The following is a 108,962-nucleotide window of genomic DNA, read 5'->3' as shown; positions in this document are numbered from 1 at the left end:
CCGGTATCTGATGGGGCGGCGGGGTCGAGGTCGCCGGGGACGGATAGCGGCGACGGATGGCGACCTACCAGTTCACCCTTTACCAGTTCACCTCTCTGGGGGATGCGCACAGCCGTTCATCTGGTGCCGACCCGGACATTCCCGAAGTGGGTCGCAGCCTGGTCATTGCCGCCGGCCCCGGAATCGCTGTGACCGCCGAGGACCGAGGCGGGATTGCGCCAGTGGTGACCGCGGCTGACGCAAACCCCGTGGTCTGGCGCGGGCAGGTCGTGCAAGTCGCGGGGCGGCTGATCCTGCATCGGCAGGACGCGGCGGACGCCAGGCCAGAGCTGACGGCCCTGGTCCTGGGTATTGGCAATGCTGGGATGCCCGTCGGAATCGCCAGCCCGGAACCCTTGGTGGCAGGTGGCGTCTACCGCGTCACCGGCAGCAACCCGGCGGGCCAGGGGGATCTGCCCGTTTATCTTGCCTCGGTCGCCACGCCGCCGGTTCGGCCCACGGATATCCCGGCCGGGTTTGACCGGGATTGCCGGATCGACACCCCGGGCGGGCCAAGGCAGGTGGCCGCGCTTGTTCCCGGCGATCTGGTGACGACGCTGGACAACGGCTCGCAACCCCTGCGCTGGGTCGGAGTCCGGGTGATCCCGCAAGCGGCGCTGGCGGCGAACCCGGGCCACCAGCCCGTGCTGTTCGAGACGGGGGCCGTGGGCAACCTGCGCCCGCTTCTGGTCGCTCCGCAGCACCGGCTGCTGTTGAGCGACTGGCGCGCCCAGGTCTATTTCGGCGAGGATCACGTTCTGATCCCGGCCCGGGCGATGGTGAACGGCGGGACGATCCGGCAGGTCCTGCCCCCCGGGGGGCTGATCTGCCACCAGCTGCTCTTCGACCGGCACGAGGTGATCCTAGCCGAAGGTGCGCTGGCCGAAAGCCTGCATCCGGGCGAGATTGCGGCCGACGCGGTCCTGCTGAACGAGATCGAGGCCCAGCTGCCCGGCCTTGCCCAGGGTCGGCATCGGGCCGCCTATCCGGTGGTCCGCGCAGCCGAGGCGAAGGGCCTGCCGCCCGAAGCATAAGCGCCTTGCGCGCCGCCGCCCTTGCGGCCCCTGCCCCGGCGCGGATACAATGCCCTCGAAATTGGAACCGGAGAGCAAGATGTCCTGGACGGACGAGCGCGTCGAGACGCTCAAGCGCATGTGGGGCGAAGGCCAGTCTGCCAGCCAGATCGCCAAGGAACTTGGCGGCGTCACCCGTAACGCCGTGATCGGCAAGGTCCACCGTCTGGGGCTGTCGAACCGCGTCGGCGGCAAGGACGAAGAGGAGGAGGCCGCCCCCGAGGCGGCCCCGGCCAGCCCCGCCGCCGCCCCGCGACCCGAGCCTGCGGCGCGCGCCGAACCGGCCGCCGCCCCGCGGGCCGAACCGCCACGCGCTGCGCCTGCCGCGGCTCCGGCCGCTGCGGCCCCCGCGACGAACGTGACGCCCCTGCCGCTGCGCAAGGCCATCGTGCCGGCGGGCCAGCCCCTGCCGCCGCAGCCCAGCCTGAACGAGATCAGCCCCGAGGCGCTGGCTTCGGTCCGCGAGGTTGAGAAACGCGCGCGCAAGCTGACGTTGATGGAGTTGACCGAGCGGACCTGCAAATGGCCGATCGGCGACCCGGCGACCGATGACTTCTGGTTCTGCGGCCTGCCCAGCCTGCCCGGCAAACCCTATTGCGAGGCGCATGTCGGCGTGGCCTTCCAGCCGATGAGCGCGCGGCGCGACCGCCGCCGCTAGGGCCTATTCGCCGCGCAGGATCTCTTCCAGCGCCTCGCGGGCCTGTTCTTCCAACGCTTCGGTGGCGCCGCGGACTGCGGCGTCGCCCAGGTCTTCCTCGGGCGCGACTTCGACGCCCAGTTCGTCGCGCAGCCGTTGCTCCAGTTCCGCCTTCGCGGCCTCTTCGGCGGCTTTGGCGGCGGCCTTCACGCGTTCCTCGGCGGCTTTCGCCTCGGCTTCCATCTTCTCGCGGGCGATGCTTTCAAGGTCCAGCCGGAAGCGGGGTTCCGCCCAGGGGCCGGTGATCAGCAGCGGCACCATGACCCCTCCGGTCCCGTGCTCGGCGGCCAGTGCCGTGGGGCGGATGCGGTAATCCAGCGTCCGCGCGCCAAGCCCGATTTCGCCCGCACCCGAAGCGGTCAGGTAGGGCGCCACCAGCTTCAGATCGCGGTTTGTCAGCACGCCTGCGGCAATGGTGAAGGTCCCGGCCAGCCCATCGAAGATCGTCTTTTGCCCCTCACCGACATAGCTTGCGTCCAGCGTCCGCAGCATCCCGCCGATATCCAGCCCCCGCAACTCGCCCTGGCCAAGTTCCAGCGCGCCCTCGCCCTCCAGGCTGGCCATGATCTCGGCGATAGAGTTACCGACGCCCAGGAAGCGCAGGTCCAGATCGCCGGTCGCGACCAGCCGGCCATAGCCGGCAAGATCGGTCAGCAGGGGCTGCATCTCCATCCCGGCAAAGGCCAGCTTGCCGCCGACCGACAGCCCGCCGCGCCCATTGACGACGAATTCGCCGGTCACCTGCCCGCCGTAGGCTTGCAGCTGGCGGATGTCGAACACCGCCCGCGCGCGGTCCACGGTGATCACCGTCCGCGTCTCGCCCGCCTTCAACACGCCCAGGTCAATGGACGGCGCGGTCAAGGTGATCGCGGCATCCAGCGCGGCCAGGGCGCTGACATCAATCTCGCCCTCGGGCCAACCGGCAGCCTGCATCCCACCGGCCTCACCCCCACCCATCCCGCCCTCGGGTCCGGTGCCGATGGCGATGGGGCCGGCCACCAGTTCGGCGGAAAGCTTGGGCCGCGCCTCGCCGGGGCGCAGGTCAAGATCGCCGGTCAGCCGGTTGGCATCCGCCACGATCTCGGCCCCGCGCAGGAAGGCCGCGCCACTGCCGTCCAGCACCAGCTTGCCCGACAGCGTCAGCTTCTCCTGCCCCAGCCCCGGACCCGGCTGCGCCAGCGCCATGCCCAGAAGCCCGCCCAGCGCCGGCAGGTCCGCGAGGTTGGCCTGCAGATCGCCCTCCGCCACCAGCGGGGATACACCGCCGCGCCCCTCGAACCCGACGCGCGCACCGCCTGCGGTCAGGCTGACCGATAGCGGCACCACGCGGCCAAGGGCAAATGCCGAGAACACCCCGCCCGTCAGTTCCACCGCCATCTGTTGCCCGCCGGACAGGCCCTGCGCCGACAGGGTGAACGGCCCCGACACATCCGGGATCTCCAGCGTCCCGTCCACACCGTCCAGCGCGATGACCCGGCCGGACTGGCGGTCGGTGAAGCGGATGCTGCCGCCGGTGATCCGCCCCTCGTCCAGGGTAAAGGCGGGGGCGGCGGCGGGGACCGACCCTTCGCCTGCGGACTGAAAGACCCAGTTCGCCTCACCCTCTGGGCTGCGCTCCAGGTTCAGCTGCGGCTGGTCGATGGTCAGCCCGGTGATCCGCACCTCGCCACCCAGAAGGGCGCCGAAATTGACGTCGATAGACAGGCTTTCGGCCATCAGCAGCGGCGCGTCACTCTCGGCCCAGTCGGCATTCGCGATGCTGACCGGCCCTGTCGTCACGCCCAAAGCCGGCCAGAGACGCGGCTTGATCTCGCCCGCAAGGTTCAGCTTGCGCCCGGTCAGCGCCTCGAACTGGGCCGAGACGGCGGCCGCGACACGCTCGGACGGGACCATGGCGGTCAGGCCCAGCGCCATCAGCACCAGAACCGCCAACCCCAGCCCGACACGGATGATCCAGCGCATGCTCGCCTCCTGGATTTTCTTGGTTTTGGCCAGCTTACGCCCCGCTGCGACAGATTGCCAAGTCAGGGGGCCCCACCCGGCATCAAATGGCCGAGAGCGCGGGCTTTCCCGAACCCGCGCGGCGCTGTATAGGGCGCGAATGTCCGAGAACCCGCCGCTCCTTCGCCCCGACCTTGCCCGCGCCCTTGTCCCCGACACCAGGCGCGAGGGCCAGCCGACCATCGGCATGGTCAGCCTTGGCTGCCCCAAGGCGCTGGTCGACAGCGAACGCATCCTGACCCGCCTGCGGGCCGAGGGCTATGCGATCAGCCCCGACTACAAGGGCGCGGATGCGGTGATCGTGAACACCTGCGGCTTTCTTGACAGCGCCAAGGCCGAAAGCCTTGAGGCGATTGGCGAGGCGTTGCAGGAAAATGGCCGGGTAATCGTGACCGGCTGCCTTGGCGCAGAACCCGAGTACATCACCGGTGCGCACCCGAAGGTGCTGGCGGTAACCGGCCCGCACCAGTACGAAAGCGTGCTGGACGCGGTGCATGCCGCCGTCCCGCCCGCGCCCGATCCGTTCATCGACCTTCTGCCCGCGACTGGGGTTTCCCTGACGCCGCGCCACTACAGCTATCTCAAGATTTCCGAGGGCTGTAACCACAAGTGCAAGTTCTGCATCATCCCCGACATGCGTGGCCGTCTGGTCAGCCGCCCCGCCCATGCCGTGCTGCGCGAGGCAGAGAAGCTGGTCGAAGCCGGGGTAAAGGAGCTTCTGGTGATCAGCCAGGACACCTCGGCCTACGGGGTGGACCGCAAGCATGACCTGTCGCCCTGGAAGGGTGGCGAGGTGCGCGCCCACATCACCGACCTTGCGCGCGAGATGGGCAAGCTTGGCGCCTGGGTGCGGCTGCACTACGTCTATCCCTACCCCCACGTCCGCGACCTGATCCCGCTGATGGCCGAGGGGCTGGTGCTGCCCTACCTTGATATCCCGTTCCAGCACGCTCACCCCGAGGTGCTGCGGCGCATGGCCCGCCCCGCCGCCGCCGCGCGGACCCTTGACGAGATCGCCGCCTGGCGCGCCATCGCGCCTGACCTCACGCTGCGGTCGACCTTCATCGTCGGCTATCCGGGCGAGACCGAGGCCGAATTCCAGACCCTCCTCGACTGGCTGGACGAGGCGCAGCTGGATCGGGTCGGCTGCTTCCAGTACGAGAACGTCGCGGGGGCCCGGTCGAACGACCTGCCGGACCACGTGCCTGCCGAAGTGAAGCAAGAGCGGTTTGATCGCTTTATGGAAAAAGCCCAGGCGATTTCCGAGGCGAAACTCGCCGCAAAGGTTGGAAAAGTGCTAGAGGTCATCGTGGATGAGGTCGACGAGGACGGCGCCACCTGCCGCACCAAGGCCGACGCGCCCGAGATCGACGGCAACCTGTTCATCGACGACGGCTTTGAAACCCTCAGTCCCGGTGACATCGTCAAGGTCGAGGTGGACGAGGCCGGGGAATATGACCTGTGGGGGCGATTGGTTTGACCTGCGGCAGGCTGTCGCCTGACTTCCGGCGCCGGCGACCTAGCTTTGCCGCATGTCGGAAACCCGCGTCCTTTACAACGAAACCTGTCCGGTCTGCCGGGTCGAGATCGACGCCTATCGCCGCCGTGCGCTGTCCCAGGGGCTGCCAATCCGGTTCGACACTCTCGACCGGGCCGAGGACTGGGGGCTAACCCCCGATCAGGCCGCTCGCCAGCTGCATGTCTGGCAGGACGGCCGCGTGCTTTCGGGGTTGGAGGCGTTCCGGGCACTGTGGTCGGCCATGCATGGCTGGCGCTGGGTGGCGCGGGTGACGGGCTGGCCGGGGGTGCGGCGGTTGGTGGACCTGCTTTACCGCCGTGTCGCGGCGCCGCTCTTGTACCGGGCCCACCTGCGCCGCCAGCGGGGTTGACCCCGACCCACAGCCGGGCCGGGGCCTGCGATACTTAGCGCCAGTAGGGCACGACGCCGTAGTAATCGTAGCTGCGCTGCTGGTACTCGCGGTCGTCGAACCAGTTGTCGCTGCGGGCCGGCGCGCCGGTCAGCTGCTCTTCGGTGATATCGGTGACAAAGCCGCCAAGGTTGGTGTCATAGCTCAGCTTCTTCCACGGCACCGGATGCTCCCCTGCACCGATGCCCAGAAAGCCACCGAACGTCATCACCGCATAGGCGATCTGGCCCGACGTCTTGTCGATCATCAGATGGTCGATCTGCCCCAGATGATCGCCCGTCGGGCTGTAGACCTCGGTCCCGTTCACATCGGCGCTGGATACCATGGAAGAAGGCGTGCCGGTGCTGCCGGACCCCATGGCGCGGCTGGTGAAAGGTGCGTCTTGCATGTCGTGCACTCCTGCTATGCTGGCTTTTGCCTTCAACCGTCCGGCGGGCAGGATGTTCCCGGACGTGCCGCGCTTTCAGGTCTGGCCGACCAGCACCACCGCCCAGGCCACGCCTGCCGCCAGCGCCGTCAGCGCCACACAGGCCGAGCCGCAGTCCTTGGCCTTCTTCGCCCGCGGATCAAGACCCGGCGAGATATGGTCCACCACCTCTTCGATGGCGGTGTTGATCAACTCCGCCGCCAGGACCAAAAGGCCCAGCGCCAGGATCAGCGCGCGTTCGGCCGGCGACAGGTCCAGCGTCAGCGCCAGACTTGCCGACAGGACATTGGCAAGGGTCCACTGTCGCAGCGTCTTTTCCGTGGCCCAGGCGGCGCGGAACCCTGCCCAGGACCAGATCACCGTATTGGCCAGCCGCCGTGCCTCGGCCCGCAGCATGTCACCCATCGCCCCCTCCCCCGTTTGCGGGCAAGGGTAGCCGTGCTCCGGCCTTGCGCCAAGTCCGTGCGCCAGACCCGGGCTTCAAGTCCGCACGACTGGTGGTCAGGTCCGGCGCAGCACCGCCACCAGCCACAGGATCGCGCCCAGAAGGATGGTGCCCTCCAGCACTGGAAAGACCGGGCCGATGGTGGCCTCGGGAACTTGGCCCGTCATCAGCAGCGTCAACCCGAGCAACAGGAACAGCGCGCCCGCCTGGTGCAGCCAGAAATGCGCGCGGGGCAGGATGCCTTCGGCCAGGCCCGGGATCAGGCGATAGCCGACGCCAAAGACCGTCATCAGGGTAAAGCCCAAAAGGTTGATATGCGCATGGACCGGCGCAAGCGTGTGATCGCCGCTGCCGCCCATATAGGCCCCGAACAGAATACCGACCACCAGATAGACTGCACCCATCACCATGAATCCACGCGAGATGTTCATGTCCGTTCCTCCGGTTCCCGGGCTCTAACGGCCCGCGCCGGCAGGGTAGCAGGCCAAGGGGCCGCCGCTCAATCCATTTATTCATTACTCAGAATACGTCAGGGACGCACTGCCGCCAGCGCCGCGCGGGTGCAGGTAACGACGTGGGCAAAGCGGTCGCCGCCCAGATGCACCCCGCCATACCAGCGCGTCACCACGACGATATGGTCGGCCAGCCCTTCACGCTCCAGCATCTTCAGGATCACCGCGCCGGCCCCGGCCTCGCCGTCATCGCCCTTCAGCGGCCCGTCGCCCGACAGGAAGGCGGCCCAACTGTGATGCGTGGCCTTGGCAAACTTCCGGCGGCTGCGCAGGGCGGCCAGGAAGGCGTCGATCTCGGCCCGGCTTTGCACCGGGCCGACCGCAGCCGCATAACGCGAGCCACGGTCGCGCAGGATGTCTTCCAGGACGATCATCCGGGCACCCTGCCACGCCTTGGCGCCAGAAAGAAGAGCGGCGCCTGACCAGGGAGGGGGTCAGGCGCCGGAGTGATGCGCGGGGCCAAGGGAAAAAAGCCCGAACGCACGGGAATCTCAGTGGACCAGGGCCTCGATCGCGGCCTTGTTCGGGCAGAAATCCGGCATCCGGCGCGCATCGCCCGAGGCAGCCAGCCAGGCCTCGCAGTCGGCGCTGCGATGGCAGGCGGTGCAGCGGACCACCAGTTCTTCCAGCTCATCGCGCTGCAACCAGCCCTCGACCACCGCGCGGGGCAAGTTCACGCCCGAGATGCGCGCCATGCCGCGCGTCAGCCACCACGCTTTCGGAGCTTCCGGATATCCGATCATCGCCAGCCTCTCTGCGGTCCATTACAGGCATCCTGCGCGGACCAGCCAGCGCCCGCCTTGACCCAGATCAAGAGCCGCGCAGCCGCTGCACCGTCGCCGCAACCTGGGCCTTGCGCTGTGCGTTCGGCGGATGGCTGCCCAGGAAGCGGTCCCCCGGATCGGGCAGCCGGTCGAAGAAACCCGAGCCGCGCACCGGATCGAACCCCGCGATCAACGCGATCTCGGCCCCCAGGGCGTCGGCCTCCAGCTCGAACTCGCGCGAGTAACTGCGGGCCGCGACTTCGGCACCAAGGTTCTGCGCGGCGCGCACCTCTTCGGGCGTCAACCCGCTGGCCTGCGCCAGAACGCCCGCGACCAGCGCGCCGCCCAGCGCCTGATCCTGCCGGCGCGGGATATGGCCGGCGATGTGGTGCGCGGCCTCGTGCCCCAGGACGAAGGCCAACTCGTCGGCGTTGCGGGCATCCGCGATCAGCGCCAGCGTGAAGCCGATCACCGGCCGGCCACGGCTGTCCAGCGTCTGGAAGGCGTTCGGCGGCTGGCCCGGCCGGTCATCGACCACGATCCGGAAGTCGCAGGTCCGAGCCACACCCCGCGCGCGGCAGACCTCTTCGGCCACCGGCTCGACCCGGGCCACCACCGACAGGAAGGTCCGCGCCGCCGTTTCCGCCGGCTGGCGGGGGGCCACCGCTTCGGCCTCGGGCACCGGGGGCGGGGCGGGGTAACTCGTCACGCACCCGCCCAGCGACATCAGCAGGGCGGCAATCAGGGGCAGGCGCATCGGGGACCTCGGACCGGGGATGCGCCAAGGGTAGCAAATCGGCGGCCGGGGGGAAGCCCGCCTCACGCAGCTGTCATGTGAACGCCGGCCTTGCCGGAACCGGCCGCTGGCGGTAGCCTTCCCCCATGTTCACCATCGAGCACGAATTCGACGCCACCGTGATCACCCTTGTCGACGACGGCGAGGAATTGCCGCTGGTCGAGGATGTGACGATCCTTGCGTTCGAGGATTGCGTGACCGTCGAACAGGTCGATCCCCAGACGGATGAGGTGACACGGATCACCCTGTCCCTCAGCCAGATCCGCGACCTTGCCGCCGCGCTGAACCTGCCCGAAGGCAGCTACCGGATCGAACGGAAGCCCGACTAATCCAGCCGAAACAGCTTGTCCCGCGCGGTCGCGCCCCGGATCAGGGTCAGCCGCGTCTTGGCCACGCCCAGCGCACGGGCCAGCGCCACCCGCGCCGCCTCGGTCGCCTTTCCGGCTTCGGGGGTTTCGGTCACGGCGACGCGGATCTGGCCGTCGATCAGTTCCACCCCCGGACGGCGGGCGTTGGGCGTGACGCGGATCGCCAGGGTCGCGCCCGGCTGCGCAAGGTGGGTCAGGTCGGCCATGGCCCATTTGGCGCAACGCTGGGGCAAGCGCAAAAATTTTCGAAAATTTTTGCAAAAATCCTTCGAAGGATTTTGTCCCCGGCCGCGCCGTCCTGCCCTCTGGCCAGACCAGCGCGCTGCCCCTACTCTGCGTGCAAACCCGAGGTGCCCGATGACGACTGCCTTCTTCACCGACGAACGCTGCTTCTGGCACGGCGGCGGCAATTACGCCTTTACCCTGCCGGTCGGCGGCCTGGTGCAGCCGATGCCCGCGGGCCTGCCCGAGAACCCGGAAACCAAGCGCCGCCTGAAGAACCTGGTCGAGGTGACCGGCCTTGCCCGCCACCTGTCCGTCCGCAGCGCCGACCCCGCCAGCGAGGCCGACCTGCTGCGCGTCCACCCGCAAAGCTATCTTTCCGCCTTCAAGGCCATGTCCGATGCCGGCGGCGGCGAGCTTGGTCTGCGCACCCCCTTCGGCAAGGGCGGATACGAGATTGCGGCGCTGTCGGCGGGCCTTGCCACCGCCGCCCTGCGCGCCGTGCTGACGGGTGAGGTTGCCAGTGCCTATGCCCTGTCGCGCCCGCCGGGGCACCATTGCACGGCGGATTTCCCGAACGGCTTTTGCCTTCTGAACAACATTGCCGTGGCGATCCAGGCCGCCCGCGCCGAAGGCCGCGCACACCGCGTGGCGGTGGTGGATTGGGACGTCCACCACGGCAACGGGACCGAGGCGATCTTCTGGAACGACCCCGACACCCTGACGATCAGCCTGCACCAGGAGCGGAACTATCCGCTGGACACCGGCGGGGTCGAGGCGACGGGCGGTCCCGCCGCACCAGGCAGCAACCTCAACCTGCCGCTGCCCCCCGGCTGCGGCCAGGTCGCCTATCTTTACGCGATGGAACGTGTGGTCCTGCCCGCGCTGGCCCGCTTCCGCCCCGATGTGATCATCGTCGCCTGCGGCTTCGACGCCGCCGCCGTCGATCCCTTGGGCCGGATGCTGCTGACCGCCGAAAGCTTCCGCCTGATGACCCGCCAGCTGATGACCGCCGCCCGCGACCTTTGCGGCGGCAAACTCGTCCTCGTGCATGAGGGCGGCTATTCCGAGGTCTACGTCCCCTTCTGCGGCCATGCCGTGCTGGAGGAACTTTCGGCCGCGCCCATCACCGCCCCCGACCCCCTTGCCGCAACCCTGGAAAAGCGCCAGCCCGACGCGCGTTTCGACAGCTTCGCCAAGTCCTGGATCGACGAGGCCGCGCGGGACTTCGGCCTCTAGCCTGGGAACAACAGGGCCGAACCGGCGGTTCCTGCGGAAAGCGTTTCCGCGGAGGACACCATGCTGCCATCAACCACTGACCGCGTTTCCGACCAGACCGCCGACGCCGTGAACCAGCGGATCGAGGCCGAGTATCAGGCCCGCATCGCCCATTACGCCGACCACCCCGACCAGATCCCCACCCGTTTGCAAGAGTTGGACCACGAATGGGACATCGAACGCGCGATCGAGGCGAATGCGGCGACGCTGGCCCTGACCGGCGTGGCGCTGGGGGTAACGCTTGACCGCCGCTGGCTGGTCCTGCCGGCGCTGGTGACGGGCTTCCTGCTTCAGCACGCGCTGCAAGGCTGGTGCCCGCCGGTGCCCATCCTGCGCCGCATGGGCTTTCGCACCGCGACCGAGATCGAGCGCGAACGCCACGCGTTGAAGGCCCTGCGGGGCGACTTTTCCGGCGTGGCGCAGGCCCCCGACCGGGCTGCGGCTGCGCTGCGGGCGGTGGGGGCGTAGGCTCTGGCAGCCGACAAGCGAACCGCCTATCCTGCCCGGCGACCCTGTGCCGGAAAGTTCTTATGCCCAGCCGCAACGATGCCGCCCTTGCCTTCCTGACCGCCCGCCGCTCGCGCCCGGCCAAGCTGTTCTCTCACCCCGTCCCGGATCGCGCCCAGCTGGACGAAATCCTGACCGCCGCCCTCCGCGTGCCCGACCATGGCAAGCTGGAACCCTGGCGGCTTCTGGTCCTTCAGGGCGCGGCCTTCGCCCGTCTTGCCGATCTGGCCGAGGCGCGGGCGCATGACTTGGGCGGCGATGCCGAGAAGGTGGCCAAGGGGCGCGGTCAGTACGACCTGGGCAAGTTGGCCGTCGTCGTCATCGCCTCGCCCAAGCCCTCGCCCAAGATCCCTGCGGTGGAGCAGCTTCTCTCCGCCGGCGCCCTCTGCCTTGGCATCGTCAACGCGGCCGAGGCGGCAGGCTGGGGCGCGAACTGGCTGACCGGCTGGCCCGCGCATGACCCCGACTTTGCCGCCCGTGCCTTCGGCTGCCAGGGCGAGGAAACCGTGGCCGGCATCGTCCATATCGGCACCCCGGCCGCCGATGGCCCCGACCGCCCGCGCCCCGACCTTGCCCGCCTTGTCACCTGGGTCGACGCGTGATCTTCACCGCGTTCCTCAAGGCCCTGGGCCAGCTCGGCGACCGTCGCTTTCGCCGGGTCGTTCTGCTGGGCATCCTTCTGGCGCTGGCGCTCTTGGCCGCTTTCTACGCCGCCTTCCTGCAACTGATCTGGTGGGCCACCCCGGACAGCGTCGAGATTCCCTTCGTCGGCCCCGTCACCGGGCTGGAGACCCTGCTTGGCTGGGGCTCGCTGCTGGTCATGCTGGGGCTGTCGGTCTTTCTGATGGTCCCCGTCGCCTCGGTCTTTACCGGGCTGTTCCTTGAGGACATCGCCGACGCGGTCGAGGACCGGCATTACCCCGCCCTGCCCCCCGCCACCGCCCTGCCCTGGACCGAAGGCTTGCGCCAGTCGATCAACTTCCTGGGCCTCGTCCTTGCGGTCAACGCCGTCGCGCTGTTCCTTTACCCGATGGTCGGCCCCTTCACCCCGGTCCTCTTCTGGGTGGTCAACGGCTTTCTTCTGGGGCGCGAATACTTCACCCTTGTCGCCCTGCGCCGCCTGCCTCCGGCCGAGGCCGCCGCGATGCGCCGCCGCAACCGGCTGCGGCTCTGGGCTGCCGGCACGCTGATGGCCGCGCCGCTGTCGGTTCCGGTCCTGAACCTGGTGATCCCGGTGCTGGGCGTGGCCACCTTCACCCATCTCTTCCACCGGCTTGCCGCGCAGGGGCGCTGAGGCGGGCTTGACTTGGCCCCCCGGGCAAGGTGTATCGGCGCGATGGAATTCATGCCCCTGGGAAAGGGACCCTAGATGCACGCCTATCGCAGCCATACCTGTGCCGCGCTGAACAAGGCCCATGTGGGCGAAACCGTCCGGCTTTCCGGCTGGGTCCACCGGGTGCGCGACCACGGCGGCGTCCTCTTCATCGACCTGCGCGACCATTACGGCATCACCCAGCTTCTGGCCGACAGCGACTCGCCGGCCTTTGCCGCGCTGGAAAAGGTGCGCGCCGAATGGGTCATCCGCATCGACGGCCGGGTCAAGGCGCGCGACGCCTCGCTGGTCAACGCCAAGATCCCGACCGGCGAGATCGAGGTCTATGTGACCGAGGTCGAAGTCCTTGGCGCGTCCGAAGAACTGCCGCTGCCAGTGTTCGGCGATACCGAATACCCCGAGGAAACGCGGCTGACCTACCGCTTCCTCGACCTGCGCCGCGACACGATGCACCAGAACATGATGCTGCGCTCGAACGTTGTGCGCTGGCTGCGCAACGCCATGTGGGACCAGGGCTTTACCGAGTTCCAGACACCGATCATCACCGCCTCCAGCCCCGAAGGCGCGCGTGACTTCCTGGTGCCCTCGCGCCTGCATCCCGGCAAGTTCTACGCCCTGCCGCAGGCCCCGCAGCAGTTCAAGCAGCTGATCCAGGTCGCCGGTTTCGACCGCTATTTCCAGATCGCGCCCTGCTTCCGCGATGAAGACCCGCGCGCTGACCGCTCGCCCACCGACTTTTATCAGTTGGACATCGAGATGTCCTTCGTTACGCAAGACGACGTGTTCGCCGCCGTCCAGCCGGTGCTGCAAGGGCTGTTCGAAACCTTCGGAAAGGGCCGCAAGGTCCACGCCGACTGGCCCCGCATCGCCTATCGCGACTCGCTCAAGTGGTACGGCTCCGACAAGCCCGACCTGCGCAACCCGATCAAGATGCAGGACGTCAGCGAGCATTTCCGGGGCTCCGGCTTCGCAATCTTCGCCAAGCTCTTGGAGCAGGACGGCAACGAAGTCCGCGCCATTCCGGCACCCAAGGGGCCTTCGGGCGAACCCGTGGGCCGCAAGTTCTGCGACCGGATGAATGCCTTCGCCCAGCAGCAAGGCCTTCCGGGGATGGGGTATATCTTCTGGCGCGAGGCTGAGGATGGCTCGGGCATGGAAGCCGCCGGCCCCCTGGCCAAGAATATCGGGCCCGAGCGGACCGAGGCGATCCGGATGCAACTGGGTCTGGAAAAGGGCGACGCAGCCTTCTTCCTGGGCGGAAAGGCCGAGGCTTTCGAGGGCATCGCCGGCAAGGCGCGCAACGTCATCGGCGAGGAACTGGGCCTGACCGACAAGGACAGCTTCCGCTTCGCCTGGATCGTCGACTTCCCGATGTACGAAAAGACCGACGACGGGAAGATCGACTTCAGCCACAACCCCTTCTCGATGCCGCAGGGTGGCCTGGAGGCGCTGAACGGCAACCCGCTGGACGTCTATGCCTACCAGTATGACCTGGCCTGCAACGGGTACGAGGTGATCTCGGGCGGTATCCGCAACCACAAGCCGGAAATCATGTACAAGGCCTTCGAACTGGCCGGCTACCCGAACTCGGAAGTCGACAAGCGGTTCGGCGGCATGGTCAAGGCGTTCAAATACGGCGCGCCGCCCCACGGCGGGTGCGCGGCCGGGATCGACCGGCTGGTCATGCTGCTGGCCGACACGCAGAACATCCGCGAGGTCATCATGTTCCCGATGAACCAGCGCGCGGAAGACCTCTTGATGAACGCGCCCAGCGAACCCACGAACGACCAACTGCGCGAACTCCGCCTGCGCGTCCTGCCCAAGGACGCGTGATGTACCAGGCCACCGTCCCCGTCTTTCGCCATTACCTCGCCCGCGTGGCCGGGATGGCGGAAAAGGCGGGGGCGGAGGCGCTGGCGGCCCGGATCGGCGACAGCTTCCCGGCCGGCCAGCACTTTGCCATTGCGGCAGGATTCGCCTTGCGCGTGGCCTGCCCCCTGGCCGGCCGCCCCATCCCCGACCTGCCCGAGGCGCTGGGGCCCAGGCTGGCCGTCGCCCGGGCGATGCTGGGCGCGATGCAACCCGCGGACTTTGACGGGGCCGAGGCGCGCCTGATCCGCCACACCGCGGGCTTCGCCGAACTGGAACAGACCGCGCCAGACTTCCTTCACCTCTACGGCGTGCCGAATTTCTTCTTCCACCTGACCATGGGCTATGCCGCCCTCCGCGCCGCCGGGGTGCCTTTGGGCAAGGCCGATTTCGACGGGTTCCACAGCTATCCCGCCGACTTCCGCTTCTGACTTGCCCGCCCCCGCCGCCCGCCGTAGCCTTGGCCCGTGGGCTATGGGGGCGGGACGTGAGCGATAGTCAGTTAGGCACCGTGGTCGAAGGCTGGTCGCCGCCCCGCAAGCCCGACCGCAGCGCGATGACCGGGCGTCTGGTCCGGCTGGAACCCTTGAACGCCGACGCCCATGCCGCCGACCTTCACGCCGCTTTCCAGGGCCATGACGCGCTGTGGGACTACATGCCCTATGGCCCCTTCCCCTCGGCCACCGCCTATCACCGCTGGGCCCGCCAGCGCGAAGAAGGCGAGGATCCGCGCTTCTTCGTCCTGTGCGACCCCGTCACCGGCCGCCCCGGCGGCATCGCAAGCTATCTGCGGATCACCCCCGACGCCGGCTCCATCGAGGTCGGGCACATCTGCATCGCCCCCCATCTGCAACGCAGCGCCGCAGCGACCGAGGCGATGTTCCTGATGATGGCCTGGGCCTTCGGCGCGGGCTACCGGCGCTATGAATGGAAGTGCAATGCGCTGAACCTGCCCTCACGCCGGGCGGCGCAGCGGCTGGGCTTCAGCTTCGAGGGGGTCTTTCGCAACCACATGCTCGTCAAGGGCCGCAACCGCGACACCGCCTGGTTTTCCGTCATCGACAGCGAATGGCCCGCCCTGGCCGAGGCGTTCTCGGTCTGGTTGTCGCCCACCAACTTTGACGCCAAGGGTCGCCAGCGCGAACGCCTGTCCGACCTGACCTGCCTCGTGCGCGCCAATGGCGATCCGGCGCTGGAACGGGGCTAGACCGACTGCATCGCCATCAGCCGCTGGCCGATCACCTGCGCCAGAAGCTGACGCCCCCCCTCCTCTCCGGCGCCGACCGCCGCCTCCTCCAGCCCCCGGTCGCCGATCGACCGCGCCAGCCCGCGCACGAATCCCGCGACATAGCCCGCATCCGCCGCGCCAGTGACCAGCGCCGCCGCCCGCGCCAGATCGTCGCGCAGCGCCATCGGGTCGGCCCGCCCCGCCTCTACCGCCACCGCCTCGGCTTCGGCACCGGTCCCCGTCAGCAACTGCTGCACCAGCCGCAGAAAGCCCGCGACCGAGGGGATGGGCTTTTCGAAGAACGCCACCGCCCCCGCATCCAGTGCCGACTGCCTTCCGTCAGGATCGCCGCTGACCGCCAGCACCGGAATCCCCCGGGCCGAAGCCACGGCGATCAGCTCCTCCCCCCGGCCATCGGGCAGGCCAAGGTCGGCGATCACCAGGTCGGGACGATAGCACTCCAGATGCAGGCGCGCCGCCGCCAGTGTCTCCACCCGGCGCAAACGCGCGCCGGCGCGGGTCAGGATCAGGCGCAACGCGTCGCTGGAGAACCGGCTGTCCTCCACCGCAAGGACGGTCACCCCGCGCAGGGGCAGGGTGGTCGCCGCGGGCAGACGCGGGCCATCGGGCGGGAAGGGCATGGCAGCACTCCTTCTGGATCGCAGCCACCTTGCCCGCCCCAGGTAAACGCCCGGTAAACTCCGCTGCGACCGACTGGCGCTTGCACCCGCCCTGCCCCATGCCCTAAGCCGGGGCAAACAGCCGCGAGGACCCCATGATCGGACGCCTGAACCATGTCGCCATCGCCGTGCCGGACCTTGACGCCGCGGCGGACCAGTACCGCAACACCCTGGGCGCCAAGGTCGGCGCGCCGCAGCCCGAACCCGACCATGGCGTGACCGTGGTGTTCATCGAACTGCCGAACACCAAGATCGAGCTTCTGCATCCCCTGGGCGAAAACTCTCCCATCCTGGGCTTTCTGGAAAAGAACCCCGCCGGCGGCATCCACCACATCTGCTATGAGGTCGATGACATCCTGGCCGCGCGCGACCACCTGAAAGCCTCGGGCGCGCGGGTGCTGGGCAGCGGAGAGCCGAAGATCGGCGCGCATGGCAAGCCGGTCCTGTTCCTGCACCCCAAGGACTTCAACGGCTGCCTGGTGGAACTGGAGCAGGCATGAGCATCACCGCCGCCATCGTCCTTTACGCCGTCACCTGGTTCATGACGCTGTTCGTAGTGCTGCCCCTGCGCACCCGCACCCAGGACGAGGCGAACCATGTCGAGCCGGGCACCCCGCCCGGCGCCCCGGCGCAGGAAGAGATCGGCCGCATGGCCTGGATCACCACCCTGGTCGCCACCCCGATCTGGGCGGTGATCGCGGGGATCATCCTGTCGGGCTGGATCACGATCGCCGACCTGGACTGGTTCGGTCGGGGCGCGCCCTAACCGACCCAGACCGCCGGGATCAGCCCGCGCAGCGCATTGCCGACCCAAAGCCGCACGCCGGGCAGGTCCCCGGCGCGCAGCACCTCCTCGGGACAGGCCAATTCGGCCCGCAGCACGCCCGGCAACAGGCCGCTGGACAGGGGCGGCGTGCGCATCCCCTGCCCCCGGTCGAAAAACACTGTGGTGATCGACCCGTCGCAGACTTCGCCGCGCTCATTCAGGAAAACCACCTCGTCCACCCCCTCGGGCAAGGCCGCCCGCGCCCGGTCATAGGCCGCCCGGCGCGTGGACTTGACCCGCAGCCAGGGATCGTCTGACTGCAACGCCTCGCTGGCAAGACCCAACCGCCAGAGCGGTTTCGCGGGCGGCAGCGCGGCGACCTGCCAATCCACCGTGCCGTCACGGTCCAAGGTCAGCCGCAGCCGCGCCGGCTGATCCGGTCCCTGCGGCGTCACATGCGGGCAATCCCAGCCCAGAAGGCCCGCGGATCGGTGCAGCCGCGCCTCGTGCAGCGCCCAGCGCGCGGCCTTGGCCCCGTCCCACAGCAGCGTTTCGATCAGCCTCAGACCTGGCTGACCGCCGCCTTCACGAAGCGCGCTTTCCACAGCGCCTCCTCCCATTCGCCCGCGGCGGTCGAGCCATGCGTCAGCCCGCCGCCCACGTTCATCACGATTTCTGACCCGCTGACCGACAAGGTGCGGATCGCGACCGAGAAATCCGCCTCGCCCCCAGGCGACATCCAGCCCACCGCCCCGCAGTAGACCCCTCGCGCCTGCGGCTCGACCTCGCGGATGATCTGCATCGCGCGGATCTTCGGCGCGCCGGTGACACTGCCGCAGGGAAAAAGCGCCGCCATCAGCCCCGGCAGCGTGGCGGGCCCGTCCAGCACGCCCTCTACGGTCGAGGTCATCTGATGCACGGTCGCATAGCTTTCGATGGCATAAAGCGCCGGCACCTTCACCGTGCCCACCTGCGACAGCCGGCTGATATCGTTGCGCAAAAGGTCGACGATCATCAGGTTTTCCGCGCGGTCCTTCTCGTCCCCGCGCAGGTCGGCGATGATCGCCGCATCCTCGGCCGCATCCTTGCCGCGCGGGCGGGTGCCCTTCATCGGGCGGGTGACGATCTTGCCGCCCTCCACCTTGAAGAACAGTTCGGGGCTGCGCGAGACGACGATGGGGCCGACGCCCAGGTCGACAAAGGCCCCTTGCCCGACCGCGCCCGTGCGCCGGAACGCGCCGTAAAGCCCCAGCGGCGTGCCTTCGGTCAGGCGCGCGGCCATCGGGAAGGTCAGGTTCACCTGATAGCAGTCCCCCGCCGCGATATAGTCAAAGACCTTGCGCGCCGCCGTGCCATAGGCCCGACGGCCCACCAGCGGCGCAGGCGCGGTCATGCGGGTGGCACGGGCCTCCACCGCCGCGCGCTCCAGCGCCCCCGCCGCCGGGCGCGGCGCATCATAGACCCCCAGCGCCACCAGCGGCCCCGGCCGCTTGCGCGGCATCAGGCGCGCCAGCTTCGGCTCCAACGCATAGCCCGCTTCATAGGCGACATAGCCCGCAAGCCAGGCCCCCTTGCCCCGCAGCGCCTCGGCCCGGGCCAGGGCGGGCGCGACATCGCGCGGGGCATGGGCGGCGATCACCTCACGCGGCGCTTCGAAAAGCGCCGGAGTCCCGCCAGGCCCATGTTCAAGAAGGATCACCCTGCGCGCCCCCAAGTTCCTGTGACCGAGATAGGCCGATCCCGCACCCCGCGCCAGTGGCTTTCCCGACAGGCCCGACCGGGTTTGCGACCCGCCGGTTTGCCCCTTGCGCCGGTCCGGCTTCTGTCTATAACCCGCACAATTTTGCGCAATAGGTGGGGGCTGACATGCCGAAGCGGACCGATATCAAGTCGATCATGATCATCGGCGCGGGCCCCATCGTCATCGGCCAGGCCTGCGAGTTCGACTACTCCGGCGCCCAGGCCTGCAAGGCTTTGCGCGAAGAAGGCTACCGGGTCATCCTGGTGAACTCGAACCCCGCGACGATCATGACCGACCCGGGCCTCGCCGATGCCACCTATATCGAGCCGATCACCCCGGAAGTCGTCGCCAAGATCATCGAAAAGGAACGCCCCGACGCCCTTCTGCCCACCATGGGCGGTCAGACCGGCCTGAACACCGCGCTGGCATTGGCCGACCTGGGCGTGTTGGACAAGTTCAACGTCGAACTGATCGGTGCCAAGCGCGAAGCCATCGAAATGGCAGAAGATCGCAAGTTGTTCCGCGAGGCGATGGACCGCATCGGCCTGGAAAACCCCAAGGCCACCATCATCGCCGCCCCGAAGAAGGCCGACGGCAAGTACGACATCGCCGCCGGCGTCGCCGAAGCCATCGCCGCCATCGAATATGTCGGCCTCCCCGCCATCATCCGCCCGGCCTTCACGCTTGGCGGCACCGGCGGCGGCGTCGCCTACAACCGCGACGATTACGAGGCCATCGTGAAGTCCGGGCTTGAGGCCTCGCCCGTGGCGCAGGTCCTGGTCGACGAATCCCTTCTTGGCTGGAAGGAATACGAGATGGAGGTGGTGCGCGACCGCGCCGACAACGCCATCATCGTCTGCTCGATCGAGAACGTCGACCCGATGGGCGTCCACACCGGCGACAGCATCACCGTCGCCCCCGCGCTGACGCTGACCGACAAGGAATACCAGATCATGCGCAACGGCAGCATCGCCGTCCTGCGCGAGATCGGGGTGGAAACCGGCGGGTCGAACGTCCAATGGGCGATCAACCCGGCCGACGGCCGCATGGTCGTGATCGAGATGAACCCCCGCGTCTCCCGCTCCTCGGCGCTGGCGTCCAAGGCCACCGGCTTCCCCATCGCCAAGATCGCCGCCAAGCTCGCCATCGGCTATACGCTGGACGAGTTGGACAACGACATCACCAAAGTCACGCCCGCGTCCTTTGAACCGTCGATCGACTACGTCGTCACCAAGATCCCGCGCTTCGCCTTCGAGAAATTCCCCGGCTCCGAGCCCAACCTCACCACCGCGATGAAATCGGTGGGCGAGGCGATGGCCATCGGCCGCACGATCCACGAATCGATGCAGAAGGCGCTGGCCAGCCTGGAAACCGGCCTCACCGGCTTTGACGAGATCGCCATCCCCGGTGCGCCTGATCGCGCCGCGATCATCAAGGCCCTCGGCCAAGCCACACCCGACCGCCTGCGCGTCATCGCCCAGGCGATGCGCCATGGCCTTTCAAACGATGAGATCCAGGACGTCACCGCCTTCGATCCCTGGTTCCTTGCCCGCATCCGCGAGATCATCGACACCGAGGCCAGCATCCGCAAGAACGGCCTGCCGACCAATGCCGAGGCGCTGCGCGCTCTCAAGATGATGGGCTTTACCGATGCCCGCCTGGCCAAACTGACCGGCCGCGACGAAGCCCAGGTTCGCCGCGCCCGCACCCGGCTTGGCGTCACCGCCGTTTTCAAGCGCATCGATACCTGCGCCGCCGAATTCGAGGCGCAGACCCCCTATATGTATTCCACCTACGAAGCCCCCGCGATGGGCGATGTGGAATGCGAATCCCGGCCCTCGGCCGCCAAGAAGGTCGTCATCCTTGGCGGTGGCCCGAACCGCATCGGCCAAGGGATCGAGTTCGACTATTGCTGCTGCCATGCCTGCTTTGCCCTGACCGCCGCCGGGTATGAGACCATCATGGTCAACTGCAACCCTGAGACGGTCTCCACCGACTACGACACCTCCGACCGCCTCTATTTCGAACCGCTGACCTTGGAGCATGTCCTGGAAATCCTGCGCGTGGAGCAGGAAAACGGCACCCTTCACGGCGTCATCGTCCAGTTCGGCGGCCAGACCCCGCTGAAACTGGCGAATGCGCTGCATGACGAAGGCATCCCGATCCTTGGCACCACGCCCGACGCCATTGACCTGGCCGAGGACCGCGAACGTTTCCAGCAACTTCTTCACAAGCTTGGCCTGAAGCAGCCGCACAACGGCACCGCCCGCAGCCGGGATGAGGCCTTCACGGTCGCAAAGGATGTCGGCTATCCGCTGGTCATCCGCCCCTCCTTCGTTCTTGGCGGCCGCGCGATGGAGATCATCCGCGACGACGCCCAGCTTGAACGCTACATCACCACCGCCGTGCAGGTCTCCGGCGACTCGCCTGTCCTTCTCGACTCCTATCTCTCTGGTGCGGTCGAGGTTGACGTCGATGCGTTAAGCGACGGTAAAGAGGTGCATGTCGCTGGAATCATGGAACATATCGAGGAGGCCGGCGTCCACTCCGGCGATTCGGCCTGCTGCCTGCCACCGCACCAGCTGTCGGCCGAAACGGTCGAGGAGCTGAAGCGCCAGACCGTCGTCATGGCCCGCGCCCTGAACGTCGTCGGGTTGATGAACGTGCAATTCGCCATCAAGGACGGGGTGATCTACGTCCTGGAAGTGAACCCGCGCGCCAGCCGCACCGTGCCCTTCGTCGCCAAGGCCACCGACAGTGCCATCGCCTCCATCGCCGCCCGCCTGATGGCCGGGGAGCCCTTGTCCAACTTCCCGATGCGCGCGCCCTACCCCGCTGGCGTCGGCCCCGACAGCCCGCTGCCGCTGGCCGACCCGCTGACCCTTGCCGATCCGAACACCCCGTGGTTCAGCGTCAAAGAGGCCGTCCTTCCCTTCGCCCGCTTCCCCGGCGTCGACCCGGTCCTCGGGCCGGAAATGCGCTCCACCGGCGAGGTGATGGGCTGGGACCGCACCTTCGCGCTGGCCTTCCTCAAGGCGCAGATGGGGGCCGGGACGATCCTTCCCGAAAAGGGCCGGGTGTTCCTGTCGGTCAAGGACATGGACAAGACGCCGGCCCTGGCCGACGCCGCCCGCGATCTGGTGGCGATGGGCTTCGTGATCGTCGCCACCAAGGGCACTGCCAAGTGGCTGGCCGAGCAGAATGTGCCGTCTGAGGCCGTGGCCAAGGTCTACGAAGGCCGCCCGAACATCGTTGACCGGCTGAAGAACAACGACATCGCGCTGGTGATGAACACGACCGATGGGACGCAGGCGGTGTCCGACAGCCGCGACATCCGCCGCGTCGCGCTGATGGACAAGATCCCGTATTTCACCACCGCCGCAGCCTCTGTCGCCGCCGTGGCCGCGATGAAGGCGCGGGGCGAAGGCTATGGCGTGCGGACGTTGCAGGGGTGATGGCGGCGGGTTCGCCGGGAATGTGTTCGTACCATCTCAGGAACATACCGCCGTCAAACATTCGTCTTGGTTGAATTTCAACAAGGTCTGGTTGAAAATTGATCAAGGACGAAGAACGAATGAGACTGCGCGTTTTCCTGCTGCCGCTTTGCCTTATGGGCTGCGTTGAGCCGATGGTATCGGACTTCAATGGATCCAGCGTAAAGATCGTCGAGGATTTCGGAGCAAGAACGCCCACGCCCGCCACGGTGGCCGAGGCCCAGCGCATTTGCGGCAAGGTTGGAAAGACCTCTGAATATGCGTCGACCCGTAATCTTCAGAACTACCAGACGGAATACCTTTTCCTCTGCCTCTGACACCTCGCCGACGGCGCGCAGAGACCGCGTGCCGTCGTGCTTCCAGAGCATTAAGATTTCCCTAACGCCCACGGGCAAGCGCCTGTAATCGTTCGGAACTTCCGTTTTGTCCACCGTGGACAGTCAAAGCCCGTTGATCGGCACCTTCAGGAACCGCTTCCCGCTTTCATCCGGTTCGGGCAGGTCCCCACCCCGCATGTTGACCTGCAGCGAGGGGATGATCAGCTTGGGCATGGCCAGCGTCGCATCCCGGGCGGTGCGCAGGGCCACGAACTCCTCCCGCGACTTGCCGGCGACGTGGATATTGTGGGTCTTTTCTTCGCCCACCGTCGTCTCCCAGCGGATGTCCCGGCCGTTGGGGCCGTAGTCGTGGCACATGAACAGCCGGGTCTCGTCTGGCAAAGAAAGCACCCGCTGGATGCTGTCCCAAAGCTGCCCGGCATCCCCGCCCGGAAAGTCCGCCCGGGCCGAGCCACCGTCGGGCATGAACAGCGTGTCGCCGACAAAGGCCGCGTCGCCCATGATGTGGGTCATGCAGGCGGGGGTATGGCCCGGGGTATGCATCGCATGGCAGGTCATCTGCCCGACCTGGTAGCTGTCCCCGTCCTGAAACAGCCGATCGAACTGCGAGCCGTCGCGCTGGAACTCGGTCCCCTCGTTGAAGATTTTCCCGAACGTATCCTGGACCACGGTGATGTTCCGCCCGATCCCGATCTTCCCCCCAAGCTGGCGCTGGATATAGGGCGCGGCCGAGAGGTGGTCGGCGTGGACATGGGTCTCGATCAGCCAGTCGACCGTGAGGCCCTGCGCGCGGACATGGGCGATGATCTCGTCGGCGTGGTCATAGGTGATGCGGCCAGCGGCATAGTCGATATCCATCACGCTGTCGACGATGGCACAGTGCCGGCTTTGCGGGTCCTTCACCACATAGCTGATCGTGTTGGTCGCCGGATCGAAAAAGCCGGTCACCTCGGGTTTGACGGAAAGATCGACGTGCATCAGGTCCTCCACTGGATCAGAGCGGCCGGGTCACCAGAGCCGACCGCGCCTGCAGCCAGCGCGCGATCAGCAGGCCCGCGACCAGGGCCGCCAGAAAGATATAGACATCCCGCTCACCCGTTCCCAGCGCAGGCAGCGCGCCGCCGGGGCAAAAGCCGGCGATCCCCCAGCCCAGGCCGAAAACCGCCGATCCCAGGACGAGCCTGAGGTCGACCACCTGCGTATCTGGCAGCTGAAAGCGCGGCGCCATGGCGGGTGCCTGGCGGGCCAGCACCAGCCGGTAGCCCGGGATCGCAACGGCAAGCGCCCCGCCCATGACAAAGGCAAGACTTGGGTCCCAGGTTCCGAACAGGTCGAAGAAATTCAGGACTTTCGCCGGGTTGATCATGCCCGAGACCGTGATCCCCAGACCGAACACCAGGCCGATCACGAAAGCGGATACCAGCCGCATCTTAGACCACATGCCGCAGGACAAAGACCGTCAGCACCGCCGAGGCCATGAAGCAGATCGTGGCCACCACCGACCGGCGTGAAAAGCGCGCGATGCCGCACACCCCATGCCCCGAGGTGCAACCGCCGCCATAACTGACCCCCAGGCCGACGATCAGCCCGCCCAGCGCCACCGCCCAAGCCGGGACCGGCTGCCCCAACTCGGGCGCCGTGCCGGTCGCGAGAAGATAGACGAGAGGGCCGGCGGCCATCCCCGCCACCAACGCCGCACGCAGCGCCCAGTCGGACAGGTCACTCAGGCGGAACAGCCCGCCCAGAATACCCGTCGCGCCAAGGATACGACCGTGCAATGCCATCAGCAGCACGGCCGCAGCCCCGATCAGAAGCCCGCCCCCGAATGAGGCCAGGGGCGTGAACTCTGTCTCCATAGGTCAGATCCTGCAGGTATTGATCCCGACCAGCCGATACAGCGGGCAGAATCCCACCGCAGCCGTCCCCAGCATGATGACACCAACCACCGCCGCTGCCCAGACCGTCCAGCCCGAAAACCAGCCCAGCGCGAAAGCCCCAGCCAGGGCCAGGATCCCCACCAGCGCCCGCAGCGCGCGATCGATATTGCCGACATTGCGTGACATCACGTCCCTCCTTGATTCACTCAGTCCGCACAGGATGCCACAGTCTGCAGGCAAACGACGGTGACTAGGTCACCGAGCGGGCCAGCCTGACCAGCGCCTCATCGTTCAGAAGCCGCACCTCGCCCCGCGCCTGCTCGACCCAGCCACGACGCTGGAACTCGCCCAGCGTGCGCGAGACGACCTCGCGCGCCGTGCCCAGTTCCGAGGCCAGCGCCTGATGGGTCGCCACCACCACTCCCCCCTGCGCCAGGTCCAACAGTCGGCCCGCCAGCCGCACGTCCATGCGCTGGAAGACGATATCGTCGATCAGAGCGAACAGTTCGGCGATGCGGTGGGAATAGGCGCGGAAGACGAATTTGCGGAACTGGGGCGAGGCGCCCGTCATCTCGTCGAATGCCGATTTCGACAGCGCGACCGCCTCGACATCGGTCTCGGCAAGACCCTCGGCCGCATAGCTTTCGTCGGCCAAGAGGCAGGCCGTTGTCAGGACGCAGCTTTCTCCGCCATGGACACGGTAGAGGAAGACCTCGCGCCCCGAGGCCGACCGCTGCTGGACCCGAACCGTGCCGGCGAGCAACAGAAGCCAGGCCCGTGCCGGTTGGCCGGGCACAAAAACCTCATCTCCGGCGGCCAGGTGGACCAGACGGCTTTTCGTGGCAAGTTCGGCCGCTTCGGGTGCGGACAGGGTGGCAAGATCGGGGAAACGGTCGATCCAGGACATGGGTCCCCCTTCAATTGACTGCGCCCAGCAAAGCGCCAATCGCTCCGATCCGAAAGCGGGAATCACTTCCAGCCGACTTATCTTCGTTGCTGGCACCCGACCCAAAACTTTGGTGACGCACCCCGGATGCCGCCGGCCCATCGCCACACAACCCATTGTTCGAATGTCGAAATCCTGGATTCCGCAATCCGGACCGGCAGAAAACTTCGGCAAATCCTAGCTATTCCACCCTTTTTCCATCGGCGGATTATTAACCCTTGCCGCTTAGCTTCCAGAACGCACGGGGAACATTTCCCTTGGATGGAGGGTAAGATGAAACATCTTTTCAGCGCCGCGGCGCTGGTTATGGCAGCGGGCCCAGCCCTGGCGGAAACGCTTGAAGACCGGATGACGACGTACGTGACGGGCGACGTGAAAGCCTGGTTCGACGACCCCGTGATCCTCTCTGCGGTGCAGGCCGCAAACCTGGCACATGAAGCCCTGACCCAGGCAGATATCGACGCGATGGATGCCCGCTGGCGCGCCGAGGTGACCAGCACCAGCGGTCTCGTGGCCAGCATCGTGGACAATCCGGCCTCGGCCAAGCTTCGCCAGCGCATCATGGAAGCGGGCGGCACGGTGACCGAGGTGATCGTGATGGACGCCAAGGGCCTGAACGTCGCCGTCAGCGAGCCGAGTTCGGATTACTGGCAGGGCGACGAAGAAAAGCACCAGTTGACCTACGCCGTCGGACCAGGCGCCCTGCATGTCTCAGAGGTCGAGCTGGACGAGTCCACGCAAAGCTATCAGGCGCAGGTCTCTTTCGCGCTGACCGACCCGGCGACCGGGCTGCCGATCGGGGCGGTGACGGTCGGCCTGAACGCCGAATCCTTCTGACGCACTGCACCAGCGGCACCAGCACGGGAACATTCCATGCATTCGAACCACAGGATCTCCAGAGCGAAATCGCTTTTTGTAAAGATCACCGCCGTCACGGTTGTGCTGACCGCACTCGTGGCCGGCGCGTTGACGACGCTCAATTATCTGGCGAATTACGAGCAGCTGAGCCAGCTTGTCCGTGACCGGGCCGCCGACGAGACGCCAAGTCTGGCGAACGAGGCGGCCGGCAGCATCCGCTTCGGCCGTCCCGACAAGGTGCATGAGCTGTTCGACAGCCTTATCGAGCATGCGGGTGGCAGTGCCGAAGTCGCAGTCGCGGTCGCCAGGGACGGCACCGTGATCGAGGATCCATCGGGCAATCCCGCCGACCCCGAGCTGGTCGCGCTCGCGAAGCGTGCCTTGTCGGAAAACGCGCCCGTCGCGTCCGCAGATGGCTACTCGGCCGCCGCACCCGCGCTTTTCGGCGAGAGCGCCGAAACCGTGGGGGCCGTCGCCACGCGCTGGACGCCCGCCCCCCTGCTCGAGCGGCTGCGCGAACAGGAACTGCGCGCCGTCCTGATCGCAGGCGCGCTGTTTCTTGTGGCGGTGATTGCAAACATGTTCCTGCTCAACCGGATGATCACAGGTCCGCTGGGCAAGGTTCAGGCCGTGATCCGCGGCTTCGCTGATCGCGACTATGCAACCCCGGTTCCAATGCAGACCCGCAGCGATGAAATGGGATCTATCGCCACCTCGCTGGAAGAGTTGCGCGGAACCTTGGCACAGGCCCAGGCTGCCGAACTTGACAACACCTACAAGGGCGCCGCCTTCATGGGGTCCTCGGCAGCGATGCTGCTGATCGACCGGGACATGACGATCACCCATTACAACAGCCGCATCGTCGAGCTGTTTCGCACCCACGCCGCGGCCCTGCGCGAACGCATCCCGAGTTTCGACCCGGAAAACATCATCGGCCTGAAGGTCTCCCAGTTCCACACCGATCGTCAGCATGCCCGGGCCAATCGTGAAATGCACACGCTTGCGGGTGGAACCTTCAACACCGTGATCCAGCTTGGCGATGCACGGGTATCGCTTTCCGCTTCGGCCATTCGCGACGGCAAGGGAGAAGAGGTCGGCTATGTCATGGAGTGGGCCGATGTCACCGAAAGCTGGCAGAACGCGGCTGTGTTGCACGCCATCGACGCAAGCCAACTGAAAGCAGAGTTTGCCCTTGACGGCACGCTTCTGTCGGCGAACGCGACCTTCCTGGCGACCATGGGTCTGACCCTTGACGCCGCGCGCCGGAAATCCCTGGCGGATATCCTGTCAGTCCCGGGCGGAGATGCCGGGGCAACGCTGCGCTCGGTCAGCCACGGCGAAACCTTTCTTGGCATGGTTCATCTCGGCCGCAGCCCGGACGAGCCCGCCGTGGTCGACGGCAGCCTCGGCTGCATCAAGGATCATGCTGGCCACCCGATCCGGCTGCTGCTGCTTGGCAAGGACGTGACCCGGGCCGAGGCCGAGCTATCGGCCGCCCGCCACGAGCGCGCCGAAGCCGAAGCGCAGCAGACCGCCGTGGTCGAAGCCCTGCGCCAGGGCTTGCGCAAGCTCAATGCCGGGGACCTGACGGCCCGGATCGACGAGCCTTTCGCCGGCACCTATGAGGATCTGCGCCAGGACTTCAACAGCACGGTCCGCAGCATGTCGCAGGCGATCCGTGACATCCTGAGCAATGCAGAGAATATTTCGAACGAGGCGCGCGACATCAGTTCCACCGCCGAGGGTCTGTCCCGCCGCACCGAAAGCACCGCGGCCACCCTTGAGCAGACTGCGGCAGCGCTGGACCTGCTGACCAACTCGGTCAAGTCGACCGCCGACGGGGCAGAACGCGCGGATCAGGCTGTGGGAACTGCCAAGGCCAATGCCGAAAGCAGTAGCAAGGTGGTGGTCGAGACCGTTTCTGCAATGGACCAGATTGCCGGCTCCTCGGAGCGGATCACCTCGATCATCAAGGTCATCGACGACATCGCTTTCCAGACCAACCTGCTTGCCCTGAACGCCGGGGTCGAGGCTGCGCGGGCTGGCGATGCGGGGCGCGGTTTTGCGGTCGTGGCCTCTGAAGTCCGCGCCCTCGCCCAGCGTTCGTCGGATGCCGCCCGCGAAATCAACGACTTGATCGCGAATAGCGCCACGCAGGTCCGCCGCGGCGTGACGCTGGTCGACAAGACCGGAGAGGCGCTGAAGCAGATTGCCGACTCGGTCTCCGAAATCGCGGGGCTGGTGTCCGACATCGCGATTGCTTCGCGCCAGCAGTCTGCGAACCTGGTCGAGATCAACAGCGCGGTCACCCAGCTGGATCAATCGACCCAGCAGAACGCCGCGCGGCTTGAGGAGACCACCGCCGCCAGTGAAGGCCTGACAAAGGATGCAGTGGCCCTTGTGGCAACCGTTTCCCAGTTCAAGGTCCAGGCAGACGGCAATGGCCAGGCACCGGCCTTGGCTTTCCGCGCGTCCCGGGGTCAGTCGACCCGGCCAGATGTGGCGCGCGCCCAGCGCGCCGCCGTGACCGCAATCCGCAGCACCGCCGCCGTTGCGGCTCAGGCCGAGCCCGGAGGGTGGGAAGACTTCTAGGCTTGAAGCGGCGGCCCCTCTGCGGAGCCGTCGCTGCGCCCCCACCCGGTTAACCAGTCAGGAAACCAACGATGCTGAATGCAAAGCCAGATGCCAACGCCCGCGACCGCTTCACCTTCGTGCATGTCGTACAGGGCGAGTACGCGGTGTCGGACGAGCCGGAAACGATCCTGACGACGATCCTTGGATCCTGCGTCTCGACATGCATCTGCGACCCGGTCGTCCGCGTCGGCGGGATGAACCACTTCCTTCTTCCCGACAGCGGCCCCGGCAATGGCCAGCAGTTTCGCTACGGCCTCTATGCGATGGAACTGTTGATCAATGGGCTGCTGAAGAAAGGGGCAAGCAAGGATCGGCTGGAGGCAAAGCTCTTTGGTGGAGCAACGATGAGTGATGGACTCGGGCGGATCGGGGCAGCCAATGCCGCCTTTGCCCAGCGTTTTCTGGCAGACGAGGGCATCCGCTGTGTCGCGCAAAGCCTGGGGGGCACGCTGGCCCGCCGAGTGCGCTTCACGCCGACAACAGGCCATGCCCAGCAACTCATCGTGCAGCCGGACGCGCTGAGCCCGCAACCGCCGCCCCGGCTTCCGCCGCGAGGGGATGATGATGTCACTTTCTTCTAGCGCCCGCCGCACGGGCTGCATGACCAGGAAAAGAAACGAAAGGTCCATCCGATGAGTGAGATCCTGCACCTACCCGAGCGGCTTGATTTCGATGCTGCACGCACGCTTCATGGTCAGCTTCTGGCCCTGCGCGGACATCCGGTCAGCATTGACGGCTCGGCCGTCCGAACGGGCGGCGCCCTTGCCGCCCAGGTCCTGCTGGCAGCGGCGCGCGACTGGCGCGCGGCCGGCCAGCCCTTCGCCTTCGCTCCCTCGGTTGCCCTGCAGGACGACCTGGAACGTCTGGGCGTCCTGTCCGAGATCGCGCAAGAGGAGGCAACCGCGTGATGCTGACCATTTTGGCAATCGACGACTCCCGGACCATCCGTGAGATGCTGCGCGAGACGCTGCGCAACGCCGGCTTTGACGTTCACGTAGCGGTAGACGGTCTTGACGGGCTGGAAAAGCTGCATGACATCGCGCCCGACGTCATCATCACCGACATCAACATGCCACGGCTGGACGGTTTCGGCGTGATCGAGGCCGTGCGCGCGGGAACCTCCCACGCTGCACTGCCGATTTTGGTCCTGACCACCGAAAGTGCCCCGGACCTGAAGGAGCGCGCCCGCAAGAGCGGTGCCACCGGGTGGATCGTCAAGCCCTTCGATGACGCCAAGCTTGTCTCGGCGATCAAGCGCATCGCAGCTCATTGAGGTCAACATGAGTTCCTCGATCGATATCCGACAGACCTTTTTCCAGGAATGCGAAGAACTGCTTGAGGCGCTGGATGACGGGTTAAACGCGCTCGCCGCCGCCAGCGAGGACGGCAGTGTCGACTCCGAGACGGTCAATGCTGTCTTTCGGGCCGTACATTCGATCAAAGGTGGCGCCGCAGCTTTCGGGCTGGAGAGCCTGGTGCGATTCGCGCATCAGTTCGAGACCGCACTCGACGCGATGCGCTCGGGAAAGCTTGTGGCAACTCCGGACATCGTTCGGGTGTTCCTGCGCTCTGCCGACTATCTGGCGGACCTGATTGCAAGCGCGCGGGACGAGGTGCCACCGACCAGTTCAGCCGGGCCGGATCTGATGGAACGCCTGGCGCAACTGGTTCCTTCGAACGGCGCCCGGATGCCGGCGCAACCTGCCCCGGCAACACCAGCGCCCACGACGGTTTCCGACGCCGACGACCTAGGTTTCCAACCTCTGGCCTTGGCGTTCGACTTCGCGCCGGAGCCAGCCAGTCCTGCTGGCTTTACCATTCGTTTCGCCGCGACAAAGCAGCTTTATGGCAATGGGAACGATCCGGTGCACATGTTCCGCGCGCTTGCGGAACTGGGTGCGCTGGAAAGCCTGGCAGACAGTTCGGCCCTGCCGCCGCTGGATCAGATGGACTGGGCCACGCCTTATCTGACCTGGGAGTTGGTGCTGCAGACGTCGGAAAGCCAACATTCGGTGCACGAGATCTTCGAATTCGTCGACGGTCTTTGCTCGCTTGAAATCCGCGAGTTGCAGGCCGACGCGGAACCTGACCGTGATCAGATGATCGCCGAGGCTGCAGATTTCTCCACACCGACCCCAACCGTGACAGATCGTCCGCCCGCCGAACCCGCCGCCAGCGGGCCAGCGCGTGCCGCCTCAGGCAAGTCTGCAGCTCAATCTGCCGGGCAGAAGGGATCGGTCCGTGTCGACCTTGAGTTGGTTGATCGCTTGATCAACATCGTGGGTGAGTTGGTGATCAATCAGGCGGTGCTGGCGCAATGCGTCCAGGATGCAGGGATCGGGGCGCAAAGCGATGTGGGCGCTGGACTGGACGAATTCCGCAATCTCGCCCGCGAGTTGCAGGAAAACGTCATGGCAATCCGCGCGCAGTCGGTGAAGCCTCTTTTCCAGCGCATGGCGCGCATTGTCCGAGAGGCTTCGGACATCGCTGGCAAGACGGTCGACTTCGTGACCGAGGGCGACGCCGTCGAGGTCGACAAGACCGTAATCGAACGACTGGTCGATCCGTTGACCCATATAATCCGCAATGCCGTTGACCACGGGCTGGAAAGCGCCGCCGCACGGCAAACTGCTGGCAAACCGGCGGCAGGCCGCATCTGCCTGTCGGCCGCACACAGATCGGGCCGCGTCCTGATCGAGGTCTCGGATGACGGGGCCGGCATCAACCGGCCAAAGGTCCGGCAGATCGCGATCGACAAGGGCCTTATCGCGGCCGATGCGGTCCTGACCGATTCCGAGATCGACAAGCTTCTGTTTCTGCCCGGCTTTTCGACCGCGCCCAAGGTGACCGATCTTTCCGGTCGCGGCGTCGGAATGGACGTCGTCCGCAGTGCGATCCAAAGCCTGGGCGGGCGCGTCAACATCAGCTCGACACCAGGCAAGGGAACGACCATGTCGATCAGCCTGCCGCTGACCCTGGCTGTGCTGGACGGGATGGTGGTCGACGTGGCGGGGCAGACCATGGTGGTCCCCATCACCGCGATCATCGAGACGCTGCGGCCCGCTGCCTCGGACATTCACCCGGTCGCGGGTGCTGGCAAGGTGGTCGCCGTGCGAGAGAAATTCGTGCCGATCATCGATCTTGCCGAAACCTTTGGTCACCGCCCTACCAGCCCGGACTATTCGAACATGGTTCTACTTCTGGTCGAATCCGGTCAGAACGAACGATGGGCCCTTGCCGTGGACCGCATCCACGATCAGCGCCAAGTGGTGATCAAGGGGCTGGAGTCGAACTACGGCCACGTTCCCGGCGTTGCCGCCGCGACGATCCTGGGCGACGGCAAGATCGCCCTGATCATCGATCCCGACGAAACCGCACAGCGCAAGCGGCCACAGGCCGCCTTTGCGCCCGCCCTGATGACCGAGGAGGTGTGACATGTCCGCTGCAGCGGAACTTTCAAAAGCCGACGACCGCGAACTGGTAAGCTTCCGCGTGGGCGGTCAGGATTTCTGCGTCGACATCATGTCGGTGCGGGAAATCCGCGGCTGGACGCCGGCCACGGTGCTTCCGCACGCCCCATCCTACATCCTGGGGGTCATCAACCTGCGCGGGGCAGTGGTTCCGATTGTTGACCTTGCCGCCCGCATGGGGTTGGAACCGATCCGCCCCGATGCCCGGCATGTGATCGTTATCTGCGTCGTCGACAACCAGACCGTGGGCTTTCTGGTGGACGCTGTCTCGGACATCCTCAGCGTCAAGCGAAGCCTGATCCAGCCGACACCGGCCGTGTCCTCGGATGTGACGCGCGCATTCTTCGAGGGCGTCATCGCCATCGATCAGCGCATGCTGCGGTTGATCGACATCGAAGCTGTCCTTCCCCCGATCGCCGCCCGGCAGGAGCGCGCATGACAACGCTAGCCCAGCTGACCGGCGCGCTGACGCGGCTGGATCGCGAACTGGTCTACACGTCCGAAGATTTCAGCCGCATCGCACGCTTCATGCACGACGCGACGGGAATCAGACTGACCGAGGCGAATGAGCGCATGGTCTATGCGCGACTGGCCAACCGGGTTCAGGATCTTGGTTTTGACAGTTTCGCGGCCTATGTCGACAAGGCAACGACCTCCGGGGACGAGCGGGATCGCCTGATCTCTTGCCTGACCACCAACACCACGCATTTCTACCGGGAAAGTTATCACTTCGACTTCTTGGCGCAGACGGTGCTGCCCGAATTGGCCGGCCGCGCCCGAAGCGGAGAGCGTATTCGGATCTGGTCGGCGGGCTGCTCCACCGGGGAAGAGGCGTATAGCATCGCGATGTGCCTGCTGCAGGGTTTTCCTGATGCGGCGTCGCATGATGTGAAGATCCTGGCGACCGATATCGACCGGACGGTGCTGGCGCGGGCCGCGACGGCCTCTTACCCGCCGGGCAGCCTGCGGGAGGTGCCGAAACCGTTGCTCGACACCTGTTTTGAACCGGTTCCGGGCACCGATCACCGCACACCTCGCGCGCATATCCGGGCAATGGTCACCTTCCGGCCCCTGAACCTGATCGAGCCCTGGCCGTTCCGCGGCCAGTTCGACGCCATCTTCTGCCGCAACGTCGCGATCTACATGGACGCGCAGACACAGGAGCATATCTGGACCGGCTTTCACCGCGTCCTGCGTCCCGGCGGGCACCTTTTCATCGGCCATTCCGAGCGGCTTTCCCCCGCGCTGAAGGGCAGTTTCACGATCGTGGGCAACACGATTCATCGGCGCAATGCCGATCCGGCCTCGGGTCGGTAACAGGGTTCAGGAGCAGGACATGGCACTCAAGGACAGTATCTCGATCATGGTCGTGGACGACATGGCAACCAGCCGCAGCCTGATCATCATGGCGCTGGAGGAAATGGGCATCAAGAAGATCGACTTCCGCAAGGATGGGCATGAAGCACTGCAATCGCTGGTGGCCAATCCGGTGCATCTGGTGATTTCGGACTACAACATGCCGGGCATGGATGGGCTGGGGCTGCTGAAGGGTCTGCGTGAAAACCGGGTCACGGCCCGGATCGGATTTGTTCTGGTCAGCGGCAGAATGACGCCCGAGATCATGAACGCCGGCAAGGCCTTGGGCATGAACAACTATATCCAGAAACCGTTCAGCACGCCTCAACTCAAGGCCTGCCTGCAAGCCGTCGTTGGGCCGCTTTGATCAATGATGGCCCCGCAAAGCCCCGAGACGATCCCGCTGCGCGACCTGTTTGCGATCCTTGCGGAGCAATTGCGCCTCCAGGCCCTGGCTGGCCGCGGACTTGAAGATCGCGTGGGTGATGTCATCCTGGATGGTGCTGGTGGGGCAGAGCGCCTGCGGGTATCGCTGCAGGGGCTGGACCATCTGGTACAGGTGCTGAGCGAGCTGGCACATTTCCTGGACGACCTGGCGCTGGAGACTGACGGGCACCAGCGGCTCGCCGTGGTCGGCCCGGCCCGCCGGCTGCGCCTGCGTAAACTCGCCGAAGCCCTTGGCGCACGCCTGTCCGACCCGATGCAGCTCCCCCAACGGCAAGAGGCAGGTGACGTAGATCTTTTCTGAAGCCTTGAACCAAGGGGCGCGGCATCCATGGTCACGCAGGCAAGGCCGGCGCCGTCGGTCGTCGTGCCCGCGCTGACCAACCTGTCCGCCTGCGCCCCGGACAGGCATCCAGCAAAAGCGTGTCGCCTGCCGCTTCAACGTCGCCGGCAATGGTCAGCGGGGCAAAGGCTATGCTGCCAGCGGAAGGTTGCGGTCGACTGATCTGTCTTTTGCCAATGCGTCCGGCACGTTAGCGGCGCCCATGCAGATTTTGGCCACTCAAGATCGCCAAAACAGGCGGTAGGCAAACACAGGGTCCACACAACGAATGCGACTTCCCCTTGCAACAGACCCGATGTTAGGTTTGCCCGCACTCGGCCAGCGGGTCGCTCTGGAGGACTGGATGGCGACGGGAACCACGGCAAAGTCCGCAGCTGGAGAGAAGATCGCTGTGCGGCAAAGCCTTGCCGATCGGGCCGCTGACCCCGCCTCGGCGCCTGTGCCGACTGCGCGCGCCAAGCAACAGGGCGGGCTGGCCGTGCAACCGACGCGGCCAGTCGGGCTGCGGCAAAAAAAGCTGCGCCATTGCGCCTGGTCCGGGCTTGCCCAGTTTCTGAAAACCCAGGCTTTGCCCTTACCTTATCGGCCTGTCAGTCGGGCCGCGTCTCCCCACCTTTGCCGGACTCTGCACGCCGATGTCGCCGGGATTCATGTCCGCGACATCACCAATCTGATCCCCCATGAACCGATGGACGACAAGTGATGACCTCGCCTCTTTTCGCTGCCCTGTCCGCGCTGATGCTGACAATCGCACTGCCCCAAGCGGCGCTTGCCCAAGAGGCTGCGGCCGATGCTGCCCCGACGGAACAGAACATTTCCGCGCAAGAGACGCCCTGGCAAGTGAACTGCACTCCGGGTGCCGAAGCCTCGCAGCTTGACTGCTCGATGGTCAAAAGCTTGGTCATCGGCCAGAATCGCCAGGTTCTGGCGCAGGCCGCCATCGTCGCGGGCGACCCTTACGTCCTTCGCATCCTTGTGCCGCATGGCATGTCGCTCGCCGCGGGGCTGCGCGTCTCGGTCGACGGGGTGGAAGCCGCAACGCCGGTCTTCCGCACCTCGCTGCAAGGCGGCGCGCTGGCGGTCAGCGATGTGTCCGCCGAACTGGAAGAGGCCCTGCGCGCCGGGGGCTTGCTGCAGATCGAAGGCGTTCAGAACAACGGCAGCGCCCTGCGGATGGAAATGAGCCTGTCGGGTTTTGCCGCCGCATTCGACAAACTGCGCTGAAGCCCGTGGCCATGGCTGCGCGGTGCGGCTGTCGGCGATCTGACCCCCGGCCGGGAACGGGTGCCGCGCTTTTGCGTTGACGGAAAGTCCTGGCAAAGGCTTTCCGCGTGGCTTTCACCCGATCCTTTCACAGCGTCCTCACGGGTCATCAGGCCCTAATTGGGCCATGGGCGTCGCCGTGACCCGGTGGCAGGGCATCTATTGCGGACCGCCGCCGGCACCGGACGAGCTGCTCCTGCGCTGGAACCTTGATCCCTTCGCGCTGATTGTGGTGGTTGCGCTGGCTTTTGCAGCCGGGCGTGGCCGCGCGGGCACCACGGGCAGCGTGGTTCTGGCCATCGCCTTCCTGTCGCCGCTTTGCGCGCTGTCGTCGGCTTTGTTCTCGGCCCGGGTGGTCCACCATCTGCTTCTGGTTGCGGTGGCGGCACCCTTGCTGGCCTTGGCCCGTCCGGCGCCACGGCCTGCGGGTGTGGGTCTGCCGTTCGCGCTGGCGACGGCCGCGCTGTGGCTGTGGCATCTTCCGGCGGCCTATGATGCGGCCCTTGGGCATATGGGTCTGTATTGGCTGATGCAGGCCACGCTTTTCGGGTCGGCCTGGGCTTTCTGGCGCGCCGCTTTTGCGCTGCCCCATGGGTCAGGCCTTGGGTGGGTCCTCCTCGCCTATCTGTCGATGGGGATGCTGGGGGCGATCTTGACCCTTGCGCCCACCGCGCTTTACGCGACCCACGCGTCCGCGCCGCTGCTTTGGGGACTGACCCCGCTTGCGGACCAGCAGCTTGGCGGCCTGATCATGTGGATGCCGTCGGGACTGGCCTATGCTGTCTGGGGCGCGCTTCTTGCCCGTCGCGCCTGGCGTGCCACAGAGGTGGCGCAATGAGCTGGGCCGAGGCGCTGACCCCCCATGCCAAGGCGCTCCACCTCGGCTTTCTTGCCCTTTGGGTGGGCGGGCTTTTCGCGCTGCCCCGGATGCTTGCCCGGCATGATCGCGGCCTTCTGGCGGCCGAGTTCGCCCGGATCCGCCGCGCCACGCATTACAGCTATGTCTGGTTTCTCACCCCGGCGGCCGGGCTGGCCATCGCCTCCGGCGGCGTGCTGATCTTCCTGCGCGAGGTGTTTACCGTCTGGATCTTCGCCAAGCTGGTCCTGGTCGCGGGCCTGGTCGCGGTCCATGCCTGGGTCGGTCATACGATCATCAACGTTGCGGAAAGTGACGGCCAGCACGAACCACCGGACGCGCTGCTGCCTGCGGCGCTGACCCTTGGGCTGGTCCTCGGCATCCTGACCCTTGTCCTGGCCAAGCCCGAGCTTGAGGAACTGCCGATGCCTGCTTGGCTTCTGACACCGCAAGGCCGTCAGCTGCCCTTTGACGTTCCCAATCGATAATCGAAGACCAGTTTGCCGCCATGCCAGCCCGTCGCAATCACCACCAGAACCGCAAAGCCCGACATCAGCAGGCCCCAGGGCAGGACTGCCGTCTCATAGCCGGTCAGCCGCCAGCCCCAGTTCAGCCCGAGCAGGGACAGAAGCATCACCGCGATCACGAAATGCGTCCAGGCGGCGGCGCGAATGCGGATGCCCGGCACCAGCAGCAACTCCAGCGTGCCCGTAGCCCCCGCCAGCAGGCCAAACAGAAAGGCCGTGCCACAGGCCCAAAGCGCGGCCCAGGCCCAGCGGTCCTGGCCCGACCACCAGTACAGCAGGTCCGCACCAAAGGCACAGAAGGTCAGCGCCACCGGGAAGGCAACCGTCATCGCATGCAGGGGGTGCCCCAGAATGGCCATCCGCGATTCCGTCTGGTGAAAGTCGGGATGGCTGGCAATCGGGTCAGCGAACGAGGCGGTCTCGTCCCGCACCGGGTTGGTCTCTTGCGTCACGGCAACCTCCTTCGCGGCCTTGCTTGCGGGGCAACGCTTCAAAGTCTGGCCGGTTGCCAGGACCAGCTCTCGATGCTGCATCCGGCCGGCCCGGCCGCCGCGACGATCGCGGAAATCTGGTGGGTCATGCTGGTGGGCGGCACGGCGATCCTGGCCCTGGTGCTGGCGCTGCTCGGCTATGCGATGCTGCGCCGCCCCGGCCCATCCGAAACGCCCGAGGGCGGAACCCGGCTGTGGCTTTGGACCCTGGGCCTTGGCTTTCCCTTCGTCACGCTGGCGGCGCTGACCGTCTACGGGCTTGTCCTTGGCGAACGTCTGCTGCCCCGCCCCTCACCCGATCTGGTCACGGTCGAGGCCGAGGCGCGGCAGTGGGTCTGGACCTTCGGCTATGCCGATGCGCCTGGTCTGGCGACCCAGGATGTGCTGCACATCCCTGCCGGCCGGCCCGTCGATGTCCGCATCACCAGCCGCGATGTGGTGCATTCCTTCTGGGTGCCGCGTCTGGCCGGCAAGCTGGACGCCCTGCCCGGCCATGTGAACGTGCTGCGCCTGCAGGCGGCAGCACCCGGGTTTTATGCGGGCCAGAGCGCCGAGTTCAGCGGGGCGGGCTACCGTGAGCATGTTTTTACCGTCCAGGCCCACGACGCAGCCTCATGGACCCGGTTCCTGCAGGAAGGCCCGCCATGACCCAGACGCGCCCCCGTCGCGGCACGGCCCTGCGCCTGCACCGCCAGCTGGATCGGATCTGGTCGCCGGACCCGCGTTTGCGCGGCTGGCTGACCACGAACAACAACAACGACATCGGTCGGCTGTTCCTGGCCGTCGCGACCGCGTTCTTCGTGATCGGCGGTATCCTCGCCATGCTGATCCGCGCACAGCTTGCCACGCCCGGATCGGCCTTCATGGGGCCCGAGGCCTATAACCAGGTCTTCACGATGCATGGCACCGTGATGATGTTCCTGTTCGCCATCCCCTTCTTCGAGGCGCTGGCGGTCCTTCTCCTGCCCGGAATGCTGGGCACCCGCGATCTGGCCTATCCCCGGCTAGGGGCCTATGGCCTTTGGGTCTATATCTTCGGCGGCAGCGCGGTCATCATCGCCATGCTGCTGGGACTGTCCCCCGACGGCGGCTGGTTCATGTATCCGCCGCTCAGTTCGGCCGCCTTCTCGCCAGGGATCGGGGCCGATGTCTGGCTGCTGGGCATCACGTCGATCGAGGTCTCGGCCATTGCCACCGCAGTCGAGATCGTGGTCACCGTCCTGCGCTACCGCGCCGCCGGGATGAGCCTGTCGCGGATGCCGATCTTCGCCTGGTACATCCTGGTCGTCGCGGTAATGATCCTGACCGCCTTCCCGCCGATGATCCTTGGCTCCTTGCTGCTGGAGGTCGAGCGCGCCCTTGGCTGGCCCTTCTTCCAAGTCGAAAACGGCGGCGACCCGCTGCTGTGGCAGCACCTGTTCTGGCTGTTTGGCCACCCGGAGGTCTACATCATCTTCCTGCCCGCCGCCGGGATGATCGCCACGATCCTGCCGGTGATGGCCCGCACCACTCTTCTTGGTTACGGCTGGGTCGTGGCGGCGGCGGTGTCGCTGGGGGTCCTCAGCTTCGGGCTTTGGGTCCACCACATGTTCACCACCGGCATCCCGCACCTTGGGCTGGCCTTCTTCTCGGCCGCCTCGACGCTGGTGGCGGTGCCGACCTCGATCATGATCTTTTCCTGGATCGGGACGCTGTGGAAGGGCCATGTGCGGATGGAACTGCCGATGCTCTGGCTCCTCGGCTTTTTCGCCACCTTCGTGATTGGCGGGCTGACGGGGGTCATGCTGGCCATCGTGCCGTTCAACTGGCAGGTCCACGACACCCACTTTGTCGTCGCGCACCTGCATTACGTCCTGATCGGCGGCTATGTCTTTCCGATGATCGCGGCGGTCTACTATTTCCAGCCGCTGCTGACCGGTCGCTTCCGCTTCTTCCGGCTGGGAGGGATTGCCTTCTGGCTGGTCGTCCCGGCCTTCCACGTCACCTTTCTGGCAGTGCATGTCGCGGGCCTGCTGGGTCAGCGCCGACGGACCTGGACCTATGATAACGGCCAGGGGTGGGAGCTTTTGAACCTGGCCGCCTCGATCGCGGCTTTCGTGATGGCCATCGGATTTGCCCTGGTCATCCTGGACATCGCGGTCAACACCTTCGTGGGCCTGCGCGGTCGCCGCAATCCCTGGGAGGCCCCCACGCTGGAATGGGCCGCGCCCATCCCCTCGCCGAATTACGGCTTAGCCTCGATCCCGATTGTTCAGGGCCGCTACCCGCTGCTGCAAGACCCCGACCTGCCGCTGAAGATCGCGAAGGGCGAGGGCTATCTGGGCACCGCCACGCGCAACCGGCGCGAGACGCTGATCGTCACCACCGCGCAGGGCAAGCCGTTGCAGATCGCCGTGCTGCCCGGGAACTCTCCTCTGCCCTTCGTGCTGGCGATTGTTACCAGCACCTCGTTCCTGGCCCCGTTGGTCAAAGCCTACTGGCTGTCCGCGCTTGCCTTGGTGGGCGTTGTCGTCGTGGCCCTGGTCTGGGTCTGGACCACCGCCCCGCGCCAGACCGAGGGGTTGGTTGATGCGGGACACGGAACCCAATTGCCCGTAGCCGCCGAATGCCCCGACCCGCCCGGCTGGTGGGGCTCGCTGTTCCTTCTGGTGGCGGATGGGGTGCATTTCGGCGCGCTCTTGTTCGGCTATGCGTTCCTGTGGACCGTCGCGCCGAACTGGCCACCGGCAGAATACCTGCGCCCGGACCTTTGGCCGGTTCTTCTGGCCCTGTGCGGTGGCGGCGCGCTGGCGCTTGGCCCACGGCTGGCTGGTTTGGCGATCGCCCTAGGGCGGGGGACGGCTGCCCCCCTTGTGCTGGCGGCTGTCGGGGCTTTGGCCCTGGCCGCCGCTGCGGGTTCGGTGATCCTTGCCCGGCCGACGCCTTCAGGCCACGCCTATGACGCGACACTCTGGCTGCTTGCGGGGCATGTGGGTCTGCACAGCCTGATCAGCCTGATCATGTTGGGCTATCTGGCGCTACGCCGGATCGCGGGTCACGGCCTGCGCCAGGGCGAGGCGAATATCGTCGGCCTCTGGGCTGATTTCACCGCTGGCACGGGCCTGGTCGCCCTCTCGGCGGCCTGGCTGCCAGGAGCGTTCGGATGACCCAGGTCCTGCGTCTTTCGCTGCCCATCACGCTATGGCTGATCGGCTTTTGCGCGATCTACGGCTTGCAGGGTCTGTCATGCTCACGCCACTGGCCGCCCGGACTGGACGACCCGCGTGCAGTCCTGTTGGCCGCGGCGGGGCTATTCGTCCTGATGCAGGGGCTTGTCCTTCTGGCGGTGCTGCGCGCGCCGGACCCGTCACGCTTTGTGCAAAGGACCGCCGCCAGTCTGGCGGCGGTCGCATTTGCGGCGGCGGTCTGGACCGTCCTGCCGGTCCTGGCGGTGTCAGTCTGCGGCTAGTCTGCGGGCGCAGGCTCGGCGGGCGCAGGTTCTGTCGGGGTGGGTTCGGCCGGGGGTGGCTCTGTCGGGGCACCCTCGGCCGCAGGCTGCGCCCCGGCACCCTCGGCGCCAGTCACGGGTCCGTCCGACGTCGCCACGCGGTCCGTTTCGAACGGGGCGTCGCTGATCCGGCCATCGGCGGCGGCCACGCGCCAGACGGTATTCCCGGCGTCATCGGCGACAAGCAGGGCGCCCGTGCCGTCGATGCCAACACCCACGGGACGGCCGCGCACCTTCTCATCCACCAGGAAACCAGTGACCACATCCTGCGTCATGCCATCCGGCTTGCCGTCACGGAACGGCACATAGGACACCTTGTAGCCATTGAACTCGTCCCGGTTCCAGCTGCCCCGCTGGCCGACAAAGGCGCCGTTGGCGTATTCCTCTGGCAGGGCCGAGCCATGCGTGAACACCAGCCCCAGCGCCGCGACATGGCTGGACAGCGCATAGTCCGGTTTGATCGCCGCCTCGACCAGATCAGGCCGTTGCGGTCGCACCCTTTCGTCAACATGCTGGCCGTAATAGCTGTAGGGCCAGCCATAGAACCCGCCCTCGACGACCGAGGTCATGTAGTCCGGCACCAGGTTCGGTCCCAACTCGTCGCGCTCATTGATCACGGCCCAAAGTTCATCCGTCTCGGGGTGGAAGATCAGCCCGTTAGGATTGCGCAGGCCAGTTGCAAACAGCTTGGATGCACCCGTGGCCCGATCGATCTGCCAGATCGCGGCGCGGCCCTTTTCGGCCTCCATCCCGTTTTCCGCCGCATTCGAATTCGACCCGACCGAGGCATAAAGCATCGTCCCGTCCGGGCTAAGCGCCAGGTCCTTTGTCCAATGGTGGTTCAGCGGCCCGCCCGGCAGCAAAGTGACCAGCTTCGGCTCGGCGGTGATCGAGGTTTCGCCCAGCGCGTAGGGATAGCTGATGACGCCATCCGCGACCGCGACGTAAAGCGTATCCTCGATCCAGGCGACCCCGAAGGGCGAGTGCATGTCGGTCAGCAGGTCATGCCGTTCGTCCACCACGCCGTCGCGGTCCGTGTCGCGCAAGAGCGTGATCAGGTTCGTCTCGCGCGGCGGCCCGTCGCCGGTTCCGGCTGCAAAGGACATGATCCAGCCCCGGATATAGTCCTTGGGCCGGTACTTCGGCTTGCCCTCCGGCGCGCGCGACTGAACGACCAGGACATCCCCGTTCGGCAAGGTATGCACGGTGCGAGGATTGACCAGGTCGGTCGCATAGGCGGTGATCGTCAGCCCCTCGGGGACAACGGGGGTCTGGCCCTCGGCCCAGCCCACCACCTCGCCCACGTTGACGCTGGTCAGCAGGTTGACATAGACCGGTTCGGGAAGCACGGGGTCAGGACCGATCTGGCTGGTGACGTCAAACTCCTGGGCATGGGCGCCAGGGCCAAGGCTGATGGCAGTCAACAGGATAGCGCGCGGCGCATATTTCGGGCGTGTCATGGTATCTCCTTCAGGCGGCGTCAGGTGCGATGGAGCGCCTGCCGGCGCAAGGTCGCCGAGACCAGCATCAACAGGCAGGTGACCAGCGACAGGCCGACCCCCCAGGGAACGATGGCCGTCCAGCCATCGCCTGCGTGGATCAGGCTGTTGACGAAGGCAGCGGCCAGCACCAGAGCGTTCAGCACGACGACCGACCAGACCGGACGATGCCGGTAGACAAGCAGCCCGATCAGCCACAACAGGACGGCAAGGCCTCCGGCGACCAGCCCCGCGAACAAGAGCCAGGCGGAAAAGTCCTGCCACATCAGGATCGTGGTCTGCATGTAGGCCCAGTCCGTAAGCAGCGTCAAAGTGAAGAACGCCGCCGCGAAATAGGTCAGGGTCTGCTGCCCCGGAATCGACGCCCATCCGGGCGTGCTGCGATAGGTTGGGTGGTTGTAGGCCATCGGTCCCCGTCCTTGGCTGCTGCACAAGGCAAACCTTCAAGGCCCGGATTTGGTTCCAGAAGAACCCCAGAGGAGTGTCAGGCGGGCCGGGAACCACCGTCATCACATCTGGTGGCTGCTTCAGGCCAGTGCCTGCCGCAGGGATGACACGGACTTACACGACCGCGACTATCGCGCGATCCTGACGGCATGACGCGCGAGAGGAAGGTGTTGCAGGCAGGGGGGCCTGCCTGCAACGGGATCGCATCAGTTCAACTCGGATGCCCGGTCGGCCGAGACCGCAGTTTCAGCCGTTGCGACGGCTGCGGTGAAGGCGTCCAGCACTTCCGGCCCGCCCTTCACATTGGCCTTGAACCACTCGAACACCGGCTCGACCGCGGCCTTGAAGGCGGCTTTTTCCTCGGCCGTGGGCACGTAGATCTCGCCCCCCGCAGCCCGGAAATCGGCATAGGCCTGGATTTCCTTGCGCTTGGGGCTGGCGAACGTCGCCTGCTGCAGGGCGGCGAAGCCGTCGACCACGATCTGCTGCTGTTCCGGCGTCAGCGACTTGAAGCGGTCGTTGCCCATCCACCAGAAGGCCCCCATGTAGCTGTGGCCGTCCAGCGTCAGATACTTGATGCCGGCATCGGTGAACTTCATCGACATGATATCGGTGATGCCGTTCGCGGTGCCTTCCACGACCCCGGTCTGCAGCGAGGTGAACAGTTCCGGCCACGGGATCGGGGTGGGCGATGCCCCCAGCGTGGTGGCCAGCGTCTGCGGCAGGTCGGCAGGCACGGTGCGCATCTTCAGACCGGCAAGGTCGCCCGGCGCGGCAATGCGCTTCTTGGTGTTGGCATAGTTGCGCCAGCCGCCGGTGTTGCCGATGGTCATCAGACGGATCTTGTCGCCGCTGTCGGCCAGCGCCATTGCCCGCAGCTGCGCGGTGAAGTCGGTGCCGGTCAGCACTTCCTCGGCCACGCGGTCATCGCTCATCAGGTACGGCAGGTCCAGGACCTGGATATAGGGGAACAGCCCCGCCGCCCCGCCCGAGGTGGAGATGTAGATGTCGATGGTGCCATCGGCGACACCCGCAAGGCATTCGTCGCCCTTGGCGCAAAGCTGGGTGCCCATGAAAATCTCTACCCCGATCGCGCCGTTCGAGGCGTTCTCGACATAGTTCTTGAACACGACAAGGCCGTCATAATCCTCGTCCTGTTCGTTCGAGTTGGCGGTGGCGCGCAGCATGATGTCCTGCGCGAAGGCCGCCCCGGCGGTGCCCGCCAGCAGCGCGGCCAGCGCGAGGGATTTCAGGGATGATTTCAACATGGTTCCTCCTGTTGGTTTCTTGTCGGTGTTGAATGGGTCAATCCACAAACCCCATAAGGCGGGGCAGGGTCAGCGAAATGGCGGGGACATAGGTGATCAGAAGGATCACCAGGAATTCGACGAGCAGGAAGGGCATCACGGCGCGGGCGATGGTTTCCACCCGCAGGCCCGAGACAGCCGAGGTCGCGAACAGCACCAGCCCCATCGGTGGCGTCAGCAGGCCCACGGTCAGGTTCACCACCATCACGATGGCGAAGTGGACCGGGTCCACGCCCATCGAGGCAAAGATCGGGCCCAGGATCGGGCCCAGGATGATAATTGCGGGCCCGGCGTCCAGGAACATGCCGACGATGAACAGCAAGAGGTTGACCAACAAGAGCAAGAGCAGCGGGTTTTCCGTGATGCTGAGCAGCGTCGACGCCAGAAGTTCCGGCGTATGCGCCAGCGCCGCGACGGTCTTGAAGGCCATCGCCGCGCCGACCAGCAGCATGACCACCGAACTGGTGATCCCGGCGCGGGTCAGGACGCCGGGAATGTCGCGCCAGGTCAGGGTCCTCAGCACGAAGATCGAGATGATGAAGCTGTAGCCGACGGCGACCGCCGCCGCCTCGGTCGGGGTGAATACGCCCGACAGAATGCCGCCCATCAGGAGGACCGGGGTCATCAGTGGCCAGAAGGCAGCGGCACCGGCGCGGGCGGCATCGCTCCAGGTAGCGCGCGGCTGGGCTTGCGGAAGGTTGTAGCGGTCGGCCATCAGCTTGATCGTGATCATCAGCGCGATGCCGATCAGGACGCCCGGCACGATCCCCGCCAGAAACAGCGCGGCGACGCTTTCGCCCATGACATAAGCGTAGATGATCATGATCCCCGATGGCGGGATGATCGGGCCGATGATCGCGCTGGCCGCCGTGATCGCGGCGGCGAAGGGCTTGGGGTAGCCCTTCTTCTCCATCTGCGGGATGATGATCGACCCCAGCGCCGAGACATCCGCCACCGCCGACCCCGAAATCCCGGCAAACAGCATCGAGTCGACCACGTTCACCTGCGCCAGCCCGCCGCGGAAGTGGCCGACCATCGCCTGTGCGAAGCCGACGATCCGGGCGCTGATCCCACCGCGGTTCATCAGCTCGCCCGCCAGCATGAAGAACGGGATCGCCATGAGGGGGAAGGAGTTCATCCCCTCATAGACGTTGCGGTAGAGGAGCGTGATGTCACGCTCTTGCCCGTTCAGCCACAAAAGGATCGCGGGCGCAGCCAGAAGGCCGAAGACCACCGGCAGGCCCAGCATCAGGAAAACCAGGAACAGGGGCAGGAAGAGGGACAGCATCTATTCCGCCCCCGATCCCAAGGTGATCGTCCCGGCAATCTCGCGCAGCGGCTGTGGCCCCCAGATCAGGGCGTAGAGGTTGCGCAGGGTCAGCTCGACCGCGACCAGCAGCAGAAGCGCCACACCGACCAGAAGCGAGGCCATCATCCAGGACTTCGGCACCTTCATCCAGGTGGCAAGGTCCAGGCTGACCGGCACGCGCAAGGAGTCCGTCTCGAACCGGCCGCCAAGGCCCGTCACCTCGGACCAGCCGATGCCAAGGGCGATCCACAGGACCAGGATCGTCACGGCCATCAGAAAGACCGACAACCCGGTTGCCACCATGCGCGGCAGAAGGCGGATCACCATATCAATGGCGACGAAGCCGCCCCGGCGAAAAGCGGTGGGTGCCATCAGGGCGGTGGACCACATCATCAGAAAGCGCGAGGCTTCCTCGGGCCAGGGCAGGGCGTTGTTCAGGACATAACGGAAGAACACCTGCAGCAGGATGACCACGACCATCAGGCCCAGGCAGACAGCCCCGATCCAGCGGCCAAGCGCCAGAAGCGCGCCGTTTATCAGGCCCAGGCCGTTGCAGATGGCCAGAAGTGCGGTCACGTCTCCTCCCTTCGCCCCCTCTCCCTGGGGGTTTTACCCGTCAAATCGTCCGTACCTGCCTTTCGCGAAAATCAGCGGTTCGCCCTCCTCCAGGGCCAGCCGCAGGACCTGTCCCACGATGATCAGATGATCGCCGCCGTCGTGCGTTGCGTGCTGGGCGCAGTCGAAGCGGGCCAAAGCGCCGGGCAGGGTCGGCACACCCTCGGCGTTCGGCTGCCAATCCAGACCCGAGAAGCCCAGTCCTTCCCGGGAAAACCGTGTGGGCAGGTCGGCGTGATCCTGTCCCAGCACATGGATGGCATAGTGCCTTGCGGTGGCAAAGAACGGATACCGCTGCGAAGCCTTGGCAGGCGACCACAAGACCAGTGCCGGGTCCAGCGACAGGCTGGCGAAACTGTTCGCGGTAAAGCCCATCGGCCCGTCCGGCCCCTGGATCGTGACCACGGTCACGCCGGTTGCAAAGCGCCCCAGCGCATCGCGGAACACCCGCGCGTTGGCGGCGTCCGGCACGATCTCGCCCGCGTGGATACCGCCATCGGCCATCACGCGACCTCATGCCCCTGGGCAAGCGTCAGAAGCTCGAACCAGGTCTGACGGTCCATCGGCACGCGCTGCGCATCCGAGATCGCGGAGATGCGCGACACTGTGTTGGTGCCCAGGACGGGGATGATCTTTGCCGGATGGTGCAGAAGCCAGGCGACGGCAACGGCGGTCCAGTCGGTGCCGGCGGCCTTGCCGATCTGATCCAACCGGGCGCTGAGACCGTCGCCTGCCTCGGCCCGCAGATGGCCACCGGCCAGCGGGCTCCAGGCCATCGGGGCGATGCTGCGTTCCTGCAGGAAGGCCAGGTCGCCGTTGGTGAAGGGGTCGCGACGGTTCAGCGACAACTCGATCTGGTTGGTGACCAAGGGCGCGGTCATTGCCGATTGCAGCAGGGTGAAGTCCCAGGGCCGGAAGTTCGACACGCCCACGGCCCGCACCTTGCCGCTTGCTACCAGCGCGTCCAGCGTGCGGCCCGTCTCATGGTGGTCCATCAGCGGGTCCGGGCGGTGGATCAGCAATAGGTCGATCCGGTCCGTCGCCATCTCGCGCAAGCTGGCCTCGACCGAGGCGGTGATATGCGCGGCAGAGGTGTCGTAGTACTTCACCCGCGCGGCCGAGTGGCGACCGACGGGCGCGACGATATCGCACTTGGTGACGATCTCGATCCGGTCGCGCAGCCCCGGCGCGGCCTTCAGTGCGGCCCCAAGCAGCGTCTCGGCCGTATAGCCGCCGTAGATGTCGGCCTGGTCCATCGTGGTGATGCCCTGGGCCAGGCACGCCTCGACCTTGGCCTGCACATGGCCCGGCGAGGTGTCGGGGTCGTCGCCCAAGCGCCACATGCCATAGACCAGGCGGGACAGCGTGATCGGACCCAGGGTGACACGTTCCATCGTCATCAGCGGCGCACTCCGGTGCCCAAGGGCGTGGCAGGGGTCGTGGCCGGAACCCGGCCATAGGCGTGAGGCAGCGAGCAGGTTTTCAACTGGGGCATCACCTTGGTGCCGAAATGGTCGCATTCGTCCAGATGCGGATAGCCCGAGAAGATGAAGGCCCGGATCCCCATCTTCTGGTACTCTTCGATCTTGGACATAACCTGATCGACCGACCCGACAAGCGCCGCGCCGCAGCCCGACCGCGCCCGGCCGATCCCGGTCCAGAGATGCGGCTCGACATATCCGAACTGGTCCGCCAATTCGCGCGCCCGGGCCTGATGTGCCACGCCAAGGCTGATACTGTCATGCGCCCGGTCGCGGATCATGCGCCCATATTCATCGTCAAGCTTGGACACGATGTAGTCGGCGTAGTCCCGCGCCTCGGCCTCGGTATCCCGCACGACCATGTGGACACGCAGACCATAGTCCAGCGTCCGGCCATGCGCGGCAGCGCGGGCGTGGACGTCCTGCATCCGCTTGGCGAGAACGTCTTTCGTCTCGGGCCACATCAGGTAGACGTCACACTGCGCCCCGCAAAGCTCCAGCGCGTCGGGGGAGTAGCCGCCGAAATAGAGCAAGGGGCCGCCGTTCTGCTGATAGGGCCGCGCGGGATCGGTAGTGATCTTTGAAATCTGGTACACGTCGCCCGAATACTCGATGTGGTCGCGCGTCCAGGCCTGGCGCAGGATTTCCACCACCTCATGGCTGCGCTTGTAGCGATAGGCGCTGTCGGCAACCTCTCCCGGGAAGTCCGAGGAGATGACGTTCAGCGTCAGCCGCCCCTGCAGCATGTGGTCCAGCGTGGCGACCGTGCGGGCCAGCATCACCGGCTGCATCTCGCCACAGCGGATGGCGGCAAGGAAGTTGATGCGGTCCGTGATCGGCGCGCAACCGGCGACGAAGGACAGCGTGTCCTGTCCCACCTGATAGGACGAGGGGCACAGGATGTTGCGGAACCCGTGCCCTTCGGCACGCTTCACGATGTCAGAGCAATGCGCCCAGCTGGACCGCAGGTCGCCGTCCGGCACGCCGAGGAACTGGTAATCGTCAGAGCAGAGCGCGGCGAACCAGCTGACCTCGCAGGCATCCAGGTCGGGTGAGGTGATTGGCACGACCGACATGATTCTGTGTCTCCGACTGCGGCTTTCCTCTTGCGTAGCATCGGCTTTGATGTAGATCAATCATGTATCAATTCTGGATGCGACGTAATGGCCCACCCCGGTTCGCTGCCGCTTTACCAGCAGATCGCCGAGCTTCTGATCCGCGACATCGCGGCGGGCCGCCTGATCGACGGCGAACGCCTGCCGCCCGAGCGTGACATGGCCGCCAACATGGGGATCGCGGTCGGCACCCTGCGGCAGGCGCTGAAGTCGCTGACCGAAAAGGGCCTGCTTGACCGGGTGCAAGGCTCGGGCAACTACATCCGCACCAAGGCCGACGCGGCCTCGGTCTACGCGCTTTTCCGGCTGGAGCGGGTGGAAGGTGGCGGCCTGCCCACCGCGCGTGTCCTTTCGGTGGACCGCTGCGCCAAGACCCCCGCCCTGCCCCCGTTCGGCGGCAGCACCGAAGGCCACCGCATCCGGCGCCTGCGCTTCCTGTCCGGCAAGGTCGCGGCGGTCGAGGAAATCTGGCTGGACGGCGCCGAGGCGGACCGCATCGCGCCGGGCGACCTGTCGGAATCGCTATACCTCTACTACCGTCAGCGCCTTGGCATCTGGATCGCGCGGGCCGAGGACAGCATCGGCCAAGGCCCCCTGCCCGACTGGGCCCCGCCCGAATTTCCCCACCCTCCCGGCACACCCCTGCCGCTGATCACTCGCGTCAGCTGGGCGCAGGACGGCCGGTCGGTCGAAGCCTCGCTCACTTGGTATGACCCGGAAACCGTGCGCTATGTGGCGCGCCTGAAATAGGAAAACGACATGCTGCGCTACGGGATCATCGGCTGCGGAATGATGGGGCAGGAGCATCTGCGCAACATCGCTTTGCTGGACCAGGCCAGCGTGGCGGCGATCTTCGAACCCGATCCGGGCATGCGCGCGGCCGCCGCCGCCCTTGTGCCCGAGGCGCGGATGGTGGGGTCGGTCGCCGAACTGCTGGCCGTGGCCGAGGTGAATTGCCTGCTGATCGTCAGCCCGAACCACCTGCACCTGGGCCAGCTAGAGGAAATCGCCCGAATCCGGCCGCTGCCCGTCCTGTGCGAGAAGCCCCTGTTCACCGATCCCGCCGACGCCCCGCGGCTGGCCGCCCTGCGCGCCGCCTACCCGGCTCCGATCTGGGTGGCGATGGAATACCGCTACATGCCGCCCGTGGCGCATCTTCTGCGTGAGGCGCAGGCGGCGACGGGCGGGGTGAAGATGCTGACCATCCGCGAACACCGCTTTCCCTTTCTGCAAAAGGTCGGCGACTGGAACCGCTTCAACCGCAACTCGGGCGGGACGCTGGTGGAAAAGTGCTGCCATTTCTTCGACCTGATGCGCCTGGTCGCGGGCTGCAATCCGGTGCGGATCATGGCCAGCGGTGGGCAGGCGGTGAACCACCTGGACGAGGTCTATGACGGCCAGCGGTCGGATATCTGGGACCACGCCTATGTCATCGTGGACTTCGAATCCGGCCTGCGGGCAATGCTGGAACTGTGCATGTTCGCCGAAGGCAGCCGGTATCAGGAGGAAATTTCCGCCGTAGGGCCAAAGGGCAAGATCGAATGCCTCGTGCCCGGACCGGGCCGCTTCTGGCCCGCACATCTGGGCGCGGCCCCGGTGCCCAAGGTGATCGTCAGCCCGCGCGATCCCGCAGGGCCGGTGGAACTGGAGATCCCCGTCGATCCCGCCCTGCTGGCAGCGGGCGATCACAACGGCTCGACCTTCTACCAGCACCAGGGCTTTCAACGCGCAGCGACCGGGATGCAGCGGCCCGAGGTTTCGCTGGAGGATGGCTGGTGGGCGGTTACGATGGGGCTGGCGGCCCAGCACAGTGCCGCGACCGGCGAAGCGGTCGACCTGCGCCGCGTGACCTACGCGCCCTAGCCGCTGTCTGCCGCCAATCGGCTGGCCCGGCTTGGGGCCGTAAGATTTGCTCTTGCGCTTACCGCTTCAGCGTATAGCCTTATCCCATCAACAGGGGCGCTCCGTACTGCCGGGGCTGAGATGTCGGGTGCAGACCCGCGAACCCTTCAGCTGATCTGGGTAATGCCAGCGGAGCGAGGTGACGATGTTTTCTGGCGCACAGCTATCCCTTTATCCGATGTCTGACGATTTCGTCGGCATCATCCTTGGCGCGATCGGCGCGCTTGATCCCTGGCGCGACCGGTTGCGCGTGCAGACCGACGATCTGTCGACGCTGCTGGTCGGCCCGCCCGAAATCCTGTTTCCTGCCATGCGCGACCTGTTCGTGGCGGCAACGCGGACCGGGGTGCATTGCACCCTGCACGCCATCGTCTCGCGCGGGTGTCCGGGCGAACCGGATGATCCGATCTGCACGCCCCAGGGTGGTCTGCCGCCGGGCCGTCCCCTGGCCGAGCGGATCGACCACGCCTGCACGCAGGTCCGCCTGGCCCCGCTGACCGGGCAGAAGGTTGCGGCGCAGTTTGCGCTTTACCCGCTGGGCCTTGGCCACCACATGGACGAAATCTACGGCTGCATCGACTTTCTGAAAGCCACGGATGTGTTCGACGGGTCCAAGAATTTCTGTACCCGACTGCGCGGCGATGCGGGGCCGGTGTTCCAGACCCTTGGCCAGGCCTTCACCGGCTTTGGTGCGCAGGCGGGCCATGTGGCCCTTGACGTGACCTTGTCGGCCAACAGCCCCAGCAAGGTCTGAGCCCCGGCGGCCATCGGCCGTCTCTTTCCCACGATCCTCAATGAAATGGAGCTTTCCATGCCGAACACTGTTGTCTGGACCCTGCGTGAAACCCTTGTCACCGCCATGTTGGGCGCGGTTTTTGGTGTGTTGTACCTGGGATGGGTGCAGGTCTGGCTTGTCCTGCAGGCGATCTTCGGACCCTTGACCATGGATGTCGTGATGGGCTTCTGGTTCGTCGTCTCGATCATCGCAGCGGCGATCATCCGCAAGCCGGGCGTGGCGCTGGTGTCCGAGGTGATGGCCGCAGGCATCCAGGTCCTGCTGGGCAGTCCGGCGGGGTTGCTGTTGCTGCTGACCGGCCTGGTGCAGGGGGCCGGGGCCGAGGCGGTCTTTGCCGCGACCCGCTACCGGCGCTGGGGGCTGCCGGTGCTGATGGCGGCCGGGGTCGGGGCCGCCATGGCCTCGTTCGCCTATACCTGGGTGCGGTTCGACTATGCCAGCCTTGCCCCGGGGCTGCTGGTGGCGATGTTCGTGCTGCGCTGCCTGTCCGGCGCGCTGCTGGCGGGGCTGTTGGGACATTGGATCGTGACTGCGCTGAAGCGCACCGGGGTTCTTTCCGGATTTGCCATCGCGCAGGATCGTCGTGCGGTCGCATGACGCCCCCCTTGCCCGATGCCCTGCGCTGCACGGGGGTCAGCCTCCGCTATCCCGAAGCGGCCAGGGACGCCGTGGGGCCGGTGTCCCTGCGGTTGCGCGCGGGTGAGAGGCGGTTGCTTCTGGGTCCTTCCGGCAGTGGCAAATCCACGCTGCTGCACAGCCTGACCGGTCTGATCCCCGCAAGCATCCCGGGCGAACGGCGCGGCGAGGTTGCGCTGTTCGGCCGACCCAGTGAAAGCCGGCGTCCCGCGGACTGGGCCGACAGCGTTGCGATCCTGTTTCAGGACGCCGATCAGACCTTGGCGGGCTTTACCGTGGCCGACGAGATTGCCTTCGCGCTGGAAAACCGCGAGCTGCCGCCCGCGGTCATTGCAGAGTCTGTCAGAGCGGCCCTGCGCCGCGCCGGGTTGCCCCCCGACTGGACCGCACGGCGCATCGGCAGCCTGTCGGGGGGCCAGCGGCAGATGGTCGCTCTTGCCGCCATCCTGGCGCAGGCCCCAAAGCTGATCCTGGCGGACGAGCCGACGGCCAGCCTCGCGCCTGCTGCGGCCAGGCTGGCGGCCGAGTTGCTGCTGGCGCCAGGGCAAAGCGTGCTGATCGTGGATCACCGGCTGGGACCGGTCCTGGACCGGATCGACGGCGTCAGCGTGTTGAACCGGCAGGGGCAGATGCTGGCCGAAGGCTCGCCTCAGGATGTGTTCGGCAGCCATGGCGGGGACTTGGACGCCCAAGGCATCTGGACGCCGCTGGCCGTGCGCGTGCGGCTGGCCCTTGCAAAGCAGGGCCACGCCTTGCCGCAGGTCTGGCGGATGGAGGATCTGCTGCCACACCTGCCCTTGGGCCTTGAGCTGTCCCGGTTGGTCGGCAAGCCGCCAGCGCCTCTCGGACCGCCCATCCTGCGGCTGGAGCGTGCAGCCTGCGCCCCGCCTGACGGGCCGGTCGTTGTGGCGGGGATCGACCTGACCCTGAACGCAGGCGAGGTGCTTGGGATTCTGGGGCCAAATGGGGCGGGAAAATCCACGCTTGGGGCCTGTCTGGCCGGCCTGTTGCCCTTGCGGACCGGGCGTCGATCAGGGCCGGCGGGGGCCATGGCCTTTCAAAACCCCGAGGCACATTTCGTCACCGACAGCGTCCAGGGTGAACTTGTCGCGATGGGGGCCACGCCGGATCAGGTGCGCGCCGGTCTGGCCCAATGGTCGCTCACGGGGCTTGCGGACCAGCATCCCTACACCCTCTCGATGGGCCAGAAGCGACGGCTGGCGCTGGCGGCGCTGACTGCGGCGCGACCGTGGCCGGTGCTGGTTCTGGATGAGCCGACCTCGGGTCTGGACCATGCCGGAAGCTTTGCTGCTGCGCGCCAGATCGCTGCGCTGGCCGCGCGGGGTCAAGCGGTGGTCGTCATCACCCATGACGCGGATTTCGCCCTTTCGGTTTGCGACCGGATTGTCCTGCTGGCCGATGGCGGGATCGTCGCCGACGGTCCGCCCGCCCTGGTGCTGCGCGATGCCGAAAGGCTGGAGCGTCATGGCCTGGCCCGACCCGAAGCGGCGGCCCTGCTGGACCTGGGCGTCCCATGCTAAGCGCGCTGCACCCCTTGCCGAAACTGGCCTTGTGCCTGATCTGGATCGCCGCGCTGGTTCTGGTATTCGACCTGCGGCTGCAGCTTGCCGGCCTGATCCTTGCCCTTGGCCTGCTGTGGGGCGTCGAGCGGATCGCGCTTGGCAGGCTTGTCCTGCTGATGGTGCCCTTTGCGCTGTTCGGATTTGGGCTCCTGACGACCTCTGTGCTGTTTCACCGCGAGTCGGGCTTCGTCCTGCAAATGGCGCAGGAACAAGGCGCGGCCCAGCCGGATGCCGCGCCGGGACTGGTGCTGTTCACCCGAGTGTTGGCTTGCGGGATGATCTCGACCCTGTTCGCGCTGACCACCGATCCGGGCAGGCTGGTGCGCGTTCTGATGATCCATTTGCGCCTTCCGGCTGCTTTTGGCTTTGCCATGTTGCAGGCGATGCACATCGTCCCGGATCTGCGGCGCGAACTTCTGACGCTGCGCATGGCGCGCGCGATGCGGCGGGGGCGGCCGATGCGCCGGGTTCCGGGGCCGACCGAGGTGATGTCGCTGGCAATCCCGCTGCTGGCCTTTGCCATCCGCCGCGCCACCCGTGCCGCCATCGCGATGGAAGCCCGCGGTCTGCGCCCCGGCCAGCCGCGAACCCACCTGCCGCAACCGCCGGTGCGCGGCGGCGATATCGCAGCGCTGGCGGGCGGGGTGATCCTGCTTATTGGCCTGCTGATGGCCCTGTAGCGTCTGCAAAGCAGCAGCGGCAAGCCGGTCGCCGCGCTGACCACCCTGCGACCGGCAGGTTCAACGGGCCAGGCCAGGTTTTCTAAGGGATCGTTGCATGTATAGTGGCCCGGACAGGGACAGGTGTTTGGGCAGACCATGGTGGTGACGCTGAAAGAGGTGGCGGAACGGGCGGGGGTGTCACGCTCGGCCGTCTCGCGCACGTTCACCACCGGGGCCTCGGTGTCGCCCAAGACCCGGGCCAAGGTGGAAAAGGCCGCCAACGACCTGGGATATGCGCCGAATGCGCTGGCCTCCAGCCTGACGACCGGGCGGACCAAGCTGATCGGGCTGATCGTCAACAACTTCCACAATCCCCTGATCCTGGAGGTGTTCGACCTGTTCACCCGCGGTCTGCAAGATCGTGGCCTGCGGCCCTTGCTGGTGAACCTCAGCGATGCGACCGACCCTGCCGCCTCGGTCCGGATGCTGCGGCAGTATTCGGTGGACGGCGTGATCGTGGCCTCCTCGACCCTGCCCCCAAGCTTTGCCGAAGCCTTCAAGACCGCCGGCTTGCCCGTGGTGCATGCGTTCGGGCGCAAGTCGACCGCCCCCGATGTGCCGGTGGTCGGGATCGACAACGTGGCCTGCGGGCGGATGGCGGCCGAGGCGCTGATCGCACGCGGTTATCGGCGCGTCGGTTTTCTGGGCGGCCCGGCGACGGCAACCTCGACGCAGGACCGCGCGACCGGCTTTCTGAACGCGGTTCGGGGCCAGGCCGACATGAGCGTCCAGGTGTCCTATGCCGAGGCCTATACCTTCGACGCGGGGCGGGCCGAAATGCAGCGCCTGCTGGCCGAACCGCAAGAGGCGTATTTCTGCGGCGACGATCTTCTGGCGGTGGGCGCGCTAAGCGCAATCGTCGACGCGGGGCTGAAGGTCCCGGGCGACATCGGGCTGATCGGGCTGAACGACATGGAGATGTCGCGCTGGCAGAACATTGGCCTGACTACGATCCACCAGCCAGTGGCACAGATCATCGAAGCGGCGATCGATCTGGTGGTGGCCACGATAGAAAAGCCGGACCGCCCTGCGGAGGTCCGGCTCTTTGACTGCCGAGTGATCGAGCGGCAGACCCTGCGCGCCCTGCCCTAGCGGAACATCGGTGGGCGGGCATCCATCCAGGTGCCTCCGGCCTTGGCCGAAGCGACCGCCGTATGCACAGCCGCCATCGACCGAACCCCGGCCGTCGCCGTGGGCAACCCGTCACGCTTTTCGCCCCGGATCGCATCGGCCAGGTCGCAATAGATGTTCGCCACGGCCAGCGGAAAGCCCTCTGGGTGGGCGATGGCGACACGGGACAGGCGCTTGGCGTCCTCGTAAAGGCCGCTTTCGCCCTTTTCCATGATCTGCGTGCGCCCGCCGACGGGGGTGTAGATCAACTGGTTCGGCTGTTCCGACGCCCAGCGGAAGCCGCCGGTTTCGCCAAAGAACTGGATGTCGAACCCGTGCTGACGCCCGATTGCGACAGAGGAGGTCCAGAGCCGCCCGACGGTGCCCTTCGCCATGCGGAAGTTGACCATCGCGTCATCCTCCAACTGGCGGGAGGCAATGGTCGAGGCGAAGTCGGCGGACAGCTTCTCCACCTCATCGTCGCAGATGAAGCTGGCCATGTGCAGCGCATGGATGCCGCAATCGGCGAACTGGCCGGACACACCCGCCATCGCAGGGTCATAGCGCCAGCGGACGCGCGGGTTGTCGGCGTCGGTCGCGTCGCCGTGGTGGCCGTGGCTGAAGTTGGTGACGACAAGACGCACCTTGCCGATGTCGCCGTTGCGCACCATCGCCCGGGCCTGGCGGACCATCGGATAGGCGGAATAGCAGTAGTTCACCGCACAGATTTTCCCGGTCTTTTCGGCGATGCGGACAATCTCTTCGCCCTCTTCCACCGTCACGGTCATCGGCTTTTCGCACAGGACGTTGAAGCCAGCCTCCAGAAAGGCCTTGGTGATCTGGAAATGGGTGGAGTTCGGGGTGGCCACGGTGACCAGATCGCAGCGGTCGGCGCGGTTCTTTTCCCCCGCCAGCATCTCTTCCCAGTCGCCATAGGCGCGGTCGGCGGCAACGCCCAGGCGTTGCGCATATTCGCGGCCCACGTCGGCCCGGTGGTCCAGCGCGCCCGCCACAAGGTTGAAATGCCCGTCGGCCAAAGCGCCCAGACGGTGGGCCGGGCCGATCTGGCTGCCTTCGCCGCCGCCGATCATGCCCCAGTTCAGTTTTGCCATGATGCCCTCAGAAGCCGATGGATTGCAGATAGGCGCGGTTCTTGCGCGCGTCGTCGATGGGGCTGACGTCCAGCGTCGGGTCGCAGTCCTGCTCGACCGTGCACCAGCCTTCAAATCCGGCGTCCAGCAGAATCTGACGCACAGCGGGAAAGTCGACATCGCCAGTGCCAAGGTTGCAGAAGATGCCCTGGCCGCAGGCGTCGTAGAAGCCGGTGGATTTGGCGATCACGTCGGCTTTGACCTTCGGGTCGATATCCTTGAAATGCATATAGGAAATGCGGCCAATGTGGCGGCGCATGAAGGCGACCGGGTCAAAGCCCGCATAGGAATGGTGGCCGGTGTCGAAGCAGATCTTCAGGATCTTTTCGTCGACCTCGTCCAGCAGCCGCTCCAGTTCCGGCTCAAAGTCGATGAAGCCTGCGGCATGGGCGTGGATGCCGACGGTCAGACCATACTCCTCGGCGCCCAGCTTGGCGACCTTGGCGATGCGGTCGCGGAAGGCGGTCCATTCGGCGCGGTCCATCTGCTCGGCTGCGTCGGCCCGGCCCGCGGTCGGCGCGCGGCGGGGCGAGGTGCTGTCGATCAGCACCAGATGCTGCGCCCCATGCGCCGTCAGCGCCTTGCAGGTGCGGGTGGCGGCGTCCCAGACCTCATCCCACTTAGCAGGATCGTGGAAGGGCCGGAACACGACGCCGCCAATCAGCTCCAGCCCGTTCTCGGCCAGAGCTTCGCCCAGGATGGCGGGGTCTTCGGGCATGAAGCCGATGGGGCCCAGCTCGATCCCCTTGTAGCCCGCCGCCGCGCAGTCGGACAGGACCTGCCGCCAGGCCGGGTTGCGCGGATCGTCAGCGAATTCGACGCCCCAGGAGCAGGGGGCATTGCCGATACGGATGGTCATTTTGGCCTCATGTTTGCGGGACGGCGTGCCAGCGCCTGTCGTCGGATGCCTGGAAGGCGGTGTCGATGATCCGGCTGACGGCAAGGCCGTCGCGGAAGGTGGGCCAGACCGGCTGGCCAGTGGCAATGGCCTGCAGGAAGTCCTTCGCCTCGATGATGATCTGGTCCTGATAGCCGGTGCCGTGGCCCGGCCCTTGGCAGAACGCCAGGTAATCGGGGTGCTGCGGCCCGGTCAGGATGCGGGTGAAGCCGCGCGTCGCCTCTGGCCCCTCGGCGCGGTAAAGGTGGACGGCGTTCTGGTCTTCCTGATCGAAACGGATGCTGCCCTTGGTGCCGTGAATTTCATAGGCATAGCCCATCTTCCGCCCGGTCGCGACGCGGCTGATGAACAGGTGCCCCATCACTCCGCTGGCAAAGCGCAGCATCAGTTGCGCCTGGTCGTCGTTATCCACTGCAACAGGGCCATTCGGGCCGGGGCGGGCGGCATGGACCGTCTCGATCCGCGCCGAAAGCTCGGCCACCGGGCCCATGAGGGCCAGCATGCAGTTGATCGGATGCGGGGCGAGGTCGCTCATACAGCCGTTCGCCCGGCCCGTCGTGCGCCAGGTGGCGGGCAATGCGGGGTCGGCCAGGAAATCCTCGGTATGCTCGCCGCGAAACCAGGTGACCTGCCCGATTGCGCCCTCGGCCAGCAGTTGGCGGACGAACTGGGTTGCCGGCGTGCGCACGTAGTTGAAGCCGATCATGTTCGGCAGGCCCGAAGCCTCGGCCGCCGCGACCATCGCTTCGGCATCCTCCAGCGAGGCACCCAGAGGCTTTTCGCAGAATACCGGCTTGCCCGCAGCAAACGCCGCTTCGGCAATCGCGCGGTGGGTGGACTGGGGCGAGGCGATGACCACCGCCTGAACCTTCGGATCGGCCACCAGGTCGCGCCAGTCGGCTGCCCCCCGCGCAAAGCCATAGGCCCGGCGATACCGCTCGGCTGACTCGGGGCTACTGGCCGCGATCACCTCCAGTCGGGGCCGCAGGGCCGTGTCGAACACTGCGCCCACGGCGGACAGGGCGACGGCATGCGCCTTGCCCATGTAGCCTCCGCCAACCAGCCCGATCCCGATATCCGTCACTGCCCGCCTCCCCGCGCACAGCCGGTGTTGCAACCGGTTGCAAAAAATGTATCCTCACTCATCAGAGCGCGCAAGTGGCTTTGCGGGAAGCAAGGAACGAGGGACCGATGAGCGACAGCATCCGGCTGACCGTGGCGCAGGCGATCGTGCGCTGGCTGATGGCGCAGTTCATCGAAATCGACGGACAAGAGGTGCGCATCTGCGCCGGGGGCTTCGGCATCTTCGGGCATGGCAACGTGCCCTGTCTGGGCGAGGCGCTTTACCCTGTTAGTAACGAGTTGCCTTTGTATCGCGGCCAGAACGAACAAAGCATGGGCTTTGCCGCAGCGGCTTACGCCAAGTACCACCTGCGTCGCCGCTTCATGTTCTGTACCGCAAGTGCGGGGCCAGGGACGGCCAACCTGTTGACGGCTGCTGCCCTGGCCCATGCCAACCGCCTGCCGATGCTAATGCTGTGCGGCGACACCTTCCTGACCCGCCTGCCCGACCCGGTCCTGCAACAGCTGGAGCATTTCGGGAACCCGACCTTCGGCGTGAACGACGCCTTCAAGGCCGTCAGCCGCTACTGGGACCGGATCACATATCCCGCGCAAATCCTGCAATCGCTGCCCGCGGCCCTTGCCACGATGCTGGACCCCGCCGATTGCGGCCCCGCCTTCATCGGCCTGCCGCAGGATCTGCAAGGCTGGGCCTACGACTACCCCGAAGCCTTCTTCGCCAAGCGCATCCACCGCATCCGCCGCCAGTCGCCCGATCCGCTGGAGGTGGCCGAGGCCGCAGCCCTGTTGCGCACCGCAAAGCGTCCGGTGATCGTGGCTGGCGGCGGGGTGCAGTACTCCGGCGCGGTAACTGAACTGACAGCTTTCGCCGAGGCGCATGGGATTCCGGTCGTGGAAACCATCGCCGGCCGGGCGAACTTGCTGGCGGACCATCCGCTGAACATCGGCCCCATTGGTGTGACCGGATCGGACAGCGCCAATACCATCGCGGGTGCAGCCGATGTCGTCCTGGCCGTGGGCACAAGGCTCCAGGATTTCACCACCGGGTCGTGGACGGTCTTTGCGCCCGAAGCCCGTTTGATCGGCTTGAACGCCGGGCGGCATGACGCGGCCAAGCACCTCTCGCTGCCTGTGGTGGGCGATGCCAAGCTTGGGCTGCTGGCGCTGGATGCTGCGCTTTCCGGCCACCGCGCCCCGCCCGACTGGCTGGCCCGCGCGCAAGCTGAACGCAAGACCTGGAACACCTACGTCGCGGCCAACGTGGCGCACGGGAACCGGCCAAATTCCTATGCTCAGGCCATCGGCGTGGTGAACGCCCTTTGCCATCCGCGCGACCGGGTGGTGACGGCTGCGGGGGGCCTGCCCGCCGAAGTCACGGCGAACTGGCGCACGCTTGGCATCGGCACGGTGGACGTGGAGTTCGGCTTTTCCTGCATGGGGTATGAGATCGCCGGCGGCTGGGGCGCCCGGATCGCCCAGGCCGAAGCCGAGCCGGACCGCGACACCATCGTCTTCGTCGGCGACGGCAGCTATCTTCTGATGAACTCGGACATCTATTCTTCGGTCCTGACGGGGAAGAAGCTGATCGTCCTGGTCCTCGACAACGGCGGCTTTGCGGTCATCAACAAGCTGCAGAACAACACCGGACAGGCCAGCTTCAACAACCTGATCGCCGATTGCCCCACGGTGGCCGAGCCCTTCGCGGTGGACTTCGAGGCCCACGCCCGGGCGATGGGCGCGAACGCCGAGACGGTCGCCGACCCCGCCGCACTGGCCGATGCCTTCCAGCGCGCCAAGGCGGCGACCAAGACCAGCGTCATCGTCATGCAGGTCGACGCCTATGAGGGCTGGACCACCCAAGGCCATGCCTGGTGGGAGATCGGCACCGCAGAAGTGTCGGAGAGCGACACCGTCCGTGCCAAGCACGCCGAGGTGGAAGCGGGCCGCGCCGGTCAAAGGCAGGGCCTCTGATGGCCGACCTCGCACGCCTGCAAGGGCGCAACTTCCTGGTGATCGGTCGGGCGGGCATGGACCTTTACGCCGATCCCCCCGGCACGCGGATCGAGGAGGCGACGCGCTTCACCACCACACTTGGTGGATCGTCGGCCAACATCGCCGTGGCCCTGACGCGGCAGGGGTGCCGGGCGGCTTTGCTGACCTGCGTTTCGGATGATGCGGTGGGCCGCTTCTGTCTGAACCAGCTTGACGCCTACGGCATCAACCGCACCCATGTCCGCGCCGTCGCGGGCGAGGCGCGCAATTCGCTCGCCGTGGTCGAAACCCGGCTGGAAAACTGCCAATCCGTCATCTACCGCAACAACGCCGCCGACTTCGCGATGACCCTCGCGGATGTAGAGGCCGTCGATTACCCGGCCTTCTCGGCCCTGATCACCACCGGCACGGTGCTGGCGGCAGAACCGTCGCGCAGCGCCGCCTTCCGGGCCTTTCACCTCGCGCGCGCCGCCGGTCTGCCGCTGATCTTCGACGTGGATTACCGGCCTTATTCCTGGGCCTCTGCAGCCGAGGCCGCCGAGGTCTACTCCCGCGCCGCGGCGCTGTGCGACGTCATCGTCGGCAATGATGTGGAGTTCGGCTTCATGGCGGGACACCCCGACCTTGGCCTGGAAAAGGCGCGCACCCTGATCGCCGAGGGCGCACAGATCGTCGTCTACAAGATGGGCGAAAACGGCGCGGTCACAATCACTCCACAAGGCGAGTTCGCCACTGGCATCTACCCGACCCAGGCGCTGAAGCCCACCGGCGCGGGCGACAGTTTCCTTGGCAGCTTCATCGCGGCCCTGGCCGCTGGCTTGCCGGTCCGCGACGCGGTCCTGCGCGGCTCGGCCGCCGCCGCGATGGTCGTGGCCCGGGTCGGCTGCGCCCCCGCGATGCCCACAGGGACCGAGCTTGACGCCTTTCTTGCCCACCACAGCGGCCCGACCGCATAAAGGGACCCCCATGCACATCGCCGCCCACGACAACCAGAACCAGCCCATCGTCGACCGCGAGGATCCGCTGGTCCCTTACGTCTACTTCAACATCGTCCACCTGAAGGCGGGCGCGCATTTCGACTATCGCACCCCCGGCTATGAGACCTGCGTCGTCCCCGCCACTGGCACGGTCACAGTGGAAACCGCGGGCGAGACCTTTGCGGGTGTCGGCAACAGGGGCGTCGATGTCTGGGACGGCGAGCCGGAGGGCGTCTATGTCCCCCAGGATACGGGCGCGCGGATCACCGCACTGACCGACACCGAGGTCTTTATCGCCGGCGCAAAGTTCGCCGAAACGCTTCGCCCCTTTGCCGTTCGCGCCGACCAGATCGACAAGGTGCAATACGGGTCCGACGACACCAAGACCCACCGCAAGATCAAGCATATCCTTGGCGCCGCCTACCATGACCGCGTCGGCCGCCTGCTGGTGTCCGAGCTTTACACCGTCGGCGCGGGTGGTTGGTCAGGGTTTCCCAGCCACAAGCACGACACCGACCGCCTACCCGACGAGACGCGGCACGACGAGTGCTACAACTTCCGCTTCCGGCCCGACTATGGCTCGGGCCTTCAGATGCTGCAGCGGGTGGATAACCAACCGGGCGACGCCTATCACATCATGAACCGCTCCACGGTTCTGATCGACAAGGGCTATCACCCCTGCTGCGTCCTGCCGGGCTATGAGATGTATTACTTCACCATCCTTGGCGGCCAAAGCCAGCGCAGCCTGAAGCAATACTTCCAACCCACTCACGCAGCACAACTGCACACGATCCCGGGGATCATGGACATGGTGGCCAAGTTCAAATGACGCTGGCGACACTGACCCAGGTGCTGCAACCGGCGCTGACGGGCGGCTATGCCGTCCCCGGCCTGGTCTGCCTGGGGTGGGAGGACATGCGCGCCTTCGTCGCCGCCGCCGAGGCGGAGCGCGCGCCGATCATCCTGCAAGCCGGGCCAGGCTGCCGCGCGCACACTCCGCTACCGATCCTTGGCCGGATGTTCCGCCACCTGGCCGAAGGGGCCAGCGTTCCTGTGGTGGCTCACCTCGATCACGGCACGTCGCTGGACGAATGCCGCGCGGCACTGGATGCGGGGTTCACCTCGCTGATGTTCGACGGCTCGCGCCTGCCTTTGCAGGAAAACATTGACCTGACCGCAGCGGTCGCCGAATTGGCCCATGCGGCAGGGGCCAGCTGCGAGGGTGAGATCGGCTTTGTCGGCTATGCCGGCGGCGCGGCTTCGGCGGGGACAGACCCGGCCGAGGCGGCGCGCTTTGCCAGCGAGACGCGGGTGGACGCGATGGCAGTCTCCGTCGGCAACCTGCACCTGCAGACCGAAACGCGCGCCGGGCTGGACCTAGCCCGCCTGCACGCGATCGAATCAGTCACGACCGTTCCGCTGGTGATCCACGGCGGATCGGGCGTTCCCCCCACGCAACGCGCCAAGCTGGCGGCGACAAGCCGGATAGCCAAGTTCAACATCGGCACCGAATTGCGCCAGACCTTCGGCGCGGCGCTGCGCGACACCCTTGCCAGCCACCCCGATGCGTTCGACCGGATCGAGCTTCTGAAAGCGACCGAGGCACCGATGACCGCCGCCGTCCGGCACATCTTGCGCAACCTTGGCGCCTCGGGGCGCGCATGAGGGCCGACGCTACCGCACAGACTTGGGCCGCGTCAGAAGTGGGCCGTACAGCGCCACGAAACCGCCAAACGCTCCAATCCACGCCAGCCCCGAAACCTCCAGCAGGGGTGAGGCGGAAGCGGGCCAAAGCCCCGCCGCCAACCGCGCCACGACAGCGGTGCCCAGTGCCAGATAGACGAGCGTCGTACCGCGTCCGGCAGTCAGGCCGCGTCCGGTATGCCCAAGGGTGGCACGGGTCATCACGGCAAGGGTCATCATCCCGATCGCTCCTGCCATCCAGAGGTGCTGGGCGACGGCGGGGCCAAGCAGATCCGGGACGAGGATCGCTGCGGCCATCGCCAACGCGCCAAGCGGCAGGAACAGATAAGCTGCGTGCAGCACCAGAAGCAGCGGCTCGGCAAAGGTCCGGTCGCCGGACCAGCGGGCCAGGCGGGCAAGATGCGCCACGCCGGCAAGGGCCAGAAGCGCTGCGGTCAGGCGGGCATCGGGCAGCGCGACCCAGGCAAGCAGCGCCAGAAGCAGCAGCAGAAGTGCCGCCTTGTCAAAGCGCTGCATCGGGGCGACCGGCAGCCGCGCGTGACCCTGGGGTTGGCGGACCAGCCAGTTGCGGGTGAAGGACGGGATGATCCTGCCGCCGATCACCGCGACCATCATCAGCCCGGCACCAAGACCGATGCGCAGGCCGATGCCCTGCGCGGCGACCTCTCCCCGTGCTGCCTCCCAGTGAAAGACCGCATTGCCCAAGGTGAACACGGCCAAAAGCGCAAGGACCACCAGGTTGTGCCAGTTCCGGCCCACCACGATCTCGCGCAGCAGGAACGCGCCCAACACCAACGGCAGGGAAAGGTCGGCGGCCGCCACGGCCAGCGGCGGCAGGGTGGCCGAAACCAGCACCGCAGCCCGCCCCAGAAGCCACACCCCGAACAGGCCCGCCAGCGGCCAGCCGACGATGGGCAGGCGGCCGGTCCAGTTCGGCACGGCGGTCAGCAGGAACCCGGCCAGCGCCGCCGAAAGGTAGCCGAACAGGAATTCATGCGCGTGCCAGGATACCGGGTCGAACGCGGTCGGCAGATCAAGCTGGCCCGTAATGACCGCAATCCACGCCCCCATGGCAAACGCTGCCCAGGCCCCCGCGCCCAGGAAGAACGGGCGGAACCCGTAGCTTAGAAGCGCGGGACCCGTCCAGGCGCGGACTTGTTCAGACGTGGTAGCCATCAGGAGTTTCCTTCCGTCACAAGGCGAAAGCCCAGATGCGCCGGCGGCAGGCCCGACGCGCAGCCGCCGTTGGCGGGGTCCCGCACCAGGAAGGACATCACCGATTCATGCACGCCGCCCAGAACGAATGCGGGGCAACTGTCAGGGTCGTTGCGGCTTTCATCGCCGTCGTAGCATTCTTGCGTCCATTCCCAGACATTGCCGTCCAGGTCGGCCAGACCTGTGCTGGTGGTCGAGAAATCGCCCGTCGGATGCAGGGCCCGGTCCACGGTCGGCGCCTCGATCAGATAGGCCGAGGCCCAGCGAAGTTCCGGCGCGGTGAAGATCGGATCGGGGGCTTCGGGCAGCACCTCGGCAGCGATGGCATACCATTCGGCTTTGGTGGGCAGCCGGTAGTCGGGACCGGATCGGGCGTTGATCCAGGCCAGATATTCCTGCGCATCGACATAGCTCAGCCCGGTCGCCGGAAAGTCGGGGCCCCCGCCCGCATCACGCAGGGCCAGGGTGCAGCCGCCCTCGGCGTGGCAGGTCTGCCAGTCGCGGACGGTGACCTCGGTCCGCTGGACGCGCAAGGCCGCGCCGGTCGGCAGCGTGACGGGCACCAGGTCAACGGGATGGGGCTGGGGGCCGCCCTGCCACAAGAGGACGCCCCCCAGCACTGCCCCCACCGCCAGACCTGTCAGACCAAGGGACACAAGGCCATTCAGCGATCGGACGACGGGAGACATGGTTTCAGCCTTTCTCAGGTTTCGAAGCTGTGGGGTTTCACGACCTGTTCCATCAGGGCGTTGTTCCATTCGCCTTCGACCACAAAGTGCGCGGTGGCACCCAGAAGGACGGCCTCGATCAGGTTGTGGTTGACGTAGGCATAGACCCCTGGCTGTTCGAAGGTGTACATCGCCGCCCCCGAGGACCCGCCCCGGATCAGCCAGGTTTCCAGGTTGGTCGCCGGGGCGTCGTTGAACGACCCCGCTTCCCAGACAAAGTTGCCATGGCCGCCGATCAGGTGGGGCCGCGTGTCGCGGTTGGCCTGGTTGTGGATCATCAGCACGGTGGAGCCGACCTTGCTGCGCAGGGCTTTGTCGCCGGTCAGCGCGCCCACCGCGCCGTTAAAGACCGAATGGGTGGGAACCAGGCTGCGCATCGCCTCCAGGCTGTCGGCGTAGTCATCGCCGGCCACGGCGTATGTCTTGTAAGTGCCATCCTCGTTTCGGGGCAGGTAATAGTCCTGCTCGCCGATATAGGCGACCTCGTCATAGCGCAGCGGGTTGCCCTTGCCGTCCTTCAGCCCGTCGCGGGGCAGGACCATCACGGTGCCGTTCATGCCGTGGCAGACGTGATAGGGGATCATCTCGCCGCCGGGGGCACAGTGGTAGGTAAAGACGCCGGCCTTGGTCGCCTTCCAGCGCAGCACGGTTTCTTCTCCGGGGAAAACGTGGGTCAACCCACCGCCACCCAGGGCACCGGTCGAGGAGTGGAAGTCGATGTTATGCTCAAAGACGCTGTCCACCGGGTTGCGCAGGGTGACTTCGACATAATCGCCTTCATGGGCGATGATCAGCGGGCCGGGGACAGAACCGTTGTAGGTCAGCGCCCAGATTTCGGCACCGGTGTCGGCATCGACGGTCATCAGGCGTTCGGTCGTTTCCAGCGTGATCTCGATGATCTTCGGGCCGCCGGTCGCCACCTGGTCATGCACCGGGGCGAAGGGCGGGGCCACCATCTCTTGCCGGACCCGGGTGTAGCCCGACAGATCGACCGGCGGGGCCTTGCTGATCACTTCGGCCTCGGCCTGGATCAGCTTTTCCGGTACGCGGGCCGGCATCGGCATCGGGCCGCGGGGGGCCCGCGCCTTGGCCTGGGTCACGCCGGCGCCAAGGGCGGCCGCCGCGCCTGCCGCGGCCAGCGAGCCGCGCAGGATGGACCTTCTGCTAGGAAACCCTTGGCTGAGGTCGGTCAGTCTGTTCATGATCGTTACTCCGGGGATGGATTACGCGTTGATCAAAGTCCGGCAAGGGCGGCTTCCAGCCGTTCCTTGGCTTTCTTGGGCAGGCGGCCTTCCAGGAAGGTCGCGGGCGGGGCCGCCTCGTCACCGACGGCCACGACCATCACCATGCCCATCGCGAAGTGCGGCTTGCAGCGGATGCCGTAGAAACCGGGGGCGTCGAAGGTGACCTCGACATCCTTGTTCATGTCGCCGACAAATTCGGCGGCGCCTTCGGGCAACATGCCTTCGATCGTCTCGGCGTTGTGGCTCTTGTCGGTGGCGACGAAGCGGACCGTGTCGCCGGGGGCCACGCGGATGGCGGCGGGTTCGAACACCATCGCGCCATCCGTGCCCTTGTTCAGCATCTTCACTTCGACCGTTTCGGCCCAACCGGCCCCTGCCAGGGCGAGGCCAAGGGCGAGGGCGCTTGTCATTTGACGCAACATCTTGTCTTCCTTTGCTGTGCTATTTGGTTGAGGGAAGATTACCCCGACAGCGCCGGCGCGACTTTGCGCGGGCACAAACTCCGCCGCGGTTCCTGGCCCGGCGATCAGGCACGAAAGGCGGACAACGGTGGGAAAACTGCTTGACGAAAGCCTGGTCACAGGCCTGCCGCCGTTCCTTGGCCTTCAGCGCGACCAGATCCGCCTGATCCTGGACGAGGCGGTGTCCCAGCGCCATGACGCCGGGGCCAATGTCTTTTCCGAAGGCAGCCCCGCGACGCAGTTCTTCCTCTTGCTGGACGGCCATGTCCGCGCTCAGCGCACCACGCCGAACGGCGACCAGGTGATCCTGCACCAGATCCCGCCCGGGGAAATGTTCGGCATCGCCCGCGCGATGGGGCTGGAGGCCTATCCCGCGACGGCGGTCGTCGTGGCCGAAAGCATCGTGCTGGCCTGGCCCATGCGGTTGTGGGAGCCGTTCATGGCCCGCTTCGACGGCTTTGCCCGCAACACCTTCCGCACCGTCGGCGCGCGGATGCATGACAAGAACGACCGGATCATGGAGATGGCCACCCTGGCGGTCGAACAGCGCATCTCAAGTGCCCTGCTGCGGTTGGTGAACCAGTCGGGACGCAAGACGCCCCAGGGCATCGAGATCGACTTTCCCATCACCCGTCAGGACCTGTCCGAGATGAGCGGGACCACCCTGCACACGGTCAGCCGCACCCTCAGCGCCTGGGAAAAGGCCGGGATCGTGCAAAGCGAACGCAAGAAGATCACCGTGCTGCAGCCGCACCGGCTGGTGGTGTTGTCCCAGCCCCAGGGCTGACGGCGGCACGAAGCTCGGCCAGCAGGGTGTCCGGGTCGATCCCGTATTCCTCGCAGGCGTTGTCGATGGTGTGAAACGGCCCGATCACGCAGCCGACGCACAACATCCCGCGCGACAGGAATACCGGAACCGTTGTCGGCCAGTGCCGCATGATCTCGGCCAGCGGCAGGTCGGGATCGTCCAGTCGTGGTGTCCGCATCGTCCAGCCCTCCCCTTTCCGGCAGCATGGCCCGAACAATCCCCGCAGACTTTGTTCCCGCGCAAACTTGGAAACGACACCAGCGGTTAGTCCTTCCCGGATGAAAAAGTCTGAGGGACGCCGACAATGGCCGAAATACTGACCAAGACACGGGCGCGAAACATCTTCTACGGCGGGTCGATCTTCTTCGTCGTCGTCTTTGTGGGGCTGACCGTGGACAGCCACCGCTACATCGTCGCCAAATCCACCGCCGGAATGCCGCTGTCCGAGGCGGTGGTGGCCGGCAAACATGTGTGGGAGCGCAACTCCTGCATCAACTGCCACAGCCTGCACGGCGAAGGCGCCTATTTCGCGCCCGAGGTGGGCAACGTGATGACCCGCTGGGCCGTCCAGGACGACCCGGAAGCGGCGTTCGAGGTGCTGAAGGGCTGGATGGAGGCGCAGCCCTCGGGGATCGAAGGGCGGCGGCAGATGCCGAACTTCAACCTGACCGACGAGGACATCCGCAACCTGGCCGAGTTCCTGCGCTGGGCCGATCAAACCGACACCCAGGGCTGGCCGCCCAATGACGCAGGCTGAGGAGGCTTCGCGATGAAATACCAATCCCAAAAGGTGGCGCTGGCCTATTTCGCCTGTGCGCTGTTGCTTTTCGCCGTCCAGGTCATCGGCGGGCTTCTGGCCGGCTGGATCTATGTCTCGCCCAACTTCCTGGCCGAGATCCTGCCCTTCAACATCATCCGCATGATCCACACCAACGCGCTGATCGTCTGGCTTCTGCTTGGCTTCTTCGGGTCGGCCTACTTCCTTTTGCCCGAGGAAGCGGAGCGCGAGATTTATTCGGTCAAGCTGGCCTATATCCAGCTCGCCCTTCTGATGGTCGGCACGTTGGGCGCGGTCGGCAGCTACCTGGTCGGCATCCATGAGGGGCGCGAGTTCCTGGAACAGCCCCTGTGGGTCAAGGTCGGCATCCTGGTCGCGGCGCTGATCTTCCTGTTCAACATCTCGATGACCTTCCTGGCCGGCCGCAAGACGGCCGTGACCAACGTGCTGCTGCTGGGCCTTTGGCTGCTCTGCCTTCTGTGGGTCTTCGCCTTCATCAACCCCGACAACCTTAGCCTGGACAAGATGTACTGGTGGTTCGTCGTCCACCTGTGGGTCGAGGCGACCTGGGAACTTGTGATGGCGGCAATCCTGGCCTTCCTGATGCTGAAGCTGACCGGGGTGGACCGCGAAGTGGTGGAGAAGTGGCTGTATATCATCGTTGCCACGGCCCTCGTCTCGGGAATCCTGGGGACCGGGCACCACTTCTACTGGATCGGCACGCCGGGCTATTGGCAGTGGATCGGTTCCATCTTCTCGACCTTCGAGATCGTGCCCTTCTTCCTGATGATGTCCTTCGCCTTCGTCATGGTCTGGAAGGGCCGGCGGAACCATCCGAACAAGGCCGCACTCCTGTGGTCGCTGGGGTCATCGACCGTGGCCTTCTTCGGGGCCGGGGTCTGGGGCTTCCTGCACACGCTGCACGGGGTCAACTACTACAGCCACGGCACGCAGATCACCGCCGCGCATGGCCACCTGGCCTTCTACGGTGCCTATGTCGCGCTGAACCTGGCGATGTTCACCTATGCCATGCCGATGCTGCGGGAACGTGCGCCCTATAACCAGGTCCTGAACATGGCCTCGTTCTGGCTGATGACCGGCGGGATGGCCTTCATGACTTTCGTGCTGACCTTCGCGGGCACTGTCCAGACGCATCTGCAGCGCGTCATGGGGATGTACTACATGGAGGTACAGGACGGCCTGTCGATCTTCTACCTGATGCGCTTTGGCGCCGGGGCGGCCGTGGTGGCCGGGGCGCTCCTCTTCATCTACTCGCTGGCCTTCGTCCGCAAGGAAGAGGTCGTCACCCCCGGTCCGATCACCGCTGTCGCGGGGGAATAGGCCATGAACGCCCATACCCCCGCCCTTCTGCCGCACTATCGCCCGACGGGCCGTGAGTGCGAACTGTTCGAACTGGCCCATGCCAACCGTCTGCCCCTTCTTCTGAAGGGGCCGACAGGCTGCGGCAAGACCCGCTTTGTCGAGCATATGGCCGCCCGCATGGGCCAGCCCCTGCATACGGTGGCCTGCCACGACGACCTGTCCGCCGCCGACCTGATCGGCCGCTACCTTTTGAAAGGCGGCGAGACGGTCTGGGTCGACGGCCCCCTGACCCGTGCGGTGCGGACCGGGGGGATCTGCTACCTGGATGAGGTGGTGGAGGCCCGCAAGGACGTGACCGTGGTCCTGCACCCGCTGACCGACAGCCGCCGCACCCTGATGATCGACCGGACGGGCGAAGAGTTGCACGCGCCCGACAGCTTCATGCTGATCGCGTCCTACAATCCCGGCTATCAAAGCGTGCTGAAGAAGCTGAAGCCCTCGACCCGGCAGCGGTTCCTGTCGATTGCCTTCGACTTCCCGGACGCTGCGGCGGAAACCGCTGTCATCAGCCGCGAATCCGGACTTGATCCCGTCCGCGCCGGGGCGTTGGCCCGGCTCGCGCGGCACATCCGCGCCCTGTCGGGAATGGACCTCGAGGAAGGCGTCTCGACCCGGCTTCTGATCTATGCGGCCACCCTGATCCAGGGTGGCACCAGCGTGGATGCGGCGCTTGAGGTGGCGGTGGTCCAGCCCCTGTCCGACGATGCCGAGGTGCAGACCGCGCTGCGCGACCTGATCGCCACGGTCTACGGATGATGGACGTGTCGCTCCACGCGCTGATCGAGCCGGAGGAGACCGTCGGCACGATCTGGCACGGCATCGTCAGCGGGCTGGACCGGCCCGATCACCCCGATGCCGCCGTAACCTTCGCCGAGGTCCAGCGCAGCGCCAGCTTCCTGTTCCGGGCGCTGGGCGGCGCGGCCTCGGTGGAAATCCTGCAGGCCGCGCCCGACCGGACGACCACCGCGCTGGCCAGTTTCGACGGCGCGCACCTGCGGCTGCCGCCGTCGATTGCGCTGTTCGACAGCCCGGCCATGAACCGCCGCGCCTATCTTTGGCTGGTGGCGCAGGCGGTGCTGGACCCGGCAGAGATCCCGCTCCGCTGCCCCGGCCTTGCGCAGCTTGCGACGCCGGGCGCGATCCGCCTGCACCGGGCCGAACCTGGCACCGGCACTTCGGCCTCGGACGCGGATCAGGCGAACCCGGCAGCCGCAGCCCCGCCCACCGTCGCCGGGCGCAAGAAGGGCCTGCGCCGCGACCTGGACCAGGCCAACCGGCGCGACAGTTTCATCGTCCACCGGTTTGAGGCGATCCTGAGTTGGGTCGAGAACCTGAACCTCAACCGCTCGGTCGAGGATGATGACCAGGAAAACGCCCAAAAGGCAGCCGACGATCAGGATGTGATCGGCCTGTCGCGCCACGACCGCCGCGCCGCCACCCGGTTGCGGCTGCATCTCGACCTTTCCCCGGCCGAAGCGGAACACGAACGGCTGGCCGACCGCTTCACCTACCCGGAATGGAACCACCGCGCGGCCAGCTACATGCCGGATCACTGTGTGGTGCTGGAGCGTGAGGTGACCGCCGACCCCGCAGGCTTCACCCCCGAACCCCGCCACCTGCGCGCCGTCCGCCGCCAGTTCGAGGCGCTGCGCCCGCGCCGCATCCTGACCCCGCGTCAGCTGGACGGGGCCGAGCTTGACCTTGACGCCGTGGTCTCGGCCCAGGTCGACCGCCGCGCCACCGGCCAGGGCAGCGACCGCATCCACATCGCCACCCGCAAGATCGAGCGCGACCTGTCGGTCGCCTTTCTGGTCGATTGTTCTCGCAGCACCGAGGCGGCGGTGGGCGACACTTCGGTGATCGAGGTCGCGCGCCAGACCCTTGCCGCCATGGCGGGCGGGATCGACGGGCTGGGCGACCGGCTTGGCATCTGGGGCTTTTCCTCGATGCGGCGGAACCGGGTGTTCCTGCACCGCTGCAAGGCCTTTGACGAGCCGATGGGCCGCCCGGTGATCGACCGCATTGGCGGGCTGAAACCGGGGCATTACACCCGCCTTGGCACCGCGATCCGCCATGTCTCGGCCGAGCTGGCCAAGGAAAGCGCCAGCCGCAAGCTCCTCGTGGTGCTGACCGATGGCAAGCCAAACGACCTTGACCACTACGAAGGCCAGCACGGGATCGAGGACAGCCGGATGGCCGTCCGCGAAGCCCGGCGCAGCGGGCTTGCCCTGCATGGCGTGGTGATCGACGAGGACGGGCAAAGCTGGTTCGCCCGCATCTTCGGCGCGCATGGCTTTTCGCTTCTGTCCAGCCCGGCGCGGATCACCGCCGCCCTGCCGGACCTTTACCGCACCCTGACCGAAGGACAGTGACCATGATCCGATCCAAGACCCGTTCCGCGCTGCTGGCCGCAGTCTGCACCTTGGCCACCCAACCCGCCTTGGCCGAGCAATTCCAGCGCCCGACCCCCGCCGCCCAGGACGCCACGGTCGAGCTTTGGTTCGCCCTCGCCGCCCTGGCCTTCGCCGCCAGCCTGGTGGCGGTGCAGTGGCTGGTCGCCCGCAGATGACGGGCCGCCACCGGACCCTGCTGATCTTTGCCCTGCTCTATCCGCTTGGGGCGGGGGCGGTGGCGATCAACGCCTTCTTCGCCTCGCTCATTGCGGCCTGGGCGGGGGCACGGGTCCTGACGCCGGTCGAGTCCTGCCTGGTCGGCGTCGTGCTGGGCCTGCCGGCCACCTATGCCTTCGCACGCCACGTCAATGCGCTGATCAACCGCGCGGACGCCGAAGCCTAGCCCGGGCAAGGTGGCGGCGGCACGGTCTCGCCAGCCTGGGACGCATAGGGATCAGCCCTCGTCCCTTGCATCCAGCCGGTAACCGTAATTCCGGATGGTGGTGATCATGTCCGCCGCGCGCGGAAGCTTGCGCCGAATTCGGCTGATCGTCACATCGACCACATTGGTCAGCGGGTCGGCCTCCAGCCCCCAGACCGAATTGAGCAGCCGTTCGCGCGCCAATACGCGCCCGGCGTTCTTCATCAGCACGACCAGGACCGCCATTTCCTTGGCCGACAGGTCCAGCTCGACCTCGTTGCAGTAGATGCGCATCGATCCGGTATCATATCGAAGCGGCCCGACGCAGATTGCGCCAGCCTCCGCCGGTTCCAGCATTCCCGCCCTGCGCCGGTGCAGGGCATCGATCCTTGCGACCAGTTCGTCGAATTCAAAAGGCTTGGGCAGATAATCATCAGCGCCGGTTCGCAGCCCCTTCACGCGATCGTCGGTCGAGCCAAGCGCACTGAGCATCAGGATCGGCACATCGTTGCGGATGCGGCGCAGATGGCGACACATCTCGTCGCCCGACATTCCTGGCAGCATCACGTCCAGAAGGACAATGTCATAGGTGGCCGATTTCAACCGCTCCAACCCGTCCTCGGCATTGGGCGCGACCTCGACCATCCAGCCTTCCGGCCGCAAGCCGCGCCGCACGAAGTCTGCCACACGCGGCTCGTCCTCGATCATCAGGATCTGCATATCCGGCCCGGTTCCTTGTCCTGTCAGCCACCCTTTCCGCCCCCGTCGCACATCCTGCGACAGGCGGGGCCGGGCGCCTGCGGTGTCATAATGCTGATACAAACGGGCTGGGGACGAAGTTATTCCGCCTTCCGCGCAGGAATATCTTCAGTCGGCGACTGAACGCTGCGCAGCGCGGCCGCAAAGCGCAGCCGCACGACCAGCCCACCGCTTTCGCCGTCCGACAGATCGACGCTTCCGCCATGCGCCGCCATGATCGACCGCACGATCGGCAGGCCCAGGCCAGTGCCGTCAACCCCGATGCTTTGCGCACCCGACCCGCGGAAGAACCGGTCAAAGGCCTGGTCCTTCTCGGCGTCGCTCATCCCCGGCCCGTCATCCTCGACAAGGATGTCAAAGCCATCGGCGCTGCGTTGGACGCGAGCGGTCACGTTTCGCCCGCCATAGCGCAGCGCGTTGTTCATGACGGCCAGAAGGCACTGCCGCAGACGCACCGGATCAACCCGCGCCGGGGCCGGGCGGCCAAGCCGCAGAACCTCGACGCGTGACTGCGCCAGGCTGGCGGCATCCGCCAGCGCCGCATCCAGATCGACGCTGCGCAGGTCCAGCCGAAGCTGCCCGGCCTCTTCCCGCGCGACCAGCAGCAGATCATCGACGATCCGGTTGGAATGGCGTGCGGCATCGCGAATGCGCGAGAAGGATTCCGACGCGGCCACCGGATCGACCTGACCGCCCCGCAGCGCGATATCCGCCTCGCCCTGGATGATCGTCAGGGGCGTGCGCAATTCGTGGCTGACATCGGCCATCATCTGGCGACGGCTGGCCTCGACCTGCTCGAACCGGGTCAGGATCGTCTGCAACTCGGCCGTCCGCTCACCGACCCGACTTTCCAGCTGTCGCGCCTCGCCGCGCAGGTCACGTTCGCGCGCCCCGATCTCGGCGGCCATTTCGGACAGGGTGGTGGCCAGATGGCGGAACTCCATCGCGCCTGCCACCGGGATCGGCGTGTCATAGGACCCGCGCCGATAGGCCCCCGCCCCGGCCACCAGATCGGCCAGGGGCCGAACGACCGTCCGCCGATAGATCACGATCGCCGCCAGGGTGATTGCGATCATCGCCCCAAGCACGGCCGCCGCCAGCACGGCCACCAGCTGACGGAAACCGGCCGCCTCTTGCAGCGCCTCGTTCACTTCCTCGCGTTCGCCGGCAAGCGCCACTTCGATCAGATCGGACAGTGTCCGGTCGATGTCGCGGTCCAGAAGCACCGCCAGGTCCTGACGACCCGAGGCATTGGGGCCGCCCAGATCCTCCAAGATCCGCTCATAGCGCAGCATCACGTCCTTGATGCTGCGGTCCAGCGTCGACAGAAGCTGCAACTCTTCCAGCTCTTCCTCGCCGTCGATCTCGATCTCGCGGGCGATGATGCGCTGAATTTCAACCAGATTGGCTTCGATCCGGCCCTTCACCTCGGCTTCCAGGGCCGACCGGTCGCGATCCCCGATCAGCAGGGCGTCCGCCTTTTCCTTGAACAGCTGATACAGGTTCGACCGCAGGACCTGATGCTCGGAATAGGACGCATGCGCCAGCGCGATCCGCTCCTCGATGGCCGAGGTGCGCAGGACCACCCAGAAGGTCAATCCTGCACAGGCCACCGCACCGGCCACAAGCACGGCCGAGACCAGCGACAAAAGCAGGGACAGGCGCATCTTCGACGGACCCGAGGTTTCCGAAACCGTGGACATGGGGAAAGCCACTTCAAACCTCGTGCATAGTGCCAGACCGTGACAGCATGGTGACAAGCTGACGGCATGGCGACCGGATTTCAACCATGCTGACCGGCGGCGGCCCGTCCCGCCGCCGGTCAGCACGCGCTACCGGGGACCGTCCCCAGTCAGGACCCCCGGCGCGGTCATGGCAGGGGCGATCCCCTGCATTCACGCTTAGGCAGCAGCCTGGTGAAGCGGCAGCGCCTGGGCCAGCACCACAGCCTCGCCCAGCCGCAGCTTGCGCATCGCCGGAAGAAATCGGTTGTGCCGCTCGACCAAGCCCAGCGCGGCCATGCCGACACAGTATTTCGAGCAGCTGTTGGTCGGGTGCAGATGCTCGGCCCGCAGGATCTTGTCAGCGATGCCGTTGCCGCGCGCCGACTTGGTCTCCAGGATGAACATATCCGGTCCGGCCTCACGCTCCAGATTGGCGGCACGGAAGGCAAGCCGGGTGTCGATCGTCATCCGCTCGCCCCCCTCGCGGGCGACCAGGGTGATGCGTTCGTACTGCATCCCGATCACCGGCATCAGTTGCCGCCCCAGCGGCGCGCCATAGATCTCGGCATGGCAGGCGTCGATGAAGGCCAGGCTTTCGGCGCACAGGCTGCGCGCGGGGCGGTCCAGCTTCAGCCGCTTCTTCACCGTCGCATCGCGCACGTCCTTCAGCTTGACCTCCAGATAGCTGAACCCCGCGTCCACATAGTTGCGGATGCGCACCTTGCAGCGTTTGCGCCGGCCCTGGTGGTGGTCGTAGTAGCCCCGCGCCTCGGGGTCGTCGAAATAGTCGGTCGCATAGGTGAAGGCGCGCTTGCCGCTGATTTCCAGCACGTCGAACAACTCGCCAAAACAGTCGAAGGCAGGCAGCAGGCGGTCGGCCGGCACGATGTACTTGTTGTCCAGCCGCTCCAGCATGGCGGCCTTGGCGTTCAACCCGTCCAGCGAGATCGTGCCGAACCGCGACAGGCTTTGGGCAATGCGATGGTCCATGGTCGTTCCCTCCAAGGGGTTGATTTCACTTGCGGTAGAAGACGTTGATCTGCGCCATGTCGGTGATGTAATTCAGCGCGACGATCTGATAGCTCATCACCTTGACCCCCAGCCGCGACGACAGCGCGCTGCGCATCTTGTCGGGGTCGGACAGCGCGTCGGGGTCGATCTTGTCCAGCGTGACCTTGATCCCGTCGACCGACTTCAGGATGCGGGGATGGTCAAAGACATAGGCCCCCAGAAGCACCAGCCCGACCACCACGCCGACAAACGGCAACGTCGTGCCCTGGATCGAACAGATGACGGCAATCGAGATCGAGCCGAAGAAATAGGTGATCTCGATCTTGGAAATCTGTTCCGACCGCAGCGTGAACAGCGCCAGGATCGCGAATAGGCCAAAGCCCGCGGCCAGCGAGAATTCGACCGCCCCAAGGATCGACAGCACACCGAAGGCGAAGATGTTGAACAGGGACGCCGCCGTGACCAGTTCCTTGTCGCGATAGCGCAGGTAGAACAGCCCGAAGACCAGCAGTGTCATTGCGACGATGTTGATCGCAAAGCGCAGCATCAGGTCAGGGTTCAGAAGATCGGTTAACATGATTGTCCTCGCATCAACGGCCCGGCTGGACACCGGGGATGCGAAGAAACCTAGTCGGCGCAAATGGGCACGGACTTGCCGGAAGATTACAGTTTCATGACAGAACGATGAAGCTTTTCCACCACCACCCCGGCCCGGTCGGAAGACGTTCCACCATCCGGCGCTCTTGCAAACGCTTTTGCGGGAATAGTTCCTGTCCTGCCGCGTTATCCCGGCAACCAGTCAGGAGACCAAGATGAGCTTCTTCCGCAAGCCCGCACCCACAATCCAGTTCCTGTGCGAACCGAAGGACGAAGGCGTGATCGCCCCCCCGGTGCCGGCCAAGGCCTATCTGCCCGACTGGTTCCGCAAGCTTCCGGCCGTCGATGACACCAAACTCTCGCAGACCGACACCGGCCTGACCGTCAAACGCTGCATGCCGTTCCTCGATGCGATGACGACCGGCTGGATCATCCCGTTGGCCGCCACGGTGCGCATGGAAATCAAGGAAGGCGGCGCGGTGATGGAGGCGGGCTGGGACTTTGACCGCACGATGATCTCGAACCACGGGATGCATCAGGTCAAGGGCAACCCCTGGGGCAACCGCCCGCCGCGCAAGTTCCACAACTACTGGACGATCACCACGCCCCCTGGCTGGAGTTGCCTGTTCATCAACCCGATGAACCGCCCGAACGGGATATTCGAAATCATCTCGGGGATCGTCGACACCGACACCTACCGCTCGCCCGTCCATTTCCCATTCTTCGCCACCGGGCCGGACGGCTTGCATGTGATCGAAAAGGGCTCGCCCATCGTGCAGGTCATCCCGTTCCGCCGCGACGCCGCCGAGATCCCGGCGGAAATCCGCGCCGAAACCAAGACCGAGGCCGACATCCGCATCAAGGTGCTGCGCCTGACCCAAGCCGCCACCGGCTGGTACCGGACCAAAGCGCGCGCCAAACGCTGACCACCTGCCAGCGCCACATCTGCAAGGGCCGGGGCATCGCTCCGGCCCTTTCGCTTTCGCGCCACGCTCGACGCTTCGCACCCCCGCAAAGCGAAACGCCGACCCAGGGGGGGGCCGGCGTCCGACAGGGAGATTGGCGCAGGCGCGATCAGTCGTCGTCGCCGTCGTCGCTGTCCGAGTCGCTGCTCGAGTTCGAGCTGGAGTTGCTGTTCGAGTTGCTGTTGGAATTCGAGCTGGAGTTCGAATTGCTGTTCGAGTTCGAATTGCTGTTCGAATTCGAGTTGCTGTTGGAGTTGGAGTTGCTGTTCGAATTCGAGTTGCTGTTCGAGTCCGAGTTCGAGTTCGAGTTGCTGTTGGAGTTGCTCTCCGAACCGCAAGCTTCGCTCGTTTGCGCGCCATCCTTGCAAGCGTCATCGTCGGCGACAACAGGGGCCGCCAGGAACGAGGTCGCCATGAAAGCGACGGTCGCGGCTTTGGCGAAAGTTTTCATCGGTGGTGTCCTTCCTTTTCAGAAGCAGCCATCGGTGACTGCACAGGGATAACGGGCAACGTCAGGACTTATTCCGCGAAGAATTGCGAAAGGCGCACTTTCTTTGTCCGCAAATGAAAACCCCCGCCATTGGCGGGGGTGTGGCAATCCTTCGGCCCGGCAGACTTACTTCAAGGCAGCCAGGGCGGCGGCTTCCTCGTCGTCGGACAGGGGTGCGCCCGCCTCGTTGGCTGTCAACCAGGCGTCCAGCGTGTCCAGGGATGACGCCGGCACATAGGCCGCGTCGTCGGCCGCGGCGGTGGCGACCGCAAAGCGGACGGACCAGCCCGCCTCGGCATGACAGGCAACGGCGACAACCGTGTCGCCCTGGGCGCGATCATGTTCGAACTCTCGGCACAGCTGGCCGGAACCGTCCCGGAAGCTTGCGATCCCGGTGAAGCCGACACCGCTGCCAATCTCGCGCCGTTCGCCCGAGGTCACGCTTGCCAGGGCATCGACCAGGGCCCCCTCTTCGATCAGCGCGACCGAAAGTCCCCCTGCCCCGCCGCTCTCGGGCTTGCCGATCCAACCGCCCAGGATGCCCACGGCCAGCGCGACGGACGCCGCAATCGGCAGTTGCCAGAAGGGCACCGTCCGACGCCGCGAGGCCAGGTCGATGACCTGCGCCGTCCCGCCGGGGGCTTGCCGCCTTGCGTCGGCCTCGGCCATGGCGCGGATCGTCGCGGCCAGCCTGTCGGGCACCGGGGGTGCCACGCCAAGCGCCTGCTTTACCAGCGCCCGGCTGTCGGAAAATGCAGCCACCTTCGCAGCCAGACCCGCGTCCGCCGCAATCATCCGTTCCACCTCGGCCGCGTCCTCTGGCGCCAGCGCGCCGTCGGCATAGGCCATCAGCCGTTCATCATCGATTGCCATCGGGGTCACCCTTTTCGCCTTGTGCAGGGTCTAACGCACGGCGCATCACTTTATTCCCATCTTTGCAGCAACGGCCAGGCGGGCCCGGGCCAGGCGGCTCATCACCGTGCCGATGGGGACGCCGATCACCTCGGCCGCCTCGCGGTAGCTCAGCTCGTCAACACAGACCAGCATCATCACCTCGCGCTGATCTTCGGGCAAAGCGGCAATGGCCGCTTCCGCCTTGCGCAGGGTCAGCACCGCCTCCATGTCGCGGACACCGTCCACGACGGCAGCGTCGGGCGCATCCACGATGTCGACCGTGACACCCTGCGTCGTTGTCCGCCGCGCGTGGTCGATCCAGGCATTGCGCAGGATGCGGAACAGCCAGGCATCAAGCCGCGTCGTCGGGTCGAACCGGTCCCGCGCCGCAAAGGCCCGTTCGGCGGTGATCTGCACCAGATCGTCCGCCAGGTCCCCGCGCCGGCACAGCGACAGGGCGAACCGCCGAAGATTGGGCAGCAGCGCAATCAACTCGTCACTGAAACTGTCCCGCATGACTTCTTTCTGATCAGGATTATTTTTGCGGCTGAGGAATAGCGCCCGGGTGCCATCCGTAAAGCGAAAGCACGGGTGTAGCTACCCATAACCAGACAGGACCAAGGCCGAACCATGCCAGACAAACTTCTTCTCCGCTCGGTGGCGACGATGCTGTGCCTTGCCCTCGCCACGGCCCCGGTCGTCTGGCAGGCAGATCCGGCCTGGGCGCAGGATGACGATGACGACGATGGCGGTGACGACGACGATGACGGCGGCGACGACGATGATGACGACGGGGGTGGCAGCAGCTCCGGCTCCAACGACGACGATGATGACGATGGGGGCAGCCAGGGTGGCAGCAACGACGACGATGATGATGACGACAGCGGCCGGGCCAGCCCGGACGATGACCGCCCGTCGCGGACCACCGGACAGCAGCCCCGGCGTCCACCTCCCGCTCCGGCCCCGCGTGAACTTGCGCGGTTCGCCGCGGGCGAGGTCGTCACCCTGGAACTGACCGAAGCCGATCTTGCAACATTGCTGGACCGTGGCTTCCGCGTCCTGGAAGAGCGGCCGGTGCCCGAGATCGGCATCGTCGCCCGCCGCTTGGCCATCCCCGACGACAGCACGCTTGAGGAAGCGCGAGACCAGGTTCGTGCGCTGGCCTCGGGTGGTGATGCGGATTTCAACCATTACTACCGCACGGAACAGGCCCCCACGGCCGAACCCGTTGCCTGCCAGGGCCAGCACTGTCCTTCGCTGGAGCAGATCGGCTGGACCGCTCCGGCCCTGCCGGCCACTTGCGCGGCCGATGTGCTGATCGGCGTCATCGACACCGGCATCAACCCGGACCACGCCGCCTTTGCGGCGGCCCGGCTGGATGTCCATCGGCTTGCGCCCGAAAGTCTTGACCCCTCGCGCGCAGTGCATGGCACCGCCGTCCTTTCGCTGCTGATCGGCAGCCCGGACAGCCGTTCGCCAGGACTCCTGCCGGACGCCCAGGTCGTTGCGGTCGATGCCTTCCACACCGCCAGCGGCGATGAACGCGCCGATGTCTACACCCTGGCTGCCGGCATGGATTTCCTGGCCGACCGCGGCGTGCGCGTGATCAACATGAGCCTGGCCGGCCCTCCGAACAGTGTCCTGGAAGCGGCCACCGCGGCGCTGGTGGCGCGGGGTGTGATCATCGTGGCGGCCGTGGGAAATGGCGGGCCGAAGGCCGACCCAAGCTATCCCGCCGCCTATCCGGGGGTGATCGCGGTCACCGCCGTCGATTCCGCCGACACCGTCTATCGCCGGGCCGGTCGTGGCCCGCATGTGGACCTGGCCGCGCCGGGCGTGGACGTCTGGACCGCCGCCTCGGTCAGCGGGGCACGGCCGAAAACCGGAACCTCCTTCGCTGCGCCCTTCGTCACTGCGGCGGCCGCCTCTGCCCTGGTGCTTCGCCCCGAGCTTGATGCAACGACACTGGCGGCCGAACTGGCCGCCTCGGCCAAGGATCTGGGCGACCCCGGCCGCGACGATGTCTACGGCTTTGGCCTGATCCAGGCGCAGCGGCTGTGCCAGCCTTAGGTCCGGGCCGGCGTCAGATGCGCCGGCCATCCTGGGGCGAGAAGAAATGCAGCCGGTCCCCCGGCAGCGCGACATGCAGCCGGTCGCCCCGCGCCGCATGGGTGTTTCCGGCCAGGCGCAACGTCACCTGCGTGTCCGAATTCTCGATCACGCCATAGCCGAAGGCATCGGCGCCCAGCCATTCGACCGACCGCAGCACGATCGGAAACGTGTTCCCCGCCTCGGGCTGGATCTCGATATCCTCGGGCCGCAGGCCAAGGCGAACGTCCCCGCTGACCGCTTGGTCCGCGACGGTCACCCGATGCCCGCCCGGCAGCAGGACAGCCCCATCCTCGCAGCGTGCGTCGAAGATGTTCATCGCGGGCGAGCCGATGAAGCCCGCCACGAACTCGGTCGCCGGGGTGGTATAGACCTCATGCGGCGTCGCGATCTGCTGGGCGACGCCCTTTTCCATGACGATCAGGCGGTCGGCCAGGGTCATCGCCTCGACCTGGTCATGCGTCACGTACAGCGTGGTCTGGCCGGTCCGCTGGTGCAGGTCCCGGATCTGCAGCCGCATCTGCACGCGCAGCTTGGCGTCCAGGTTGGACAGGGGTTCGTCCAGCAGGAAGGCCGCCGGTTCCCGCACCAATGCCCGCCCCATCGCCACCCGCTGCCGCTGCCCGCCCGACAAGGCGCGCGGCTTGCGGTCGAGGTACGGCTCCAACTCCAGCATGGCGGCCGCCTTGGCCACCGCCGCGTCGATATCCGCCTTGGACATGCGGGCGATCTTCAGGCCATAGGCCATGTTCTCGCGCACGGTCATGTGGGGGTAAAGCGCATAGTTCTGGAACACCATCGCGATATCCCGCGCCCGTGGCTCCAGCCCGTTCACCACCCGGTCGCCGATGCTGATCGTGCCCGAGGTGATGTCCTCCAGCCCCGCCACCATGCGCAGCAGGGTGGACTTGCCACAGCCCGAAGGCCCGACGATCACCACGAACTCGCCGTCGGCAATGTCCGTGGTGATGCCGTGGATCACCTGCTGCCCGGCATAGCTTTTCCGCACGTCTTGCAACTGGATGCGCGCCATTTACTTCTCCGTCTCGACAAGGCCCTTCACGAACCACCGCTGCATCAGCACCACCACCAGGATCGGCGGCAGGATGGCCAGCACCGAGGTGACCATCACGAGGTTCCAGGGGGTATCGGCATCCGCGAAAGAGATCATCTTCTTCAGCGCGATGACGATGGTGTTCATTTCATTGGAATTCGTGACCAGCAAGGGCCACAGGTACTGCGTCCAGCCATAGATGAACTGGATCACGAAGATCGCCGCGACATTGGTCAGGGACAGCGGCCACAGGATGTCCTTGAAGAACCGCCAGGGACCGGCGCCATCGACGCGGGCGGCCTCCAGCAACTCGTCCGGGATGGTCATGAAGAACTGCCGGAAGAGCAGCGTCGCGGTGGCCGAGGCGATCAGCGGCAGGATCAGACCGGCATAGGTGTCGATCAGGCCCAGGTCCACCATCACCTTGTAGGTGGGCTGAATGCGCACCTCGACCGGCAGCATCAGGGTGATGAAGATCAGCCAGAAGCAGGCCATGCGGAAGGGAAAGCGGAAGAACACGATGGCATAGGCCGAGGCCATCGAGATCACGATCTTGCCGATGGCGATGCCCAGCGCGATCAGCGTGGTATTGCCCAAAAGCAACCAGACGCTGACCCCGCCGATCCGCCCCACCCCGCCCGAGAACGCCTCGCCATAGTTGGCAGCCGCCTCGGGGCCGGGGAGAAGCGGCAGGGGCGGGCGCAGGATCGTCTGGACCGAGTGGGTCGAGGCGATAAAGACGTAGTAGATCGGGAAGGCGACGATGATGACGCCAAGGACCATCCAGAAATGCGCCATGGTGCGCGACAGGCCGGACGGGGCCATCGGGTTCTGAACAGACTCAGCCATAATGCACCCGCCGTTCGATGAAGCGGAACTGGAAGGCCGTCAGGGTGATGACGATGACCATCAGGATCACCGACTGCGCGGCAGAGTCTCCCATGATCAGGTTCACGAACCCGTCGTTATAGACCTTGTAGACCAGCGTCTCCGTGGATTTGCCCGGCCCGCCGCCGGTCACGGCATGGATGATCCCGAACGTGTCGAACAGGGCATAGACGGTGTTCACCACCAGCAGGAAGAAGGTCGTGGGCGCCAGCAGCGGAAAAACGATGGTCCAGAAGGCATGGCGCCGGCTGGCCCCGTCGATCGCCGCCGCTTCCAGCAGCGATTTCGGAATGGCCTGCAATCCTGCGACGAAGAACAGGAAGTTGTAGCTGATTTGCTTCCAGGTCGCCGCCGCGACGACCAGGGCCATCGCGTCGTCCCCGTCCAGAAGCGGGTTCCAGTCGATCCCCAATTGCCGCAGCGGCCAGGCCAGCGTGCCGAAGGACGGGTTGAACATGAACAGCCACAGCATCCCGGCGATGGCCGGGGCCACCGCATAGGGCCAGATCATCAAGGTCCGGTAGAACCCCTTGCCCCGGATGATCTTTTCCGCCTGCACCGCCAGGAACAGCGCAATCGCCAGCGCCGAGAAGGCGACCAGCAGCGAAAAGACCACCGTCACCTGCACCGCGTTCAGATAGTTCGGATCGCTTAGAACCTTTCGGAAATTCGCCAGCCCGACAAAGGTGCTGGACAGGCCGAACGGGTCTTCCTTCAGCACCGATTGCCGAAAGGCCTGGGCGGCCGGCCAATAGAAAAAGATCAGCGTGATCGCCAGTTGCGGGGCAAGCAGCAGCCACGGCAAGACCTTGTGCGGGAAAACCGTCCTGCGCATCCGAAGCCTTTCAGGTCACGTAATGAAAGCAAGCTGCGGGCGCGGGGCCCGCAGCTTTTGGGGTTTGGCGCAGCGCGATCAGCCGCCGGCGGCGTCGCGGATCGCGGCATTGCCCCGCTCGACCGCTGCCTTCATCGCGGTGGCGGCGTCCTGCTGACCGGCAAGCATCTTCTCGAACTCTTCGTTCAGGATGTCGCGGATCTGCGGCAGGTTCGGTGCGCGCACGCCCTTGGAGTTTTCGGTCGGTGCCTTGCCCATCATCTGGGTGATCGGAACCTCACGCGCGGGGTTCTTCTCGTAGAAGCCCGAGGCTTTCGACGCCTCATAGGCGGCCATCGTCACCGGCAGATAGCCCGACTGTTCGTGCAGGAACTGCTGGACTTCGGTCTGCGACAGATAGTTGAAGAACGCGGCCACACCCTTGTAGGTCTCGTCCGACTTGCCGCCCATCACCCACAGCGAGGCCCCGCCCGGAATGGTGTTCTGCGGCGCGCCTTCGACAGTCGCGTCATAGGGTAGCTGGCCGATGCCATAGTTGATGCCGGCCTTGACGATGTCGCCCAACCCGCCCGAGCTTTCGGTCAGGATGCCGCATTCGCCCGAGGTGAAGTTCTGCTTGGCTTCCGACGTGCGACCGCCGTAGACGAACACGCCTTCCTTGGCCAGATCGGCCAGCGCCTGGAAGTGCTTGACGTAGGTGTCCGAGTCCAGCTTCAGCTCCGGAATGCCCGACAGCCCGTTTTCGTTCGTGCCCCAGGAGGTGTTGTTCCAGGCCGCGAAATTCTCGGTATGGATCCAGGTCAGCCAGGTCGAGGTATAGCCGCAGGTCGCAGCGCCGCTTTCCTTGATCTGCCGCGCGGCGGCCCAGACTTCGTCCCAGGTCTTGGGCGGGTTGTCGACGTCAAGGCCCGCCTTCTGGAAGATGTCCTTGTTGTAATACAGGATCGGCGAGGACGAGTTGTAGGGGAAGGACAGCATCTCGCCAGCGGGGTTCGAGTAGTAGGCGACGATGCCCGGCAGATACTGGCTTTTGTCGAAAGTGGTGCCGTTCTCGGTCAGCAGTTCCGCCACTGGCTTGATCGCGCCCTCAGCGCCCATCATCACGCCCGTGCCTACGTCGAAAACCTGGATGATGTCGGGTGCCTGCCCGGCGCGGAAGGCGGCGATGCCGGCGTTCAGCGTCTCGGGATAGGTGCCCTTGAACACCGGCGTCACCACGTAATCCGACTGCGAGGCGTTGAAATCGCTGGCCATCTTCTCGACGACCTCGGCATTCGCGCCAGTCATGGCATGCCACCACGAGATCTCGGTCTGCGCCTGCGCGGCAAAGGGTGCTGTAGCCAGACAGATCGCCCAAAGGCTTGTCTTCGTCATCCTGGTATCCTCCTTGGACTGTTTTGTGGGCGCACACTTGCCGACATACTGTGACAGAAATACGAAAGCCCAGCCTCCCGCCGGACCTCCGCCTGCCAAGTTAACACCGCTTTGGCGCGACACTTCAACACAGTTTTCGGTTTCCGCGTGTGCCGATCCTTTTGCCGCGCACACCAGCGCCGGAAGGCCTCAGCCCCGATTTGCACGCGCCGCAGCAGCAGTCCGTCGCGCCCAGTGCGTTTGGCGCGACAGGGGCCGCAGCACCATTGACAGCGCCAGGGCCAGAAGCAGCGTGAAAAGCACGGCAAAAATGGTGTCGGACAGGAAATGCCGACCGGCGGCAATACGCTGCAACGCGACCACCGGCGGCAGGCACCAGGCGACCGCCAGCAACAACGCCGCAGCCCCCTTTGAAAGCCGGGGCTTCAGGTGAAACCGCAAGAGCATAAGGGCCACCGCCGTCACGGTGGCACCCGCGACTTCGCCCGAGACAAACGAACAGTTGCGCGCGCACAGTTCGACCAGTTCATTCGGCGGGCTGAACGGGTGCGATCCGCCGAACTCGGCCACTTGCGCGGGCCTTGCCCGGCCCCAAAGCGGCTTCGTCACCATCTCGACCAGCAGTCCCGGACCAAGGACGTACAGCGCCAGGATAAAGGCCCAGGCCCGGGTCGGCAGGACGAACGTTCGCCCGGCCATCCCCAGAAGCGTGCCGACCGCCGCCGCCACGCAAAGCAGGATCGCAAGGTTCCAGATGGCCAGGCGCAGCGCTTCGGTCAGCCGGTTGCCGTCAATGGCGAACCCGGTCCCCGGATCATGGAAGGCCCCCGACACACGCAGATCGATCCCGGGCCAGATCGCGAAAACCGCGAAACTGCACAGGATGCAGCCAAGAACCCGCGAGATCTGGCGGTCGGCATTGGCTGCGATGGGCTGCCGTCGCAGGGTCGCAGGCCGCTTGGCCCGATCCTGATCAGACATGGCGGCCCCGGACCCGGCTGATCCAGCGGCCTGCGCCACGAATCCCGCCCAGGGGCAGGCAGGCGATCGCCCAGCCCCAGACCGCCCCTGCCATCGCCTGCCACAGGCTGTGCCGCCCGGACTCGATCCGCGATCCCCCGGTGAAGGCCGCCGCGGCAACCGCAGCAGCCTTGGTCACCGGATGCAGCGGGGCGCAGTGCCGTATCACCTGCGCCGCGCCAAAGGTGGCCACGGCCGTGTGGCCTGACGGAAAGCCCCGGTTGCCGCCGTCCGGGCGCTGACTGATCATGGCGTCCCCGAGCAGCTCTTTCGAACCCTTGACGCCCACCTGCAGCCCGGCAAACCGGCCCAGACTTTCGACAGCCTTGCCGCGGGTGGCAGCACATCCCAGGGCGATCAGCGGCAGCGCGACCTGCAGGGCGCTTCCGATGCGGCGATTGTCAGGGACTGTTGCCAGAACGGTCAGCGCCAGCAGGACGGCGATAACCGCGTCGGCGCTTGTGCCAAAGCGGCGTAACGGCCGTCGGGCCGCTTGAACGGCAGAGTGCAGGGGACGGGTGGGCAGCATCGATCGGGCACCAGGCTGAAAGGGAAAGCGCGGTCCACGGACCTGCGGGGCCGGTGTGGACTTGCCTTCGCCCTGGGGCCAGTCGCTCTGCACGAACGGACATCCTGGCTGCATGAACGCCAGATATGCGCGTTTGAATCCGACCGGTCGTCAGCTAGCTTTCGGGAAGAAGCGGCGCAGAAGCAGGTAACCTTGTCCAGCAGATCACATTTTCCGACCCTTGATGCCCTTGCGGCGCAGGTCGATCCGCGAAACTCATGGACCGGTTACCTGATTGCCGCGGGCACGGTCCTGTCCTTCGGCCTTGCGCTCAGCGAGCCTTCGGCATCCGAAGGACTTGGCCTGATGGCGCGGATCGTGTTCTGGCTGGCCCATGTCGCTTCGGCCCTGTTCCTTTTTGAACTTGCGCAGATCACCCTGGGCCGCATCGAATTCTTCAGTCGTCTGCCGCCTCTCCTTTTGGTCATGGCGGTCGGCGTTGTCGGCGCCATCCTGTTTTCGGCCTTCAATCTTCTCTTGCTGGACCGGATGTACTTTCTGGTCGGCAATACGCTGGACCCCGAGCCGATTTCGATTGCTGGCCTGATGGATGAACTGCGCGACAGCGGCGCCACCTCGGTGCTGTTCTGGGTGCTGCTGAACAGCCCGCGTCTGATCATCATCGCGCAGCAAAAGGATGCCGAGGAGGCGGGCGAACCGTCCCTGGCCGATGTGGCCCCCACCCCACCCGACGCCTCGGACGCACCGACCATGCCGCGCCATCAGTTGCTCGACCTGCTCTCGCGCCTGCCCCGGCGCATCGGGACCGACATCGTCGCGATTTCCGCCGAACTGCACTATCTCCGCGTTTACACCCCGACGGGAGAGGCCTTGATCCTGATGTCCTTCGGCCGCGCTGTCGAAGCCCTTGGCGTGATCCCGGGGCAAGTGATCCACCGCTCGCACTGGGTTGCGCTGGAGCATCTCGTGGCCATTGCAAGCGACGGGGACCGCGTCACATGCCGGCTGGATACAGGTCTGGAACTGCCCGTCAGCCGCACCCACCGTGCAAGATTGCGCGCCGCCCTGGCCAGCCGTGACCAAGCACGGGTGCTTCAAGCCGCGGGAAGGATAGCACAGACTCTACCCCCCTCGGACTGATCCTGGCCCCTCTCTAACCCACCGAAAAAGACCTCGACCAATCCCCGTCGCAGCACCCTTGACCCCAAGCCCTACGCCCGCCGGCAAGCCCTCGCCCGGCACTGCAAGGGCCGGGCGCTTGGCGTCGACGACGTGAAGCCCTACCAGCGCATCCTGAAAATCCTGGCCGAGACCGACCGGATGATGCAGACGATCACGATGACGCTGGAGGGTAACTGATGCGCAGCCTGCTTCTGTTCGCTGTCACGCTGGTAAGTGGCCCGGCATTGGGCCAGACCTTCGAATGCCGGATGGGTCAGAACGCCGCCTGTCTGGATTGGGGCGAGACGGTCTGCACAAGCCAGGGAATGTGTGTCGACAAGAATGCCGCTTGCTTCGAGTCCTACCAGTGCGACTACAGGGGCTTTGCCTGCAAGTCCGCCGTGGACGAATGCGTGGAAGCCCACGACAGGCTCGCAAGCGACTACAACGCACTTTTGTCGGACTACGAAACCCTGCGCACTGCCAGTCAGGAACTCGCAGAATCGCACGACGAACTGCAGCGTGATCTGAAGCGACTTCGAGACTGTCTGACTTTTGCTTCCACGATCGAAGACGCGCAAATCTGTGGATACTAGCGAAAGCCAAGCGCTTGCAGGATGCTGGGCGACTTGATGGATAAACCCGCTCGCCGCGCAAATTGCCGATATATATCAAAGGGAAGTGGCGGAGACGAAGGGATTCGAACCCTCGAGACCCTTTCGGGTCTGCGCCCTTAGCAGGGGCGTGCCTTCGACCACTCGGCCACGTCTCCGCCTGCTCATTTATCGGGGGGCGACGGCGGGGGCAAGGGGAAAGGCGGGGAAAAGTCGCAGAAGGCTTTCGCGCCGGCGCGGCCCGTTCAACGGCCCCGACAAAAGCCCGCCGGCGTTTTCCCTCGGGCGTGGGTTTGACGACGCGGCCGGCGCAGAACATGGTTGCCGGATCATTAATGCCCGCGGACAAGCCATTGGAAAGACTTGCTATCCACGGCTTGTCCGCCGTGGACACTCAGCCGTTGAACAGGAAGTGCAGGACGTCGCCGTCCTTGACCTCATAGGTCTTGCCCTCGACCCGGAACTTGCCCGCTTCCTTCGCGCCCGCCTCGCCCTTCCCGGCGATATAGTCGTCGTAGGCGACCGTCTCGGCCCGGATGAAGCCCTTCTCGAAGTCGCCGTGGATCACCCCGGCCGCCTGCGGGGCCAGCGTGCCCTTCGGGATCGTCCACGCCCGCGCTTCCTTCGGCCCGACGGTGAAATAGGTCTGCAGACCCAGAAGCGTGTAGCCCGCGCGGATCAGCCGGTCGAGCCCGGCCTCGTGCAGGCCCATCTCCTCCAGAAACATGGCGGCCTCGTCCTCGGGCAGCTGGGCCAGCTCCTCCTCGATCCGCGCGCTGATCACGACCGAGGCCGCGCCCTGCCGGGCCGCCATCTCGGCCACCCGGGCCGACTGGCTGTTGCCCGCGGCGGCCGAGGCTTCCTCGACGTTGCAGACGTAAAGCACCGGTTTCGCCGTCAGCAGCTGCAGCATCCGCCACTGCTTGCGGTCCTCTTCGGCGATCTGCAACGTCCGGGCGGGTTTCCCGGCCTCCAGCACCGCCAGCGCGGCGCGCAGCAGGCGGTCCTGGTCCAGCGTATCCTGGTCGCCGCCACGCAGCTTTTTCGCCAGGGCGGTCAGGCGTCGCTCGACCGACTCCAGGTCGGCCAGCATCAACTCGGTCTCGATGGTCTCGGCATCGGCCACGGGGTCGATGCGGCCCTCGACATGGGTGATGTCGCCATCCTCAAAGCAGCGCAGCACATGGGCGATGGCGTCGCATTCGCGGATGTTGGCCAGGAACTGGTTGCCCAGCCCCTCGCCCTTCGACGCGCCCCGCACGAGGCCCGCGATATCAACGAAGGTCATCCGCGTCGGGATGATCTGCTTGGACCCGGCAATCGCCGCCAGCTTGTCCAGCCGCGCGTCCGGCACCGCGACCTCGCCCACATTGGGCTCGATCGTGCAGAACGGAAAGTTCGCCGCCTGCGCCGCCGCCGTGCGGGTCAGCGCGTTGAAGAGCGTGGACTTGCCCACATTCGGCAGCCCGACGATGCCCATCCTGAAACCCATGCTGCCCTCCATAAGCGACGCGCCGCTTCTACGGGCAGGTCCGCCCGGGATCAAGCTTCCGCGACTCATCTGGCGGGGGTAGGCTTCCAGGGGGAGGTGCGCCATGAGCTTCGATCCCTACATCCACTTCCAGGGCAACGCCCGCGCTGCGCTGGAGACCTATGCCCGGATCTTCGGCGGAACGGTCGAGATCTCCACCTATGCCGAGGCCCCCGACGCCCCGCCCGAGATGCGCGGCTCGGACCTTGTCATGCATGGCACGCTGCGGCTGGGCGAGCGCAACCTGATGGCCTCGGATTTTCCGCCCGGCATGGGCGGCGACCCGCAACAGGCGGTTTCGATCAGCCACGAGGCCGCGTCCGAGGTCAAGGCGCGGCAAGTCTTCGATGCCCTTGCCGAAGGTGGCGAAGTGGTGATGGCCTACCAGCCGACCTTCTGGTCGGACGGGTTCGGCATGGTCAAGGACCGCTTCGGCACGCATTGGATGATCTCGTCCCCCTGGCGCCAGCCCGGCTGACTTGATTTCCCCGTGCCGCCCGTGGCAGATGGACCCGATCAGATGGGGGCCAGCATGACACGGATCGACGACACCTTCGCGCGGCTGAAGGCGCAGGGAAAGAAGGCCTTCGTCGCCTATATCATGGGCGGCGACCCGGACGAGGGCACCAGCCTGGCCGTAATGCAGGGCCTGCCCGCCGCCGGGGTCGACGTGATCGAACTTGGCATGCCCTTCACCGACCCGATGGCCGACGGCCCGACGATCCAGCTTGCCGGCCAGCGCGCGCTGGAGGCCGGCATGACCATGGACCGCGTTCTGGCCATGGTCCGCACCTTCCGCGCCACCGACAACCTGACCCCGATCGTGCTGATGGGCTATTACAACCCGATCTATTCGCGCGGCGTCGACCACTTCCTGGTCGAGGCGAAAGAGGCCGGGATCGACGGGTTGATCGTCGTGGACCTGCCGCCCGAAGAGGATGACGAGCTTTGCATCCCCGCGCAGCGTGCGGGCCTCAACTTCATCCGCCTGGCCACCCCCACCACCGACGACAAGCGCCTGCCGACGGTGCTGCGCAACACGTCGGGCTTCGTCTACTATGTCTCGATCACCGGGATCACCGGCGCCGCGGCCGCGCAGGCCACTGATGTCGGACCCGAAGTCGCCCGGATCAAGCGGTCGACCGACCTGCCGATCATCGTGGGCTTCGGCATCACCACACCCGAGGCCGCACGGACCATCGCCAGCGTGGCGGACGGCTGTGTCGTCGGCTCGGCCATCGTGAAGGACATCGGCGAGGGTCGCCCGGTGGCCGAAGTTCTGGCCAAGGTCAAGGCGCTGGCCGACGGGGCGCACTCCGCCTGACCGGCGCCGCTTTCCGAACGGCAATCGGCCCGGAATTCGTTCGAATTCCGGGCCGGGGCGCCCGCCGAAACGGTGGACGCAGGCCGGCAGCATTGGTAAGACTGCCTTACCAATCCGCAAGGGACCTGCACCATGCCCGTCATCACCTGCATCGAGGATCTGAAGCGGCTGCACCGCAAGCGCACGCCGAAGATGTTCTGGGATTACTGCGAGTCGGGCAGCTATACCGAGCAGACCTTCCGCGAAAACACCTCTGACTTCTCGCTTCTCCGCTTCCGCCAACGCGTGGCGCGCGATCTTTCCGGCCGCGTCCTGGACAGCACGATGGCGGGCACGAAGGTGACGATGCCGGTGGCCTTGGCCCCCGTCGGCAGCACGGGCATGCAGCATCCCGACGGCGAGATCCACGCCGCGCGGGCGGCCGCGAAATTCGGTGTGCCCTTCACCCTCTCCACCATGTCGATCTGCTCGATCGAGGATGTGGCGGCGGCCAGCCCCGACCCGTTCTGGTTCCAGCTTTACGTCATGAAGGACGAGGATTTCGTCGACAGCGCCATCGAACGCGCCCGCAAGGCCAACTGCTCGGCCCTTGTGCTGACGCTGGACCTGCAGATCCTGGGCCAGCGCCACAAGGACCTGAAGAACGGCCTCACCTCGCCGCCCCGCCCCACGATCCCGAACCTGATCAACATGGCGATGAAACCGCGCTGGACGTGGAACATGGCCCGCACCCCGCGCCGGCAGTTCCGCAACATCGTCGGCCATGTGAAGAACGTGACCAGCCTTGCCGACCTGACCGCCTGGGCGAACGAGCAGTTCGACCCCAAGCTTGACTGGGCCAAGGTCGCCCGCATCCGCGACCAGTGGAAGGGCAAGTTCATCCTGAAGGGCGTCCTTGACCCCGAGGACGCAAAGATGGCCGCCGATGCCGGGGCGGATGCCGTGATCGTCTCGAACCACGGCGGGCGGCAACTGGACGGGGCGCTTTCGTCGATCCGGATGCTGCCCTCGGTCGTCCGCGCCGTCGGCGACCAGACCGAAGTCTGGCTGGACAGCGGCATCCGCTCTGGCCAGGACGTGCTAAAGGCGCTTAGCCTGGGGGCCAAGGGCACGATGATCGGCCGCGCCTATATCCACGGCCTTGGCGCGATGGGCGAGGCCGGGGTGACCACCGCGCTGGAGGTGATCCGCAAGGAGATGGACATCACCATGGCGCTGTGCGGCGAGCGGGACGTGAAGAACATGGGCCGCCACAACCTGCTGATCCCGCAGGATTTCGAGGGCAACTGGGCCTGAAAAGGGGGCCGCAATGCAGATCACCCCGGGACGCAACATCGCGATCAAGGTCCCCGCCCACCGCTGGGACGAGATGGTGGCCTTCTACCGCGAGCGCGTGGGGCTTGCCGTCCGCCGGGACGGGCCCGACAACATCGCCTTTGCCTTCGGCGAGATCACCCTCTGGCTTGACCGCGTCCCGCAGCAAAGCCAGGTCGACGTCTGGCTGGAGCTGATCGCCGACGATCCCGACGCAGCACTCGCGCATCTTGGCAGCCCGGAACGCGACGAGCTGGAGCCCTTGGAGGGCGTCGAAGGCCACTGGACCTCGGACCCGGCGGGCGTCGTTCTCCTTCTGCGCAAGGACTGACGCCGCCGCTTGCTATTTGATCAAATTCCGGCATAAACGCAGCGACTGTTCCCGGGGCAAGCCCATGTCTGCTGACACCATCGCTGGTATCTCCACCGACCGCCTGACCGCCTTCGCCCAGCGCGAGGCGGGGGTCTATGCCAAGGCCCGTCCAAGATCCCTGAAGTCCCTGACCAAGGGCGCCGGCACCTTCCTTGGCGGCGTCCCGATGCACTGGATGGCCGACTGGCCGATGCCCCACCTGCCGCTGGTCGCCAAAGCCCAGGGCGCGCGGATCGAGGATATCGACGGGATCACCCTCGACGACTTCTGTCTCGGCGACACCGGGTCGATGTTCGGCCACTCCCCTGCTCCTGTCGCCAAAGCCATCCGCGCCCAGGCCCGGCGCGGCCTGACCTACATGCTGCCGACCGAAGCCGCGCTGGAGGCTGGCCGCCTGCTGACCGACCGTTTCGGCCCCTTCCGCTGGCAGATCGCCACCACCGCGACCGACGCTAACCGCTTTGCCCTGCGCGTCGCCCGCGCGATAACTGGCAAGCCCAAGGTCCTGGTGTTCAACGGCTGCTACCACGGCACGGTGGACGACACTTTCGTCTCGCTGGAGAACGGCAGGACGGTGAACTCCCCCGGCCTCCTCGGCCAGGTGAACGACCTGACCCACACCGCCGTCTGCGCCGAGTTCAACGACCTCGCCAGCGTCGAAGCCGCCCTCGCCCAAGGTGACGTCGCCGCCATCCTGACCGAACCGGTGATGACCAACTCCTGCATGGTCCTGCCCGAGGCCGGGTTCCACGACGGCCTCCGCCAACTTTCCCTGAAATACAACGCGCTTCTCATCATTGACGAAACGCACACCATCTCGTCCGGCCTCGGCGGCTATACCCGCGTTCATTCCCTCCGCCCCGATATCTTCGTCGTCGGCAAATGCGTGGCGGGCGGGATGCCCACCGCCGTCTGGGGCCTCACCGACGAGACCGCGAAGCGGTACGAGGAGGCCGACGCCAGACGCGAACCCGGTCGCACCGGCATGGGCACCACGCTTTCCGCCAACCCGATGCAATTCGCCTGCCTGGTGGCCACCCTGTCCGAGGTGATGACCCCCGACAACTACGCGCACATGGAGAAGCTGGCCGAGCGCCTCTCCCACGGCCTCGCCAAGGCGATCGACAATCACAAGGCCCCCTGGCATGTCGTCCGCGTCGGCGCGCGGGTGGAATTCATCTGCGCCCCCGGCCCCCTTCGCGACGGGACCGAAGCTGGCCACGCCCACCAGCCCCAGGTCGAAGCCGCGATCCACACCGGCCTGATCAACCGCGGCACGCTCATCGCGCCCTTCCACAACATGATGCTGATCAGCCCCGCGACGAAGAAGGCCCAGGTCGACCGCCTGATTGCCAGCTTTGACGCCATCCTCACCGAACTTTTCCAGGCATGACCATGACGCAGAAAACGCAGGGGGGCAGCCCCTCCGGCTCCACTCCAGCCGAGGCGCAAGCCTTCCTCGACGCCCACCCCGAGATCGAGGCTTTTGATATTATCCTGCATGACGCCAACGGCATCGGGCGGGGAAAGATCATCCGCCGGCATGAGCTTTTGTCTTTTTACAACAATGGCCGCCATCTGCCGATCTCGATCCTCGGTCTCGACATCTGCGGCGAGGATGTCCACGAAACCGGCCTGATCTGGGACCAGGGCGACGGTGACCTGCGCGCCTGGCCGATCCCCGGCACCCTCAAACCCCTCCACAACACCCAACCCCCGCGCGGTGAGGTGTTCATGTCGATGTACACCCTCGACGGTCTGGCCATGACCTCCGACCCCCGCCACGCGTTGCAACGGCAGGTGGACGCGCTGGCCGCCGATGGCCTGCACCCCGCCGGGGCCTTTGAGCTGGAATTCTTCCTTCTCGACCCCGAACGCGGCCCCGACGGCAAGATGCAGCCCGCGCGCGACGTCTTGGACGGCCGCTCCTCCCGCAAGACCGAGGTCTACTCGGTCGACCACCTGCACGGGATGCTGCCACTCTTCTCCGACATCTATGCAGGGGCCGCCAAAGCGGGCATCAAGGCCGAGACCCTGATCTCTGAATACGCGCCCGGCCAGTATGAACTGACGCTGCACTACCGTGAAAACGTCATGCAGGCCGCCGACGACCTGATGCGGCTGAAGCGCATCGTCCGCGCCCAGGCCCGCGCGCATGGCGTCGTCGCCTGTTTCATGGCCAAGCCGAATGAGAACTACGCCGGCTCGGGCATGCATTTCCACGTCTCGCTCCTGGACGACGCCGGCAAGAACGTCTTCATCGAGGCCGAAGAGGGCAAGTGGAACCCCACTATCCTGCACGCCCTCGGGGGCCTGAAGCAGACCATGGCGGAATCCATGCTCGTCTTTGCCCCCCACGCCAACTCGTGGCGCCGCTTTGCAAGCCAAAGCTACGCGCCGGTCAGCCCGACCTGGGGCGTCAACAACCGCTCCGTCGCGCTGCGCATTCCGGCGGGGGACATCAAGGCCCGGCGCATCGAACACCGCCCCGCAGGCGTGGACGCGAACCCCTACCTGGTGGCCGCAACTGTGCTGGCAGGCGTGCGCAAAGGGTTGAGGGACCAGATCGACCCCGGCCCGGAAACCACCGGCAACGGCTATGAGGACGAAGGCAGCGCCGCGATCCCCAACGACTGGAAGTCGGCCATCGACGCGGCCAAGCGGTCCGATTTCCTGAAGGACGCGCTGGGTGAGGACATGCACCGCACCTTCACCGCGATCATGGCCGCCGAATATGCCCGCGTCATGCGGACGGTCAGCGAAGTGGACTTCGACCTCTACCTGCACACGGTCTGAAAGCCGGGACCCAAATTTCTTGAGTAAGAAATTTGTCAAAATCCTTGCTTAAGGATTTTGGTCCCTGGCCCAGCGGCAGGCCCCGGCACAGACCGGCACGCCCCGCGCAATCGCCGCCGCGATGATGCCCGGCACGCGCGTATCCAGCCCCACCGGCGGCAGGATGCGCCCGGTGAACCCGGCCTGGGCCAGGGCCGCCGGAATGTCGTCGCTGACATGCCCACCCTCGGCCGCGAAGAACGGCAGGCAGACACCGGCCCGCCCCGTAAGGGACGACAGTTGCGGCACCTGATCGATGAACCCCGCCGCAACCTCGGCCCCGGTTTCCGCCGCAATCCGACCTGCGACGTGAAACGCGATGTCTGACGGGGCCGAGGCCTTGAACGACCCATGGGCCGCTAGAATTGCCTCGCGCTCGCCCGTCTCGCGCAGCAGTGTCACGCACAGGTCATGCACTGCGGGATCGCAGCCGAAGGGCTCCAGCACCGTCCACCCGACTGCCTCCGCCTCGGCCAGACGCTTGGGGATCTGCACCCTGGTAAACCAGCCCCCTGCCATGAACATCGGAAAGACCACGCCCCCCGACCGCCCCGCCACGGCGCGGCCAATCGCACCGTCTTCGGCCAGGGTCGCCGCGCCCACCGACCAGCCGGGCAAAAGCGCCTCGACCCGCGCCGCCAACAAGTCCAGTGCCGCGGCGGCGGGACGGGGGTCGGATGGCTGGCCATGGGCCACGATCAAGGCATGTTGCGTCATGCGCCGATAGGTGACGCGCCGGGCGGCTGGGTCAAGCCCTAGGGCATCCGGCTGGAGATATAGCGGGCGAAATCGTAGTTCGGCCGTTCCAGATGGCTAAGCGCCCCGGGACTGGACAACCCTGCGCAAAGCCCACGGTAGACCCGCTCGACACAGCCCTTGTCCTCGACGTTCACGTCGTCGAGCAAGGCCTTCAGCGTCCCGAAATGCGCATCCGCCTGCGGGTCGGCCGCCCAGTCTGCCGCCATCCCGCCCCCAAACAGCACATGCACCTGCCCCGGCCCCCTGGGCGTCAGGCTGAGGTACCAGAAATACCCCGGCGTCAGCGTGATCATCAGCGCCGGGTAGATCGACAGCAGCCAGGTGATCCGCCGCTGGTCGCCCTGCAGCCGCGTGTTGGACGGATGCGCCAGCGACAGCGGGATCGTGTCGTTCTTCATGATGTAATGGTAGTTGAAAGCGCCAAGCCCCTCGGGGCAGGTCATCTGCATCAGATCGACCGAGCCGCCGATGGTCCCCTCGTGGCAGACGGGCAAATGGTAGCTTTCCATGAAATTCTCGGCCAGCACCTTCCAGTTGGTGTCCCACAGGAACTCTTCCCGGAAGGCCTCGACATAGCTTCCCATGTCCAGATAACCGACCAGATCTTCCACCTCCGACAGCGCCTCGCGCGGGGGGGGCGCGTCGGGGTTGAGGGTGACCAGGATCCAGCCCAGCCAGTCCTCGACCCGGACCGAGGGCAGCTTCACATCCTCTTTGCAGAAGCTTTCGTTCTTCCCCATCGCCGGCGCCCCGCGCAGCGAGCCATCCAGATTGTAGGTCCAGGCATGGTACGGGCAGACGATGGACCGCACATTGCCCCGGCCTTCCAGCAACGTGCTCATCCGGTGGCGGCAGACGTTGGACATCCCGCGCAAGGCCCCCTCCCGGTCGCGCAGGATGATCACCGGCTCGCCCGAGATTTCCATCGTCAGATAATCGCCGGGGTTCGGCAGCGCGTCTGCGCGACCGGCACAAAGCCAGTCCTTGGCGAAGATGTGCCGCTCTTCCGCCTGGGCAAATTCGGCGGATGTGTAGACGGCCTTCGGCATCGCCCGCGCCCGTTCGAACGGAAGCGCGACATTGGCGCGCAGCTCGGCGATGGCGGACAGGGCGGGATCATGGCGGGTCATCGGCACCTCCGGGTCTGACCGCAGTCTGCGGCAGGATCGGCGTCGCGCAAAGCGCTTTCCGCGACATCAGACCGTGAAATGCGACCGGATCGCCGCCGCAAAGGCCTGGGCCAGGGCCGGGTTCGCCTCGGCGTCATAGTGGATGCCATCGACGGGCGAGACCTTGACCACCTGCCCCGCATCCAGGAACGGCACCCCGACCCGCCTCGCCGCCGCTTCGATCTCGCGCGCCAGGGCCACCGACTTGGCCGCCCCGCCCGCGAACATCCCCGCCAGACAGCCGACCTCCATGATCGGCGGCGGCGCGACCAGCAGCACCCCCGGCGCGCCGTTTCCCGGCCCCGCGCCCGAGGCGAGGATCACCCGCACCAGCCGCTCCAGCGACAGGGCAATGTCGCCGGCATTGACCGAGAACCGCTCCTTCAGGTCATTGGTCCCCAGCATCACCAGCACCACATCCACCGGCCGGTGGCTTTCCAGCAGCGCCGGCAGCACCGTCAGCCCGTTGCGATGCGCGCCCTCGACCGGGTCGTCATGCAGCGTCGTGCGGCCCGGATGCCCCTCGGCGATCACCTCCCAATCGGGCAGCAGCCTTGCCAGCCGGCCCGCCCAGCGTTCGTCCCGGTCGAACCGGCCGCCGAACCCCAGGTCCGGCAGCGGCATCGTGCCGTGGGTGTTGCTGTCGCCGAAAAGAAGCAGCGTGCGCATGGTGTCCTCCCCTGTCGCCCGGCAGGATGCACCAGCCTCTGGCCTAAGTTGAAGCGGATTCCGCAGCCCTGGCGCCGGTTTCGTGATTGACGTACCTCAGGCCCCGTTTGATAATCGCAGCCAGAAGATGGGGGCTGACCGTGCGGCCGACCGTGAACGACATTGCGCGCGAGGCGGGCGTCAGCCTGGCCACCGTGGACCGGGTGCTGAACGCCCGGCCCGGGGTGCGGGAAAAGACCGTTCAGGCGGTCAACGACGCCATTGCGCGGCTGGGCTATGTCCGCGACCTGACCGCAGCCAACCTGGCGCGCAGCCGGACCTACCGGATCGCCGCTGTCCTTCCCGACACGGAAAGCCAATTCATTCAATCCCTTGCCGCCGCGCTGCAAGAGGCGGGCCAGGCCGCCGCGACCAGCCGGACCGAGTTGCGCCTGCACCGCTTCCCGGCCGAGGACCCGCATGCGCTGGCGGCGCTCCTCGCCGATCTGCCGGGCAAGGGCTATGCCGGCGTGGCACTGATGGCCCCCGAAACCCCGGTCCTGCGCGATGCGGTCCGCAGCCTGCGGGCCAAGGGCGTGCCCGTGGTGGCACTGGTCTCGGACCTGCCGACCACGGGGCGTGACCATTTCGTCGGCATCGACAACCGCGCCGCCGGGCGGACGGCTGGCGTCCTGATGGGTCGCTTCCTTGGCAATGCCGGGCAGGTGCTGGTGCTTGGCTCCTCGCTTCTGGCGCGCGACATGGTCGAACGCCGCCGTGGCTTTGACGAGGTGATGCTGCGCGACTTTCCGGGGGTCGAGGCGCTGCCCTCGCTGGAAACCCACGGCTCCAGCCGGCTTCTGCGTCAGGCCGTGGCCGAGCGACTGGCCAACACCCCCGGCATCCGCGGGATCTATGCGATGGGCGACGGCCACCGCGCCCTGACGCAAGTTCTTGACGAGATTGGGCAATCGGGAAAACTGATCCTCATCTGCCACGAGTTGACGCTGCATTCCCGCCAGGCGCTCCAATCGGGCGAGATCACCGCCGTCATCACCCAGAACCTTGGGCATCTTGCCCGCTCCACCCTGCGCGTCCTGCGCGCCAAGGCGGACAGCCAACCGCTGGACGAGGGACAGGAGCAGATCCGAATCGAGATCGTCCTGCGCGAGAACCTGCCCCTGACCGCCGATTCGGAGACCACAACCGCCAGCGACGCGGCCTGAGCTAGGCGCCAAATCGCTTTGAATCCTTGGCCCAACCGCATTTTGAGGTACGTTCCTCAAAAATGCTTTACAGACCAGACGACCCGTGCCTATCGTTACGTCAATCCAAAGAAGGCCCGGCATCCGCACGGGTCCGAACTCAACCACCGGGAGGACTGCATGAAACGGACAACTCTGGCCGCATCTGCGGCTGTTGCGCTGGCCTGGGCCGCTCAGGCCAATGCGCAAGCCAACGAACTGACGCTGTGCTGGGCCGCATGGGACCCGGCGAACGCCCTGGTCGAGCTTTCGAAGGACTTCGAAGCCCAATCCGGCATCACCATGAAATTCGAATTCGTGCCGTGGCCGAACTTCGCCGACCGCATCCTGAACGAGCTGAACTCGGGCGGACAACTGTGCGACCTTCTGATCGGCGACAGCCAGTGGCTGGGTGGCGCGGCCGAGAACGGCTGGTACGTCAAGCTGAACGACTTCTTCGCCGCCGAAGGCATCAGCATGGACGACTTCGCCCCGGCGACCGTCTACGCCTACTCCACCTGGCCGAAGGGAGAGCCGAACTATTACGCCCTGCCCGCCATGGGCGACGCGAACGGCTGGTTCTACCGCAAGGACTGGTTCACCAACCCCGAGATCATGGCTGCCTACAAGGAAGCCACCGGCCAGGACCTGCGCGAACCGCAGTCGCAAAAGGAACTGCTGCAGATCGCCCAGTTCTTCCAGGGGCGTGAGATCGACGGCAAGACGGTCTACGGCGCCTCGATCTTCACCGAGCGCGGGTCGGAAGGCATCACCATGGGTGCGACCGGCGCGCTCTATGCCTGGGGATTCAAGTACGAAAACACCCCCGGCAGCTATGATATGGAAGGGGCCGTGAACTCGCCTGCCGCGGTGGAAGCCCTTGAATTCTACAAGGAACTTTACAAGACCGCGACCCCGCCCGGCTATGACAACGCCTATATGGAACAGTCCCTGGACGCGTTCAAATCCGGCCAGGTCGCCATGGCGATGAACTGGTTCGCCTTCTTCCCCGGCCTCTATGCCGACCCGACGACCGGGGGCGACAAGATCGACTTCTTCGTGAACCCGGCCCAGAACGTCGCGGCCTCGACCCTTGGCGGCCAGGGCATCAGCGTGGTGGCGAACACCGACAACATGGACGGCGCGCTGGCCTACATCAAATGGTTCGCCGACGCGGAAGTGCAGAAGAAGTGGTGGGCCGCCGGCGGCTATTCCTGCCACAAGGCGGTGCTGGAAGACCCCAACTTCGTGAACACCGCCCCCTTCGCCGGTGACTTCCTGCAGGCGATGGGCGGCGTCCAGGACTTCTGGCAGGAACCGGCCTATGCCCAGCTTCTCCTCGCCATGCAGGAACGCGTCCACAACTACGTCGTCGCCGACCAGGGCACCGCGCAGGAAGCCCTTGACGGCCTGATCGCCGACTGGACCGAAGTCTTCGAGGACGAAGGCAAGCTCTGATCCAATATTCCCCCGCCCGTCATCGGGCGGGGGCCCTCTCCTCGCAGCCACCCTGCCCGCCGGGCAAGGGTCCGGGGCCGCATCCCCTGGGATATCCACATGCCAAACCCGATCGAAGCCGCCGCCCGGGCCACGCCCGCCCCCATCGCCCGCAAGGTTCGGGGTCTCAGCGACCGCGCCATCGCCTGGATCTTCGTGGCGCCGACGATCTTCCTCCTCCTCGCGGTCAACATCTTCCCGCTGATCTGGACCGTGCGGCTTTCCTTCACGAACTACGCCGCCAATCGCCCCAACCGCGAGGTGGAATGGGTCGGCCTGCGCAACTACACCCGCATCCTCACCGATGAGGGCACCTGGGCCACCATGCAGACCACCGCGCATTTCCTGTTCTGGACCATCGCGCTGCAAGTGGTCCTCGGCTTCACCCTCGCCTGGCTGATCAACCGCAAGTTCAAGGGCAACGACCTGCTGACCACGCTGATCGTGCTGCCGATGATGCTGTCCCCCGCCGTCGTCGGCAACTTCTGGACCTTCCTCTACCAGCCGCAGATCGGCCTCGTGAACTATGTCGTCGAACTTGTGACCGGCATCCCTGCATCGTCCTTCTCGATGCTCGGCCCTGGCGGTCTTGCCCCCTGGTCGATCATCATCGTCGACACCTGGATGTGGACGCCCTTCGTCATGCTGATCTGCCTCGCCGGCCTGCGCTCGATCCCCGACTATATCTATGAGGCGGCCGAGGTCGACCGCGCCTCCAAATGGCGGCAGTTCTGGACCATCACCGTGCCGATGGTGTTGCCTTTTCTCATGTTGGCGGTCCTCTTCCGCGGCATCGAGAACTTCAAGATGTTCGATATGGTCAACCTCCTCACCGGCGGCGGCCCGGGGAACGAGACGCTCCTCACCTCCATCGACCTCAAGCGCGAAGCCTTCGAGAAGTGGCGCACCGGCTATTCCAGCGCCTATGCGATCATCCTGTTCGTGACGGTTTTCGGCCTGGCCTCGATCTACGTGAAGGCCCTGAACAAGGTGAAAGAAAGATGAGCGCCTATTCCGTCACCGAACCCTCGAAAGCCTCGAAATGGGTCGCCGCCGCCTTGGTCGTGCTTTACACGATCATCACCCTTTTGCCCCTGGTCTGGATCATCTCCACCAGCTTCAAATCCGGGCCCGACAGCATTTCCTATCCGCCGAAAGTGCTGTTCGAACCCGCGCTCGAAGGCTACGTCAACCTCTTCACCACCCGCACCCGCATCGCGGCCGAGGATTTCGCCGCCCTGCCCCCGCCCGAGACCTGGTATGACCAGATCGTCCGCGATCAGGGCATGGTCATCGCCGGGCAAAGCCGGTTCGGCGAACGCTTCCTGAACTCGGTCATCATCGGCTTCGGCTCGACCTTTCTGTCGATCTTCCTCGGTACGCTGGCCGCCTATGCCTTCAGCCGCTTCAAGGTGCCGCTGAAGGATGACCTTCTCTTCTTCATCCTCTCCACCCGGATGATGCCGCCCATCGCCGTCGCGATCCCGATTTACCTGATGTACCGCGAGCTTGGCCTTTCCGACACGCATCTGGGCATGATCCTGCTCTACACCGCCGTGAACATCTCGCTCGCCGTCTGGCTCCTGAAAGGTTTCATCGACGAGATCCCCCGCGAGTATGAAGAGGCCGCGCTGATCGACGGCTACACCCGCTTTCAGGCCTTTCGCAAAGTCGTGCTGCCGCAGGCCGCAACCGGCATCGCAAGTACCGCGATCTTCTGCCTGATCTTCGCCTGGAACGAATACGCCTTTGCGGTCCTCCTGACCTCGGGCAACGCCCAGACCGCGCCCCCGTTCATCCCGACGATCATCGGCGTCGGCGGCCAGGACTGGCCCGCCGTAGCCGCCGGGGCGACGCTGTTCCTTCTGCCGGTGATGATCTTCACCATCCTGCTGCGCAAGCACCTCCTGCGCGGGATCACCTTCGGAGCCGTCCGCAAATGACCCGATTTTTCTGCGAAAAATCCCGTCCCACCCCCGAGTTTTCGCAGAAAACTCGTCGCACCGGGGGGCGCGAATGACCGCCTTCCTCACCGGCCTCCTCCGCCTCCGCCGCGGCCCGTGGGAGATGCTTGCCACCATCCTCATCGCCCTGGGCGTCGTCATGCTGATGCAGCCCTTCTTCCTCTGGGCCTATACCTGGTCCTTCCTCGTGACCCTGACCGGCACGGTGATGTTCATCATCACCAGCCACTTCCCGGAGTAAGCCTTGGCTGAAATCGTCATCAAGAACCTCCGCAAGGAATTCGGCGCCTTCACGGCCGTGCAGGGCTCGTCCTTCACCATCAGGGACGGCGAGTTCTTCATGCTGCTCGGCCCCTCCGGCTGCGGCAAGACCACCACCTTGCGCATGATCGCCGGGCTGGAGTTGCCGACCTCTGGCCAGATCCTGATCGACGGCGAGGACGTGTCGATGCGCCCCGCCTCCCAGCGCGACATCGCCATGGTGTTCCAGATGTTCGCCCTTTACCCGCACATGAACGTGCGCAAGAACATCGCCTATCCGCTGGTCAGCCAAGGCGTCCCCAAGGCCCAGGTCGCCGCGAAAGTGGCCGAGGTGGCGAAGATCCTGCGGATCGACCACATGCTCGACAGCCCCGTCGGGGGCCTCTCCGGCGGCGACCGCCAGCGCGTCGCCCTTGGCCGGGCAATCGTGCGGAACCCCAAGGCCTTCATGATGGACGAACCCCTCGGGGCGCTGGATGCCGAATTCCGCGAGATCATGGCCGAGGAACTCCGCGCCCTCCACGACCGGATGCATGCCACCACCGTCTACGTCACCCATGACCAGCTTGAGGCGATGCAGATGGGCGACAAGATCGTCGTGATGAACCACGGCGTGGTCGAGCAGTTCGGCACCCCGCAGGACATCTACGACCACCCCGCGACCCTGTTTGTCGCCGACTTCATCGGCAGCCCCGCGATGAACTTCCTGCGCTTCGACGGTACATCCCCCGCCGGGGCGACCGCCGTCAGCATGGGCGACACTCTCGTCGCCCTGCCCCAGTTGCAGGAAACCGCCACGGGTTCTCTCGTTCTCGGCGTCCGCCCCGAACATGTCGCGCTCTCCGACACCGCCCCCCTACGCGGCCGGATCGAAGCGGTGGAATACCTCGGCACCACACAGATCGTGACCCTTTCTACCCCCTTCGGCCCGGTGAAAGCCCGCACCCCATCCACCCAACCCGCGCGCACCGGCGACCTAACCGGCCTTTCCCTGAACGCCCCCCGCCTGTCGCTCTTCGACGCCACCACCGGCCGCGCCTTCCGCACCGCCGCCAATGCCGGGGTCCACCATGGCTGAAGTCACGCTTTCAAACCTGTCCAAGTCCTACGGCGCGACCCAGGCCCTTCAGGACGTCTCCCTCACCATCCCCGACGGTGCCTTCGTCGTCCTCCTCGGCCCCACCGGCGCGGGCAAAACCACGACGCTAAGGCTCATCGCCGGCCTCGACAAACCCGACGCCGGAGACATCCGCATCGACGGCGCATCGGTCCTGCAAGACACCCCCGCCCAGCGCGACGTGGCGATGGTGTTCCAGCAATATTCGCTCTACCCCCACCTCACCGTGCGCGAGAACCTCGCCTTCCCGCTCCGCTCCCCCATGATCGCGATGCCCGAGGACCAGATCGCCAAGCGCGTCGCGGAAGTCGCCGAAGTCCTCCGCATCCCCCACAAGCTTGACAACAAGGCCACGGCGCTTTCGGGCGGAGAGATGCAGCGCGTCTCCATCGGCCGCGCCCTTGTCCGCAACCCCCGCATCTACCTGATGGACGAACCCCTTTCCTCCCTCGACGCCAAACTACGCGCCGACCTCCGCGTGGAACTCAAACGCATCCACGCCGAGATGGGGGCGACCTTCCTCTACGTGACCCACGACCAGATCGAGGCGATGACCATGGCCACCCATGTCGGCGTCCTGGACCACGGCAAACTCGTCCAGTTCGGCACCCCGCGCGAGATTTACGAGGAACCCGTCTCCACCTACGTCGCCTCCCGCCTGGGCCAACCGCACATCAACCTTTTGCCCGCCGACGCCTTCCCCGGCGCACCGCCCAACGCCGCGCAAATCGGCCTTAGACCCGAACACATCCACACCGGCGGCGGCGCCCCAGCCACCATCACCCGTGTCGAACACCTCGGCGACCAGACCCGCCTCCACCTCTCCCTCGGCCCCCACAGCCTCATCACCTTGACCGAGCCGCACACCCCCCTCAAACCCGGCGAAACCCTCGACATCCGCCCGCAAAATCCCCTCTGGTTCGACGCCGAAGGCAACCGCATCTGAAAGGCCAGTGCCATGAAACAGTTCATGAATTCCCGCGACAGCCTCGTCACCGAAGCCATCGACGGCCTGCTCAGAACCTCCGGCGGCAAGCTTGCCCGCCTTGACGGCTACCCCCATATCCGCGTCGTCATCCGCACCGACTGGGACCGTTCCAAGGTCGCCCTCGTCTCCGGCGGCGGCTCCGGCCACGAACCCTCGCACGCGGGCTTCATCGGCCAGGGCATGCTCACCGCCGCCGTCTGCGGCGATGTATTCGCCAGCCCATCCGTCGACGCCGTCCTCGCCGGCATCCTCGCCGTCACTGGCAAGGCCGGCTGCCTCCTCATCGTCAAGAACTACACCGGCGACCGGCTGAACTTCGGCCTCGCCGCCGAACGCGCCCGCGCCTTCGGCCTCAAGGTCTCCATGGTCATCGTCGACGACGACATCGCGCTGCCCGACCTGCCGCAGGCCCGCGGCGTCGCCGGAACCCTCTTCGTCCACAAGATCGCCGGGGCGATGGCCGAATCCGGCGCCGACCTCGACACCATCACCGCCGCCGCCACCGCCGTGATCAAGGGCGCAATCTCCATCGGCATGTCCTTGGACACCTGCACCGTCCCCGGCTCCCCCAAGGAAGACCGCATCAGCGCCGGAAAAGCCGAACTCGGCCTCGGCATCCATGGTGAGGCCGGGATCGAACAGGTCGACTTCACCAGCGCCCGCTCTGCGATGCAGATGGTCGCCGAAAAACTCCTGCCCCACACCGGCCCCGGCGACCATGTCGCCCTCCTCAACAACCTCGGCTCCACCACCCCGCTGGAAATGTCGATCCTCGCCGAAGAACTCGCCCGCTCCCCCCTCGGCGCAAAGGTGAAATGGATGATCGGCCCCGCCCCCCTGATGACGTCGCTCGACATGCACGGCTTTTCCGTCTCGCTCCTCCCCGTCGACCACGCGCAAGTGACCAGCCTCGCCGCCCCCGTCGCCCCCCACGCCTGGCCCGGCCTCTCCCCCTTCGGCGCCGTGACCGTCCGCCCCCTCCCCGACGGCCTCGCCCCGATCCAGCCCGTGCCATCCGCCCACCCCGCCCGCCGCGCCCTTCTGGAGCGCTGCTGCAAGGCCCTGATCGCGGCCGAGGCTGACCTCAACCAACTCGACGCGAAATCCGGCGACGGCGACACCGGCAGCACCCTCGCAGGGGCCGCCCGCGCCCTCCTCTCGGCCCTCGACCGCCTCCCCCTCGCCGACCCGACCCAGCTTTACCGCGCCATCGGCATGGAACTGTCCCAAACCATGGGCGGCTCCTCGGGAGTCCTCCTCGCCATCTTCTTCGCCGCCGCCGGCGACGCGAGCGCCTCTGGCAAGACCTGGATCGGCGCCCTGACCGCCGGCCTCGACCGCGTTTGCCAAGTGGGAGGAGCCGCCCCCGGCCACCGCACCATGATCGACTCCCTCGCTCCCGCCCTTGCCGCGCTCCCACAAGGGGTGGCGCAAGCCGCCCAAGCCGCCCGCGAAGGCGCCAACGCCACCGCCCAGATGACCCGAGCCAAAGCCGGCCGCGCCACCTACCTCGCCGCCGACAAGCTCAAAGGCCACAATGATCCGGGGGCGGAAGGCGTGGCGCGGTTGTTTGAGGATTTGGCGAGGGGGTGACACCCCGCACCACCTGTCATCCCCACCCCGTCTGCTATCCCCGCCAACGCCGGGATCTACTGCGCCGACCCGTGCCGCCATCGTAGGATGCGCTACAGCGCACCGTCCGGTTATGGTATATTTGCACGGTACCAGCCGAAGTTTTCGAACTTCAGTAGTTATTGCACCACTTGCGACGCAAAGTTCATGGGCGTATTGGCTTTAATGCGGTTTGGCGAAAGGTGTCCGAATGAAGCGACTTGTCGTGGCGTCAATTATTTTCTTATTTTGTTCAAGTGTGTTAGCGCAGGTAAATTCACTTGTAACGGATGGAAAACGTCCGTTTTCAGAAGGCGTCCTCAAAGGATACATCGTTCAGAACGGGAACAAGACGCTGTGCAAGGACCCATATGTAATTGGGCAGCATATTTCGTGCGCAGAAGAGATCTCAATCGATGGAAACCATTGGAAATCTGAAAGTAAGAAGCAGGTTTGGGTCGATACAAACGGAGTACTTGGTGCAATGATTGTTGTTGATGCCAAGGGCCGCGTTATTTGCAGAGATCCGATGGTCAGCCTTCAGTTTCGCGGACCAGACAGCTACATCTTCTGTCAAAACTAACAAGCGAGGTTGGATCGAAAGGGCTGCAAGTGTTTCCCTCCCCAAATATCCCACGGGGGTCCGGGGGTGTGAAACCCCCGGCCGCCAGCCAGAGGCGAGGCCCTTGCGGCCCCCCAGAACCGCCACCCGCCAAAGGCGCCTCCCTCCCCCCTCCGTGGGGGAGGGCCGGGGTTGGGGGGCGCCTGCCCCAAACCCTAACACCCGGTTAACGCCCGCGACCAACCCCTTGATTCCACTATGAATCCAAAGAATGTCCACCGTGGACACCTCACGGCGTCATCGCCTTCCTCTGCCGCGCCCGCTCCAGCCCCAGCTGCCGCTCCCGCCAGATGATCAGGATCCCCGCCGTCACGATCAACGCCGCCCCGCCCAGCATCGGCAGGGTCGGAACCTCGGCGAAGATGAAATACCCGATCCCCAGCGCGAACAGCATGGAGGCATAGTCGAACGGGGCCACCAGCGAGGCATCCGCCTCCCGGTAACTCGACGTCAGCAGGATCTGCCCCACCCCGCCCAGAAGGCCCGCCAGGACCAGAAGCCCCGCCTCCCAGGGGTCGGGCCAGACCCAGCCGAAGGGCAGCGTCACCAGCGACAACAGGGTCGCGGTCAGCGAGAAGTAGAACACGATCGCCGGCGTCGCCTCGGTCTGGACCAGCTTTCGGACGAAGACCTGCGCCAGCGCCGCAAAGACCGCCCCGCCCAGGACCAGCATCGCCCCGAAAGCCTCGGCAATCCCCGCCGCACCCGGGGCCAGCGACAGGCGGGGGGCCAGCACGATCAGGACCCCCGTCATCCCCAGCGCGACGGCCGAGATACGGAAGGCCCGCACCTCCTCGCCCAGGAACATCGCGGCGAAAATGACCGTCAGCAGGGGGGCTGCATAGCCGATCGCAGTGACCTCGGG

General features: G+C 66.1%; 121 protein-coding genes, 1 tRNA gene and 1 riboswitch (1 of these 123 running past the window's edge). Of the genes, 71 read left to right on the top strand and 51 right to left on the bottom strand.

What is annotated here, in order from left to right; translation table 11 throughout:
- Positions 1–56: 56 nt before the first annotated feature.
- Both CXR42_RS12880 and CXR42_RS12875 read left to right on the top strand, forming a co-directional pair.
- Positions 57–1,073, top strand: a complete 1,017-nt coding sequence (locus tag CXR42_RS12880) for a Hint domain-containing protein (RefSeq protein ID WP_103257965.1) — start codon at positions 57–59, stop codon at positions 1,071–1,073.
- 79 nt (positions 1,074–1,152) lie between these two features.
- Complete coding sequence (locus CXR42_RS12875) at positions 1,153–1,770, top strand: GcrA family cell cycle regulator (protein ID WP_103258275.1); 618 nt, start codon at positions 1,153–1,155, stop codon at positions 1,768–1,770.
- Positions 1,771–1,773: 3 nt separating this feature from the next.
- Here CXR42_RS12875 and CXR42_RS19910 read toward each other — a convergent pair whose 3' ends face one another.
- Complete coding sequence (locus CXR42_RS19910; protein ID WP_180996053.1) at positions 1,774–3,771, bottom strand: AsmA family protein; 1,998 nt, start codon at positions 3,769–3,771, stop codon at positions 1,774–1,776.
- A 139-nt stretch (positions 3,772–3,910) separates the two neighbouring features.
- On the opposite strand from CXR42_RS19910, the gene rimO reads away from it, so the two are divergent.
- Both rimO and CXR42_RS12860 read left to right on the top strand, forming a co-directional pair.
- Positions 3,911–5,290, top strand: a complete 1,380-nt coding sequence (gene rimO, locus CXR42_RS12865; protein ID WP_103257963.1) for a 30S ribosomal protein S12 methylthiotransferase RimO — start codon at positions 3,911–3,913, stop codon at positions 5,288–5,290.
- A 52-nt stretch (positions 5,291–5,342) separates the two neighbouring features.
- The gene (locus CXR42_RS12860; RefSeq protein WP_103257962.1) at positions 5,343–5,699 is read left to right on the top strand and encodes a thiol-disulfide oxidoreductase DCC family protein; all 357 of its coding nucleotides are present in this window, start codon (positions 5,343–5,345) and stop codon (positions 5,697–5,699) included.
- 34 nt (positions 5,700–5,733) lie between these two features.
- Here CXR42_RS12860 and CXR42_RS12855 read toward each other — a convergent pair whose 3' ends face one another.
- The 6 genes from CXR42_RS12855 to CXR42_RS12830 form a co-directional block, all read right to left on the bottom strand.
- On the bottom strand, positions 5,734–6,096 hold the full coding sequence (locus CXR42_RS12855; protein WP_245875452.1) for a PRC-barrel domain-containing protein: 363 nt from the start codon (positions 6,094–6,096) through the stop codon (positions 5,734–5,736).
- 105 nt (positions 6,097–6,201) lie between these two features.
- Positions 6,202–6,570 (bottom strand): diacylglycerol kinase, encoded by a 369-nt coding sequence (locus tag CXR42_RS12850; protein ID WP_103257961.1) that lies wholly within the window; start codon positions 6,568–6,570, stop codon positions 6,202–6,204.
- Positions 6,571–6,666: 96 nt separating this feature from the next.
- The gene (locus CXR42_RS12845; RefSeq protein ID WP_146038069.1) at positions 6,667–7,041 is read right to left on the bottom strand and encodes a cytochrome-c oxidase; all 375 of its coding nucleotides are present in this window, start codon (positions 7,039–7,041) and stop codon (positions 6,667–6,669) included.
- A 98-nt stretch (positions 7,042–7,139) separates the two neighbouring features.
- On the bottom strand, positions 7,140–7,496 hold the full coding sequence (locus tag CXR42_RS12840) for a YigZ family protein (RefSeq protein ID WP_103257959.1): 357 nt from the start codon (positions 7,494–7,496) through the stop codon (positions 7,140–7,142).
- A gap of 117 nt (positions 7,497–7,613) precedes the next feature.
- Positions 7,614–7,865: a DUF6455 family protein gene (locus tag CXR42_RS12835; RefSeq protein WP_103257958.1), complete on the bottom strand. Its 252-nt coding sequence runs from the start codon at positions 7,863–7,865 to the stop codon at positions 7,614–7,616.
- Between the two features lie 67 nt (positions 7,866–7,932).
- Positions 7,933–8,643, bottom strand: a complete 711-nt coding sequence (locus tag CXR42_RS12830) for a M48 family metallopeptidase (protein WP_103257957.1) — start codon at positions 8,641–8,643, stop codon at positions 7,933–7,935.
- Between the two features lie 125 nt (positions 8,644–8,768).
- Between CXR42_RS12830 and CXR42_RS12825 the strand changes: the two genes are divergently transcribed.
- A complete protein-coding gene (locus CXR42_RS12825; RefSeq protein WP_103257956.1) occupies positions 8,769–9,011 on the top strand; it encodes a hypothetical protein in 243 nt (80 codons plus the stop codon).
- Here CXR42_RS12825 and CXR42_RS12820 read toward each other — a convergent pair.
- Positions 9,008–9,256, bottom strand: a complete 249-nt coding sequence (locus CXR42_RS12820; protein WP_103257955.1) for a DUF167 domain-containing protein — start codon at positions 9,254–9,256, stop codon at positions 9,008–9,010. The two genes, CXR42_RS12825 and CXR42_RS12820, sit on opposite strands and share 4 nt — an antisense overlap.
- A 151-nt stretch (positions 9,257–9,407) precedes the next feature.
- Here CXR42_RS12820 and CXR42_RS12815 point away from each other — a divergent pair, with 151 nt between their 5' ends.
- The 7 genes from CXR42_RS12815 to CXR42_RS12785 all read left to right on the top strand — a co-directional run bounded on the left by CXR42_RS12815 (position 9,408) and on the right by CXR42_RS12785 (position 15,466).
- The gene (locus CXR42_RS12815; RefSeq protein ID WP_103257954.1) at positions 9,408–10,511 is read left to right on the top strand and encodes a class II histone deacetylase; all 1,104 of its coding nucleotides are present in this window, start codon (positions 9,408–9,410) and stop codon (positions 10,509–10,511) included.
- A gap of 60 nt (positions 10,512–10,571) precedes the next feature.
- Positions 10,572–11,018, top strand: a complete 447-nt coding sequence (locus CXR42_RS12810) for a YgaP family membrane protein (RefSeq protein ID WP_103257953.1) — start codon at positions 10,572–10,574, stop codon at positions 11,016–11,018.
- Between the two features lie 62 nt (positions 11,019–11,080).
- A complete protein-coding gene (locus tag CXR42_RS12805) occupies positions 11,081–11,659 on the top strand; it encodes a nitroreductase family protein (protein WP_103257952.1) in 579 nt (192 codons plus the stop codon).
- Positions 11,659–12,351, top strand: a complete 693-nt coding sequence (locus CXR42_RS12800) for an EI24 domain-containing protein (RefSeq protein ID WP_103258273.1) — start codon at positions 11,659–11,661, stop codon at positions 12,349–12,351. Before CXR42_RS12805 ends, CXR42_RS12800 begins: the two co-directional genes overlap by 1 nt.
- 75 nt (positions 12,352–12,426) lie before the next feature.
- On the top strand, positions 12,427–14,223 hold the full coding sequence (aspS, locus tag CXR42_RS12795) for an aspartate--tRNA ligase (RefSeq protein ID WP_103257951.1): 1,797 nt from the start codon (positions 12,427–12,429) through the stop codon (positions 14,221–14,223).
- Positions 14,223–14,690, top strand: coding sequence for a DUF1993 family protein (locus CXR42_RS12790; protein WP_103257950.1), 468 nt, complete (start codon positions 14,223–14,225; stop codon positions 14,688–14,690). The genes aspS and CXR42_RS12790 overlap by 1 nt, the downstream gene beginning before the upstream one ends.
- Positions 14,691–14,746: 56 nt before the next feature.
- Positions 14,747–15,466 carry a GNAT family N-acetyltransferase gene (locus tag CXR42_RS12785; RefSeq protein WP_425444865.1) on the top strand — a complete coding sequence of 240 codons (720 nt, stop codon included), beginning with the start codon at positions 14,747–14,749 and terminating at the stop codon, positions 15,464–15,466.
- Here CXR42_RS12785 and CXR42_RS12780 read toward each other — a convergent pair.
- On the bottom strand, positions 15,463–16,128 hold the full coding sequence (locus CXR42_RS12780; RefSeq protein ID WP_103257949.1) for a response regulator: 666 nt from the start codon (positions 16,126–16,128) through the stop codon (positions 15,463–15,465). The two genes, CXR42_RS12785 and CXR42_RS12780, sit on opposite strands and share 4 nt — an antisense overlap.
- 134 nt (positions 16,129–16,262) lie before the next feature.
- Between CXR42_RS12780 and mce the strand changes: the two genes are divergently transcribed.
- The gene (mce, locus tag CXR42_RS12775) at positions 16,263–16,667 is read left to right on the top strand and encodes a methylmalonyl-CoA epimerase (protein WP_103257948.1); all 405 of its coding nucleotides are present in this window, start codon (positions 16,263–16,265) and stop codon (positions 16,665–16,667) included.
- A complete protein-coding gene (locus tag CXR42_RS12770; protein WP_103257947.1) occupies positions 16,664–16,933 on the top strand; it encodes a DUF1467 family protein in 270 nt (89 codons plus the stop codon). Before mce ends, CXR42_RS12770 begins: the two co-directional genes overlap by 4 nt.
- Here CXR42_RS12770 and CXR42_RS12765 read toward each other — a convergent pair.
- Complete coding sequence (locus tag CXR42_RS12765) at positions 16,930–17,538, bottom strand: aminotransferase class IV (protein WP_425444864.1); 609 nt, start codon at positions 17,536–17,538, stop codon at positions 16,930–16,932. The two genes, CXR42_RS12770 and CXR42_RS12765, sit on opposite strands and share 4 nt — an antisense overlap.
- Entirely contained in the window at positions 17,496–18,632 is a 1,137-nt protein-coding gene (locus CXR42_RS12760) for an aminodeoxychorismate synthase component I (protein WP_103257945.1), read from the bottom strand. The genes CXR42_RS12765 and CXR42_RS12760 overlap by 43 nt, the downstream gene beginning before the upstream one ends.
- A 167-nt stretch (positions 18,633–18,799) precedes the next feature.
- On the opposite strand from CXR42_RS12760, the gene carB reads away from it, so the two are divergent.
- Together carB and CXR42_RS12750 are read left to right on the top strand one after the other, a co-directional pair.
- Positions 18,800–22,129 (top strand): carbamoyl-phosphate synthase large subunit, encoded by a 3,330-nt coding sequence (gene carB, locus CXR42_RS12755; protein ID WP_103257944.1) that lies wholly within the window; start codon positions 18,800–18,802, stop codon positions 22,127–22,129.
- 119 nt (positions 22,130–22,248) lie between these two features.
- On the top strand, positions 22,249–22,485 hold the full coding sequence (locus CXR42_RS12750; RefSeq protein WP_103257943.1) for a hypothetical protein: 237 nt from the start codon (positions 22,249–22,251) through the stop codon (positions 22,483–22,485).
- Between the two features lie 123 nt (positions 22,486–22,608).
- Here CXR42_RS12750 and CXR42_RS12745 read toward each other — a convergent pair whose 3' ends face one another.
- The 5 genes from CXR42_RS12745 to CXR42_RS12730 form a co-directional block, all read right to left on the bottom strand.
- The gene (locus tag CXR42_RS12745) at positions 22,609–23,484 is read right to left on the bottom strand and encodes an MBL fold metallo-hydrolase (RefSeq protein WP_103258271.1); all 876 of its coding nucleotides are present in this window, start codon (positions 23,482–23,484) and stop codon (positions 22,609–22,611) included.
- Positions 23,485–23,500: 16 nt separating this feature from the next.
- Positions 23,501–23,935: a DUF6691 family protein gene (locus CXR42_RS12740; RefSeq protein ID WP_103257942.1), complete on the bottom strand. Its 435-nt coding sequence runs from the start codon at positions 23,933–23,935 to the stop codon at positions 23,501–23,503.
- 1 nt (position 23,936) lies between these two features.
- Complete coding sequence (locus tag CXR42_RS12735; protein WP_146038068.1) at positions 23,937–24,362, bottom strand: YeeE/YedE family protein; 426 nt, start codon at positions 24,360–24,362, stop codon at positions 23,937–23,939.
- 3 nt (positions 24,363–24,365) lie between these two features.
- Positions 24,366–24,569 carry a YgaP family membrane protein gene (locus CXR42_RS19370; RefSeq protein WP_146038067.1) on the bottom strand — a complete coding sequence of 68 codons (204 nt, stop codon included), beginning with the start codon at positions 24,567–24,569 and terminating at the stop codon, positions 24,366–24,368.
- Positions 24,570–24,633: 64 nt separating this feature from the next.
- On the bottom strand, positions 24,634–25,290 hold the full coding sequence (locus CXR42_RS12730; RefSeq protein WP_103257941.1) for a Crp/Fnr family transcriptional regulator: 657 nt from the start codon (positions 25,288–25,290) through the stop codon (positions 24,634–24,636).
- Between the two features lie 312 nt (positions 25,291–25,602).
- On the opposite strand from CXR42_RS12730, the gene CXR42_RS12725 reads away from it, so the two are divergent.
- From CXR42_RS12725 to CXR42_RS12660, 14 genes are all read left to right on the top strand, one after another.
- Positions 25,603–26,166, top strand: a complete 564-nt coding sequence (locus tag CXR42_RS12725) for a hypothetical protein (RefSeq protein WP_103257940.1) — start codon at positions 25,603–25,605, stop codon at positions 26,164–26,166.
- A gap of 36 nt (positions 26,167–26,202) precedes the next feature.
- A complete protein-coding gene (locus CXR42_RS12720; RefSeq protein ID WP_146038066.1) occupies positions 26,203–28,779 on the top strand; it encodes a methyl-accepting chemotaxis protein in 2,577 nt (858 codons plus the stop codon).
- A 71-nt stretch (positions 28,780–28,850) separates the two neighbouring features.
- On the top strand, positions 28,851–29,402 hold the full coding sequence (locus CXR42_RS12715) for a chemotaxis protein CheD (protein ID WP_103257939.1): 552 nt from the start codon (positions 28,851–28,853) through the stop codon (positions 29,400–29,402).
- Positions 29,403–29,453: 51 nt separating this feature from the next.
- Positions 29,454–29,729: an STAS domain-containing protein gene (locus CXR42_RS12710; protein WP_103257938.1), complete on the top strand. Its 276-nt coding sequence runs from the start codon at positions 29,454–29,456 to the stop codon at positions 29,727–29,729.
- Complete coding sequence (locus tag CXR42_RS12705) at positions 29,726–30,094, top strand: response regulator (RefSeq protein WP_103257937.1); 369 nt, start codon at positions 29,726–29,728, stop codon at positions 30,092–30,094. Before CXR42_RS12710 ends, CXR42_RS12705 begins: the two co-directional genes overlap by 4 nt.
- A gap of 7 nt (positions 30,095–30,101) precedes the next feature.
- Positions 30,102–32,255, top strand: coding sequence for a chemotaxis protein CheA (locus tag CXR42_RS12700; protein WP_103257936.1), 2,154 nt, complete (start codon positions 30,102–30,104; stop codon positions 32,253–32,255).
- Between the two features lies 1 nt (position 32,256).
- Positions 32,257–32,730: a chemotaxis protein CheW gene (locus tag CXR42_RS12695; protein WP_103257935.1), complete on the top strand. Its 474-nt coding sequence runs from the start codon at positions 32,257–32,259 to the stop codon at positions 32,728–32,730.
- The gene (locus CXR42_RS12690) at positions 32,727–33,608 is read left to right on the top strand and encodes a CheR family methyltransferase (RefSeq protein WP_103257934.1); all 882 of its coding nucleotides are present in this window, start codon (positions 32,727–32,729) and stop codon (positions 33,606–33,608) included. The genes CXR42_RS12695 and CXR42_RS12690 overlap by 4 nt, the downstream gene beginning before the upstream one ends.
- A 19-nt stretch (positions 33,609–33,627) precedes the next feature.
- Positions 33,628–34,014, top strand: coding sequence for a response regulator (locus tag CXR42_RS12685; RefSeq protein WP_103257933.1), 387 nt, complete (start codon positions 33,628–33,630; stop codon positions 34,012–34,014).
- 6 nt (positions 34,015–34,020) lie between these two features.
- The gene (locus CXR42_RS19365) at positions 34,021–34,395 is read left to right on the top strand and encodes a hypothetical protein (protein ID WP_146038065.1); all 375 of its coding nucleotides are present in this window, start codon (positions 34,021–34,023) and stop codon (positions 34,393–34,395) included.
- A 382-nt stretch (positions 34,396–34,777) separates the two neighbouring features.
- The gene (locus CXR42_RS12675; RefSeq protein WP_146038064.1) at positions 34,778–35,137 is read left to right on the top strand and encodes a hypothetical protein; all 360 of its coding nucleotides are present in this window, start codon (positions 34,778–34,780) and stop codon (positions 35,135–35,137) included.
- Entirely contained in the window at positions 35,137–35,658 is a 522-nt protein-coding gene (locus tag CXR42_RS12670) for an invasion associated locus B family protein (RefSeq protein ID WP_103257930.1), read from the top strand. Before CXR42_RS12675 ends, CXR42_RS12670 begins: the two co-directional genes overlap by 1 nt.
- Positions 35,659–35,836: 178 nt before the next feature.
- On the top strand, positions 35,837–36,535 hold the full coding sequence (locus CXR42_RS12665; RefSeq protein ID WP_245875440.1) for a cytochrome c oxidase assembly protein: 699 nt from the start codon (positions 35,837–35,839) through the stop codon (positions 36,533–36,535).
- Positions 36,532–37,041, top strand: a complete 510-nt coding sequence (locus tag CXR42_RS12660) for a CopD family protein (RefSeq protein ID WP_103257928.1) — start codon at positions 36,532–36,534, stop codon at positions 37,039–37,041. The genes CXR42_RS12665 and CXR42_RS12660 overlap by 4 nt, the downstream gene beginning before the upstream one ends.
- On the opposite strand, the gene CXR42_RS12655 is transcribed toward CXR42_RS12660, so the two are convergent.
- Entirely contained in the window at positions 37,011–37,532 is a 522-nt protein-coding gene (locus tag CXR42_RS12655) for a DUF2231 domain-containing protein (protein WP_245875439.1), read from the bottom strand. The two genes, CXR42_RS12660 and CXR42_RS12655, sit on opposite strands and share 31 nt — an antisense overlap.
- 72 nt (positions 37,533–37,604) lie before the next feature.
- On the opposite strand from CXR42_RS12655, the gene CXR42_RS12650 reads away from it, so the two are divergent.
- From CXR42_RS12650 to CXR42_RS12640, 3 genes are read left to right on the top strand one after another with little or no spacing between them, the layout of a single operon-like run.
- Positions 37,605–38,219: a cytochrome c oxidase subunit II gene (locus CXR42_RS12650; RefSeq protein ID WP_103257927.1), complete on the top strand. Its 615-nt coding sequence runs from the start codon at positions 37,605–37,607 to the stop codon at positions 38,217–38,219.
- Positions 38,216–40,717 carry a cbb3-type cytochrome c oxidase subunit I gene (locus tag CXR42_RS12645; RefSeq protein WP_103257926.1) on the top strand — a complete coding sequence of 834 codons (2,502 nt, stop codon included), beginning with the start codon at positions 38,216–38,218 and terminating at the stop codon, positions 40,715–40,717. The genes CXR42_RS12650 and CXR42_RS12645 overlap by 4 nt, the downstream gene beginning before the upstream one ends.
- Entirely contained in the window at positions 40,714–41,019 is a 306-nt protein-coding gene (locus tag CXR42_RS12640) for a hypothetical protein (protein WP_103257925.1), read from the top strand. The genes CXR42_RS12645 and CXR42_RS12640 overlap by 4 nt, the downstream gene beginning before the upstream one ends.
- Here the strand turns inward: CXR42_RS12640 and CXR42_RS12635 are convergent.
- The 8 genes from CXR42_RS12635 to CXR42_RS12600 form a co-directional block, all read right to left on the bottom strand.
- A complete protein-coding gene (locus CXR42_RS12635; protein WP_103257924.1) occupies positions 41,016–42,518 on the bottom strand; it encodes a PQQ-dependent sugar dehydrogenase in 1,503 nt (500 codons plus the stop codon). The genes CXR42_RS12640 and CXR42_RS12635 overlap by 4 nt on opposite strands.
- A 20-nt stretch (positions 42,519–42,538) precedes the next feature.
- Complete coding sequence (locus CXR42_RS12630; protein ID WP_103257923.1) at positions 42,539–42,964, bottom strand: DUF2231 domain-containing protein; 426 nt, start codon at positions 42,962–42,964, stop codon at positions 42,539–42,541.
- Positions 42,965–43,210: 246 nt separating this feature from the next.
- Positions 43,211–44,272 (bottom strand): TRAP transporter substrate-binding protein DctP, encoded by a 1,062-nt coding sequence (gene dctP, locus CXR42_RS12625; protein ID WP_103257922.1) that lies wholly within the window; start codon positions 44,270–44,272, stop codon positions 43,211–43,213.
- A 37-nt stretch (positions 44,273–44,309) separates the two neighbouring features.
- Positions 44,310–45,599: a TRAP transporter large permease gene (locus CXR42_RS12620; RefSeq protein WP_103257921.1), complete on the bottom strand. Its 1,290-nt coding sequence runs from the start codon at positions 45,597–45,599 to the stop codon at positions 44,310–44,312.
- Entirely contained in the window at positions 45,600–46,196 is a 597-nt protein-coding gene (locus tag CXR42_RS12615; protein ID WP_180996052.1) for a TRAP transporter small permease, read from the bottom strand.
- A gap of 33 nt (positions 46,197–46,229) precedes the next feature.
- Entirely contained in the window at positions 46,230–46,739 is a 510-nt protein-coding gene (locus CXR42_RS12610) for a flavin reductase family protein (RefSeq protein WP_103257920.1), read from the bottom strand.
- Positions 46,739–47,629: an aldo/keto reductase gene (locus tag CXR42_RS12605; protein WP_103258267.1), complete on the bottom strand. Its 891-nt coding sequence runs from the start codon at positions 47,627–47,629 to the stop codon at positions 46,739–46,741. Before CXR42_RS12605 ends, CXR42_RS12610 begins: the two co-directional genes overlap by 1 nt.
- 5 nt (positions 47,630–47,634) lie before the next feature.
- Positions 47,635–48,792 (bottom strand): LLM class flavin-dependent oxidoreductase, encoded by a 1,158-nt coding sequence (locus CXR42_RS12600; protein WP_103257919.1) that lies wholly within the window; start codon positions 48,790–48,792, stop codon positions 47,635–47,637.
- An 87-nt stretch (positions 48,793–48,879) separates the two neighbouring features.
- Between CXR42_RS12600 and CXR42_RS12595 the strand changes: the two genes are divergently transcribed.
- From CXR42_RS12595 to CXR42_RS12565, 7 genes are all read left to right on the top strand, one after another.
- Positions 48,880–49,581: a GntR family transcriptional regulator gene (locus tag CXR42_RS12595; protein ID WP_103257918.1), complete on the top strand. Its 702-nt coding sequence runs from the start codon at positions 48,880–48,882 to the stop codon at positions 49,579–49,581.
- A gap of 9 nt (positions 49,582–49,590) precedes the next feature.
- Positions 49,591–50,694 (top strand): Gfo/Idh/MocA family protein, encoded by a 1,104-nt coding sequence (locus CXR42_RS12590; RefSeq protein WP_103257917.1) that lies wholly within the window; start codon positions 49,591–49,593, stop codon positions 50,692–50,694.
- An 82-nt stretch (positions 50,695–50,776) separates the two neighbouring features.
- A riboswitch (TPP riboswitch) is annotated at positions 50,777–50,888 on the top strand.
- Entirely contained in the window at positions 50,879–51,487 is a 609-nt protein-coding gene (locus tag CXR42_RS12585) for a YkoF family thiamine/hydroxymethylpyrimidine-binding protein (protein ID WP_103258266.1), read from the top strand. (Overlaps the previous riboswitch by 10 nt.)
- Before the next feature lie 57 nt (positions 51,488–51,544).
- A complete protein-coding gene (locus CXR42_RS12580; RefSeq protein ID WP_103258265.1) occupies positions 51,545–52,126 on the top strand; it encodes an ECF transporter S component in 582 nt (193 codons plus the stop codon).
- On the top strand, positions 52,123–53,706 hold the full coding sequence (locus CXR42_RS12575; protein ID WP_103257916.1) for an ABC transporter ATP-binding protein: 1,584 nt from the start codon (positions 52,123–52,125) through the stop codon (positions 53,704–53,706). Before CXR42_RS12580 ends, CXR42_RS12575 begins: the two co-directional genes overlap by 4 nt.
- Positions 53,700–54,428, top strand: a complete 729-nt coding sequence (locus tag CXR42_RS12570) for an energy-coupling factor transporter transmembrane component T family protein (protein WP_103257915.1) — start codon at positions 53,700–53,702, stop codon at positions 54,426–54,428. The genes CXR42_RS12575 and CXR42_RS12570 overlap by 7 nt, the downstream gene beginning before the upstream one ends.
- Positions 54,429–54,566: 138 nt before the next feature.
- Complete coding sequence (locus CXR42_RS12565; RefSeq protein ID WP_103258264.1) at positions 54,567–55,562, top strand: LacI family DNA-binding transcriptional regulator; 996 nt, start codon at positions 54,567–54,569, stop codon at positions 55,560–55,562.
- On the opposite strand, the gene CXR42_RS12560 is transcribed toward CXR42_RS12565, so the two are convergent.
- From CXR42_RS12560 to CXR42_RS12550, 3 genes are read right to left on the bottom strand one after another with little or no spacing between them, the layout of a single operon-like run.
- Complete coding sequence (locus CXR42_RS12560) at positions 55,559–56,692, bottom strand: Gfo/Idh/MocA family protein (RefSeq protein ID WP_103257914.1); 1,134 nt, start codon at positions 56,690–56,692, stop codon at positions 55,559–55,561. The two genes, CXR42_RS12565 and CXR42_RS12560, sit on opposite strands and share 4 nt — an antisense overlap.
- Before the next feature lie 7 nt (positions 56,693–56,699).
- The gene (locus tag CXR42_RS12555; protein ID WP_103257913.1) at positions 56,700–57,590 is read right to left on the bottom strand and encodes a sugar phosphate isomerase/epimerase family protein; all 891 of its coding nucleotides are present in this window, start codon (positions 57,588–57,590) and stop codon (positions 56,700–56,702) included.
- Positions 57,591–57,597: 7 nt separating this feature from the next.
- Positions 57,598–58,713, bottom strand: coding sequence for a Gfo/Idh/MocA family protein (locus CXR42_RS12550; RefSeq protein ID WP_103257912.1), 1,116 nt, complete (start codon positions 58,711–58,713; stop codon positions 57,598–57,600).
- Positions 58,714–58,820: 107 nt separating this feature from the next.
- On the opposite strand from CXR42_RS12550, the gene iolD reads away from it, so the two are divergent.
- The 4 genes from iolD to CXR42_RS12530 are packed head-to-tail and all read left to right on the top strand — an operon-like array spanning position 58,821 to position 63,346.
- Entirely contained in the window at positions 58,821–60,683 is a 1,863-nt protein-coding gene (iolD, locus tag CXR42_RS12545; protein ID WP_103257911.1) for a 3D-(3,5/4)-trihydroxycyclohexane-1,2-dione acylhydrolase (decyclizing), read from the top strand.
- Positions 60,683–61,660 carry a 5-dehydro-2-deoxygluconokinase gene (gene iolC, locus CXR42_RS12540; RefSeq protein ID WP_103257910.1) on the top strand — a complete coding sequence of 326 codons (978 nt, stop codon included), beginning with the start codon at positions 60,683–60,685 and terminating at the stop codon, positions 61,658–61,660. The genes iolD and iolC overlap by 1 nt, the downstream gene beginning before the upstream one ends.
- Positions 61,661–61,670: 10 nt before the next feature.
- Positions 61,671–62,510: a 5-deoxy-glucuronate isomerase gene (locus CXR42_RS12535; RefSeq protein WP_103257909.1), complete on the top strand. Its 840-nt coding sequence runs from the start codon at positions 61,671–61,673 to the stop codon at positions 62,508–62,510.
- Positions 62,507–63,346 carry a class II fructose-bisphosphate aldolase gene (locus CXR42_RS12530; protein ID WP_103257908.1) on the top strand — a complete coding sequence of 280 codons (840 nt, stop codon included), beginning with the start codon at positions 62,507–62,509 and terminating at the stop codon, positions 63,344–63,346. The genes CXR42_RS12535 and CXR42_RS12530 overlap by 4 nt, the downstream gene beginning before the upstream one ends.
- Positions 63,347–63,355: 9 nt before the next feature.
- Here the strand turns inward: CXR42_RS12530 and CXR42_RS12525 are convergent, their stop codons facing one another.
- The 4 genes from CXR42_RS12525 to CXR42_RS12510 all read right to left on the bottom strand — a co-directional run bounded on the left by CXR42_RS12525 (position 63,356) and on the right by CXR42_RS12510 (position 66,994).
- Positions 63,356–64,561, bottom strand: a complete 1,206-nt coding sequence (locus CXR42_RS12525; protein ID WP_103257907.1) for an NnrS family protein — start codon at positions 64,559–64,561, stop codon at positions 63,356–63,358.
- Positions 64,561–65,289 (bottom strand): formylglycine-generating enzyme family protein, encoded by a 729-nt coding sequence (locus CXR42_RS12520; protein WP_103257906.1) that lies wholly within the window; start codon positions 65,287–65,289, stop codon positions 64,561–64,563. The genes CXR42_RS12525 and CXR42_RS12520 overlap by 1 nt, the downstream gene beginning before the upstream one ends.
- Positions 65,290–65,303: 14 nt before the next feature.
- On the bottom strand, positions 65,304–66,386 hold the full coding sequence (nirK, locus tag CXR42_RS12515; RefSeq protein ID WP_425444867.1) for a copper-containing nitrite reductase: 1,083 nt from the start codon (positions 66,384–66,386) through the stop codon (positions 65,304–65,306).
- A gap of 176 nt (positions 66,387–66,562) precedes the next feature.
- A complete protein-coding gene (locus CXR42_RS12510) occupies positions 66,563–66,994 on the bottom strand; it encodes a pseudoazurin (RefSeq protein ID WP_103257904.1) in 432 nt (143 codons plus the stop codon).
- 127 nt (positions 66,995–67,121) lie between these two features.
- On the opposite strand from CXR42_RS12510, the gene CXR42_RS12505 reads away from it, so the two are divergent.
- Entirely contained in the window at positions 67,122–67,820 is a 699-nt protein-coding gene (locus tag CXR42_RS12505) for a Crp/Fnr family transcriptional regulator (RefSeq protein ID WP_103257903.1), read from the top strand.
- Here CXR42_RS12505 and CXR42_RS12500 read toward each other — a convergent pair.
- Entirely contained in the window at positions 67,768–68,019 is a 252-nt protein-coding gene (locus CXR42_RS12500) for a DUF1858 domain-containing protein (RefSeq protein ID WP_103257902.1), read from the bottom strand. The two genes, CXR42_RS12505 and CXR42_RS12500, sit on opposite strands and share 53 nt — an antisense overlap.
- A gap of 126 nt (positions 68,020–68,145) precedes the next feature.
- Here CXR42_RS12500 and CXR42_RS12495 point away from each other — a divergent pair, with 126 nt between their 5' ends.
- From CXR42_RS12495 to CXR42_RS12470, 6 genes are read left to right on the top strand one after another with little or no spacing between them, the layout of a single operon-like run.
- Positions 68,146–68,598 (top strand): c-type cytochrome, encoded by a 453-nt coding sequence (locus CXR42_RS12495; RefSeq protein ID WP_103257901.1) that lies wholly within the window; start codon positions 68,146–68,148, stop codon positions 68,596–68,598.
- A 12-nt stretch (positions 68,599–68,610) separates the two neighbouring features.
- A complete protein-coding gene (locus CXR42_RS12490; RefSeq protein WP_103257900.1) occupies positions 68,611–69,960 on the top strand; it encodes a cbb3-type cytochrome c oxidase subunit I in 1,350 nt (449 codons plus the stop codon).
- 3 nt (positions 69,961–69,963) lie between these two features.
- Positions 69,964–70,758, top strand: a complete 795-nt coding sequence (locus CXR42_RS12485) for a CbbQ/NirQ/NorQ/GpvN family protein (protein WP_103257899.1) — start codon at positions 69,964–69,966, stop codon at positions 70,756–70,758.
- Entirely contained in the window at positions 70,758–72,374 is a 1,617-nt protein-coding gene (locus CXR42_RS12480; RefSeq protein WP_103257898.1) for a nitric oxide reductase activation protein NorD, read from the top strand. The genes CXR42_RS12485 and CXR42_RS12480 overlap by 1 nt, the downstream gene beginning before the upstream one ends.
- A 2-nt stretch (positions 72,375–72,376) precedes the next feature.
- Positions 72,377–72,571 (top strand): protein NnrT, encoded by a 195-nt coding sequence (locus tag CXR42_RS12475; protein ID WP_245875438.1) that lies wholly within the window; start codon positions 72,377–72,379, stop codon positions 72,569–72,571.
- Positions 72,568–72,798, top strand: a complete 231-nt coding sequence (locus CXR42_RS12470; protein ID WP_103257897.1) for an NnrT protein — start codon at positions 72,568–72,570, stop codon at positions 72,796–72,798. The genes CXR42_RS12475 and CXR42_RS12470 overlap by 4 nt, the downstream gene beginning before the upstream one ends.
- 51 nt (positions 72,799–72,849) lie before the next feature.
- Here the strand turns inward: CXR42_RS12470 and CXR42_RS12465 are convergent, their stop codons facing one another.
- The 4 genes from CXR42_RS12465 to CXR42_RS12450 form a co-directional block, all read right to left on the bottom strand.
- Positions 72,850–73,536 carry a response regulator transcription factor gene (locus tag CXR42_RS12465; protein WP_103257896.1) on the bottom strand — a complete coding sequence of 229 codons (687 nt, stop codon included), beginning with the start codon at positions 73,534–73,536 and terminating at the stop codon, positions 72,850–72,852.
- A 119-nt stretch (positions 73,537–73,655) separates the two neighbouring features.
- Positions 73,656–75,278 carry a sensor histidine kinase gene (locus CXR42_RS12460; RefSeq protein WP_103257895.1) on the bottom strand — a complete coding sequence of 541 codons (1,623 nt, stop codon included), beginning with the start codon at positions 75,276–75,278 and terminating at the stop codon, positions 73,656–73,658.
- A gap of 198 nt (positions 75,279–75,476) precedes the next feature.
- The gene (locus CXR42_RS12455; protein ID WP_103257894.1) at positions 75,477–76,289 is read right to left on the bottom strand and encodes a polyphosphate polymerase domain-containing protein; all 813 of its coding nucleotides are present in this window, start codon (positions 76,287–76,289) and stop codon (positions 75,477–75,479) included.
- A 25-nt stretch (positions 76,290–76,314) separates the two neighbouring features.
- Positions 76,315–76,887 (bottom strand): DUF4956 domain-containing protein, encoded by a 573-nt coding sequence (locus CXR42_RS12450; protein WP_219727950.1) that lies wholly within the window; start codon positions 76,885–76,887, stop codon positions 76,315–76,317.
- A gap of 235 nt (positions 76,888–77,122) precedes the next feature.
- Here CXR42_RS12450 and CXR42_RS12445 point away from each other — a divergent pair, with 235 nt between their 5' ends.
- The gene (locus CXR42_RS12445; protein WP_103257893.1) at positions 77,123–77,833 is read left to right on the top strand and encodes a DUF6065 family protein; all 711 of its coding nucleotides are present in this window, start codon (positions 77,123–77,125) and stop codon (positions 77,831–77,833) included.
- A gap of 203 nt (positions 77,834–78,036) precedes the next feature.
- Complete coding sequence (locus CXR42_RS19570) at positions 78,037–78,375, top strand: hypothetical protein (RefSeq protein WP_180996051.1); 339 nt, start codon at positions 78,037–78,039, stop codon at positions 78,373–78,375.
- A gap of 113 nt (positions 78,376–78,488) precedes the next feature.
- Here the strand turns inward: CXR42_RS19570 and CXR42_RS12435 are convergent, their stop codons facing one another.
- Together CXR42_RS12435 and CXR42_RS12430 are read right to left on the bottom strand one after the other, a co-directional pair.
- Positions 78,489–79,235 carry an anti-sigma factor family protein gene (locus tag CXR42_RS12435; RefSeq protein WP_103257891.1) on the bottom strand — a complete coding sequence of 249 codons (747 nt, stop codon included), beginning with the start codon at positions 79,233–79,235 and terminating at the stop codon, positions 78,489–78,491.
- 45 nt (positions 79,236–79,280) lie between these two features.
- Positions 79,281–79,772 (bottom strand): RNA polymerase sigma factor, encoded by a 492-nt coding sequence (locus tag CXR42_RS12430; protein WP_103257890.1) that lies wholly within the window; start codon positions 79,770–79,772, stop codon positions 79,281–79,283.
- 114 nt (positions 79,773–79,886) lie between these two features.
- On the opposite strand from CXR42_RS12430, the gene CXR42_RS12425 reads away from it, so the two are divergent.
- Complete coding sequence (locus CXR42_RS12425; protein WP_103257889.1) at positions 79,887–81,326, top strand: S8 family serine peptidase; 1,440 nt, start codon at positions 79,887–79,889, stop codon at positions 81,324–81,326.
- 13 nt (positions 81,327–81,339) lie between these two features.
- Here the strand turns inward: CXR42_RS12425 and ugpC are convergent, their stop codons facing one another.
- The 6 genes from ugpC to CXR42_RS12395 all read right to left on the bottom strand — a co-directional run bounded on the left by ugpC (position 81,340) and on the right by CXR42_RS12395 (position 87,065).
- Entirely contained in the window at positions 81,340–82,398 is a 1,059-nt protein-coding gene (gene ugpC, locus CXR42_RS12420) for a sn-glycerol-3-phosphate ABC transporter ATP-binding protein UgpC (protein WP_103257888.1), read from the bottom strand.
- A complete protein-coding gene (gene ugpE, locus CXR42_RS12415) occupies positions 82,399–83,268 on the bottom strand; it encodes a sn-glycerol-3-phosphate ABC transporter permease UgpE (RefSeq protein WP_103257887.1) in 870 nt (289 codons plus the stop codon).
- Positions 83,261–84,142 (bottom strand): sn-glycerol-3-phosphate ABC transporter permease UgpA, encoded by an 882-nt coding sequence (gene ugpA / locus CXR42_RS12410; RefSeq protein WP_103257886.1) that lies wholly within the window; start codon positions 84,140–84,142, stop codon positions 83,261–83,263. Before ugpA ends, ugpE begins: the two co-directional genes overlap by 8 nt.
- A gap of 78 nt (positions 84,143–84,220) precedes the next feature.
- Positions 84,221–85,516 carry a sn-glycerol-3-phosphate ABC transporter substrate-binding protein UgpB gene (gene ugpB / locus CXR42_RS12405; protein ID WP_103257885.1) on the bottom strand — a complete coding sequence of 432 codons (1,296 nt, stop codon included), beginning with the start codon at positions 85,514–85,516 and terminating at the stop codon, positions 84,221–84,223.
- 189 nt (positions 85,517–85,705) lie between these two features.
- Positions 85,706–86,497, bottom strand: a complete 792-nt coding sequence (locus CXR42_RS12400; protein ID WP_103257884.1) for a phosphatase PAP2 family protein — start codon at positions 86,495–86,497, stop codon at positions 85,706–85,708.
- Positions 86,490–87,065: a phosphatase PAP2 family protein gene (locus CXR42_RS12395; RefSeq protein WP_180996050.1), complete on the bottom strand. Its 576-nt coding sequence runs from the start codon at positions 87,063–87,065 to the stop codon at positions 86,490–86,492. Before CXR42_RS12395 ends, CXR42_RS12400 begins: the two co-directional genes overlap by 8 nt.
- A gap of 192 nt (positions 87,066–87,257) precedes the next feature.
- Between CXR42_RS12395 and CXR42_RS12390 the strand changes: the two genes are divergently transcribed.
- Both CXR42_RS12390 and CXR42_RS12385 read left to right on the top strand, forming a co-directional pair.
- Entirely contained in the window at positions 87,258–88,205 is a 948-nt protein-coding gene (locus tag CXR42_RS12390; RefSeq protein WP_103257882.1) for a LytTR family DNA-binding domain-containing protein, read from the top strand.
- Between the two features lie 218 nt (positions 88,206–88,423).
- Complete coding sequence (locus CXR42_RS12385) at positions 88,424–88,822, top strand: hypothetical protein (RefSeq protein WP_219727949.1); 399 nt, start codon at positions 88,424–88,426, stop codon at positions 88,820–88,822.
- Between the two features lie 86 nt (positions 88,823–88,908).
- On the opposite strand, the gene CXR42_RS12380 is transcribed toward CXR42_RS12385, so the two are convergent.
- Positions 88,909–88,998 (bottom strand) — tRNA-Ser (locus CXR42_RS12380).
- Positions 88,999–89,234: 236 nt separating this feature from the next.
- Entirely contained in the window at positions 89,235–90,332 is a 1,098-nt protein-coding gene (gene ychF / locus CXR42_RS12375) for a redox-regulated ATPase YchF (protein ID WP_103258261.1), read from the bottom strand.
- 103 nt (positions 90,333–90,435) lie between these two features.
- Here ychF and CXR42_RS12370 point away from each other — a divergent pair, with 103 nt between their 5' ends.
- From CXR42_RS12370 to CXR42_RS12345, 6 genes are all read left to right on the top strand, one after another.
- Positions 90,436–90,849 carry a VOC family protein gene (locus tag CXR42_RS12370; RefSeq protein WP_103257880.1) on the top strand — a complete coding sequence of 138 codons (414 nt, stop codon included), beginning with the start codon at positions 90,436–90,438 and terminating at the stop codon, positions 90,847–90,849.
- A 54-nt stretch (positions 90,850–90,903) separates the two neighbouring features.
- Entirely contained in the window at positions 90,904–91,695 is a 792-nt protein-coding gene (gene trpA, locus CXR42_RS12365) for a tryptophan synthase subunit alpha (protein WP_103258260.1), read from the top strand.
- 132 nt (positions 91,696–91,827) lie between these two features.
- Positions 91,828–92,991, top strand: a complete 1,164-nt coding sequence (locus CXR42_RS12360; protein WP_103257879.1) for an alpha-hydroxy acid oxidase — start codon at positions 91,828–91,830, stop codon at positions 92,989–92,991.
- A 13-nt stretch (positions 92,992–93,004) separates the two neighbouring features.
- Positions 93,005–93,340 carry a VOC family protein gene (locus CXR42_RS12355; protein WP_103257878.1) on the top strand — a complete coding sequence of 112 codons (336 nt, stop codon included), beginning with the start codon at positions 93,005–93,007 and terminating at the stop codon, positions 93,338–93,340.
- Positions 93,341–93,404: 64 nt separating this feature from the next.
- Positions 93,405–94,775 (top strand): aspartate aminotransferase family protein, encoded by a 1,371-nt coding sequence (locus CXR42_RS12350; RefSeq protein WP_103257877.1) that lies wholly within the window; start codon positions 93,405–93,407, stop codon positions 94,773–94,775.
- Entirely contained in the window at positions 94,772–96,178 is a 1,407-nt protein-coding gene (locus CXR42_RS12345; RefSeq protein ID WP_425444863.1) for a glutamine synthetase family protein, read from the top strand. The genes CXR42_RS12350 and CXR42_RS12345 overlap by 4 nt, the downstream gene beginning before the upstream one ends.
- Before the next feature lie 48 nt (positions 96,179–96,226).
- Here CXR42_RS12345 and CXR42_RS12340 read toward each other — a convergent pair whose 3' ends face one another.
- The 3 genes from CXR42_RS12340 to CXR42_RS12330 form a co-directional block, all read right to left on the bottom strand.
- A complete protein-coding gene (locus CXR42_RS12340) occupies positions 96,227–96,934 on the bottom strand; it encodes a sirohydrochlorin chelatase (protein ID WP_103257875.1) in 708 nt (235 codons plus the stop codon).
- Positions 96,935–96,972: 38 nt separating this feature from the next.
- Positions 96,973–98,106 carry an aromatic ring-hydroxylating oxygenase subunit alpha gene (locus CXR42_RS12335; RefSeq protein ID WP_103257874.1) on the bottom strand — a complete coding sequence of 378 codons (1,134 nt, stop codon included), beginning with the start codon at positions 98,104–98,106 and terminating at the stop codon, positions 96,973–96,975.
- A gap of 66 nt (positions 98,107–98,172) precedes the next feature.
- Positions 98,173–98,814, bottom strand: a complete 642-nt coding sequence (locus CXR42_RS12330; RefSeq protein WP_103257873.1) for an SGNH/GDSL hydrolase family protein — start codon at positions 98,812–98,814, stop codon at positions 98,173–98,175.
- 140 nt (positions 98,815–98,954) lie between these two features.
- Here CXR42_RS12330 and CXR42_RS12325 point away from each other — a divergent pair, with 140 nt between their 5' ends.
- The 9 genes from CXR42_RS12325 (at position 98,955) to CXR42_RS19360 (ending at position 108,058) form a co-directional block, all read left to right on the top strand.
- Positions 98,955–100,019 carry a LacI family DNA-binding transcriptional regulator gene (locus CXR42_RS12325; protein WP_103257872.1) on the top strand — a complete coding sequence of 355 codons (1,065 nt, stop codon included), beginning with the start codon at positions 98,955–98,957 and terminating at the stop codon, positions 100,017–100,019.
- Between the two features lie 159 nt (positions 100,020–100,178).
- Positions 100,179–101,495, top strand: a complete 1,317-nt coding sequence (locus CXR42_RS12320) for an ABC transporter substrate-binding protein (RefSeq protein WP_103257871.1) — start codon at positions 100,179–100,181, stop codon at positions 101,493–101,495.
- 99 nt (positions 101,496–101,594) lie between these two features.
- Positions 101,595–102,539 (top strand): carbohydrate ABC transporter permease, encoded by a 945-nt coding sequence (locus CXR42_RS12315; RefSeq protein ID WP_103257870.1) that lies wholly within the window; start codon positions 101,595–101,597, stop codon positions 102,537–102,539.
- Positions 102,536–103,477, top strand: a complete 942-nt coding sequence (locus tag CXR42_RS12310) for a carbohydrate ABC transporter permease (RefSeq protein ID WP_103257869.1) — start codon at positions 102,536–102,538, stop codon at positions 103,475–103,477. Before CXR42_RS12315 ends, CXR42_RS12310 begins: the two co-directional genes overlap by 4 nt.
- Positions 103,478–103,550: 73 nt before the next feature.
- Positions 103,551–103,739: a hypothetical protein gene (locus tag CXR42_RS12305; protein ID WP_103257868.1), complete on the top strand. Its 189-nt coding sequence runs from the start codon at positions 103,551–103,553 to the stop codon at positions 103,737–103,739.
- Positions 103,740–103,742: 3 nt separating this feature from the next.
- Positions 103,743–104,837, top strand: a complete 1,095-nt coding sequence (locus tag CXR42_RS12300; RefSeq protein ID WP_103257867.1) for an ABC transporter ATP-binding protein — start codon at positions 103,743–103,745, stop codon at positions 104,835–104,837.
- Positions 104,830–105,822, top strand: coding sequence for an ABC transporter ATP-binding protein (locus CXR42_RS12295; protein WP_103258259.1), 993 nt, complete (start codon positions 104,830–104,832; stop codon positions 105,820–105,822). The genes CXR42_RS12300 and CXR42_RS12295 overlap by 8 nt, the downstream gene beginning before the upstream one ends.
- Positions 105,823–105,834: 12 nt before the next feature.
- Positions 105,835–107,457, top strand: coding sequence for a dihydroxyacetone kinase subunit DhaK (locus CXR42_RS12290; RefSeq protein ID WP_103257866.1), 1,623 nt, complete (start codon positions 105,835–105,837; stop codon positions 107,455–107,457).
- Positions 107,458–107,686: 229 nt separating this feature from the next.
- On the top strand, positions 107,687–108,058 hold the full coding sequence (locus CXR42_RS19360) for a hypothetical protein (protein ID WP_146038063.1): 372 nt from the start codon (positions 107,687–107,689) through the stop codon (positions 108,056–108,058).
- 268 nt (positions 108,059–108,326) lie between these two features.
- Here the strand turns inward: CXR42_RS19360 and CXR42_RS12285 are convergent, their stop codons facing one another.
- Positions 108,327–108,962, bottom strand: partial view of a DMT family transporter gene (locus CXR42_RS12285; protein ID WP_103258258.1) — the 3' portion only. Its footprint extends 279 nt past the window's final position; only the last 636 of its 915 coding nucleotides appear in the window; the start codon falls outside the window, past its right edge — the gene reads right to left on this strand; the stop codon is at positions 108,327–108,329.

This window comes from Tabrizicola aquatica (assembly GCF_002900975.1).
GTDB classification, from domain to species: Bacteria; Pseudomonadota; Alphaproteobacteria; order Rhodobacterales; family Rhodobacteraceae; genus Tabrizicola; species Tabrizicola aquatica.
The sequence above is the reverse complement of the archived record's forward strand: the minus strand, read 5'-3'. Positions and strand labels throughout refer to the sequence as shown.

Bases quoted from the DNA above. Each gene is read 5' to 3' on its own strand.
- CXR42_RS12535 (WP_103257909.1), top strand. From the start codon at position 61,671: ATGCACATCGCCGCCCACGACAACCAGAACCAGCCCATCGTCGACCGC.
- CXR42_RS12825 (WP_103257956.1), top strand. From the start codon at position 8,769: ATGTTCACCATCGAGCACGAATTCGACGCCACCGTGATCACCCTTGTC.
- CXR42_RS12695 (WP_103257935.1), top strand. From the start codon at position 32,257: ATGTCCGCTGCAGCGGAACTTTCAAAAGCCGACGACCGCGAACTGGTA.
- CXR42_RS12735 (WP_146038068.1), bottom strand. From the start codon at position 24,362: ATGGAGACAGAGTTCACGCCCCTGGCCTCATTCGGGGGCGGGCTTCTG.
- CXR42_RS12805 (WP_103257952.1), top strand. From the start codon at position 11,081: ATGCCCAGCCGCAACGATGCCGCCCTTGCCTTCCTGACCGCCCGCCGC.
- CXR42_RS12485 (WP_103257899.1), top strand. From the start codon at position 69,964: ATGAACGCCCATACCCCCGCCCTTCTGCCGCACTATCGCCCGACGGGC.
- CXR42_RS12345 (WP_425444863.1), top strand. From the start codon at position 94,772: ATGACCATGACGCAGAAAACGCAGGGGGGCAGCCCCTCCGGCTCCACT.
- CXR42_RS12340 (WP_103257875.1), bottom strand. From the start codon at position 96,934: ATGACGCAACATGCCTTGATCGTGGCCCATGGCCAGCCATCCGACCCC.
- CXR42_RS12840 (WP_103257959.1), bottom strand. From the start codon at position 7,496: ATGATCGTCCTGGAAGACATCCTGCGCGACCGTGGCTCGCGTTATGCG.
- CXR42_RS12460 (WP_103257895.1), bottom strand. From the start codon at position 75,278: ATGTCCACGGTTTCGGAAACCTCGGGTCCGTCGAAGATGCGCCTGTCC.
- CXR42_RS12320 (WP_103257871.1), top strand. From the start codon at position 100,179: ATGAAACGGACAACTCTGGCCGCATCTGCGGCTGTTGCGCTGGCCTGG.
- CXR42_RS12720 (WP_146038066.1), top strand. From the start codon at position 26,203: ATGCATTCGAACCACAGGATCTCCAGAGCGAAATCGCTTTTTGTAAAG.
- CXR42_RS12610 (WP_103257920.1), bottom strand. From the start codon at position 46,739: ATGGCCGATGGCGGTATCCACGCGGGCGAGATCGTGCCGGACGCCGCC.
- CXR42_RS12855 (WP_245875452.1), bottom strand. From the start codon at position 6,096: ATGGGGTCCGGCAGCACCGGCACGCCTTCTTCCATGGTATCCAGCGCC.
- CXR42_RS12295 (WP_103258259.1), top strand. From the start codon at position 104,830: ATGGCTGAAGTCACGCTTTCAAACCTGTCCAAGTCCTACGGCGCGACC.
- CXR42_RS12645 (WP_103257926.1), top strand. From the start codon at position 38,216: ATGACCCAGACGCGCCCCCGTCGCGGCACGGCCCTGCGCCTGCACCGC.
- CXR42_RS12710 (WP_103257938.1), top strand. From the start codon at position 29,454: ATGAGTGAGATCCTGCACCTACCCGAGCGGCTTGATTTCGATGCTGCA.
- CXR42_RS19365 (WP_146038065.1), top strand. From the start codon at position 34,021: ATGGCCCCGCAAAGCCCCGAGACGATCCCGCTGCGCGACCTGTTTGCG.
- CXR42_RS12450 (WP_219727950.1), bottom strand. From the start codon at position 76,887: ATGTTAACCGATCTTCTGAACCCTGACCTGATGCTGCGCTTTGCGATC.
- CXR42_RS12730 (WP_103257941.1), bottom strand. From the start codon at position 25,290: ATGTCCTGGATCGACCGTTTCCCCGATCTTGCCACCCTGTCCGCACCC.
- CXR42_RS12790 (WP_103257950.1), top strand. From the start codon at position 14,223: ATGTACCAGGCCACCGTCCCCGTCTTTCGCCATTACCTCGCCCGCGTG.
- CXR42_RS12305 (WP_103257868.1), top strand. From the start codon at position 103,551: ATGACCGCCTTCCTCACCGGCCTCCTCCGCCTCCGCCGCGGCCCGTGG.
- CXR42_RS12310 (WP_103257869.1), top strand. From the start codon at position 102,536: ATGAGCGCCTATTCCGTCACCGAACCCTCGAAAGCCTCGAAATGGGTC.
- CXR42_RS12475 (WP_245875438.1), top strand. From the start codon at position 72,377: ATGATCCGATCCAAGACCCGTTCCGCGCTGCTGGCCGCAGTCTGCACC.
- CXR42_RS12425 (WP_103257889.1), top strand. From the start codon at position 79,887: ATGCCAGACAAACTTCTTCTCCGCTCGGTGGCGACGATGCTGTGCCTT.
- mce (WP_103257948.1), top strand. From the start codon at position 16,263: ATGATCGGACGCCTGAACCATGTCGCCATCGCCGTGCCGGACCTTGAC.
- CXR42_RS12620 (WP_103257921.1), bottom strand. From the start codon at position 45,599: ATGCTGTCCCTCTTCCTGCCCCTGTTCCTGGTTTTCCTGATGCTGGGC.
- CXR42_RS12580 (WP_103258265.1), top strand. From the start codon at position 51,545: ATGCCGAACACTGTTGTCTGGACCCTGCGTGAAACCCTTGTCACCGCC.
- CXR42_RS12470 (WP_103257897.1), top strand. From the start codon at position 72,568: ATGACGGGCCGCCACCGGACCCTGCTGATCTTTGCCCTGCTCTATCCG.
- CXR42_RS12500 (WP_103257902.1), bottom strand. From the start codon at position 68,019: ATGCGGACACCACGACTGGACGATCCCGACCTGCCGCTGGCCGAGATC.
- CXR42_RS12640 (WP_103257925.1), top strand. From the start codon at position 40,714: ATGACCCAGGTCCTGCGTCTTTCGCTGCCCATCACGCTATGGCTGATC.
- CXR42_RS12480 (WP_103257898.1), top strand. From the start codon at position 70,758: ATGGACGTGTCGCTCCACGCGCTGATCGAGCCGGAGGAGACCGTCGGC.
- iolC (WP_103257910.1), top strand. From the start codon at position 60,683: ATGGCCGACCTCGCACGCCTGCAAGGGCGCAACTTCCTGGTGATCGGT.
- CXR42_RS12370 (WP_103257880.1), top strand. From the start codon at position 90,436: ATGAGCTTCGATCCCTACATCCACTTCCAGGGCAACGCCCGCGCTGCG.
- CXR42_RS12670 (WP_103257930.1), top strand. From the start codon at position 35,137: ATGACCTCGCCTCTTTTCGCTGCCCTGTCCGCGCTGATGCTGACAATC.
- CXR42_RS12495 (WP_103257901.1), top strand. From the start codon at position 68,146: ATGGCCGAAATACTGACCAAGACACGGGCGCGAAACATCTTCTACGGC.
- CXR42_RS12600 (WP_103257919.1), bottom strand. From the start codon at position 48,792: ATGTCGGTCGTGCCAATCACCTCACCCGACCTGGATGCCTGCGAGGTC.
- CXR42_RS12595 (WP_103257918.1), top strand. From the start codon at position 48,880: ATGGCCCACCCCGGTTCGCTGCCGCTTTACCAGCAGATCGCCGAGCTT.
- CXR42_RS12810 (WP_103257953.1), top strand. From the start codon at position 10,572: ATGCTGCCATCAACCACTGACCGCGTTTCCGACCAGACCGCCGACGCC.
- rimO (WP_103257963.1), top strand. From the start codon at position 3,911: ATGTCCGAGAACCCGCCGCTCCTTCGCCCCGACCTTGCCCGCGCCCTT.
- CXR42_RS12845 (WP_146038069.1), bottom strand. From the start codon at position 7,041: ATGAACATCTCGCGTGGATTCATGGTGATGGGTGCAGTCTATCTGGTG.
- CXR42_RS12780 (WP_103257949.1), bottom strand. From the start codon at position 16,128: ATGCCCTTCCCGCCCGATGGCCCGCGTCTGCCCGCGGCGACCACCCTG.
- CXR42_RS12360 (WP_103257879.1), top strand. From the start codon at position 91,828: ATGCCCGTCATCACCTGCATCGAGGATCTGAAGCGGCTGCACCGCAAG.
- CXR42_RS12660 (WP_103257928.1), top strand. From the start codon at position 36,532: ATGAGCTGGGCCGAGGCGCTGACCCCCCATGCCAAGGCGCTCCACCTC.
- trpA (WP_103258260.1), top strand. From the start codon at position 90,904: ATGACACGGATCGACGACACCTTCGCGCGGCTGAAGGCGCAGGGAAAG.
- CXR42_RS12455 (WP_103257894.1), bottom strand. From the start codon at position 76,289: ATGGACCATCGCATTGCCCAAAGCCTGTCGCGGTTCGGCACGATCTCG.
- CXR42_RS12520 (WP_103257906.1), bottom strand. From the start codon at position 65,289: ATGTCTCCCGTCGTCCGATCGCTGAATGGCCTTGTGTCCCTTGGTCTG.
- CXR42_RS12875 (WP_103258275.1), top strand. From the start codon at position 1,153: ATGTCCTGGACGGACGAGCGCGTCGAGACGCTCAAGCGCATGTGGGGC.
- CXR42_RS12400 (WP_103257884.1), bottom strand. From the start codon at position 86,497: ATGTCTGATCAGGATCGGGCCAAGCGGCCTGCGACCCTGCGACGGCAG.
- CXR42_RS12350 (WP_103257877.1), top strand. From the start codon at position 93,405: ATGTCTGCTGACACCATCGCTGGTATCTCCACCGACCGCCTGACCGCC.
- CXR42_RS12850 (WP_103257961.1), bottom strand. From the start codon at position 6,570: ATGGGTGACATGCTGCGGGCCGAGGCACGGCGGCTGGCCAATACGGTG.
- CXR42_RS12815 (WP_103257954.1), top strand. From the start codon at position 9,408: ATGACGACTGCCTTCTTCACCGACGAACGCTGCTTCTGGCACGGCGGC.
- CXR42_RS12880 (WP_103257965.1), top strand. From the start codon at position 57: ATGGCGACCTACCAGTTCACCCTTTACCAGTTCACCTCTCTGGGGGAT.
- CXR42_RS12530 (WP_103257908.1), top strand. From the start codon at position 62,507: ATGACGCTGGCGACACTGACCCAGGTGCTGCAACCGGCGCTGACGGGC.
- CXR42_RS12715 (WP_103257939.1), top strand. From the start codon at position 28,851: ATGCTGAATGCAAAGCCAGATGCCAACGCCCGCGACCGCTTCACCTTC.
- CXR42_RS12570 (WP_103257915.1), top strand. From the start codon at position 53,700: ATGCTAAGCGCGCTGCACCCCTTGCCGAAACTGGCCTTGTGCCTGATC.
- CXR42_RS12700 (WP_103257936.1), top strand. From the start codon at position 30,102: ATGAGTTCCTCGATCGATATCCGACAGACCTTTTTCCAGGAATGCGAA.
- CXR42_RS12335 (WP_103257874.1), bottom strand. From the start codon at position 98,106: ATGACCCGCCATGATCCCGCCCTGTCCGCCATCGCCGAGCTGCGCGCC.
- CXR42_RS12355 (WP_103257878.1), top strand. From the start codon at position 93,005: ATGCAGATCACCCCGGGACGCAACATCGCGATCAAGGTCCCCGCCCAC.
- CXR42_RS12315 (WP_103257870.1), top strand. From the start codon at position 101,595: ATGCCAAACCCGATCGAAGCCGCCGCCCGGGCCACGCCCGCCCCCATC.
- CXR42_RS12685 (WP_103257933.1), top strand. From the start codon at position 33,628: ATGGCACTCAAGGACAGTATCTCGATCATGGTCGTGGACGACATGGCA.
- CXR42_RS12525 (WP_103257907.1), bottom strand. From the start codon at position 64,561: ATGGCTACCACGTCTGAACAAGTCCGCGCCTGGACGGGTCCCGCGCTT.
- CXR42_RS12585 (WP_103258266.1), top strand. From the start codon at position 50,879: ATGTTTTCTGGCGCACAGCTATCCCTTTATCCGATGTCTGACGATTTC.
- CXR42_RS12430 (WP_103257890.1), bottom strand. From the start codon at position 79,772: ATGCGGGACAGTTTCAGTGACGAGTTGATTGCGCTGCTGCCCAATCTT.
- CXR42_RS12560 (WP_103257914.1), bottom strand. From the start codon at position 56,692: ATGGCAAAACTGAACTGGGGCATGATCGGCGGCGGCGAAGGCAGCCAG.
- CXR42_RS12555 (WP_103257913.1), bottom strand. From the start codon at position 57,590: ATGACCATCCGTATCGGCAATGCCCCCTGCTCCTGGGGCGTCGAATTC.
- CXR42_RS12510 (WP_103257904.1), bottom strand. From the start codon at position 66,994: ATGTTGCGTCAAATGACAAGCGCCCTCGCCCTTGGCCTCGCCCTGGCA.
- CXR42_RS12750 (WP_103257943.1), top strand. From the start codon at position 22,249: ATGAGACTGCGCGTTTTCCTGCTGCCGCTTTGCCTTATGGGCTGCGTT.
- CXR42_RS12690 (WP_103257934.1), top strand. From the start codon at position 32,727: ATGACAACGCTAGCCCAGCTGACCGGCGCGCTGACGCGGCTGGATCGC.
- CXR42_RS12290 (WP_103257866.1), top strand. From the start codon at position 105,835: ATGAAACAGTTCATGAATTCCCGCGACAGCCTCGTCACCGAAGCCATC.
- CXR42_RS12860 (WP_103257962.1), top strand. From the start codon at position 5,343: ATGTCGGAAACCCGCGTCCTTTACAACGAAACCTGTCCGGTCTGCCGG.
- CXR42_RS12635 (WP_103257924.1), bottom strand. From the start codon at position 42,518: ATGACACGCCCGAAATATGCGCCGCGCGCTATCCTGTTGACTGCCATC.
- ugpC (WP_103257888.1), bottom strand. From the start codon at position 82,398: ATGGCGCGCATCCAGTTGCAAGACGTGCGGAAAAGCTATGCCGGGCAG.
- CXR42_RS19910 (WP_180996053.1), bottom strand. From the start codon at position 3,771: ATGCGCTGGATCATCCGTGTCGGGCTGGGGTTGGCGGTTCTGGTGCTG.
- carB (WP_103257944.1), top strand. From the start codon at position 18,800: ATGCCGAAGCGGACCGATATCAAGTCGATCATGATCATCGGCGCGGGC.
- CXR42_RS12590 (WP_103257917.1), top strand. From the start codon at position 49,591: ATGCTGCGCTACGGGATCATCGGCTGCGGAATGATGGGGCAGGAGCAT.
- CXR42_RS12435 (WP_103257891.1), bottom strand. From the start codon at position 79,235: ATGGCAATCGATGATGAACGGCTGATGGCCTATGCCGACGGCGCGCTG.
- CXR42_RS19360 (WP_146038063.1), top strand. From the start codon at position 107,687: ATGAAGCGACTTGTCGTGGCGTCAATTATTTTCTTATTTTGTTCAAGT.
- ugpE (WP_103257887.1), bottom strand. From the start codon at position 83,268: ATGGCTGAGTCTGTTCAGAACCCGATGGCCCCGTCCGGCCTGTCGCGC.
- CXR42_RS12330 (WP_103257873.1), bottom strand. From the start codon at position 98,814: ATGCGCACGCTGCTTCTTTTCGGCGACAGCAACACCCACGGCACGATG.
- nirK (WP_425444867.1), bottom strand. From the start codon at position 66,386: ATGCCGGCCCGCGTACCGGAAAAGCTGATCCAGGCCGAGGCCGAAGTG.
- iolD (WP_103257911.1), top strand. From the start codon at position 58,821: ATGAGCGACAGCATCCGGCTGACCGTGGCGCAGGCGATCGTGCGCTGG.
- CXR42_RS12675 (WP_146038064.1), top strand. From the start codon at position 34,778: ATGGCGACGGGAACCACGGCAAAGTCCGCAGCTGGAGAGAAGATCGCT.
- CXR42_RS12465 (WP_103257896.1), bottom strand. From the start codon at position 73,536: ATGCAGATCCTGATGATCGAGGACGAGCCGCGTGTGGCAGACTTCGTG.
- CXR42_RS12725 (WP_103257940.1), top strand. From the start codon at position 25,603: ATGAAACATCTTTTCAGCGCCGCGGCGCTGGTTATGGCAGCGGGCCCA.
- dctP (WP_103257922.1), bottom strand. From the start codon at position 44,272: ATGTTGAAATCATCCCTGAAATCCCTCGCGCTGGCCGCGCTGCTGGCG.
- CXR42_RS12630 (WP_103257923.1), bottom strand. From the start codon at position 42,964: ATGGCCTACAACCACCCAACCTATCGCAGCACGCCCGGATGGGCGTCG.
- aspS (WP_103257951.1), top strand. From the start codon at position 12,427: ATGCACGCCTATCGCAGCCATACCTGTGCCGCGCTGAACAAGGCCCAT.
- CXR42_RS12445 (WP_103257893.1), top strand. From the start codon at position 77,123: ATGAGCTTCTTCCGCAAGCCCGCACCCACAATCCAGTTCCTGTGCGAA.
- CXR42_RS12650 (WP_103257927.1), top strand. From the start codon at position 37,605: ATGCTGCATCCGGCCGGCCCGGCCGCCGCGACGATCGCGGAAATCTGG.
- ugpA (WP_103257886.1), bottom strand. From the start codon at position 84,142: ATGCGCAGGACGGTTTTCCCGCACAAGGTCTTGCCGTGGCTGCTGCTT.
- CXR42_RS12565 (WP_103258264.1), top strand. From the start codon at position 54,567: ATGGTGGTGACGCTGAAAGAGGTGGCGGAACGGGCGGGGGTGTCACGC.
- CXR42_RS12575 (WP_103257916.1), top strand. From the start codon at position 52,123: ATGACGCCCCCCTTGCCCGATGCCCTGCGCTGCACGGGGGTCAGCCTC.
- CXR42_RS12820 (WP_103257955.1), bottom strand. From the start codon at position 9,256: ATGGCCGACCTGACCCACCTTGCGCAGCCGGGCGCGACCCTGGCGATC.
- CXR42_RS12740 (WP_103257942.1), bottom strand. From the start codon at position 23,935: ATGCGGCTGGTATCCGCTTTCGTGATCGGCCTGGTGTTCGGTCTGGGG.
- CXR42_RS12745 (WP_103258271.1), bottom strand. From the start codon at position 23,484: ATGCACGTCGATCTTTCCGTCAAACCCGAGGTGACCGGCTTTTTCGAT.
- CXR42_RS12605 (WP_103258267.1), bottom strand. From the start codon at position 47,629: ATGGAACGTGTCACCCTGGGTCCGATCACGCTGTCCCGCCTGGTCTAT.
- ychF (WP_103258261.1), bottom strand. From the start codon at position 90,332: ATGGGTTTCAGGATGGGCATCGTCGGGCTGCCGAATGTGGGCAAGTCC.
- CXR42_RS12830 (WP_103257957.1), bottom strand. From the start codon at position 8,643: ATGCGCCTGCCCCTGATTGCCGCCCTGCTGATGTCGCTGGGCGGGTGC.
- CXR42_RS12385 (WP_219727949.1), top strand. From the start codon at position 88,424: ATGCGCAGCCTGCTTCTGTTCGCTGTCACGCTGGTAAGTGGCCCGGCA.
- CXR42_RS12395 (WP_180996050.1), bottom strand. From the start codon at position 87,065: ATGCTGCCCACCCGTCCCCTGCACTCTGCCGTTCAAGCGGCCCGACGG.
- CXR42_RS12490 (WP_103257900.1), top strand. From the start codon at position 68,611: ATGAAATACCAATCCCAAAAGGTGGCGCTGGCCTATTTCGCCTGTGCG.
- CXR42_RS12835 (WP_103257958.1), bottom strand. From the start codon at position 7,865: ATGATCGGATATCCGGAAGCTCCGAAAGCGTGGTGGCTGACGCGCGGC.
- CXR42_RS19370 (WP_146038067.1), bottom strand. From the start codon at position 24,569: ATGTCACGCAATGTCGGCAATATCGATCGCGCGCTGCGGGCGCTGGTG.
- ugpB (WP_103257885.1), bottom strand. From the start codon at position 85,516: ATGACGAAGACAAGCCTTTGGGCGATCTGTCTGGCTACAGCACCCTTT.
- CXR42_RS12770 (WP_103257947.1), top strand. From the start codon at position 16,664: ATGAGCATCACCGCCGCCATCGTCCTTTACGCCGTCACCTGGTTCATG.